The following is a 115,343-nucleotide window of genomic DNA, read 5'->3' on the forward strand; positions in this document are numbered from 1 at the left end:
AGACATGAAACGCGGCGTKTCATGTCTCAAAATGCAGAAGGGGATGCCAAAAGTGTAAGAGGCGGATAAGCGTCCTCACTCGCCACCCTTGAATCCGAGCTGGCGCCAAGCCTCATAAATGGCGATCGACGCGCAATTCGTGAGGTTCAGGCTGCGCAGGCTCGGGCGCATGGGCAGGCGTACCTGTTCGGCCACATGCGGGCCGAACATGATGTCGGTCGGATCCGGGATATTGCCCGGTTCCGGCCCGAACAGCAGAATGTCGGTCGGCTTATACTCAATGTCCGTGTACAGCTTCGTGGCGTGCGCGGTGAACGCGATAATGCGCGAGTTCGGCATCGACTCGACGAGCGAATCGAAATCCGGGTGCAGCACGACATGCGCCATATCATGATAATCGAGGCCCGCGCGGCGCAGCTTCGTGTCCTTCAAATTGAAGCCGAGCGGCTCCACCAAATGCAGAATCGTGCCCGTCACCGCGCACAGGCGGATCGCGGAGCCCGTATTGCCCGGAATACGCGGCGAGTAGTAGCACAAATGCGGCGTGCTCGTCTCCATTTTCGCGGCGTCTTCCGGCTTCATCATCGCGTCGACCACGGAAATCGGGTTGCCGTGAGCGTCGGTCACAAGCTCGTCGGGACCATAATTCGACTTGCGGTAGCCATATTCAAACATTTGCTCAACTTGAGATTCGGGATTGTCGGTCACGGAACTTCAGCTTTCTCATTTGGGATGCGTACAATGAGTCATTTACATATGACGTATGGAACAGCCCCAAGAATAATTGGGATGACTGACGGAACGGAACTGCAGTGACTACGAAAGCCCGATCTCTGACCACGCAACAGGAACATGACATCGACCTCATGCGGGCCGCCGTCGAGCGCGATTTGGCGCTCTGGTGGCACCAGAATGCGCGCGACCTGCCATGGCGCTTCGGCCGCACGAGCCCGTGGGGCGTGCTCGTGTCCGAAGTGATGAGCCAGCAGACGCAGATGAGCCGCGTGGTCGGCTACTGGGAAGCGTGGATGAACAAGTGGCCCGACGCCACGGCGCTCGCCAAGGCTCCCACGGCCGAGGTGATCGCCGCGTGGGGCAGGCTCGGCTATCCGCGCCGCGCGTTGCGTTTGCAGGAGTGCGCGGGAGTGGTGAGCGAGCAATACCACGACCAATTGCCGCATGATTACGAAAGCCTTGTGGCGCTTCCGGGCATCGGCGACTACACGGCGAGCGCCGTAATGAGCTTCGCATTCGGCGAGCGCGTGGCCGTGATCGACACGAATATCCGGCGCGTGCTGGGCCGCGCGTTCCTCGGCGTCGAGTCGCTGGGCGGCTCGACCAGTCCTGTCGAGCGCACGCTCGCGTGGCGCGTGCTGCCCGAGGCGGCCGCGCAGTCCGTCGTATGGAACCAGGGCGTGATGGAGCTCGGTGCGCTCGTGTGCACGGCGAAACAGCCCGGCTGCGATTCGTGCCCGTTGCGTTCCATGTGCGTATTTTTGGCGGCAGGGCGGCCGGGCCTCGGGGAACGGCGTACGCGTCCGCGCCAGCGGTTCCAGGGCACGAACCGGCAGGTGCGCGGCATTATTTTGCAGTCGCTGCGTGATCTGCCGGACGGGCAGAGCGTGGTGACCTACGACAAGTTGCGCGAATTGTGGCCCGACCGTGCGCAGCTCGACTTGTGTATCGATTCGCTGGAACATGACGGCCTTGTTGAAATTGTGGACGGCCATGCGGTTCGGCTGCCGCAATAATAAGCTGGCGCAATAACTGGGCGGTGTGCGCGGCGGCGAGTACGGTTATGCTGGACTTAGTCAAATAGTGCTGTCACGTTGCGTAAAGGTTGCGATATATGGTCACCAGGAAGACGAATCGTTCCGCGGCTTCTTCCGCGTCACCAAAGGCGGGGAAGAAACGTACCGCCGTCCGTGGCGGTGGAAAATCGCAACTCCGGGGGCGCGGCGGCCGTCCGTCGACCTCGCAGCGTACGGGAAAACCGCAACCGAAGGGCGCCAAGAAGCGCCTTTCCGCCGCGCAGCGCAACAAGCGTGCGATGTTCATGCGCCGGCGCATCATGCTTATTCTTGCGGCGCTTGTCGCCATTTTCTGCGTGTTCAGCCTGATCCGCGGATTCATCATGATCGGCCAGAACATTGCGGCCGGCGACACGTCCTCTTCGCGTTCAGCCGTGCCGCAGCCCAAGGCCACGAGCAAAGTGCCGATGTGCGGCAAGGATGACATCGACCTGACGCTTACGCCGAACACGACCACGGTGGGCGTGGGCGGATCGGTGACGTTCACCGCGAAAATCACGTATGTGGGCAATAGTGCGGAAGGCTGCTTTGTGGACGGCGAGGACGACAACCGCGTGCTGACGATCACGTCTGGCAACAACACGGTGTGGCGTTCGGACGCCTGCCCGTCCACGTACCGGCCGCTACTCGTTTATAAAGGCGGCGACGACGAGCAGAAAATCGTATGGAACACGAACGCGAGCGGCGACGAGTGCGTGGCCGACGCCGACCTTCCCCACGTGCAGGCCGGCACGTATGTGGCCAAGCTTGTATTGAAAGACGACGATACGGTAGTCAGCGACCCTGTTTCGATCACCGTGCAGTAACTGGCGGACCATTGATCGGGGGAGTGGTGAACAATCGTCGATTGATCATCTATTAATGGAACGTTTCCGGCAAATGAAACGGACAAGCATAACACGCCGAAGTCGTTTTTGTCTTGAGACACGCCGAAAATTGTGGTAAATTATTGATTTTGCGTATATGCATGTCATATGGCGGGCATGCTGACAACGGTAAAGCGCCCGCGTAGGCATATAGCGGCCGGCTCTCGCGCTTTGCACTGAATCACCAGCATACTAATAAGAGAGCGATAAGGAACGTCCATTGGCTGAAACTGAAGCTACGACGAATACCACTGAAGTCATCGCACGCGCCGACCAGCACGATATCGATTTGCGTCTCGCAACTGATCGTGTGAATTTCGGCTCCATTCGCGAACCTATCGATGTGCCATACCTGTTGGGTGTACAGACCGACAGCTTTGACTGGCTCATCGGCAACGAACGCTGGGAGAAGCGCGTAGAAGAGGACGAGAAGAACGGCACCCATACCGTCAACCACATGTCCGGCCTCGCGGAAGTCTTCCAGGAAATCTCCCCGATCGAGAACTTTGCCCAGACCATGAGCCTGACATTCTCCGATCCCTACTTTGAAGAACCGCGCCACACGGTCCAGGAATGCAAGGAAAAGGATTACACCTACTCGGCGCCGCTGTATGTGAACGCCGAATTTGAAAACGGCGAGACTGGCGAAATCAAGTCCCAGACCGTCTTCATGGGCGACTTCCCGCTGCAGACCCCGCACGGCACGTTCATCATCGGCGGCACCGAGCGAGTCATCGTCTCCCAGCTCGTGCGCTCCCCGGGCGTGTACTTCGACCGCACGCAGGACCGTTCTTCCGACAAGGAAGTCTTCGGCGCCAAGATCATCCCGAGCCGCGGCGCATGGCTCGAATTCGAAATCGACAAGCGCGACTTCCTCGGCGTGCGCGTGGACCGCAAGCGCAAGCAGTCCGCCATCGTGTTCCTCATGGCCATCGGCATGACGAAGTCTGAGATCGCCCAAGCCTTCGAAGGCTACCCGCTCGTGCTCGACGCGCTTGAGAAGGAAACGATCGATTCCCAGGAAGCGGCGCTTACGGACCTGTACCGCAAGATCCGCCCGGCCGACACGGCCACCCCGGAAGCGGGCCGCAACCTGCTCGACTCCTTCTACTTCAACACGAAGCGTTACGACCTGGCTCGCGTTGGCCGCTACAAGATCAACCGCAAGCTCGGCCTCGAGAAGGACTACAACGACCGCAGCCTGAGCCGCGAAGACATCGTGACGACGCTCAAGTACCTCGTCGCGCTGCACGACGGCGCTTCCACGTTCCCGGGCATGCGCGACGGCGAACCCGTCGAGCTGCGCATTGACGTGGACGACATCGACCACTTCGGCAACCGCCGTATCCGCCAGGTCGGCGAACTCGTGCAGAACCAGCTGCGCACGGGCCTGAGCCGCATGGAACGCGTGGTGCGCGAACGCATGACGACGCAGGACGCCGAAGCCATCACGCCGCAGTCGCTGATCAACATCCGCCCTGTGAACGCCACGATCAAGGAGTTCTTCGGAACGTCCCAGCTTTCGCAGTTCATGGACCAGAACAACCCGCTGGCCGGCGTGACGAACAAGCGCCGTCTGTCCGCACTGGGCCCCGGCGGCCTGTCGCGCGACCGCGCGTCCATGGAAGTGCGAGACGTGCACCCGTCCCACTACGGCCGCATGTGCCCGATCGAATCCCCTGAAGGCCCGAACATCGGTCTGATCGGCTCGCTCGCAACCTTCGGCCGCATCAACCCGTTCGGCTTCATTGAGACGCCGTACCGCCGCGTGGTCAACGGCCACGTGACCAACGACGTGGTCTACATGACGGCCGACCAGGAAGCCGAGCACGTGATCGCGCAGGCCAACCAGGAGCTCGACGACAACGGCAACTTCACCGCCAAGGAAGCCCTGGTGCGTGACGCCGCCGGCGAAGCGGAAGATGTCCCCGTGGAAATGGTGGACATGATGGACGTGTCCCCGCGCCAGATGGTGTCCGTGGGCGCTTCCCTCATTCCGTTCCTCGAGCACGACGAGGGCCACCGAGCGCTCATGGGTACGAACATGCAGCGCCAGGCCGTCCCGCTGATCAAGTCCGAGCGTCCGCTCGTGGGCACCGGCGCCGAATGGCGCGCCGCCCGCGATTCCGGCGACGTGATCCTGGCCAAGAAGCCGGGCGTTGTGACCTACGTGTCCGCCGACATGATCCGCGTCATGAACGACGATGGCACCGAGAGCTCTTACAAGCTCGCGAAGTTCCAGCGTTCCAACCAGACGACCTGCTACAACCAGGTTTCGCTCATCCACGACGGCGAACGCGTGGAAGCCGGCACGGTTCTGGCCGACGGCCCGGCAACGGAACAGGGCGAAATGGCTCTGGGCAAGAACCTGCTCGTCGCCTTCATGCCTTGGAACGGCTACAACTACGAGGACGCCGTGATCATTTCCCAGCGCCTCGTCCAGGACGATACGCTGTCTTCGATCCACATCGAGGAGTACGAGATCGACGCCCGTGAAACGAAGCTGGGCGCCGAAGAGATCACGCGCGACCTGCCGAACGTGGGCGAAGACGCCGTGGCCAACCTCGACGAGCGCGGCATCATCCGCATCGGCGCCGAGGTCGAAGCCGGCGACATCCTTGTGGGCAAGGTGACGCCGAAGGGCGAAACCGAGCTGACTCCGGAAGAGCGCCTGCTGCGCGCCATCTTCGGCGAGAAGAGCCGCGAAGTGCGCGACACCTCGCTGCGTGTGCCTCACGGCGAGACCGGTACGGTTATCGCGGTCAAGGAAATCACGCGCGAAGACGCTGAAGAGGACGGCGACGAGCTGCCCAACGGCGTCAACCAGATGATCCGCGTCTACATCGCCCAGCACCGCAAGATCACGCAGGGCGACAAGCTCTCGGGCCGCCACGGCAACAAGGGTGTTATTTCCCGCATCCTGCCTGAAGAGGACATGCCGTTCCTCGCGGACGGCACCCCGGTCGACATCATGTTGAACCCGTTGGGTGTGCCTTCGCGAATGAACCTGGGCCAGGTGCTCGAACTGCACCTCGGCTGGGTCGCTCACCAGGGCTGGGACATCTCGCTGGATCCGGACCTCGAGGCCGAATGGAAGAAGTACGTGCCGAAGGGCGCCGAAAAGGCCGAGCCGGGCACGCCGGTGGCCACGCCGGTGTTCGACGGTGTGCGCCAGGACACGCTCAAGGGCCTGCTGTCCACGACGCTCGCGGACCGCGACGGCAACAAGCTCGTCGGCTCCAACGGCAAGGCGACGCTGTTCGACGGCCGTACGGGCGAACCGTACCCGAAGCCGATTTCCGTTGGCTACATGTACATGCTGAAGCTGCACCACCTCGTGGACGACAAGATTCACGCGCGTTCCACGGGTCCGTACTCGATGATTACGCAGCAGCCTCTGGGCGGCAAGGCCCAGTTCGGCGGCCAGCGTTTCGGCGAGATGGAAGTGTGGGCCCTCGAGGCCTACGGTGCCGCTTACACGCTGCACGAAATGATGACGACCAAGTCCGATGACGTGGACGGCCGCGTGCGTGCATACGGCGCCATCGTCAAGGGCGAGAACCTGCCGCCGGCAGGCATCCCGGAGTCGTTCAAGGTGCTGCTCAAGGAAATGCAGTCGCTGTCCTTGAACGTCGAGGTGCTCAACGCCGAAGGCGTGGCCATCGACATGAAGGAAGAGGACGACGATCCTGTTTCCCGTTCCAACGATTTGGGCTTCAACATTGGAGCGCGTCCGAATTCCAGGGCCGACCAGGTTATGGACGAACCGGAATACAAGTAAGTCAAGTACGACCATAAGAAACGTTTCGAAAGACAGGATTTAAAGAGTGCTGGACGTCAACGCATTTGACAAACTGAGGATCGGTCTGGCCACCGCGGACGACATTCGCGGTTGGAGCTACGGCGAAGTGAAGAAGCCGGAGACGATCAACTACCGTACGCTCAAGCCTGAGAAAGACGGCCTGTTCGGCGAGCAGATCTTCGGACCTACCCGCGACTGGGAGTGCGCCTGCGGCAAGTACAAGCGCGTGCGCTTCAAGGGCATCGTATGCGAACGCTGCGGCGTGGAAGTCACGCGCAGCCGTGTGCGCCGTGAGCGCATGGGCCACATTGAGCTCGCCGCCCCGGTGACGCACATCTGGTTCTTCAAGGGTGTCCCGAGCCGTTTGGGCTACCTGCTGGGCATTCCGCCGAAGGACCTCGAGAAGGTCATCTACTTCGCCTCCTACATGGTCACCTCCGTGGACGAGGAAGCTCGCCACCAGGACCTGCCGGACCTGCAGGAAGAGTTCGACAACGAGATCCACAGCCTCGAACGCCGCCGCAATCTCGAAATCGAGGAGCGCGCCAAGAAGGTTGAAGAGGATCTCGCGGCCCTCGAGGCCGAAGGCGAAGCCAAGGGCAGTGCCAAGACGAAGCTGCGCAACGGCGCAGAGCGCGACATGGCCGCCATCCGCCAGAAGTACACGGACCAGATCGACCGCCTGAACTTCGTGTTCAGCAAGTTCAAGTCGCTCAAGCCGGGCGACATGGAAAACGACGTGGATCTGTGGCACGAGATGGAAGACCGCTACGGCGACTACTTCGAAGGTTGCATGGGCGCCGAAGCCATCAAGAAGCGCCTGCAGGACTTCGATCTCGAAGGCACCGCCAAGGAACTGCGTGAAGAGATCGAGACCGGTACGGGCCAGCGCAAGGCCCGCGCCCTCAAGCGCCTCAAGGTCGTCAACGCCTTCCTGACCACCGGCAACAAACCGGAGGCCATGGTGCTCGACGTGATCCCGGTCATCCCGCCGGACCTGCGCCCGATGGTGCAGCTCGACGGTGGCCGCTTCGCGACCTCGGATCTCAACGATCTGTACCGCCGCGTGATCAACCGTAACAACCGACTCAAGCGACTCATCGAGCTCGGCGCCCCGGAGATCATGCTCAACAACGAGAAGCGCATGCTGCAGGAAGCCGTCGACTCCCTGTTCGACAACGGCCGTCGCGGCCGTCCGGTGACGGGCGCCTCGAACCGTCCGCTCAAGTCCCTGAGCGACATGCTCAAGGGCAAGCAGGGCCGCTTCCGTCAGAACCTGCTGGGCAAGCGTGTGGATTACTCCGGCCGTTCCGTGATCGTGGTCGGCCCGAGCCTGCGCATGCACCAGTGCGGTCTGCCGAAGCCGATGGCCCTCGAGCTGTTCAAGCCGTTCGTCATCAAGCGCCTCGTGGACCAGGGCTTCGCCCAGAACATGAAGAGCGCCAAGCGTCTTGTGGACCGCGGCGACTCCGAAGTGTGGGGCGTGCTCGAAGACGTGATCTCCGAGCATCCGGTGCTGCTCAACCGTGCACCTACGCTGCACCGTCTGGGCATCCAGGCCTTCGAGCCGATCCTCGTGGAAGGCAAGGCCATCCACCTGCCGCCGCTTGCCTGCGCCGCCTTTAACGCCGACTTCGACGGCGACCAGATGGCAGTCCACCTGCCGCTGTCCGCCGAAGCCCAGGCCGAGGCCCGCTCGCTGATGATGGCTTCCGACAACATTCTGAAGCCGGCCGACGGCCACACCGTGACGATGCCGTCCCAGGATATGATTCTGGGTCTGTACTACCTGTCCACCGTGGTGGACGGCGCCAAGGGCCAGGGCCGCGTGTTCGCTTCGCTCGACGAAGCGCGCATGGCGCTCGACCGCGGTGAAATCGACATGCAGGCCAAGGTGCTCATCCGCCTGCCGGAAGACTTCGTGCTGCCGACCGGCTGGGAGCCGGGCGAACTCGAAGTCGTCGATCCGGAACCGGGCAGCCCAGACGTGGTGAAGGAAGAGCGCTTCTCTGATGGCTCTATCCTGTTCGCTACTTCGCTGGGTCGCATCCTGTTCAACGACACGCTGCCGGTGGACTACCCGTTCATCAACGAGCAGGTGCCGAAGGGCCGCCTGTCCAAGATCGTGGACGATATTGCTACGCGTTACTCCACGCAGCAGGTCGCCGCGTCGCTGGACGCCCTGAAGGATCTCGGCTTCACGCGTGCACCGTGGTCGGGCGTGACGATGGCCTACTCGGACATCGTGGCCCCGCCGGAGCGCGACGAGATCATCAAGGGATACGAAGACGAGGCCGCCAAGGTCAACAGCCAGTACGACATGGGTCTGTTGACGGAAGAGGAACGCCGCCAGGAGCTCATCAACCTGTGGACCGAATGCACCGACAAGGTCGCCGACGCCATGCGCGACAACTTCCATGATGACAACAACGTGAACATCATGGTGCAGTCCGGTGCACGAGGCAACTGGATGCAGATCCGCCAGATCGCCGGTATGCGTGGTCTTGTGGCTAACCCGAAGGGCGAAATTATTCCTCGTCCTGTCAAGTCCAACTACCGCGACGGCCTGTCCGTGCTCGAGTACTTCATCTCCCAGCACGGCGCCCGTAAGGGTCTGGCCGATACGGCACTGCGTACGGCAGAGTCTGGCTACCTGACGCGTCGTCTTGTGGACGTCGCCCAAGAAGTCATCGTGCGCGAAGAGGACTGCGGCACCAAGCGCGGTCTGCCGATGAAGGTCGCGGAACGCGACGAAGACGGCAACCTCGTGCTCGTCAAGGCGGCCGACGGTGGTCCTTACTCCCGTCTGCTCGCCACCGACGTGCTCGATCCGGCCACGGGCGAAGTGCTGTACTCCGCCGGTGACGCGCTGAGCATGGACGTGCTGCGCGACATGGTCGCCCACGGCGTGGAAGAAGTCAAGGCCCGCTCCGTGCTGACCTGCGACTCCAAGCGCGGCGTGTGCGCCAAGTGCTACGGCTGGTCGCTGGCCACGAACAAGCTCGTGGACGTCGGCGAAGCCATCGGTATTGTGGCAGCACAGTCCATCGGCGAACCTGGTACGCAGCTGACGCTTCGTTCCTTCCACTCCGGCGGCGTCGCCTCGGCTTCCGATATCACGCAGGGTCTTCCTCGTGTTACCGAGTTGTTCGAAGCCCGTACGCCTAAGGGCGAGGCTCCGATCGCGGAGTTCCCCGGCACGATCAAGGTCGAGGACACCGAGCGCGGCCGCATGGTCACGCTGACGCCTGACGACGATTCCGTCGAGCCGATTTCCTACCCGGTAACGCGCCGTGCACCGCTTATGGTCAAGGACGGCGAGCACGTGGTGGCCGGCACGCAGCTCATCGAGGGTTCCGTGGATCCGAAGAAGATCCTGCGCATCCTCGGCCCGCGCGCCGCCCAGATGAACATTGTGGAGGAAGTCCACAACGTGTACCGTTCCCAGGGTGTGGATATCCACGACAAGCACATCGAAGTCATCGTGCACCAGATGCTGCGCCGTATCACCGTGATCGACTCCGGCGACACGAACCTGCTGCCGGGCGAGCTCGTCGACCAGTCCCGCTTCAAGGAAGCGAGCCGCGAGGCCGTGAAGAACGGTGGCCGTCCGGCTACCGGCCGTCCGGAACTCATGGGTATCACGAAGGCGTCGCTGGCCACCGAATCGTGGCTGTCGGCCGCTTCGTTCCAGGAGACCACGCGCGTGCTCACCGAAGCCGCTCTCTCCGAGAAGGAAGACGACCTCAAGGGCCTCAAGGAGAACGTCATCATCGGTAAGCTCATCCCGGCCGGTACGGGCCTGGCGCGCTACCGCAACGCGACGGTTGAGCCGGACAAGGCGATCCGCGACACGATCTACCCGAACTTCGGCCTGACCGAAGACGGCGATCTGAACACGGACTTCTCCGACGCCGACCTGTCCGACGTGGACTTCTCCACGATCGATTTCGGCGACCTGAAGATCGGCGACGACTTCAACCCGGACGATTTCCTGAATGACAACGGCGGTGCGACGGACCTCGGTTCCGACACCGACTTCGATTTCAACATCTGATCCGCTCAGATGATCGGACGCCGGCATCCGCTGTGATGCCGGCCCCGGTCTCGGATAGCCTCACGTAGGCTCATCTCAATCGGCCCCGTCACGAAAGTGGCGGGGTCTTTTTATATATATTTCTTGATTCGAGAGTGATACATTCCGCACTTGCCGCCTCCGATCGAGTAGGCTGGCAGTGGTTTTCGATTACGGTACGGCGGACGAAGGGAACGGACGTGACTGAATCCGGAATAAACGAACTTTTGACGGACATATTGGACGCGGCGCCCGCGCAACGTGGCGCTGCGGGGAACACGGTACTGATTACGGGCGCGCCTGCGTCAGGGAAAAGTGAAGCCGCGTTCCGTGCGCTTGTGGCGTGCGTGAAACGGTTCGGAGAATCGAACGTGGTCATGACCGTCGCCAACCGTCAGCTGGCCGACCAATATTCCGACCGCCTGATCCGCGAACTCGGTTCCGTCAGCCAGGCGAGGCCCGTCACCACACTGAATGCCGTCGCGTTCCGCATGCTGTCCGACTATGGCAATCTGGCCGGCAAAAAGCCGCCGCGACTGCTGAACGGCGCCGAACAGGACGCGCTGATCCGGCAAGTGCTCGCCGTGCACGTGCAGCACGCGATGACGGGCGATTTGTGTGCGACTTGCGAGCTGCTGCGCGAATATTTCGCCACCGACACGTGGGCCGGCATTGTGCGTGAACAGGACGATTCCGGATTGACGGGAGAGACGGTCCAACTGTCGGCCACTACGGAAACGCTGCTCACGCAAGGCATGAACGAAGCGTTCGTCATGCAGCTTCGCGACATGATCGCGCGCATGAACGAACTCGATGCCACGAACCCTTACGAATATTTGGAGGCCACGGAAAACGCGGGGTTGCGCGGTGAACGCCTGCGCATCCAATGGAAACTTGCGTTCGCATTGCGCAAGGAATACGACGAGCGCATCGCTGTCACGTATCCCGACGAATACCGGCTCGATTCGTCGCGTCTGCTCGCGTCGGCCGCGCATGTGGTCGACCGTGTGCCGCATTTGCCAAACGCGCTTGTCGTGGACGACGTGCAGGACGTGACGCTGTCGGGATTCATGTTGCTGCGCACGCTGCACCATGCCGGTGTACAGATCGTGTGCACGGGCAACGCCGACGAGTCGGTGCAAACGTTCCGCGGCTCATACCCCGAGTATGTGCTCAACCATGTGGTGGGGGAGCTCGGCGCCAAAGTGGTGGAAGTGGCGCCAAAGAGCGCGGCGCAAAGTGATGGTGGACAGGCCGTTGGTGACGGGGCATCGATGCTTGAAACCGTGGAAAGCCGCGTGAGCCTGTCGATCACCTCGCCCGAAGAGACGGTGGACGCCGCGATTCCCAAGCGCGCGGGCAAGCTGCCCGTGGTGCCGGGCTCGTGGCCGATCGAAACGCTGGCCGCGGACGACGCGCGGCGCGGCGATGGCAGTGTGCGCACAAGCCAGTTCAAGTCGGCGCGCGAAGAACTCGACACCGTGGTCTGGCAGATCAAAACGCAGCATTTGGCCGGACCGGAAGCATTGCGCGACTGGAACGCGATGGCCGTGATCATGCACGACAACGATGCGATCCGCGCGCTTGGCGAACGCCTGCGCGCGGACGGCGTTCCCGTACGCTATTCCTCGGTGACCAAACCGCTCAAGGACGAACCGTTCGTACAGGGCTTGTTCAGCCTCATCGAGCTCGCCCAATTGCGCAACGCCCCGCACGAGTCGCGCGATCCGCGCGAGCTGGCCGGCTACGTGCGCAAGCGCGTGGAACAGTTGGCCGCGAGCCCGCTCGTGGCGGCCAATGCGCGGCCGCTGCAATTGCATGCGATCGACGCCGCCATGGACGCGCTCGGTTCGCTTGCGCAAGTGTTGGAACGGCCGGGGGAGCCCAGGGTGCTGCCGCAAGAGCCAGAAGCGGAGCAAGAAGCGCCGGAAGCGCCAGACGCCCGGCCGCAGGAATCTGCCGAGCATGCGGACGACCCAGACGCCCCGCAAGCCGCCGCCACATTGCCCGCGATCATCGAGCAGTGGAACACGCTGCAGGCCGCGCTGCTGCGCGACCAGCCGCAAGACGGTCCCGTCATCATCGACATGTCGGGCGCACATGACCCGGCCAGCAGATCGTTGCCGTTCGGCCGTGACGCGATGCTCATCCTGCTCGCCTGCTCGGGCGGCACCGACATTCTAGACGCCGTGAACGCCGTCTATGGCGCCGACGCGGCCGAAGACAATCCGCAGATGCGCGCCTTCGTACACCTGTGGAGCCTCGTGGACGAGCTGGCCGCGCGCTTGCGGGCGTTGCGCGCCCCGCAGCCGCAGTTCGCGCTTATGGACGCGTGGGAAGTGTGCGCGGTAGCTGAAGATTGGCAAACGCAGGCGCTGCTCAACACACAGGCCGGCCGCGACGCCAACGACCGTCTCGACACGGCCATGCGCCTGTTCGAATACGCACAAGGCGCCGACCAGTCGGGCACGATCACCACCTTCATCGATCACGTGCGCCAACTGCAAATCGAAGCCGATTCGCTTGCGAAAACCGCGCCCATCGACTCGGCCGTCACGCTCACCACGCCCGCCGGCGCCGCGGGACGCCACTGGCCCGTTGTCTGGCTGCCCGGCGTGCAACAAGGCGTGTGGCCGAATCTTGTGCCGCGCAACACGATGTTTGGCGGCGAAGACCTCGTGGACGTGCAACTGTATGGCACGTTGGACGAGCAGCGTGAAGCGCAGCGCGGCGTCAGCGACCTCAAATTGCGTGAAGTGCTGGCCGGCGAGCAGAAAAGCTTCCTTGTGGCGCTTACCAGGGCCGAGGCGGACGTGCGCGTCAGCGCCGTGATCAACGACGAGGAAGCCCCTTCGGACTTCCTCTACACATACTTGCCCGAATGGTACAACCGCGCGCGCGACGGCGAACCCGAAACGCGCGTGTACTGGACCGACAACGCCGTGCCCGAAACCGCGCAAGCGCAGCCCGACTCCAATGGCAACAGCGAACTGGACGCGGTGCTCGCCGACACCACGCTGAATGCGGACATGCGCGGCCTTGTGGCGTTGGCGCGAGAAATCATCACGACGCGCGATCCCGGCGCCCCCGAATACGAGGATGCGCTCGATACGCTCGCACTGCTCGCCGACCATGGCGTTGCCGCCGCGGATCCATCCACGTGGCAGTTCATGCCGGCAGTTCCGAGCGATGTGGCGAACGCGAACGATGCGAGCGCCGCGCCCTCCGGGACCGACGCGCCCCCCGTAACTGCCATACCCGCTGCCGCATCGCACCAGTCCTTGCACGTGACGTTGTCGCCGTCCAATGTGGACAGCATCTGGGGATGCCCCGTGTGCTGGCTTATGGAATCGCGCTTCGCAGGACCGCAAGTCTCCAAGGTGTCGATGGCGTTCGGCAGCATCATCCACGAAGTCGCCGAATACGGCGCGCGCGAACATTTCGACGATCCGCAATTCCTCGCCGACGAGCCGGACCTTACCAAACGCATCACGGCCATCTACGAGCTGCTGCTCGCGCATTACGAGACGCAACGCCTCGATCCCGAACAAATCGAGGATCCCGAAGAACAGTTCCAGGCGCTGCGCCGCGACGCGCAGGCGCGCACGATGCTCCTCAATATCGCATGGTATTTCGTCATGTCGAACGAGCCCGCATATTTGGCGAACAACCATGACAAGTTCGAAGTCGGCACGCTCGAATCTTCCGATCCCGAACGCCAGTTCTCGGCGTCCTTCACGTTGCACGACATTCTCGACGCCTACAACGCGATCCCGTCGCTGCATACGCCCGTCACGGCCGACGAACTCGTGGCGCTGATGCGGTTCACGCTGGGAGAGGCCGGCGGCGAGGGCTGGCCCGACGGATACGATCCGAAACTGTCCGTACATTTGAGCGGCCGCATGGACCGGCTCGAGCGCCGCGTCACCGCATCGGGCGCACAAACCGTGCGGTTGATCGACTACAAAACGGGCGCCAGTTTCTCCACGGAACGCCAGTTCAACGACTTGCAGCTCGTGTGCTACCAGCTGGGACTCGCGTTCAGCGACGCGACACCGTTGCGCGGGTCCGCCGCGATCCGCAGGATGCCGAATATCGCGCAGTCGGACCTGTTTTTCGTGCGCGACTATGACGCGCCCGCTTCCTACTACAGCCAGCCGGAAGGCGTGTTCCAGCCGCCGCTGTTCGACCCGGCGACGGGCTCGCTCAATAGTGCGACTCCCGTCGACCGCTACTATCTGAAAGATCCCGTGAACCGACTGTTCTACAAGAAAACGGGACTCGACTTCACGGCCAGGCCCGAGGGCGTGCGCGAGGAGGTCTGGAACGAGTTCACAGGACTGCGCGCCACACTCGCCATCTGGTCGCTCGCGATGATCGCGCGCGTCTATTACGCGGCCTGCGCGGTCCGGTCGACCGACATTCTCGCGTACCCCCAGCCGTACCACATGTCACGGTGCCGTCTGCACGACCTGTGCCCGGCGTGCGCCCGCGCCATCGCCACCGTCTATGAAACGAAGGAACTATGAGCAAGACTCCAACCCCGGAACAGTCGCATATTGTGCAAGCCCCGCTGCGCGACGATGTCGTGGTCGTCGCGGGCGCCGGTTCCGGCAAAACATACACGATGACGGAACGTATCATCTATTTGATCAACCACGGCGCGCGTCCGCAACAGATCCTCGGCCTCACGTTCACGAACAAGGCGGCGGCCGAGCTGCTCAGCCGCGTGAGCATGGCCGTGGCCGCCAACCGCAAGAACATGTCCGTGCCGTCGTTCCTGCAGCCCGACGTGATGACGTACGACGCGTTCTTCCAAGGCATCATCCGCCAGTACGGGCTGCTTGTCGGATTCGACCAGACGATGCAACCCGTCAGCGACGTGGCCGCCATGCAAATCATTGCGGATGTCGTGGAGGATTCGCGCGACCTGATTCTCGAAAACGCGCAACTGTTTTCCACGAAAACGGGAGAGTTGCAGGACTTCCTGACGATCGTCCACGACGTGTACACGCTGTCGACGAATATCGCGAACGCGATGATCGGCGAAGGCTGCGACACGATGGAGGCGGCCATCCAAAAAATCCGCGCATGGGACGACGCGTGGGTCACGCAACTCGACCGCGTGATCGGCGAACGCAAATTCGTGGACGACAGCGAATTTGAAGCCGAACACGGCAAGGCGCCCAGCAAACCGCGCGGCAAAAACGCGAAGGACCCGGGCAAACAGGACGAGTACCGCCAGGCTGCGCACGAATACCAGGCGCTCAAGGCGGCGCAGCGCGCGATCAACCATCTGTTTGAGATGCGCGACGCGACGGCGCGGCGCAACCTGCTGCTCGAATTCGTCGAAGCGTACCAGAACGAGAAAAAGCGTCGGCACGTGGCCGAATTCTCGGACTTCACGGTCGCGGCGTTCCAGCTCGTCTCGCGCTTCCCGTCCATTGGCGAACGCTACCGTTCGCGCTACACGCACGTGCTGCTCGACGAATACCAGGACACGTCCACCACGCAGGCCAACCTGCTGACCAAACTGTTCCATATTTCCGACAAGGAACGTTCGGCGTTAAGCGCCGTCGGCGACCCGTTCCAGTCGATTTACGGATGGCGCGGTGCCAGCGCGGGCGCGTTCCGCATGCTGCAACGCTCGCTCGATCTGCCGGCCACCCAGGAGCCGTACGCGATTACGCACACGCGGCGCAACCTGCCGACCGTGCTGCAGGCCGCCAACAACCTGACCGTGCAATTGCGCCGCGCGCCCGGCAAAATTAGCAGCGCCGCCGTGCAGGAAGTGGACGTGCAACAACTCAAACCCGTCAATACGGCGGCCTCGGGCACCGTGGGCGTGCTCGGCTACGAGACGGCCGGCGAACAGGTCGACGGCGTCGTACGGTTCGTGAAACAGGCGCTCGCCGCTTACCATGACCGTGTGGAACGCGGGGAAGAGGAACCCGTGTCCGGCGCTCCCGTGGCCATTTTGGGTCGCGGCAACAAAGAGCTCGCCGTGTTCCTCGACGCGTTGCGCGAAGCGGGCATTCCCGCGCGCATCTACGGCTATTCCGCGCTGCTCGACATGCCCGAAGTGGTGGACACGCTCGCGTTGCTGAGCGTGGTGGCGTTCCACACGGACTCGAATCCGCTCATGCGCCTGCTTGCCACACCGCGCTTCGGGTTGAGCTCCAAGGATTTGCGCGCGCTCGCCGAACTGGCCGAACATGTGAACACGGACTACCGCTACCGCGCGCTTGTGCAAGCCGGGCTCGTGCCGACCGGCGTGGAGGAGTACCAGACGCGCGCGAAACTCGTGCGCCAGTACTGCGACCGTGTGGCCAACGCCGTGTTCCTTGTGGACGTGCTTATGCGCGACGACGTGGAAGCGTTGCTGCATGACCAAAGCGAGCTGAGCGAGCGCGGCCAGTGCGCCGTATTGCAAGTGGCGGCCATGATCCGGCGCGTGCAGGAATCGATGTACGGATCGGTGGCCAACACCGTGCGCACGGCCGCACAGGCGCTTGAACTCGACATCGACACCGTGGTGGCGGCCTCGTTGCGTTCGCGCTCGCATGTGAACCCGAGTGTGGCGCGCGGCGCCGTGGAAGGGCTTGTGGAGCTTGTGACCACCTATACGAACGAGTTGCCGGCCGACTTGCGGCCCACGTTGCGCGGCTTCCTCGTCTGGGTGCGTTCCTTGGGACGCGCGAGCGTATCGATGGACGACGGCGGCGCGGGCGACATCGCCTACGCCGACGAGACGCCCGAAGTCGAGCTCATGACGATCCACAAGGCCAAAGGCTTGCAATGGGAGGCCGTGGCGATCGTCAATCTTAAGCGCGACAAGTTCCCGTCCAGCAGCGCCACCAGCGGCACGCTGTCGATCAACCGCATGACGCGGCGCGGTGAAAACCATCTGGTGGACGCCGAAGATCCCGCCACGGGCGAGACGCGCGAATATTACGAGAAAGGCGACTACGCGTGGGTGGCCGACGCGAGCGAAGCGACCGTGCCGGGACCCGACGCCGACTGGGACGCGCCCGACTATGACGTGAACGCGCCGTCATGGCTCGACGACTCCACCTCGGTGCCCAATCCCGTGCGCGTGGACTCGGCCATTTTGCCGGCCTTCCCGGCGCGCGCCGACAGCGACGACGCGATCGAGGCGTTGGACGCGATGAAAAGCGCGTCCCTGATCGATGCGGAGGTGAGCAACGTGTTGGGGCCGTTCCGCGACGTGCTCGGCACCGACGAATTCGCGGCCGAACTGCAAAAGCATTTCTACATGACCCAAGAGCAGGAGACGGGCCGCACGAAGCTCGCCGAGGAACGCCGCCTCATGTATGTGGCGCTGACACGCGCCAAATACGAGGCGCTGCTCACGTTCGCACAAGAATCCAATTTGGACGCCGAGCCTGAACCGACGGAAAGCTATTTGCGCGACGACAACGGCAAAGACTATATTGGCGCGTTCTCCTCGCTGTTCTGGATGGAAACCTTCGAATCGATGCGTTACGAAAACCAGCCGCGCGCATGGACGCCGACCAACATTCGTGAGGCGCAAGACGCGCAGCACACCACGCCGGCCAGCCTCGGCTGGAAACTGCCCGTCGGCTATTTCATCGGCGACGACGCGCAAACCTTCATGAACCGCGTGGTCGGCGACGCATGGAACGCGCCCGCCACCACTCGCGAACACGACAGCACGTTGCCGTGGCCGTTCAATCTTGAACAGCGCATTGAACAAGCATTGGCGCGTTCTGCGGACCACGCCCGCCAGGCGCGGCGCAAAGCGGAGGAGACCGCGCCCGCGGTACCAGCCGCCAATGCCAAGCGCAACAGCCTGCTGCACCGGGCGCAGGAACTGCTCGCCGACGCGGACCTTACAAGCGCCGTGGCGCAGGATCTCGATGAATCCGTGTACCGGCGCGCGATCAGCGCGTTGCGCAGCCAGCGGTTCAAAGTCACGTCGCTGCAACAAATGGACAAAGACCAACGCGAGTATTTCCGCTCGATCGTGCGCCCCGTCCCGTCGATCTCCTCGCCGCAGGCGCTCGCCGGCACGCGTTTGCACGCGTGGGCCGAACGTTTCCTGCTGGCCGGCCCTGACACGGGCGTCACGCGAGAGGAACTTATGGCCAATATCGGCCATGAACAGTCGAGCGGCGACAAGCGCGCCGACCAGCGCTATGAACAATGGCAGCGGCGCCTCGTGGACTCGCGCTGGGCGCGTCGCACGGTGGTGAGCGCCGAGCGCAGTATTGTCATGGCGCTGCCGCTTGAAGAAATCGCGGCCGACGCCACCGAGGAAGAACGGCGCGCGTTGCAGGGGCTCAACGAAATCGTGCCCGGCAAACTCGACGCCGTATTCGCGGGCGGACTCGACGAATCGGACGAGACGAAACTGTTCACGATCGTCGATTGGAAAACGGGACGCAAACCCACCGAAGAAGCGGACATTGCCGAAAAATTGCGCCAGCTCGACCTGTACCGTCTGCTATTGGCTTCAATCGAGCATGTTGATTTGGAACGCATTGACGCCACGCTCTACTATCTAAGTGAAGCGCAAGCGCGGCGCCGCGAGATCCACGCGCTGCCCAAGAGCCGCGCGCAAATCCTGCGGGAATTGCGCCAATGGATCCCGCAACCTTCGGACAACGACTAAGCGGCGGCGCACACCAATCGATATGTGGGGGATGCACATGAGCGAGTCCATACAAGAAGAAGTCAGTTTCCGCACGGTCGGCTGGGACGATCTCGACATGATCACCGCGGCCTTCGACCGCGTCTGGCCGCAGGTGGGCGAGCTTGACGGCACTCCGACAGGCGCGCTGCTCGCGCGATACAACGCGCTGCACTACATGTCGCTGACCACCACGGGCAAGATCGCGCTCGTGAACAACGGCGCCGGATTCAACGAGGACGGTGACGGCGAGTTCGCGGGCGTATGCCTCGTGCGCGTGTTCGGCCAGCCGCAACTGTTCCCGCAAGCCGAAGCGGCCATGGAAGAGATGCGCCCGCTGATCGCGGCCAACCCGCGCGGCCGTCTCGCGCTCGACAGCCTTGAAGGCGTCTTCTGGCGCAACGAACGTTACCTCGAAGAGAACAATGATTCCAACAATCCGGACAACAACCAGGCCGAACTCGAGCTGTTCATGGTGTCGCCCGACGTGCGTGGCATGGGAGTTGGCGGCACGCTGTGGCGCGACATGATGGACACGTTGCGCGCGGCCGGCGCGCACGCCTTCTACTTGCACACGGGATCGGACTGCGACTATTCGTTCTACGAATACAAGGGGCTCGAGCGCACGGCCGAACGCTTCCACGCCGACCATCCCGAGGACAACGACGAGCCTTATTTGCCGCCCGTCGACATGTTCATTTACCGCGGTGTGGTGGCGGACTGATAGGTTGGCTCATATAACCCGCATATAACAACTGTGCAAGGAACCGGCTTGTATGCAGACTGACATGACCAAACCCCGTTCGCCCTACGTGCGCATGTTCGCGTTGCCCGGAGCCAAAGCGTTTTGCGAATCCGCCGCCATCGCGAGGCTCCCGCTTTCCATGATGAGCCTCGGCATAGTGCTGGCGCTCAACCGCATGTACAACAACTGGACGATCGCGGGCGCGATGAGCGCCTGCTACATTCTGGCCGTGGCCGCCGTCACGCCGCTGTACGCGCGCATGTTCGACCGTCTGGGCCAGCGCAAGGTGGGCGTTCCGCTGCTTTCCGTACAAGTGGTGGTGATGTTCGCGTTCGCGTTCGCGGCGCTATTCCGCGTTCCCGTGGGCGTGCTGTTCGCGCTCGCCATCATCATGGGCGCCACACAGTTCTCGTTCGGCGCGCTGGTGCGCACGCGATGGGCCTACCTGTTGGAGCGCACGGACAACAACGAGCTGCTCGACACGGCCTACGCGTTCGAAGCGGCCGTCGATGAAATGGTGTTCATTCTCGGCCCGATTCTCGCGGCAACGCTGGCCACCTCCGTGCACCCCGTCTCGCAACTGTTCGTGCCGGCCGCGGCCGCGGCTATCGGTGGCGCCGTATTCTTCTCGCTCAAGGACAGCATGCCGCCCGTGCTGAAGCCCGTGGCCACGGAAGTCTCCAAGGCGAACGCGGAGGCGAAAACCGTGCCAGGCGCCGCAAGTGCGCACGGATCATGGGTATCCACGGGCGACGCCGCCGATGAAGCCCATGGCCTGGGACGCGGCGTGCTCGTCAAATCCCACAACAAGAGCACGCGCAACGTGCTGCTGCTCGCCGGCATTTTGCCGCTCATGCTCACGTTCCTCATTTTCAACATGAGCTTCAGCGCCTTCGACGTGTCGATCACGGCGGCCATGGAAGCCGCAGGACTGGAAAAGTTCCTCGGCATCCAGCTTGCGATGCTCGCGCTCGGCTCGCTGATCGGCGCCATGGTGTTCGGCTCGCGCGAACACCGCGGTTCCCATTGGCGGCGCATGGTGGTGTGCCTCGTGATTCTGGCCGCAGGCTTCATGGCCATGCACGCCGTCATGGACCATTTCATCGCGCTCGGCATTGTGGAAGTGCTCTCGGGCCTCGTGATCGCGCCGCTGCTGGCCACGGGCAACCTCATTGTCAAGGACACGGTTCCCGAACATTCGCTCACGGAGGGTCTGTCATGGTTGACGACCTTCAATTCCGTGGGCACGTCGCTCGGATCGATGATCGGCGGCGTGGTGCTCGACCATATCGACACGCACGCGGGATTGATGATGACGTGGGTGGTGGTCGTCGCATCCATTCCGTTCGCGCTGATCGGCTGGTTCGTGGTCTCGCGCAAGGACCGCCGGGAATTCACCACCACCGCCAGCGATGAGCGGCGCTGGTAACGGCAACAAAGCAGCGCATCGTCGGGACGGCGGAAGTGAGATGCGCCGACGGTTCCCGGCGCACGGTACGTCATAATGACAATCGACAGTAGGAAGGAACACCAATGATTCGAGTTTCTGTAGTAGGCGCCCACGGACGCATGGGGTCGCACGTCGTACAGGCCGTCAAGAACGCGCCCGACATGGAACTGGCGCTCGCGCTGGACGCGGGCGACGATCTCGCGCAGATCACGCCCGAGAACACGGACGTGGCCGTCGAATTCACCGTGCCGTCCGCGGCACTCGACAACGTGCTCGCGCTCGTCAAGCAGGGCGTGAACGTGGTAGTCGGCACCACGGGATGGACGGAAGACAAGCTCAACCAGGTGAGCGCCGCATTGACCGAGCGCCCGGCCCAAGGCGTGTTCATCGCGCCGAATTTCGCGATTTCCGCCGTGCTCGCCGACTATTTCGCCAAAATCGCGGCGCCCTATTTCGAGTCCGCCGAAGTCGTGGAACTGCACCATCCCGACAAGGTCGACGCGCCCAGCGGCACCGCCATCCATACGGCCCAGGCCATCGCCGCGGCCCGCGAGGCGGCCGGAATGGGACTCGTCCCGGACGCCACGCAGTCGGACAACGGTTCGCGCGGGGGAGTGGTTGACGGCATCCACATCCACGCCGTACGCTTGCGCGGACTGAACGCGCACGAAGAAGTGCTGTTCGGCAACGCGGGAGAACAGCTCGTGTTGCGCGCCGACAGTTTCGACCGTTCCAGCTTCATGCCGGGGGTATTGCTCGCCGTACGCAAGATGGCCGGCGACACATATCAGGGACTTACCGTCGGATTGGACAATTTCCTTGATTTATAACCGTCTGTAGGCTGAAATGAACGCGGTACCAGTCGTTACTGGCCGGTACCGTGAGAACTATGACTGACGGAACTATTCATCTTTTGGATCCCGCTCCATTCGGCAGGGTGATTCCCGCCATGGTGACGCCAATGACGCACACTGGTGCCGTTGATTTTGACGCCGCGCAGCGCGTTGCCAAACAGCTGGTCAATGACGGCGCGGACGGCATCCTGGTGAATGGAACAACCGGCGAATCGCCCACCACGCATATGGAAGAAAAGGTGTCGCTGGTCAAAGCCGTCAAGGAAGCCGTGTCGGTGCCGGTCATCTCCGGCGCCGGATCCAACGATACGGCGCATACCGTTCGAATGGTGGAGCAAACACAGGAAGCGGGCGCCGACGCGGTGCTCGTCGTGTGCCCCTACTATTCACGTCCATCCCAAGAAGGCATTTTCTGCCATTACCAGGCCGTCGACCAGTCCGCCGACAAGCCGATTATCGTCTACGACGTTCCCGGCCGCACCGGAGTGAAAATCGCTCTGGAAACCTACCGTCGCCTTGCGGAGCTGGAACATGTCACCGCCGTGAAAGACGCCACGGGAGACATCGCCGGGGCCGTGCGCAAGCATCTGGAAACGGGCCTGACCTGGTATTCGGGCGACGACGCGCTCTACCTACCCTTCCTTTCCATCGGCGCGGTAGGCGTGATCTCCGTAGCGGCCCATGCGGCCGCCGGCCCCATGGCGTTGCTGGCCGAAGCGTTCGACAATGGGGACATTGAACAAGCCCAGCACATCGCCCGCGACATCGCCCCGGTTATTGAAGCCATGAACGGCACGGGTTTCCAGGCCGTGATGGCCAAGGCGGCGCTTCATGAACGCGGCCTGATCGACAGCACCACCATGCGCCTGCCGAATGTCGGCCCGAACGACGCGCAGCTCATCGCCATGCATGAGGCGCTCGCGGACGCGCATCTGCTGTAATTCGCACGCAAGGCATTGGCGGCCCGCATTGCCGGGCCCCATATCATGCCGTCACAAGGGATGGATTCCAAGACCCCGCCACGCTCATAGGGGCGTGGCAACCAAAGAGAATCCAGATATAGGAAATGAAAGAAACACAACATAAAGGCACTCGCAAGACCACGCGTTCCGCTGCCCAAGGCGGACCCAAAGCCAAGCGCGGCCTGGCCCACAAGAACTCGCGCACGGTAACGGCCGGCAAGCGCGGCACCGTCCACAAGCACCTGCGCAACAAGGCCGCCGTGCACCGCAATGCCGTCGGCAAGAAGTCGGCGCAGACGCGCACGATCGTGGCTTCCGATACGCGCAACATCAAGCGCGTGGCCCCGCCGAAGTATCGCAAGGGCTCCATGCGCATCGTGCCGCTGGGCGGCCTGGGCGAAATCGGCCGCAACATGAACGTCATCGAGTACAACGGCCACCTGCTGCTGATCGACTGCGGCGTGCTGTTCCCTGAAGAGGAGCAGCCGGGCGTCGACCTGATCCTGCCCGACTTCAACTACATCAAGGACCGCCTTGACGACGTCGAGGCTCTCGTGCTCACGCACGGCCACGAAGACCACATCGGCGGCGTCCCGTACCTGCTCAAGCTGCGTCCGGACATCCCGCTGATCGGCTCCAAGCTCACGCTGGGCTTCGTGAAGGCCAAGTGCGAGGAGCACCGCCTCAACCCGACGCTTATCGAGGTCAAGGGCCGCGACAAGATGAAGGTCGGCCCGTTCCATCTCGAATTCGTCAGCGTCACGCACTCGATTCCGGACGCGCTCGCCGTATACGTCGAGACGCCGGCCGGCTCGCTGATCGACACGGGCGACATCAAGCTCGACCAGCTGCCGCTCGACCACCGCATCACCGACCTCGTGGAGTTCGGCAAGCTTGGCGAACGCGGCGTGGACCTGCTCATGATGGATTCCACGAACGCCGAGGTTCCGGGCTTCGTGAAGCCGGAAACCTCCATCGGCCCGGCGCTCGACCTCGCGTTCGCGCAGGCCACGCGCAAGATCATTGTCGCAAGCTTCTCGAGCCACGTGCACCGCGTGCAGCAGGTGGTGGACGCCGCCCACAAGTACGGCCGCAAGGTCGTGTTCGTCGGACGCTCCATGGTCCGCAACATGGCCATTGCCGCCGATCTGGGCTACCTGCACCTGCCGGAAGACACGGTGATCGACGTCAAGCAGGCGCACAACTATCCGGACGACAAGCTCGTCTACATGTGCACGGGCTCCCAGGGCGAGCCGCTGGCAGCGCTCGGCCGCATCGCCAACGGCACGCACCGCGACATCGAAATCAACGAGTTCGACACCGTGATCCTGGCCAGCTCGCTGATCCCGGGCAACGAGCACGGCGTGTACAAGGTCATCAACAAGCTCGTGCAGCGCGGCGCCCGCGTCGTCAACCGCGACAACGCCGCCGTGCACGTTTCGGGCCACTGCAACGAGGGCGAACTGCTGTACATGTACAACATCGTCAAGCCGAAGGCGGCCATGCCGATCCACGGCGAAAACCGCCATCTCGTGGCCAACGGCCTGCTTGCCGTGAAGACGGGCGTCAACCCGCAGAACGTGGTGCTCGCCGAGGACGGCGACGTGGTGGACCTCTACCACGGTCAGGCCGCTGTGGTCGGTTCCGTCCCGTGCGGCTACGTGTACGTGGACGGCGACTCCGTCGGCGAGCTGACGGAAGACGAACTCGAGAAGCGCCGTATTCTGGGCTCCGAAGGCTTCGTCTCCTGCTTCGCCGTGGTCGACACGGACTCTAAGCAGATCGTGTCGGGCCCGAAGATCTACCTGAACGCCGTGGCGGAAGACGAACGCGACTTCGAACGCGTGCGCGAGCAGATCGTCGAGCAGCTCGAGGACGCCATGCAGAACGGCGTCAAGGACACGCACCGCATGCAGCAGATCATGCGCCGCACGCTTGGCAGCTGGATTTCGCGCCAGCTGCGCCGCAAGCCGATGATCGTGCCCGTCGTGGCCGACATCGCCGCGGACATGGACGACATGGAGCACGAGCGCGACTAAGCGTCCGCCGCACCGTCAAAGGTGTATTCACCATAATTGAACCAACGAGACCGCCGCGGTTCGCACCAACTCCGTATTGCACGGAACCTGCGGGCCGCGGCGCTCATGAAGAAGAATAAGAAGGAGTGACATGCCTGGCGCAAACCTTACGCGCGTAGAAGCAGAAGAACGCAAGAGTATTGTGCGTGGACCGATGACGTACCACGTGGATTTGGACCTGACGCGTGGCCCGAAGAATTTCTTGTCCACCTCCACGATCGAATTCGGCGCACAACCGGGTTCTTCCACCTTCCTCGACCTGATCGCCAACGAAGTCAAGTCCGTGGTGCTCAACGGCAAGGAACTCGACCCGGCCGAAGTCTTCGCCGATAGCCGCATCCAGCTCGACAACCTGCTCGAGAAGAACACGGTGACGGTCAAGGCCGTCTGCCAGTACTCCACCACGGGCGAAGGCCTGCACCGCAGCGTCGACCCGTCCGACGGCAACGTCTACCTGTACTCCCAGTTCGAAGTGCCGGACGCGCGCCGCGTCTACGCCGTATTCGACCAGCCGGACCTCAAGGCCGTGTTCAACTTTACGGTAACCGCGCCGCAGTCCTGGATCGTCACCTCGAACCAGCCGCAGATCGCGTCCGAAGACCTTTCGGGCCAGACCGAAGACGGCACGATGGCCGAGAAGCCGAACGAGGGCATCAAGAAGGTCACGTTCTCCGCGACCCCCACGATGAGCTCCTACCTGACGGCCATCTGCGCCGGCCCGTACGCCGAATGGCACACGTCCTACGACAACGAGGACGGCCGTACCGTGCCGATGGCCATGTACTGCCGCCAGGCCCTCAAGGACGCCATGGCCAAGGACGTGGAATACCTGTTCGACATCACGAAGAAGGGTTTCGCCTTCTACGCCAAGACGTGGGGCGTGCCGTACCCGTACGCCAAGTATGACCAGATCTTCGTGCCGGAATACAACGCCGGCGCCATGGAGAACATCGGCATGGTCACGATCCGCGACTCCTACGTGTTCGAGTCCAAGGTGACCGACGCACTGGCCGAACGCCGCGTCGTGACCGTACTGCACGAGCTCGCCCACATGTGGTTCGGCGACTACGTGACGATGAAGTGGTGGAACGACCTGTGGCTCAACGAGTCCTTCGCCGAATTCATGAGCACGCTGTGCACCGCGGAAGCCACCGAATGGCATGACGCTTGGGCGACGTTCTGCTCCGGCGAGAAGAGCTGGGCCCTCGACCAGGACCAGCTGTCCACGACGCACCCGATCGTGGCGCCGATCAACGACCTGAACAACACCTACGTGAACTTCGACGGCATCACCTACGCCAAGGGCGCGTCCGTCCTCAAGCAGCTCGTGGCCTACGTGGGCCGCGACAAGTTCTTCGAGGGCATCAACCACTACCTGAACCGCTACACCTACTCGAACGCGACGCTCGCCGACCTGCTCGCCGAGCTCGAGGCCGCCTCGGGCCGCGACCTGAACACGTGGAGCAAGAAGTGGCTGGAAGAGGCCGGCATCAACACGATCAGCACGGAAATCACGTGCGACGACGACAACCTCATCACGTCGCTGGCGCTCAAGCAGACCGCGCCGACCGACCACAACGTGCTGCGTCCGCACTCGTTGGCAGTCGGCTTCTACAACGAGGATCCGGCCACGGGCAAGATCGTGCGCACGGACCAGATCTCGCTTGACGTGGACGGCGAGCGCATGCTCGTGGCCGCCGCGATCGGCCGACAGCGTCCGGCGTTCCTGCTGACGAACGACGACGACCTGACCTACACGAAGCTGCGCTTCGATGTGGATTCGCTCGAGTTCGCCTGCAAGAACCTGTACCGCTTCGACGACGCGCTGGCCCGCGCCGTGATCTGGCTGGCCCTGTGGGATATGACGCGCGACGGCGAACTGCCGGCGAAGAAGTTCATCACCACGACGCTCGCCATGCTCGCCACCGAAACCGAGTCCACGACGTTCCGTTACGCGCTGGCCGAGCTGTCCACGACCGTGCACCACTACACCGACCGCACCAAGCGCGACCAGATCGCCAAGTACGTGGCCGGCGAACTGTGGAAGCTGGCGGCCGCGGCTCAGCCGGGTTCCGACAACCAGTTCCAGCTCGTGGGCGCCTACCTGACTTACGGCACGCTGGGCGACGAGGAGTTCGTGGCCAACGTGCAGGGCCTGTTCGACGGCTCCGTGGTCCTCAACGGCCTCGACATCGACAACAACATGCGTTGGGCGCTGATTCACGCGCTCGCCGCCGTCGATGTGATGAGCAATGAGCAGATCAACGAGGAACTCGCCAAGCGCGACACCACGGAGAACCGCGAGTTCGCCTACGGCGCCAAGGCTGCGCGTGAAACCGCCAAGGCCAAGGCATGGGCTTGGGACCAGGCGTTGCACAACAACGACCTGACGAACTCCCAGCTCGAGCAGGTGGCCCGCGCCTTCTCGGGCTCCAGCACCGAGGAACTGGCTGATCCGTATGTGGCCAAGTACTTCGACGCCGCCACGTGGATCTGGAAGAACAAGACGTTCCACATGGCCGAAACGCTGATTGGCGACCTGTATCCGGTGGCTGCCGATCCGGCCGCGCTCGTGGAAGCGGGCGACGCCTGGCTGGCCGAGCACACGGACGCCGACAACGCGCTGCTGCGCATGGTCAAGGCGAATGTGGAGAACTCCCACCGTACGCGTATGGTGAGCGACTTCAACACGTCGCTGGACAACGATCTGGACAAGTGAGCCGGTTGTGACCAAGCGTCGCTGACCTAGCGATGGCCGGAGCGCCCTTTCGGGGGCGTCCCGGCTTTTCTTTTGCCGCCACAGTAATTGCGGCCAGTCGAGGCAATGGTGCGAGTAGTCTTGTGCGCTAGATGCGTTCAATTCAAGACAGTGAGGAAACACAATGCCACGAATGTTTGGTACCGATGGTGTGCGCGGTTTGGCGAATCGCGATTTGACGGCGCAGCTCGCGTTGGATTTGGGAGACGCGGCCGTGCGCGTGCTCGCCGACAATGACGGCCAGGGTTCCCAGGGCCGCCACCGCGCCCTGGTGGGCCGCGATACGCGCGTGTCCGGCGACTTTCTGGCGGCGGCGCTGTCCGCAGGCATGTCGGCGGGCGGCTTCGACGTGATCGACGCGGGCATCATCCCGACGCCGGGCGTCGCGTTCCTCACGAGCGTGCTCAATGTGGAGATGGGCGCCGTGATTTCCGCTTCCCACAATCCGATGCCCGACAACGGCATCAAGTTCTTCGCGCGCGGCGGCTTCAAGCTGCCCGACACGAAGGAAGACGAGATTGAAGCCGTGCTCGGCGAGGATTGGGAGCGTCCGACGGGCGCCGGCGTGGGCCGCATTTCCCATGACACGGTCACGGCCACGAACCTGTATATCGACCATCTCGTGTCCGCGATCGCGCCGCTGAACGAAGACAAGACGCAGCCCAAGCCGCTGCGCGGACTGAAGATCGTGGCCGACTGCGCCAACGGCGCCACCTCCGTGGTGGCCCCCGAGGCGTTGCGCCGCGCCGGCGCCGACGTGATCGTGATCAACGCGTCCCCGGACGGCTACAACATCAACAAGAACGCCGGTTCCACGCACCCCGAGCAGCTCCAGGCCATGGTGGTGGCTTCGGGCGCCGACATGGGCGTGGCGTTCGACGGCGACGCCGACCGCTGCCTGGCTGTGGACGAAGACGGCAACATGGTCAACGGCGACCAGATCATGGGCATTCTGGCGCGCGCCAAGATGCGCGAAGGCAAGCTCAACCACAACACGCTGGTCGTGACGGTCATGAGCAACCTCGGATTGAAGCTCGCCCTCAAGGACATGGGCATTGAAACCGTGGAAACGGGCGTGGGCGACCGCTACGTGCTCGAGGAGATGCTGCGCGGCGACTACTCGCTGGGCGGCGAACAGTCGGGCCACGTCATCAACCGCGAGTTCGCCACCACAGGCGACGGCACGCTTACCGCGCTGACGCTGTGCAACGAAGTGGTCAAGAGCGGCAAGAGCCTCAAGGAACTGGCCGCCGACTTCCCGCAGCTGCCGCAGACGCTAATCAACGTGCCGGACGTGGACAAGGCCGCCGCGAAGACGAACGAGGCCGTGCAGGCCGCCGTGGCAGCCGAAGAGGAGATTCTCGGCGACACGGGCCGCGTGCTGCTGCGCGCTTCGGGCACCGAGCCGCTCGTGCGCGTGATGGTGGAAGCCGCCACGCAGGAACAGTCCGACGAAGTGTGCGCACGCCTGGCCGAGGTTGTGGCGCGCGAACTCGCCCTGTAAGGAAGACGAATGTTTGGCAAGAACAGCAAAGTAGACATGGAACTCAACCGCGACGTGGAGCGGTTCCTGCACCAGTGCGCCAAGGAAAACGGCGGTTTGCTGCCCATTGTGCAGGCTGGCGAACCTGTGTTGCGCCAGCCCACCGTACCGTACACGGGCCAGCTCAGCAAAAAAACGATGGCCAAGCTCATCGAAGCCATGCGCGTGACGATGCTCGAGGCTCCCGGCGTGGGCCTGGCATCCACGCAGGTCGGTATCAACCTCTCGTTCGCCGTGCTTGAAGACCACACGAGCGAGGAGTATGCGGACGACCCGCGTGAATTCGCCGAATTCCCGTTCCATGTGATCATCAACCCGAGCTACGAGCCCGTCGAGGGCAGCGCGACCGCCGAATTCTTTGAAGGCTGCCTGTCGGTGGCCGGATGGCAGGCCGTACGCAAGCGTTACGTGGACATCATCGCGCGCTGGCAGGATGAGGACGGCGAGCGCCACGAGGAACACCTGCACGGATGGCCGGCGCGCATCTTCCAGCACGAAACCGACCATTTGAGCGGCGAACTGTATATCGACAAGGCCATCATCCGTTCGCTGACCAGCGACGAGAACCTCGACGACTACTGGATCGAGGATCCCGTGCCGACCGAAGCCGCGAAGGAGCTCGGATTCGAGCTGTAAAACGGCAGTCGTGACGCGACAGTTGTAAAGAAACCTTGGAGATTGTTCCAAGAAATTGTAAGGGCTCTGGAATCGCCATTTCCCGGCGCATAGACTGAAGTTCGATTTTCGAGCGTCAGACACTATCGACCAAGGGGATCGATATCCATGAGCCCTGAATTTTCATCATCCAACGAGTCCTGGGAATGGGAAAAGGAACTCGAGAACTACAGCGCCGCCCGCTGGCGCGCACCCATGTACCTGTGGACGAACCTGATCCAGCGTTGCGCGCTCGAAGTGGAGCGGACCATGGAAGACGAGCCCGTGCCGACCGCAGAAGACGTTGAAGACCTCGTCATGCCGCCCATGAGCTGGTACTACCAGTCTCTGGAAGAGCAAGGCTGCGCGCCCGACATGCAGGCGCTCGACCCCATGGCCAACGTACCCACGTTTGAAGCCGACTCCCAGGCCATGAGCGGCGTGGTGGCCGCCGTGGAACAGTCCGACTCGTCCACGCGCTGGCTGGACGCCGTGTGCGCCGTCACGTACGCGATCGAACTGGGCTGCAAGTTCCTCGGCACGATCGCCGACCGCAACTGCGAGGCTTACGACATGATGATGTCGCAAATATTCCGTTTGCGCATCTACATGGATTCCGTGGCGCGCCATGCGGACATAGACACGAGCATCAAGGCGCTCGCCATGGTCGGGGACGTGGTGTGCAGCCGCGCCATGATCCTGTATCCGAACCTCATGGTGGAGATGCTCGCATGTTCGCTGTCGTTCGCCAACTGGGAGGATACACGTGCCGTGGCTTACAGCGCGTTGAACCGCGCCATGACCTACATGCGTTCCGTGGCGCGATACTGCGACATTTTCGGTTCCGACAGTCCGCTGGCGTCTTACGACACGGTGTCGTGGATGGACCAGCGTCCGCTGGAGGCCGAGCAGATAGAGGCGCTGCTCGACTATGTGCAGCAGACAAGCGAGGCGCAGGAATTCTCGCCGCAAGAGACGCAGGAGCGTATGGCGCTGGTGATGAGCTGGATCCTGTTCGAACAGCGCGTGGCCTATTTGCGCCACGACATGTACCAGCTGTGCGGGGATTACGAGGCGGCCGACGCCATGGAACTGGCTGAGGAAGCCTAGCGCGTTCCGCGCCCGTCCCGGCACCCCGTCCCATACGCAAATGGCCGCGACAAGCATTCAACGCTTGTCGCGGCCATTTTCGCATATTGATCAGGTGGCGCTTGCGCACTCACATGGAAGCCTTACGGCTCACAGCACGGGCTCGTGGCGCTTCTCGTAGAAGGCCTTGAGCTCCGGGCCCATGGCTTCGAGCGCCTCGTTGTCGGCGTAGGCCATGTGGCCGTTGGAGTGCAGGTGGTACTCGATCTGGTGCTTCAAAGCTTTAGGCAGGAACAGCTTGCTCATGTCGTGCTTCACGTTCCAGAACGGGGTGGCGGCGTCATGGATGCCGCCGAAGAACATGATGCGGCTCGTGGGGTTGCGGCGCAACGCGGTCGCCATGTCGTACGCGACATTCGGCACCTGGGCCGGGCCCATCGTGCCCGGAGCGGCGTGCGTCCAGTTCCAATCCATGTTTACCTTGAGCGACAGCGGCTCGTAGTTGGAGTAGCCTTCGAAACCGATCTCGTCGCGCAGCATCTTCATGTAGCAGTCGAGGTAGGTGGCGTTGATGCCGTCATAGGACGGATCCTCGCCCGCGTAGAACTCGTTGTCGCCCTGCACGTCCTGGTAGGCGTAGGTGACCATGCGCGTATCGTAGCGGCCCAGCGTCTTGCCCTCGTCCTTGAGCAGCGACTTGCGGAACGTGTCGAGCTCGATGCGCAGGCCCTTGTCCATGATGAAGTCGACAGGCAGGCCGATCAGTTCGCTCATTTCCGTGGCGACGGAACGCTTGTCGTCCTCGCTGATCTGGTCGCCTTGCACAATGGCGGACGCGAGCGTCGTGTTCGAGAACTCGCACGCCTTGTTGAACCATGCGTACGGATCCTCGCCGACGCCGGCCTTGCCGAAGTAGTTGGCCGTGGCCGCGTACACGGGGACCATGCCCAGGTAATACGCGTCGTTGCCCGGCATCACGGGTTCGTAATCGAGAATCGTGGACTGTTCAATGACGCCCGTCACGCCGAAGCCCTTCTCGCCGAGCATGCGGTACACCACGGCGTTGCGCATGGTGCCGTAAGATTCGCCGTACAGGTACACGGGGCTGTTGTTGCGCTTGTGCAGCGCGAGCCATGCGATGATGCCGCGTGCGAACGCGTCGCCGTCACCGTCGACGCCCCACACCTTCTTGCCGTCGTAGTTCGGGTCCACATGCGAGAAGCCCGTGCCGAACGCGTCGATGAACACGAGGTCCGAATAGGGCAGCGGCGTGTACGGGTTGTCTTCCATGACGCCCACGTTCGGCATGTGCTTGTCCGTGTCGACCTTGACACGGCGTGCGCCCATGCCGCCGACGTTGACCATGTAGGAAGCGCCGCCAGGGCCGCCGTTCCACAGGAACGTGACGGGACGGTCGCTGGAATCTTCCACATCGTCACGGACCTGGGAGAACATGAACATGTGTCCCATCAGCGAACCGTCATCCGCGCGAACGGGCACCATTTCCGCGTTCGCCGTGTACGAGACGGTCTCGCCTTGCGGGGAAGTCCACGTGAACTTCTTGCTTGCGTTCTTCGGAAGCGCCTCCTTCGGCTGCTTCAAAGTCGGTTGTTCTTTCGATTCCTGAGCTGACGTTGCGTCTGCCATTTTCGTACCCCCTACGAGTCGAATCGATCTGTGATTGACATGGTCATCGTACGAAGCGCAGTCTGGGAGAGTTCTGGGGAACATATGGGAATTGTTCGACGGCGAAACGGCCGCACAATCGTTCCCGATTTGTCCTGTTACGCTGGGGAAAGATTTGTCCGTTCGTGACGTAATACGCACGGGCGCCGCGCCGCTCGCTAAGATAAGCACCATGACACAGGTTCCAGCAGAAACGCTCGCATGGCTCGACGAGGCGACCCAAGATATCCCGGCATGGGCGGCCGTCATGCCCAAAGACGCCGACAACCGTCCTATCGACTGGCAGTGGGTCGCCGGTCTCGACCTGATTTCGGGAGTGGGCGCCGCTAGGGACCTCGATTTTTCCGCACCGCTCGACGAGAACGTCGATATTGTCTCGCTGTTGCGCGCCGATTACGCCACGCGACGCGCCTTGGAAGGCATATTGAGCATGACCGTGCGCACGTTCATGGGCGATTTTGAACGCGCGATCGCCTCGTTCCGTCTGCCGCGCGCCCTCGCGTACGCGAACCGCAGATTGAACGACGAAATCGCGCTGCTGATCGAAGCGGGCAAACGGCGCGAACTGTGGAATGTGGAGACGCGTTCCAGCGGCGGCACCACCGTCCCCGTTCTCAGCCCCGCTGGGGCGTGGCCGCAAGGCCAGCCCATGCACGACATCCAGGACCAGTCGCTGCACATCAATGAAGAGCGCCGCGCCATCAGCAAGGAACAGCTCGACCAGCAGGCCGCCGCAGCCCGCGACACGAGCCGCGCCACCACGCAGGCGCCCGTCCAACACGGCAACAGCGAATGGCGCCGCACCTATCTTCCCGGCCGTGCCGTCGACACGGTGCTGGGCATCGATTTGGAAACCACAGGCATCAACCCGTGGCGCTCCTACATTATCGACGCGGGATTCGAACGCATGAACATGCGCTCGACGCTGCCGCTCGACGCCGTGCAGTCGGCCATCTACACGGAGCCCTATTACGCGTTCGAAGACGCGTACGACCAGGCGCGGCTGCAATTCGGCGTACCGCGACGCTGCGCGCTGGCCGACCACACGTTCATCCGCGAGCTGACGGGCATCGACGTCAACTCGCTGGCCGACAACGGCATGCTGCCGTTCGACGAATGGCCCGCGGCGCAGCGCTCGCTGTTGCGGCGTCTGACCGAACAGCCGTATGTTGCGCACAACGCCACATTCGAGCACAAGTATTTCCAGTTCAACGTGGAGGGATACGCCGAAGCGTACCGCGACGGGCACATCGTGATCATCGACACGTTGCCGATGAGCCAGTATTGGGACAAGGGGAGCGTGCCGTCGGAAGACCATCCGCACGGCGACAATACGCTCGACGCCTACGCCAAGCGCCAAGGCGCGTTGCCCGAAGACCACAATGAACGGCATTTGGGTCTCGAGGACGCCCACATCATGCTCGTCGCCATGAAACACCATCTCGACGAGCTCAAGGCTGAAAGCGGCGGCCCGTGGGATGCGCAAGGCAGGTTCGGCATCGGCGGCAAACAGTGCCGCACTCGCCATTAAGACGCGCCCGGTGAGCGCCGTCAGGTAGAATGGCGCCGAGAAAGGAAGGGCGCATGGCAGACGGCAATTTGACTTCTCGGGAACTCATGGCGGCAATGATGGAACAAGACCAGTCGGGAACCGATGAAGTCGCCAACCGCCGCAGGGCGGTGTTCCGCAAAGCCGGACGCGACGCGCGCCCGACCACGTTCCACGGCGCCCGCGCCGCGTCGCGCGCCTCGCAGCCCGCTGAAGAATTGCCGGACGGCTCCGTCACGCTGCATACCGTGATGAACTGGAGCGACGCGTCCGAAGACGACACCGACGACATCATCGCGCTCGCCCGCATGGGAAGCTCCATGGCGCAGCGCGGCCAGTACGGCCAATCCGGCCGCCGTCCCGCAGGTGTGGCACCGCGCGCTGACGAAGCCGAATCGTCCCCGTGGAGCGCCCGCTTCCACATGGTCATCGACGGCCAATCCAGCTTCATCAACAACATCGACCAGTTCACCACCGCGCTCGAACACCGCGGATCCATGCTGTGCGAAACAGCGGGCGGCCGCGTAACGCCCGTTACGCACACCATGCGCATGTTCACACCCGAATCGCGTCCGCTGGCGCGCGCCATCATGCGCATCGCCAAAGCACAACGCGCCGCATGGAACACGTTGCACGACCACGCGCGCCCCATGCCGCAAGGCTTCCGCCCCGTGGAACTCAGCGAAGCGCAAGTCGCGGAACTGGTGGAAGCCACACCGCGCGGCGCCCTTATCCTCGTGACCGACGAGCAGCTCAACGAACGGCCCGTGCAAGTGACGGCGGAGCGCCCCGACCTGCACGTGCGCTTCGAACGCATAGACGACAAGTCCACCAATACGCACGGCTACCGCATCAGCATGGACCGCGACATCCTGACCACCGTGCGTGGCGAAGGACGCGACTATCTGCTCGTGGCGCGGGACGGCGAACAAGGCGAAGACGCGGCGCCTCATGCAGCCCAAGGCGCGTCTGGCAAACCAGCGGCCGCCGCAAACGAACCCTCCGAATCCGCGGACCGCACGCTCGAATTCGTGCCCGCCAACGACGACATGGTGCGCGCCGCCCGCACGCTCCAACTCGTGAACAACAGCTTTTTAAGCGACGCCGACATCGCGCTGTTCGACCGCACGCTATTGCCCGACCTGACCGACTCCGCGCTGAACATCACCGTGCCGACCGCGCTGACCGACTCGCGCGTGGACACCTGCCAAGCACGCTTCTACATCGATGTGGACACGTCCGCGCACGCCATCACGTGCCGGGCGCTCGCCACCTATCGCGACGGCGAGTTTGAATTCGACGTGTTTCAGGCCAACGACGAGGCGGCCCAAGCCGCGGAGGGCGCCGAACCGCCGCTGACGCGCGATACGCGCATGGAACAGCTTATGCGCGAAGCCGTGCTGCTGTTCATGAAGGAGCCCGACGCGCAATGCCCCGAACCTTACGCGAAGCTGAGCGACGGCATCCGCGTGCGCGAACTGCTGTTTACGGGATTGGGCGCGTTAAGCGCCGCCGGCGAAGTGTTCACGACGCCGCAAATCGACCGTCTCATGCACCGCGCGCCCGTGCGCGTCAGCGTCAAGGCGAGCATGCATAGCGGCATGCTGCACTTGAATGTGACGAGCAACGAAATTCCGGCCAACGAGATTTCCGCCGTGCTCGACAGCTACCGGCGCCGCAAGCGCTTCCACCGCCTGCGCGATGGATCGTTCATCGACTTGAACAACACGAACCTCGACGAGTTCAACGCGTTCACCGAGCAGTATTCCATTTCCATGACGGCCCTTGACCGCGGAGACGTGACGCTGCCGCTGTTCCGCGTATTCATGCTTGCTCAGGAAGGCATTCTCGAGCCTGACGAGACGCTGCAGAAATTCATTGACGGCCTGACGAATATCGACCCCGACGCCTACGAGGTGCCGCAATCCTTGCACGCCACGCTGCGCCCGTACCAGAAAATCGGCTACGAATGGCTCAACCTGTTGGCCGACAAGGGCTTCGGCGGCATTCTCGCCGACGAGATGGGCTTGGGCAAAACGCTGCAGGTCATCGCATGGCTGCAATACCGCTACGAACTTCAGCCCGACACGCTGCCGTCCTTGGTCGTGTGCCCGGCGTCGCTCGTCTACAACTGGAATAGCGAAGTGGAACGGTTCTCGAGCGAGCTTTCGCCCGTGGTCATTGAATCGGCTGAAGACTGGCAGCGCATTGAAACGCTTACGAAGGCTGGCAAGCATGTGGTCGGCATTGTTTCCTACGACCTGTTGCGCCGCAGCATTGATACGGCCGACGTGTTCGACTGGCTCGCCGTTATCGTGGACGAGGCGCAGATGATCAAGAATCCGGCCACGCAGAACGCGCGCGCCGTCAAACGTCTCGTGGCCGAGCACCGGTTCGCGCTGACGGGCACGCCGATTGAGAACCGCCCGTCGGAATTGTGGAGCATCACCGATTTCGTGATGCCCGGCTATCTCGGTTCCCAACAGCAGTTCCGCGCACGTTACGAACGTCCGATTATGGACGGCGATTCCGCAACTGCCGCACGGCTGAGCGCCGTGATGGCGCCGTTCATTTTGCGCCGACTCAAGTCGCAGGTGCTGACGGATTTGCCGAGCAAGATCGAGCAGGTCGTCACCGTGCCGATGGGCGACAAGCAGCGCGAACTGTATGCGGCGCACGAGAACCAGCTCGCGCAATTCATTACGCAGGCCGACTCCCTGAACACGATCGGCATCCAAGTCTTGAGCGAACTGACGGTGCTGCGCGAACTGTGCTGCGATCCGGGCATCATCTATGAAAATTACGATGGCCGTTCCGCGAAACTGGAAGCGATCGGCGACCTCGTGCAGTCGAATCTTGAAGAGGGGCGCAAGGTCCTCATTTTCAGCCAGTTTGTGCGCTTCCTGGACGATATCGCCGCGCAACTGCATGCGCAGGGCGTCAAAACGTATGAAATTACGGGAAAGACGAACAAGAAGGAACGTCTGGAACTCGTCGACGCGTTCAACGATCCGTCCAGCGATGTGCCCGTCATGCTGATTTCCCTGAAGGCCGGCGGCACGGGACTGAATTTGACGGCGGCGTCCAGCGTGATTCTGGCTGACCCGTGGTGGAATGAGGCGGCGCAGCAGCAGGCCACCGATCGAGCCCACCGCATCGGCCAGCGCGAACAGGTGCACGTGTTCCAGATCGTCATGCGCCACAGCGTCGAAGAGCGCATTGTGCAATTGCAGCAGCGCAAGGCACAAGTGGCATCCATGCTGCTGGACGCGCAGTCGGGCGCCGAGCGGGCCGCTTCGGGCGACGCCGGCGCGGCCGACATGAGCACGGTGCGCGGCCTGGCGTCGCTGACGAAGGAAGACCTGCTCGCGCTGCTGCAGGAGTAGTCGCGAATAGCCGCGGACGCGGCGGTGCGGCTTACTCGAACGGGTACGTGAGGTTCCAGCCCTGACGGATCTGGTCCATCAGATGCATGATGCGCAGCGTGTCCGCGTGCGTCATCTCGATGCACTCGTGCTTGCCTTCGCGGATCGCCTTCACGGCCGCCGCGACCTCGTACTCGTAGCCCGTGAGCTGCTCGGGCACATGCAGGTGGTTCGTGAGCTTGTGGTCGGCGTCGAACACGTCAATCGATTCCACATTGTTGATGTTGTGGCAGATGAGGTAGCCGTTCGTGCCGCGCACGATGCCGTCGCGGTCCGAAGCGCACAGCATGGAGGATGTGGCCACGGCCATCGTGTTGTCGTCGTAGACCAGCGTCGTGGAGTTCGAAGCGTCCACGCCCGTGCTGTAGGGGACCATGATCGTGGACATGTCTTTGATTTCCTGGGCGCCCATGATCATGTCGATAAAGTTGAGCGGGTAGACGCCCACGTCGAGCAGGGCGCCGCCGGCCAGCGAAGGATCCGTCATGCGCGACTTGTAGGAGACGGGATAGCTCAGGTCGGCGCTGATGCTCGTCACTTCGCCGATCATGCCGCTCGAGATGATTTCGTCGATCATCGCGCGCGACGGCATGTATCGCGTCCAAATGGCTTCCGTGCACAGCATTCCCGTGTCGTCGGCCACGTCGAGCAGGTTGAGCGCCTGCTTCTCGTTGGCCGTAAACGACTTTTCCACCAGAATGTTCTTGCCCGCGCGCATGCAGGCGATGCCGTTCTCCTCATGCACATTGTGCGGGGTAGCGATATAGACGAGGTCGATGTCCGGGTCGGCGAGCATCGCCTCATAGGTGCCGTAAGCGTGCGGCAGGTTGAAATCCTTGGCGAAAGCGTCGGCCTTGTCCTGGCTGCGCGACGCGATCGCGTAGGGCTTGGCCACGCTCGCGTACTCTTCGCTCGCCGCCATCTTGCTCAATGTTTCGGCCATATGGCGGGCGATGCGGCCCGCACCCATAATGGCCACGTTCAGCGGCCGCTGCGTTTGATCGGTCATGTTGTTCCCTTTCCTTCGGTTTCCATGCCTTACCATTCACTATCCGAGTGTAGAAGGGGGAACCGGGGCTTGCATGTTGCCGCCCACAGTGGAATCGGTTGCCAACGGCGCGCACGGGCAATCGGGTGAACGCGGTATAACGGAACCATGATCTCTCCACGTAGGAAATCCACGCGTCTTGGCGTGCTCGACATCGGATCGAACACCGTACACATGCTGATTGTGGACGCGGCGCTGGGCACGCGGCCGGAACCGGAAGCGAGCACGAAAACGACGATCCAGCTCGTCCAGTACATGAAAGCGGACGGATCGATCAGGAAATCGGGCATCCGCGCACTGTGCGAAGCCGTGGACGACGCAATGAAACTCGCGGAACGCTACCGCATCACACAACTGCTGTGCCTCGTGACGTCCGCAATCCACAACGCGCCCAACGGCAACAAGGTCATCCGCTCGATCGAGGAAGTGATCGGCCAGCGCGCCACCGTATTGTCGGGAGAGGACGAGGCGCGACTCACGTTCCTCGCCGCGCGCCGCTGGTACGGATGGGACGCGGGACGCCTGCTCATGATCGACATTGGCGGCGGTTCGCTGGAAGTGGCCATGGGATCGAACGAGGAACCGTCGGTGGCCGTCAGCGCGCCCATCGGCGCGGGCATCGTCACGCACAACCTGCTTCCCGAAAGCGGCGTCGCCACAAAACGCGACATCAAGAAGGCTGCGGAATTCGTGCGCAAATCGATTGAACCGATCGTCGCGTCCATCGACTTGAGCGAAACGCCCAACCATGCGGTCGGCACGTCGAAGGCCATCCGATCGCTCGCGCGCCTGGCCGGATCCGTGCTGCGCCAGCAGGGACGCGAGGACACGTTGATTGTGGACCGCCAGCAGCTCGAGGACTGGATTCCGCGCCTCGCCCAAATCGAACCGGCGCAACGATCGAACCTGCCCGGCATTACGCAGGACCGTTCGCTTACGATCGTGGGCGCGGGCATTGTGGCCGTCGAAATCATGAAGGCGCTGGAAGTCGACGAAGTGGAAGTCTGCCCATGGGCGCTTCGCGAGGGCGCGATTTTAAGATGGCTTGACCAGTTCGGTCGAACTCGTCTCGGATTCTGAACCATAAATATTTGTTTCCCGGAAAATTTTCGGCCAAAAACGACACGACCGAATTAATAAGCGGCACTAGGCTGATTGAACGTTTTATCAAAAAATGTCGTTTGAATGGGGTATTCCGGTATCGGTCACAATTGTGGTGAACTATGCCAGCGTTATGGGCGCACGATATTTCAATGCGCTGTGGCCGTGTACCGAGATACACGTTACGTCGTATTCAGATGAGCTAAACCGAGGAGCAAAAGAACTTCCATGGGCAAACAATCGAAGTTGTTCTCAACCGTGGTGAAGGCCGTGGCCGTTGTCGCCAGCGCCGCTATGCTGACGAGCGTCGCAGGTTGCGGCTCTTCCGCGCACGCAGGCGAACCTCACGGCATCATTTCCGCGGACGAGACGGAACCGCAGTATCCGCTCGTGCCGTCCAACTCCATCGAGACCGGCGGCACCAACGTGGTGCGCGAGCTGTTCGAAGGCCTCGTGAGCTACGACTATCAGGGCAAGCAGCACTTGGAAGCCGCTGAATCCATCACTCCGAACGCGAACTCGACCGAGTACATCATCAAGGTGAAGCACGGTTGGACGTTCAGCAACGGCGAGCCCGTAACGGCCAAGTCGTTCGTGAACGCGTGGAACTTCGCCGCCAACGTGCACAACGCACAGCTCGCTTCGAGCAACCTGGCCACCATCGCCGGCTACGACGCGCTGCAGGACGAAAAGGTGAGCCCGACCGCCACGATGAGCGGCCTGAGCGCTCCCGACGACTACACGATCGACGTGAAGATGACGCAGCCGAACTCCGTGTTCGCCGTGCAGCTGGCCAACCCGGCCTACTATCCGCTGCCGAGCGTGGCGTACAAGGACATCGCCAAGTTCGGCGAGCACCCGATCGGCAACGGCCCGTACGTGTTGCAGGCCTGGCACCACAACCAGAACATCATGCTTAAGAAGAACCCGTCCTACAAGGGCGAGCGCAAGCCGAAGAACGACGGCATCAACTTCAAGATTTACACGAGCATGGATTCGGCTTACGCCGACGTGGTCGGCGGCAACCTCGACTTCCTCGACTCCGTGCCGCAGGCTGAAATGTTCTCGTTCAAGAGCGATCCGGCCGTCAAGGCTTACAGCGAGCCGGGCGCCCAGTTCAACAGCTTCGTGATTCCGGAGCGCCTCGAGCACTTCGGCGTCAACAAGGAAGGCGACCTGCGCCGCGCCGCCATCTCCATGGCCATCAACCGTTCGCTGATCTGCGAGAAGCTCTACGACAACACGCGCACGCCGGCCACCGACTTTACGTCCCCGGCCGTGGCCGAGTACACGAAGAGCCTGCCGGGCAGCGAAGTGCTCGACTACAACGTCGCCAAGGCCAAGGAACTGTGGGCCGAAGCCAACAAGATCAGCCCGTGGAGCGGCTCCTTCAAGATCGCCTACAACTCCGACGGCAGCAACAAGGAATGGGTGGACGCCGTCACGAACGAGCTGAAGAACAACCTCGGCATCAACGCTTCCGGCGACCCGTACGCGACCTTCGCCGACCTGCGCACGCGCATCACGAACCGCACGATCGACACGGCCTTCCGTTCGGGTTGGACGATGGATTACCCGAGCGCCGAAGACTACATGACGCCGCTGTACACGATCGACGCGGCCGACGGCAAGGGCTCGAACGACGGCGACTACAAGAACCCCGAGTTCGACGCCACGCTCGACAAGGCGTTGTCCACCACGGACGAGGCCCAGCGCAAGGAATACTTCGACCAGGCGCAGGAAATCCTGTTCCGCGACCTGCCGGCCATTCCGCTGTGGTACTCGAACATCACGGCCGTGAGCATGAAGGACATCGACGGCGTGCACTTCGACTTCTCGAACACCGCCACGTACGAGACGATGTACAAGAAGTGATTGGGCGCCCCTAGGGGGAGAGAGCCCCGGGCCCATTACAGATGTTGCGCGCTCCATACTGCGCGTGACTGTGCAAACCGACGTGCCAGTCGTTTGGATTGCTCCGGATTTTCCGGATTTCCAAGCGGCTGGCACGTTTTATATTCGGCTGCTGTTCGGCTCTATTCAGCCACCAGCCCCGCTTGCGCTTCCAGGTCAGCGAGCGCGCGCTTGCGGCTCTGCAGCTGTTTGAAAATGGCGTTGCGCTTCGTCTGGTCCTTCGCGCGCGCATGGTCTTTGGAAAGTTTGGCGATGTCCTGCTCAAGCTGGTCGCGTTCGCGGCGCATGCGGATGGCCGTGTCGACGTCGCCAATGCCGGAGCCATAATCGTCAAGCGCCACATATGCGCAGATCGCGTCCCAGAATTGCTGAAGCGAGTCGCATTCGTCAATGCCGGGCAGCATGAGGTCGCCTACGGGCGTCCAGTCGGTGGCGAATATTTCGTGGACGGGCTCGCGTCCCGCCTTGCTCGGCATTTTGCGGCGTACGGCCAGCGCGGCCTGTACGGATCCGTCTTCCGTCTCGCGCAAGCACACGAAGACGATGCCGGATTTGCGTTGTGCGGCGATCAGTTCAATGACGGCGTTCGGCACGGTCGCGTCCGCGCCGTTGAGCGGCAGTGCCATGACAAGTACTTCGGGCATGGACGGGCTGGGTTCCAGCGAGGTATTGGCATCGCGTACGATGCCGAGCAGCCGGATTGCGCGCACCGTATTGACGAGCGTTTTCTTCGTCGAATCGCTCAACCGCACGTTGCGCGCGAACAGTCCTTTGGGCAGCGTCGATTTTTCTTCCGGAACAGCGCACGCCGCCGGCCATCCGAATGTCTGGATGCTTACGCCTTCACAAGTTGCCATGGTCACAGGGCCCTCCATCGTCGTTGATTTGTGACCGATCTTACTGGGTGAGGGCTCGGATGGATAGGGCAGAGGCGCAAACAGGCATAAAAAAGTGCCCCAGATCGGATTCGAACCGACGACACCCGCTTTAGGAGAGCGGTGCTCTATCCACTGAGCTACCAGGGCAACAGCGATTTATTATACACGCATGACGCGCCTACACACCACAAAAGCGTAATTTTACCCGTTTTGCGTCAAATCCGTCCGTCGCATGTTCTACGGTGGCGCGTTGCCGGAGTGCATTCGGCGAACGGAGGGAACGTGCGTACCAAACATCCTTTTCTAGGCTTCGTGGCCCGGTCGTTGACGTGTATCGCTGTCGTCATCTGCCTGCTGCGGTTGACGCCGGCCGTCTACCAGCAGCTGCCGCTCGTGTCCAATCTGTTGGCTTTCACGCCGTGGGTGGTGCTTATGGCCGCCATCGCGCTCGTGCTGGCCTTGATTTCCAGGCGCTGGTTCACGGCGATCCTGGCCGTCATCTGCATTGGCGCGCAACTGTACTGGCAGGCGCCGTTCTACCGTGGCGGCGACCATCTCGACGAGTCTGTCGCCCAGGCCGCCCGCAGCGGAACGGCGCCCGTGGGCGGTTCCGTGCTGCGCGTCATGACGTGCAACGTGTATGAAGGCCACGCCAACGCCGCCCAGATCGTGCAAACGGTGCGCGAACAGCACGTGCAGGTGCTCGCCATGCAAGAGATCACCAAATCGTTCGTGGCGCGCCTCGACCAGGCCGGCATCGCGTCCGTCCTGCCATACGACCTGACCGTGTCCATCGCACACGGCGGCACGGGCAACGGACTGTGGTCCGCCATCCCGCTGACACAGGAACGCAACGCGGAAATCGATTCCGTCGCCTCAAACATGCCGGCCGCCACCTTGTGGCTGGACGGCGGCTCCGTTCCGCTGCGTTTCGTTTCCGTCCACACCACTTCGCCGCGACCGGGCCAGTGGGACCGCTGGTACAAGTCGATCGAGCAGATCGGCGACCAGATCACGCGCTCGGCCACGAACGCCGACTATGTGCTTATGGGCGATTTCAACGCGTCCTATGACCACGCGCCATTGCGCGACGTGCTCGGCGACCGCTTCAAAGACGCCACGCAGGCCGCGGGGGAGGGTCTCAAATTCTCGTGGCCCGCAGACAAATGGCCGATCCCCGCATTCTCGGGAATCGACCATATCCTCGTGGAACACAACGTGACCGTCGGCGATGTGCAAACGGTACACATTCAAGGTTCCGACCACCGCGCGCTGCTCGCGACACTGCAAGTCGCGTAGGACCGCTTACTGCAAGTTGCCTTGCGTGCCCGCCGTCTGCGCGGTGCTGGCCTGCTGCGCCATCGCGGCGTCCAGCTTCTCGCGCACGTTCGCGAGCAACGACTGCGCACGCGCTCCGAGTGCCTCGCCGAGCTCCCACTGGTGCATCGACTGCTCGAGGCTCAGTCCGCCGTTTTCCAGCGCGCGTACGGCCTGGATAAGACGGTCGCGCGCCTCCTCGTAGGACATGTTGGCGATCGCCTCGCGTTCCTCTTTCGTCAGGCTGCTCGCCGGCTGGGCGGCCTGCTGTGCCGTTTCCTGTGCGGCTTCCTGCATCGTTTCCTGCTCGGTCTCGACCGTTTCCTCGGACTTGTTCGTATCCAAAATTTCGTCAGCCATTATCGTTTCCTTGTTCGTTCGATTGATATGCGGTTGATATTTGATTGATGTGCGGGGGAGGCGCGTCTATTGCGTCACGACCGTCTCGGCGCTCGCGACCACCGTTCCCTTGCGCAGCGTGATCGTCAATTCGTCGCCGGCCTTCATGTTGGCGGCGTCGTCGACCACATGGCCGTCGGCGTTCTGCACCACGGCGTATCCGCGGTTCAGCGTCGCCTGCGGGCTCAATGCCGTGAGCGTGGCCTGCAATTTTTCAATATGGAACTGCGCTTCGTCCGTCATGCGTGCCAGCGCGATATTCATGCGCTGCGTCGCGTCGTGAATCATGCGCTCATGCGGTTCGAGCATGGTCTGTGGCCGCGTGAGGCTCGGTCGTGTGGTGTATCCCTCAATAAGCTGCGTTTCGTGCGTGACGCGCCCGTCAATGCGCGAACGCATCGTGAACAGCGCCTGCTCGACGAGCTGGATCTGCTCATGGATGTCGGGCACGACTTTTTTGGCGGCGTCAGTCGGGGTGGACGCGCGCACGTCGGCCGCAAGGTCGATAAGAGTCCAATCGTCCTCATGTCCGATCGCCGACACGAGCGGCGTGACGCAAGAGGCGGCCGCACGGACCACGCCTTCGTCGGAAAAGCCGATCAGGTCCTCAAAACTGCCGCCGCCGCGCGCCACGATGATCACGTCCACATTCGGGTCGGCGTCGAGGCGCTGGATGGCCCTGATCACTTCTTCGGGGCACTGGACGCCCTGGACGTGCACATGGTCCACCGTGAAGCCCACGTTGGGCCAGCGCAGCATGACGTTCGTGATCACATCGCCTTCCGCACGCGCCTGCGGCGCGCAAATCAGGCCGATATTGCGCGGGAATTCGGGAAGCGGCACCTTGCGGTCGGCGTCGAACAGGCCTTCGCCTTTGAGTCGTTTGCGCAGCTGGTCGATCTGTTCCTTAAGGTCGCCCGCGCCGATTTTGCGGATGTCGTCGCCACGGAAACTCAGGCGCGTGGCGCGTACCCACAAGTCGGCTTTGCCGTGAATGACCACGCGGTCGCCCTGTTTGAAGTTGCGCGCCATTTGCGCGAACAGGCCAAAGCCGCTTACCGATATGGAAATGTCTTCGAAGCTGTCGCGCAGCGTGATGTATACGGAGGTGGAGCGTCGCGCGTTGATCTCCACAATCTGGCCTTCGATCCAAGCCGCGGGCCAACGTTCCACCGCGTCGTGGAAATGCCGGCTCAGCACGCCCACGGGCCATGGATTGTTGGCCGTGGTGTCGCGCGCGAGGCGCGGAAGCTGGTCGAGCGGACGCGGTTCGTTGGGAAGCGCGATTGGCTCGGAGGCGCCCGAGTGCGAACTTTGCGCGCGGTGCGCCGAATCTTGCTGTAACCAATTCATCATAGTGCCTTAGCTTGGTGCACAAAAATCGGAACGTCAATACGTTTGCATGGAGTGTCGGCCAGTATTGCGCCGAGACGCGGGTAAATCGGGGGGGCAAAAAATTCTCGAGTTAAAAACATCACATCGCGGAATTTTGGTTGAAATCATGCGGAAAACACCGTATCTAGTTAAAACACGCCGTCAGTCAACTAGATATAGGGGGTGGAATGTTTTATAGTCGTATTCGCCCGTGAATCACAACGACGCATTCTTCATGGTTCACGGCGCTTGGAAAGGAATGAAGATGGAAACTCTGGTTATGGAGAAGGAAGTGGCTCACACAGCCAAAACAGCTGGCACGCGGGTGCTGGTGGAGAAGCGCGACGGTCGCGTCGTGGACTTTGACCCCCATAACATTATCGCTGCTGTGAAGTCCGCTTTTGCCGATCTCGACAAGGAAGTGGGCCCGCAGGAAGAACAGATGATCCGCGACATTGCCAGCCAAGTCCAGCGTGAAGTGCGCGTCCGCTACACCAAGCCGGCCAAGATCGAGGATATTCAGAACCTCGTCGAGCACGCACTTATTGAAGACCATTTGTATGAAGTTGCCCGCACCTACACCACGTATCGACTGAACAAAGACATCGAGCGCGCCAAGGCCACGGATATCAACGAAGCCGTGGGACGCCTGCTCAACCACGACGAATCGCTGGTACGCGAGAACGCCAACAAGGATTCCAACGTCTACGCCACGCAGCGCGACCTGCTCGCCGGAGCCGTTTCCAAGGCTTCCGCGTTCTCCATGCTGCCGGACGCCGTGGCGAACGCCCATCTCAAGGGCGACATTCATTTCCATGACGCCGACTACTCGCCGTTCACGGCGATGACGAACTGCTCGCTGCCGGACTTTGGCGACATGCTGCGCCACGGTTTCGAGCTGGGCAACGCCATGATGGACTCCCCGCGCTCCATTGGCACCGCCGCCACGCAAATCACGCAGATCATCAAGGACATCGCCGGAGACCAGTACGGCGGCCAGACCGTCAACCGTGCCGACGAAATGCTGGCCGAATACGCGCGTTGCGACTATGACAAGAACTTGAAGATGGCCCACGCCATGATTCCGGACACCACGCCCGTGGACGTGGCGGAAATCATGGTCAAGGGACTCAAGGAACGCGAACCCGAGTGGCTGCACTTCGAGAACCGTGCGCCGCTGCCGCCGGACCAGCCGTTCCATCCGAACGTCTCCGAACTCGACCAGCTGCGCGAAATCTACGCGAAGATCATGACGCGCAAGGCCATCTATGACGCCATGCAGACGATGGAATACCAGATCAACTCCAACCGCGTCTCCAACGGCCAGACCCCGTTCGTGACCGTCGGCTTCGGCTTGGGCACCGACTGGTTCGCCCGCGAAATCCAGCGCGCCATCTTCCTCAACCGTATTCGCGGCCTGGGCAAGGACCGCCACACGGCCATCTTCCCGAAGCTTGTGTTCTCCATCAAGAAGGGCGTGAACGCAAGCCCCGAGGATCCGAACTACGACATGAAGCAGCTGGCGCTGGAATGCTCCACGAAGCGCATGTATCCGGATGTGGTGTTCTACGAGAACATCGTCAAGATCACGGGCTCGTTCAAGGCCCCGATGGGCTGCCGCTCCTTCCTGCAGGGCTGGATCGATCCGGAAACGGGCGAGGACGTGGAAGACAGCCGCATGAACCTCGGCGTGGTCACCGTCAACATTCCGCGTATCGCGCTGGAATCCCACGGCGACGTGGACCGTTTCTGGAAGCTGTTCGACGAGCGTATGGAAGTGGCGCACCAGGCGCTGCAGTTCCGCATCATGCGCTGCAAGCAGGCTTCCCCGGTCAACGCTCCGACGCTGTACCGCTTCGGCGCTTTTGGCCGTCTCGACGCGGACGACGACGTGGACCAGCTGTTCCGCAACGAGCGTTCCACCGTGTCGCTCGGCTACATCGGCCTGTATGAAGCCACGGCCGTGTTCTTCGGCAAGGACTGGATGCGCGACCACGACTGGGACGAGGACGGCAAGGAATTCGCGTTGAGCATCGTGCGCAAGATGAACCTGCTGTGCAAGGAGTGGGCCGCGGACGAAGGCTACCATTACTCCGTGTACTCCACGCCGGCCGAATCCCTGACCGACCGCTTCAACCGCATGGACCGTGAAAAGTTCGGCGAAGTGGAAGGCGTTACCGACCACGAGTTCTACACCAACTCGTTCCACTACCCGGTGTGGCTACAGCCGACGCCCATGGAGAAGCTCGACTACGAGAAGGACTTCCCGTACCTGGCTTCGGGCGGCTTCATCAACTACTGCGAGTTCCCGTGCCTGCAGGCCAATCCGAAGGCGCTGGAAGCCGTGTGGGATTACGCGTCGAACATCGGTATCGGCTATCTGGGCACGAACACCCCGATCGACCGTTGCTTCGTGTGCGGATTCGAAGGTGACTTCGAGCCCACCGAAGAGGGCTTCAAGTGCCCAGAGTGCGGCAACGCCGACCCGGACCTGTGTAATGTGACCAAGCGTACGTGCGGCTACCTCGGCAACCCCGTGCAGCGCCCGATGGTGCATGGCCGCCACGAGGAAATCGCCCACCGCGTCAAGCACATGAGCGGCGAGACGGGCCGTGTGACGCTGAGCGACGGCACCGCCCGCGAATGGTTCGAGGAAACCAAGTAACGCCCGATGACCACTCACGATTTCGCAGCTTCAGAAGCCAACCGCGGACCGTTCATTCCCACCGCGCTCGCGAACAATCCGCGCGCGGGGCAGTGGACGAACCGCATGAGCCATAATATGGTGGCCGACTACAAGCGCTTCCTCATGACCGATGGCGAAGGCATCCGCGTCTCCCTGTATGTGTCGGGATGTCCGTTCCATTGCGAAGGCTGCTATAACTCCTCGATCTGGGACTTCCAGGCGGGCCATGAATACAATGACCGGTTGGAAGCCCAGATTATGGAGGATTTGGCGCAGCCGTTCGTGCAAGGCATCACGTTCCTTGGCGGGGAGCCGCTGCTCAATACGGGCGTGCTGCTGCCGTTGGCGCGCAAGATCCGCGAGCGTTTCGGCCACGCCAAAGATATTTGGTGCTGGACGGGCTACACGTGGGAGGAACTCATGCGCGAAGGGGAGAGCCAAGACAAGCTCGACCTGCTCCATGAGATCGACATCCTCGTCGATGGCCGCTATCTCAAGGACCAGCACGACTCGTTGCTGCAGTTCCGAGGCTCGCGCAACCAGCGCATCCTCGATGTGCCGGCCTCATTTGCGGCCGGAGCACCGAGAATCTGGGCCAAACTACACGACCAGGAACGTTTCATTCCCGAAATTTACGGCAAGGAGCGCTCCGCCGGCGAAGGCGACGCGAGCTGATATTTTCCATCATCCTTCTGCATTTTGAGACACCAACTCCGGTGTGTCTGTCTCAAAATGCAGAAGGGGCTCGAATTTACTGCGCCTTGGCGGCCTGCTCGTCGATCCAGTTGTTGACGGCTTGGATGATTTCGTCAAGCGTGACTTTGGCGGCTTTATACAGTCGCGAATTTTTCACGCCTGACTGGTCAATGAGCCGCTCGGCAGTGTCCACCGCGGTTTGCAACCCGTCAGACAGCCGCTGTGCGGCCGCGGAATTCCGGTATGAGGTGCGCAGTCGTTCCAGCAACGCCCGTCCCTGCGCAATCGAATCGGACAGCTGTCGTTTGTCGCTGTCCACTTGATTTTCATTGTCGTTATTCTGGGGGCGGTCACTGTTCCCGGTATTGGAACTATTCCCGTTCCCGGCGTCCGAATCCTGCGTTTGGTCGGAGCCACTCGTGGAAGGGGTGTCCTTCTCGGGATCTACCGATAGTCCCAGCCAATCCAACAGGGCCTCGGGCGTCGTATCGGCAGTCTGCTTTTTCATGGTTGCCAGCGAGGAGCGCAATGAGTCGGTAGCGCTGTCCAATGTGTCGGCGACGAGATTGAGTTGCGTAATGGTGGCGTTGGCGGCGCATCCTTGTTCACCCACGGTATCTTCGGCCGCGTCGGCCGCTTTCGCCGCGGCGTCGAGCACCTCGTCCACGCCCAGCACCTGCTGAACCAATTGCTGCAACTTGGGGGATTGATCCACGGTGTCCAACAGTTGCCTGCGTTGCTCGCTGAATGCGGCCACGGAAGCGTGGCAACGGTTCAACGCCTTCGTATGGTTGTTGGCATAGATGAATGCGCCAATACCTCCAATAACCACCACAACTACCGCCACGATGGCCACGACAACGGGCCAACGCCTACCGCGTGGGCTGGCGAATTCTTCGTTGTTCTGCATCGATTTCCCCCTACTCGCATCTGGTGTGAACCTCAACAAGTGGGCCTATCCTAGCGTGCGGCGTTCGGGGAATATGTGAACGTTCCAAACTGATCCTGGGGTTGTGGCAAGCAATACATCCGTATGCCGTGAACCATTCGAGCCGCTTGGGTCACTGGCGTATCTCCTTCTGCATTTTGAGACAGACACGCCGGGTTTCGTGTCTCAAAATGCAGAAGAACAATGGGAACGTCGGATACGCGTGTACCCCGATCCCTAAATGGGGGACCGGGGCACACACAATATGAACGCTAGTCGGCGTCAGTTATCAAGACGCGCAAAGAAGCGCAGCGAAAAACTCAGTGGTTTTCCTTCCAAGCCTCGAACAGCTTCTCCTGGTGGTCGAGCAGGCTCTTCAGCGCCTCGGTCGGCTCGCCAGTGCCTTCAAGGTCGAGGTCGGCGACGGTGGTGGTGTAGGAATCGGCGTCGGTGTACTCGCCCGTGCGCTGGTCCTCGGTGACCATCTGGGAAGTGAACGCCGTGATCTTGCGGTCGGTGAAGGTCGGGCTCAGCGTGATCGGGGTCTGCGGAATGTCGATTTCCGTGGTGGTCGGCGTACCGAACGCCACGTTCTCCTCAGGCTCGCTGACCGTGTTGGCGCCGAACAGGATGTGGTAGGTGATGCCGTTCGGGTAGCAGATGATGTCTTCGCTAATGCCGTAGCGCTTGAAGAACTCGTCGTCGGCGGCGTTGATGTCGGACTGGACGGTGTCGTTGCTGTTCGGCTCGTCCACGTGGTCCATGACCTCGTTGTGGTCGGCCTGCTTCACGAAGAAGGCGAGCAGTTCACGGAAGTGTTCGTAATCGATTGCGGTAGGTGCTGCAAATGCCATGTCAGCCAATCTTTTCCTTGTGCCGCTTGTGCGGCGTCGCCGACCCGAAGCCGGCCAAAACCATATTGCGAGGCCCGGTAGGTTGCCGCGCCTTCTGGTTATGAGTCAAATTCCCAATGTTTAAAAAGTGCTGGAAATCCGCCCAAAGAACTATGCGACGGGGCTGTTTGCCTAAATTGATGGATAGCGACGTTTGTGCCGTTTTACTCCCCGCATGCCAGTGGTGACAACGGTTTCGTTATGGCCAGCCCTAACATCGCAGTTTGTCTGACCGATGAACTTTGCCCATGGCGCAGCACATGAAAACCGCCTCGACGGCGATTGCCGGAGGCGGTGGTTGGGGGAAATTTAAAAGAAGTGAAGAGGATTATGCCTTTTGCTGTACCTTGTGCACGATGAAGGCGACAATGGCGACTACGATGACGGCGCCGAGCAGCGACGGGATCAAAGCCATGCCGCCGAGCGAGGGGCCCCATGCGCCGAACAGCGCCTGGCCAAGTGCCGAGCCTGCGAGACCGGCCAAAATGTTGCTGATCCATCCCATCGACTGTCCGTTGTTCGTGATCGCTCCGGCGATGGCTCCGATGATTGCTCCTACAAGTAGTGTCCAAATCCAAAACATGATGTGTTGCTTTCGCTGTGGTTCTTGTGAACGTAATGTCAACCCTACGGAGCGAAGCTGGGCAGTTAGCTGGGATTGGGCCTGAGGAAGAGTTTGAAAATATTGGCGATAGCGCGCATTGGTGTGCGGGTTGACGTGTGGGTTTTCTTCACCGCGACTCGCGCGGGCTTGGGCAGGCGCCGCCCATGCGCATGTGCTACGGAACGTGCACGAAAGGAAGGAATGAGGCGCAAAACAGTCTCGCTGTCCAATCCGCGTCGCTTCACGCACCAAGCGCGAGTAAGGCCCGCATCCTTATATAGATGGTCTAGATAAGACCTATATATAAAGGTGCGGGCCTTGACCCGTGCATGCCATGGTTCATGCGCGGAAGAGATTGATAGTAAGAAGTCCTGTCAGCTTAGTGCCGGACCGGCTTCTTTTGCATCGCGTGTATGACGAACGCGACGATGACCACCACAATGATGGCTCCCAAAATGGATGGAATGATGGCCATGGCTCCCAATGAAGGTCCCCATTGGCCAAACAAGGCTTGTCCCAAAGCCGCGCCCGCGCCGGCCACACCGTGATCATGGACGCGTTGGGATTCGCATGTTGCTACCTGTTCATTTTTCTGCTGGGCAGCATGGCGATGACGATTACGGCGCACGCCAGTTTCACGAACGCGATGTTCGAGTTCGCCTCATCCTTGGGCACGGTCGGCCTGTCGATCGGATTGACGGGTCCCGCCACCAATTCGGCCACGCTGGTTGTGGAAATGATCGGCATGGTGTTCGGCCGTCTGGAAATCTTCGTGATCATCACGGCCGTCATGGCGTCTTGCCATTTGGTGAAAGACGAGTACCGTCTCCATCAGCGCAAGAATTGATCGGGAACGGATTGCGAAACGCAAGAAAATTTCCTGTACAGACAAGACGTTGCATTACAATAAGCATGTTTAACGAAGTGTAGGGAGCGGGGAGGCGAGCCGCGTTCCGTTCCCTGAATGGGACAGTGTGGAGACGAGAAGATGGTGGATATGGGTCAGCCAGCGGCAACATTGCGTATCGGTCTCGATATTGGATCCACCACGGTCAAAGCCGTGGTGCTGGATTCTTCCGATTCGCTCGACGACGTGCTGTTTTGCGATTACAGACGCCACCATGCGAACGTGCGCGCCACCATGGAGGGCCTGCTTGTCGACATCCAGGCGCTTTTGGAATCCTTGGGACGCAAGGACGAGCCTGTGCGCCTGGCCATTACGGGTTCGGGCGGCCTGTCGCTGGCCGACAGCATCCATGTGCCGTTCGTGCAGGAAGTGATCGCCGAGACGCGCGCCATCGACCAGGAATATCCGCAGGCCGACGTGATTATCGAGTTGGGCGGCGAGGACGCCAAAATCACGTATTTGAAGCCGACTCCCGAACAGCGCATGAACGGTTCGTGCGCGGGCGGCACGGGCGCGTTCATCGACCAGATGGCCACGCTGCTCGACACTGACGCCCAAGGCCTTGACGACATGGCCAAGGAATACAAGACGTTGTATCCGATCGCGTCGCGCTGCGGCGTGTTCGCGAAAACGGATTTGCAGCCGCTGATCAATGACGGCTCCGCCAAGCCCGATCTTGCGGCCTCCATTTTCACGGCCGTGGCCACGCAGACGATCGCCGGCCTCTCCGCCGGACGCCCGATCCACGGTTCCGTGGTCTTCCTCGGTGGCCCGCTGTTCTTCATGTCCCAGTTGCGCGCCGCGTTCGACCGCGCGCTCAAGGGCAAGGTCGACGAATTCATCACGCCGAAGAACGCGCATTTGTATGTGGCATACGGATCGGCGCTGATTGTGGGAGAGCCCGAATCCCTGGACGCCGACCAGCGCGTGGAACCGCGCTCGTGCGCCGAAATCCTCCAGTCGTTGCACGACCTTGACAACATGCCGTCCGCCGCGCCATCCATGCCGCCGCTGTTCAACAACGAGGACGAACGCAAGGCGTTCAACGACCGCCACCACCGTGAACACATCCGTCTGGGATCGCTTGAAGGCGCCAAGGGTCCGCACTTCCTTGGCATCGACGCCGGTTCGACCACGATCAAGGCCACGCTCGTCAACGACGATTGCGAAATCGTATGGTCGAGCTACGCGTCCAACGACGGCAGCCCGCTGACGGCGGCCGTGGAAATCGTGCGCACGATCCAAAACGAGCTGCCGGAAGGCGCATGGATCGCACGCTCGTGCGCCACGGGATACGGCGAAGGCCTGATCACCACGGGATTGCACCTGGACGAGGGCGTCGTGGAAACGATCGCTCACTATCGCGGCGCTGAGACGATCAGCCCCGGCGTGACGGCCGTCATCGACATCGGCGGACAGGACATGAAATATTTGTCCGTCGCGGAAGGCGTCATCGACTCGATCGCCGTCAACGAGGCGTGCTCGGCCGGTTGCGGATCGTTCCTGCAGACGTTTGCCCAGTCCATGGGACTGACGATCGAGGAATTCACGCAGGCTGCGTTGCGCAGCGAACGGCCGGCCGATCTGGGCTCGCGCTGTACCGTATTCATGAACTCTTCCGTCAAGCAGGCCCAGAAAGAGGGCGCATCCATCGAGGACATCGCCGCGGGCCTGTGCTATTCCGTAGTGCGCAACGCGCTCTACAAAGTCATCAAGTTGCGCGATTCGGGCGAACTCGGCGACACTGTCGTCGTTCAGGGCGGCACGTTCCTCAACGACGCCGTGTTGCGCGCGTTCGAATTGCTGACCAAGCGTGAGGTGACGCGTCCGAATATCGCGGGCCTGATGGGCGCGTTCGGATCCGCGTTGACGGCGCGCATGCACTATGACGACATCGCCGACGATCTCGACGACCAGGGCGCGGACGTAAGCGGACTGCCGACGGCGCTCGTCGACGGCGTCGCGCACACCGTCTCCACGCTCGTCAGCGGCGACGATCTCGACAATCTGTCGATGACGTCGGCGCGCGACATCTGCAAACTGTGCCAGAACCGCTGCAAACTGACGATCACCACGTTCCAGGACGGCTCGAAGTACGTGACGGGCAACCGTTGCGAACGCGGAGGCGACGCGAACAAGAAGCGCAGCGACCGTCCGAACCTGTACGACTACAAGTACAAGCGCACGTTCGCCTACCGCCGCCTTACCGACAAGAAGGCGACGCGCGGCGAAATCGGCATTCCGCGCGTGCTCAACATGTATGAAAACTATCCGTTCTGGTTCACGCTGCTCACGTCCCTCGGATTCAAGGTCGTGATTTCGGGACGCTCCAGCCACGAACTGTTCGAAACGGGCATCGAGTCGATCGCGTCGGAAAACATCTGCTATCCGGCCAAGCTCGTGCACGGCCACATCAACTGGCTGCTCAAGAAGGGTGTCACGAACATCTTCTACCCGTGCGTCTCCTATGAGGAGCACCTCGTGGCGGAAACCGACAACCACTACAACTGCCCGATCGTGGCCAACTATCCCGTCGTGATCGGCGCCAACATGGAAGGCCTGCGCCAGGAAGGCGTGCGCTACATGCGCCCGTACTTCAACATGGCCAACCACGACCTCATGGTCGAACGCATCGTGGAAGAATTCGCGTGGGCAAACGTGACCGAAGAGGAAGCGCGCCGCGCCGTGGACGCCGCCTACGCCGAAGACAAGATCTTCAAGCACGACATCCGCATGGAGGGCCTGCGCGCGCTCGCCTACATGAAGGAACACGACTGCCGCGGCATCGTGCTCGCGGGACGTCCCTACCACGTGGACCCCGAAATCAACCACGGCATTCCCGAAACGATCTGCTCGCTCGGCATGGTCGTACTGTCCGAAGATGCGGTCTGCAATCTCGAACCGGGGCAGGACCTGCATTTGAGCGAGTTCCTCTCCGACGGCGACGAGGATCCTCGCGCCAAGTCCGCGCAAGGCTTCCGTCACGTGGACGACCGCAAGGTGACCACCATGCCGCTTCGTGTGACGAACCAGTGGGCCTACCATTCGCGCCTATACGAGGCGGCGAACTTCGTCTCCTCCTATCCGGACCTCGAAATGGTGCAGCTCAACTCCTTCGGCTGCGGCCTCGACGCCATCACCACCGACCAGGTCGCCGAAATCCTCGCCGACAAGGCCGACGTGTATACGCTGCTGAAAATCGACGAAGTGTCGAACCTCGGCGCCGCCAAGATCCGCTTGCGTTCGCTGAAGGCCGCCGTGGAAGAGCGCGAAGGCAACGGTGCGCGCCGTGGCGAGCCCGCGTCCGTCATGGCCGAAATTTCCGACACTCAGGCTGCGCCCGCCGTACAGGCCGCGCCAGCCCAGACGGAACCGGCCGTCGAATCCACGCCGGCCTTCCGCAAAACGGGGGGGCCCGCGCCAACGCCGGGCCGTCAGGTGCTGCTCGACACCGTCATGGAACAGGTGCAGCGTGTCAAGGGAGCCGGCGCGTCCAAAAACGGCAAGCCCGGCAAGAAGACGCACCGCCGTGAAACGGGCACGCTCACGAGCTACTCGCATATCGTGCCGTTCACGAAGGAGATGAAGAAGGACTACACGATCGTCGGCCCGCAAATGAGCCCGATCCACTTCGACCTCGTCGAATCCGTGATCCGCTCGGGCGGCTACAAGTTCGACATCCTCAAGCACGCCTCGCGCGACAACGTGGAAACGGGCCTCAAATACGTCAACAACGACGCCTGCTATCCGGCTATCATGACGATCGGCCAGCTCGTCGGCGCCATCAAGGACGGCAAATACGATCCCGACCACACGGCGCTCGCCATCACGCAGACGGGCGGCATGTGCCGCGCCACGAACTATTACGGCCTGATCCGCAAGGCGCTTGTCGACGCCGGATACCCGCAAATCCCCGTTATCGCGATCTCCATGCAGGGCCTGACCGACAACCCGGGCTTCCGTCCGACCGTCCCCGTGCTGCACCGCGCCGTCAAGGCGTTGATCCTGGGCGACTTGCTCATGAAGTGCCTGTACCGCGTGCGCCCGTACGAAAAGGTGCCCGGCAGCGCCAACAAGCTCTACGAACGCTGGAACAAGATCGTGAAGGAAACGATCGAGAACCACGGCCGCTCCGCCACGGCCAAGCGCGTGTACGGCATGGGCTATCTGAGCTACGGCAAGGTGGCCATGGGCATTGTGCGCAGTTTCGACAAGCTGCCGCTGCGCGATATTCCGCGCAAGGTGCGTGTCGGCGTGGTCGGCGAAATCCTCGTCAAATACCATCCGGACGCCAACAACCACGTCGTCGACGTCATCGAATCGCAAGACTGCGAAGCCGTGGTGCCCGGCATCATGGAATTCATGACCACGCGTCCCTACATCACCGACTGGAACGAGAAAAACCTCGGCAAGGGCGGCAACAAGTTCGTGTACGCGCTCATGCGCTACGGGCTCGACCTGTACAACGGGCCGATCAAGAAGGCGCTTGCCACGTCCAACGGCAAGTTCGCCATCGACCTGCCGATGCCCGAGCTCGTGAAGAAGGCCGCGGATGTCACGTCGCTTGGCGTGCAAGCCGGTGAAGGCTGGCTGCTGACGGCCGAAATCCTCGAACTCATCGAGTCGGGATGCCCGAACGTGATTTGCGCCCAGCCGTTCGCCTGCCTACCCAACCATGTGACGGGCCGCGGCATGTTCGGCAAGATCCGCCGCTTGCATCCGCAAGCCAACATCGTGTCGATCGACTACGATCCGGGCGCTTCGGAAGCCAACCAGCTCAACCGCATCAAGCTCATGATCGCCGCGGCCAAGAAGGCCGCCCGCAACGCCGAACGCGTCTAGCGTCCGGCGGGCGGACGCCCGTTCGAATGTTTTGCAAAGGTTTGCGCATTGCTGTTCCGCTAGGGAAGAATTTCACCACACTGGTGAGAAGACATTAGTGTAAGGAAGTGCCGCACGGCTGGCGGCGCGACACGGCGAGTTTTGTAATAGTGAGGAATAGCAATGCACACTCCGCGACTGACATATGCCCATATGCTCGCTCCGATTAATGCGAAGCATGTGGAAAGTTTGGTGGAATTTTTCGAACGCGGGATCAACGATCCCTCGTCCACGGGATTCGGCGTGGAAATCGAGCATCTTCCCGTGCGCAACGCCAATGACGCGGCCGTGTCGTATTTCGACCGCAACGGTGTGGAAATGGTCATGAACCGCATCCGCCCGTTCTACGACAAGTCGAAAGAATATTGGGAAAACGGCCATCTGGTCGGGCTGGGACGTGAGGGAATCGGCATTTCCCTCGAACCGGGCGGACAGATCGAAGTTTCGATCGGCATTATCCATTCTCCGCAGGAACTGCGTGCCATCTACAATCGGTTCCGCAAGGAAATCGACCCCGTGATGGCCGACCTCGGCATGCGCTTGGTCGAATACGGATACCAGCCCAAGACGCTGGCCGCGGACATCACCGTCAACCCGAAAAACCGTTACAAGGCGATGACCGAATATCTGGGCCGCATCGGTCAGTTCGGCCCGTGCATGATGCGCGGCTCGGCCTCCACCCAAGTGAGCATCGACTATTTCAGCGAGCGCGACGCCATTGAAAAATCGCGAGTCGGCACGGCGATCGGCCCGATTCTCGCCTGGTACTACCGCAACACCCCGTTCTTTGAGGGCAGCCGCAACGAATGGCCGCTGATGCGCCAGCGCATGTGGGCCGTGCTCGACGTGAACCGTACAGGAGTGACGCCGGGCCTGTTCGACGAGCGTTTCTCATGGGAAGACTACGCTGTCAACGTGCTGAGCACGCCCATGATGTTCGCCGACCTGACGCACACGCCGGAAACAAGCGGGCTGCCCGAATCGCGCCGCGAATTCGTGGAGTTCCACCGCAACGCGTCGGAAATCTATCCGGACCGCAAGCTTAACGACTACGAGATCAACCATGTGCTGTCCACACATTTCAACGATGTGCGCCTGAAGAACTTCCTCGAGCTGCGCCACTGGGATTCGCTGCCCGTGGAACGCGCCGAACGCCTGACGGCCACGGTAGGGGAGCTGTTCTACGACCGCGAGAAGTTCGACAAGCTTGTCGACTACTTCTCGGGACTGCGCGAAGAGGACGTGATCGAGGCGAAGGCCACGATCCAGTCCCACGGCGCCACGGCCAAGCCCTACGGCGAAGACTTCGCGTTCTGGCACGATTTTCTGAACATCGGGGATACGCGCGAGGACGTGCCGGGCGACGCATTGCATCCCGAAGTGTTCCAGCGCTAGACGTTGCCGCGTGAGGCGTCGGTCAAACGGTATAAGGCGAAACGAGAAAAGGACTCATTATGATCACATGGATCGCTTCCACTCCCGACCGTCGCCTCATGGAACGCGACATCGCTGCGAACGGGGCGGCCTCGGAAAACGGACTCGCCCTTACCGGAGAGTCGCTCCAACAAATTCAGGGATTCGGAGGATGCTTCAACGAACTCGGATACCTCGCCATGGAACGCTACCTTGACGAGCAATCCAAAGAGACCATATTCCGGGAGCTGTTCAGCCCCGACGAACTGAATTTCACGTTCAACCGTGCGCCCGTGGGCGCCAGGGTGTGGGCTACCGGTGGGCCGGCCGGCAAGACATCCAACGGACGCATGAACCTGGCCGGAACTGGATCTTATCCAACCGAATCGGAATGTGGCGACGGCACCAATTCGTGGGCTTACGCCGAATACGTGTTCCATCTGATCAACCATTATTTCAAGAACGGCGCCACAGCCTATGTCTATTGGAACATGGTCCTCTCCGAGATCGTAAGTACCTGGGGATGGCAGCAGAACTCCCTCTATGCCGTCGATTCGCGCAAGGGCACCTTCACGCGCACCCCGGAATGGTACGTGATGCGGCACTTTGCAACATATGTGCGACCCGGCGCGACGTTGCTGAAGACCACGGGTCATTTCAATGCCATGGGGCTTGTCTTCCGCAATCCCGATGGAACGTTGGCCGCCGTAGTCCAAAACGCGCTGGAAAAGCCCATGGACTTCAGCTTCACGGATCCGGCAGGCGAAGACCGCTGCTTTACGGTCACGCTTGAGCCGCGCTCGTTCAACACCTTCGTAGTGGAATAAGAAAACGATTGATGCGCTTCCGCCATATTTGCCCGACCTCTATCGGATCCGAGCTCGTGGAATCTAACCGTCTTGGCCGGCACATGAAACCGCCAATTTAGCCAACCGCGGGAACAGTCGCGGGCCATGCGGCCCGCGGCTACAGATACAGGTAAGAAAGGAAACGCATCATGACAGACAACTTGACTATCGGCGTTACCGAAGCGAACGAACTCAGCGTGAAGGAACAGGCTTCGCTCACCTCGGGGCAGGACGCATGGCATTTGCAGGGCATCCCGTCCAAAGGCATCCCCGGATACATGATTACCGACGGTCCGCACGGACTGCGCAAAACCACGGCGGGAAACGGCGATGAAATGAACCTCGACCGTTCCGTGCCGGCCACCTGCTTCCCGCCAGCAGCGGGACTCTCGAGCTCGTGGAATCCGCAGCTCGTACGCGAAGTCGGCGAAGCGATGGGGGAGGAGTGCGTCCAGGAAAAAGTGGCCGTCATCCTCGGCCCCGGCGTCAATATCAAACGCAACCCGCTCGGCGGACGTAACTTCGAATACTGGTCCGAAGACCCCTATCTGGCAGGCCATGAAGCGGCCGGCATCGTCGACGGCGTGCAATCCAAAGGCGTAGGCGCCTCGCTCAAACACTTCGCCGTCAACAACCAGGAAACCGACCGTTTCCGCGTCTCCGCACTCGTATCCGAACGCGCATTGAGGGAAATCTACCTGCCGGCCTTCGAATATATCGTGAAACATTCACGCCCATGGACCGTCATGTGCTCCTACAACAAAATCAACGGCGTCTACTCCTCGGAAAACCATTGGCTGCTCACGGACGTGCTGCGCAAGGAATGGGGATTCGACGGCATCGTCATGAGCGACTGGGGCGCCGACCACAACCGCGTCGCCGCGCTCAACGCGGGACTCAACCTCGAAATGCCGCCCAGCGGCACCGACGAGCAAGTCGTGCAAGGCGTGGAAAACGGCACGCTCAAGCGCGAACAGCTCGAAACCATGGCCCAAGCCATGATCGACCTCGCGCACAAAGCCGAAGACGCCATGAACCAGGACGGATACCGCTACAACGTGGACGACCACAACAACACCGCGCGCCGGGCCGCCCGCGAATCCATGGTGCTGCTCAAAAACGAGGAACACGTGCTGCCCGTCAAGGAGCAGGACCATATCGCCGTCATCGGCGAATTCGCGCGCACGCCACGCTATCAAGGCAGCGGCTCCAGCCGCATCAACCCCACGCGCCTGACGAGCTTCCTCGACGCCGCCCAAGAACGCGGCGTAAGCCTCACCTTCGCGCCAGGATACACGCTCGACCAATCGCCGGCCGACACGCAACTCGAACAGGAAGCCGTGGACGCCGCAGCGCAAGCCGACACTGTGCTCATGTTCATGGGACTGCCCGACTACGACGAATCCGAAGGATTCGACCGCACCACGCTCGCCATGCCCGCCAAACAGCTCGAGCTGCTGGGCAAGGTAACAGCCGCGAACAAGCGCGTGGTCGTCATCCTGTCCAACGGGTCGGCCGTCACCATGACCCCGTGGAACGAATCCGTGCCGGCCATCCTCGAAACATGGCTGCTCGGCCAAGCCGGCGGCGTGGCGCTCGCCGACATCGTGTTCGGCGACGTAAGCCCTTCGGGACGCCTCGCGCAAACGATTCCCGTGGAGTTGACTGACGATCCGAGCACCATCAACTGGCCTGGCGAGGAACACCATGTGAATTATGGCGAAGGCGTGTTCGTGGGCTACCGCTATTACGACACCTTCCATAAGCCCGTGGCCTATCCGTTCGGATTCGGCCTGGGCTACGCCGACTTCGCGATTGACGAGGTGCAGGTGCGTGCCACGGGAGTGCATGCGGCGCAAGTGCGCGCGAAGGTGACGAATTTGTCGCAGGACACGGCCGCGTCCCATGTGGTGCAGGTGTATGTGCGGCCAGTGGAGCCAAAGGTGCCGGGAGAGGCTTCGGAACATGTGGCGCGTCCCGTGCATGAGCTCAAGGGATTCGCCAAGGTGTATCTCGAGCCCGGCCAAAGCGACACGGTCACCATCGATCTGGATGAACGCGCTTTCGCCTACTGGTCCGAGGAGTTCCACGATTGGCGCATTGAAGGCGGCGAATACGGCATCGAGGTCGGCTCTTCGAGCCGCGATATCGCGGCCACAGTGCCCGTCACCATTGCGGGAGACGGCAAACGCAAGCCGCTGACCGTATGGAACACGCTTGACGAATGGCGCAAGGATCCCGTGGGCAAGGCGGTCGCGGGCGAGCTTATGGCCAAGCTGCGCGAGCAGGGTGCCGATTTCACGGGCGGCGACACGTCCACGGAAATCTTCATGAACACGCTGCCGATCAATTCGCTGACGGCCCTGATGGGGCCGCAAGGCAACCAGGTGGAAGATTTTCTGCTCGGCGAATACGCTCGCCGTACGCAGTGACCGAGTGTGAGGCGCAAGCCCGGCCGTTCATGGCCGGGTGAGCCGAACCTTAGTCCGGGCGCCGCTGGTTCTGGATGTATTGTTTGAGGGTGTCCAAGGTCGCGCCGCCGCTGCTTGCGGCGTAGTAGCTGGGCGACCACAAGTGGTTGCGGTGGGTTTTGAGCGTGTATTTCTTCCTGAGGAGTCGGCTGGATACGCCCTTGAGGCTGTTGATGAGCGCACTCAAGGCGATTTTGGGCGGGTAGGAGACGAGCAGGCGCACATGGTCGGTCTCGCCGTTGAATTCGACGAGTTCGGCGTCGAAGTCGTGGCATACGTCGCGCATGATGGTTTCCATGTCGGTCAGGATGGCGTCGTTGAATACGCCGCGCCGGTACTTGGTGACGAAGACCAAATGCGCTTGCAGATTGTAAACACATGTCCTGCCATGTCTTAAATCGTCTGTGTTGCTCATAGACCAATCGTATCATGTGGTATGATGGGAGGCATGGGACAGACAGTGCGCTACAGGTACCGCGCGTACCCCACCGCCGTGCAGGAGCAGGCGTTGCGCCGCCTGTTCGGCTGCTGCCGGGTCGTATGGAACGACACCGTGCGCCTGTTCCGCGACCATTTCGACCCCACGGACAGGAACAGCGTCCCCAAGCCCGGCGAAGCGCAGAAGATTGTCCTCACGGACGCGAAGAAAACCCCGGAACGCGCATGGCTGGGCGAAGTATCCAACGTGGCGCTCACGCAAATCCACCGGGACGCCATGCGGGCCTGTTGGAACGGCGTGCGGCACGCGCGCAGGCAGCGCATGGCCCGGTACCGTTCCCTCAAACGCAATCCCGTCAACAGCGCCCGGTTCACCGCCAACGGGTTCGCCATCAGGGACAACGGGAAGGTGTATCTCGCCAAGATCGGTGACATCAAAATCAGGTGGTCCCGCGCCCTGCCGTCAGTGCCGAAATCGTGCACCATCCTGCAAGAGCCGGATGGCGCGTGGTACGTCAGCTTCACCGTCACGAGGGAAACCGAACCGTTGCCGCCATGCGGCACGGACGCGGCCATCGATTTGGGGTTCACCCACTTGGGCGAACTCGTCGCCACGGACGGCACCCGACGACGCATCGACGCACCCAAACCCCTCAACCGGCTGCGACGCCAGCTCGCCCGGTTCCAACGAAAGGAAGCGCGCCAACAGCAAACCTCGAACAGGCGCCGACGCACCCGCCAACGCATTAACCGGCTATACGCCAAGGCACGCCATCAGCTCGACGACTACCAGAACAAGCAGGCACTCCGAATCGTCCGCGAAACCCAAACGGTCGGCTTGGAAACCCTCAATGTTTCTGGCATGAGCAGGCGGCATGGCAGAAGCATCCTGACGGTTGCGCCCGCACGGTTCGCAGCCAAACTCAAAGCAAAGGCCGAACAGTACGGTCGCACCATCGTCCAGATAGGCAAATGGGAGCCGACCACGCGCCTATGCTCCCAGTGCAAGCACCACGTGGACGGCGGCATACCGGAACAGGTGCGTGTCTGGCGATGCGCCGACTGTGGCAGTATCCTCGACCGCGACTACAACGCGGCATTGAATATCCTTGACGCGGCAGGGCTTGCCGAGTCGTTAAACGCGCATGGAGGCGATGCGAGACTGCGTTTGGCCACGGCCGGGCGGAGCAGTCGTCAGGGAACTGCGAACCCGTCAGACGGAACGCGCAAGCATTCCGGGCTGGGAATCCCGGTGCTTTAGCACCGGGAGGAAGTCAACTTCCGCTTGCCCCCCCATCTCCCTCGTGCGCCGCGACGCATAAAAAACGCGCCTGAAAGTTTCCTGAACGTCCGCTAGGTGTCCGCCGTACTGCCGCTTGGCTTTTACTGGGTTTTGCTAAGCCCGGGGCGCAAACTTTGGGCGCGCGGCGGGGGAGTGTGGGAATTCGTTCGCCGCTGGCTATTTGGCCCATCGCGGCCACGGTCAAGTGACGAAGATTGTTCCTAGATCACAGATCACACCGATGGCCGGCGCGGTTCGTCCGCCCGTCACGGAAGGTTTTAAAAGGAGATTTGTTATGGCACGTCCAAACATTGCATTTGTGGAAAGCTCCCTGAGCGGCAACTCTTTCGAAGCGGATCTCGCCCGCAAGGCCATCGAGACCCTCGGCGACCGCGCCGACATCACCGAGGTGGATTACAAGGATCTGCCGCTGCTGAACGAGAAGGAAGAGTTCCCGGATCCGGACGCCGCCCTGGCCATTCTCGACAAGTTCAAGAACGCTGACGCCGTGTGGGTGTTCGTCTCCGAGTACAAGCACAACATCCCGGTTGCCGTCAAGAACCTGTTCGACTGGCTGACCACGGGCGACCGCCAGCAGGCCATCGATCAGAAGCCTGTCGCCATCACGGGCGTCGGCGGCTTCAAGGGCATCTTCGGCCGTATCCAGCTCGGCGACCTGCTCGAGGACAACGGCATGCGCGTCTTCCCGGTGGAAGTCGGCCTGTCCGTTCCGGAAGAGGCTTTCCAGACCGGTGACTGGGTCTTCAACGAGGCCGACATCGAGGCCGTGCGCATGCAGGCCGAGGACTTCCTGAAGTTCATCAGCATGAACGAAGTAAAGTGAACAGACGTCACGTGCGCTTTGGCGCATAAGGGCGTGTCGTAGCGAATCGCCAACGATACCGCCACTTTGAGGAGCATATACAACTGTTGCACATACAACGGTTGTATATGCTCCTTTTTATATTGTGTTCTGTTTACACGACCGCATATCGATATGCGAATGGATGAACAGAAAGCAGGTGAGATGGGAGACGATTGCGCTACGAATGTTCACCTGAGTGTGCAAATTCGTTCGTTACACAATCTGATTCGCCGTTATCTCAACGCCAACTTGTCCCATGAGACTCGATCGCTCACGGGAGTGAACATTGAATTGATCATGTTCCTGGCACGCCACAAGGACGAAGAGATTTTCCAATACGACGTCGAACGCCGCTTTTCCATCACCAAATCCACCGCCTCGCGCGTGCTGGGACTGATGGAGAAAAAAGGGCTGATTGAACGCCGCTCGGTGGAACGCGACGCGCGTTTGCGCCGCATTGTGCTGACCGACACCGCAATGGACATGGTCAACAGCATCGAGACGAACAGCGACGTCATGGAAGAAGTCCTCATGGAGGGCTTCAGCTGCGAGGATCGTGCGCGGCTCAATAAATATTTTCAACGGATGCGGCAGAATCTGCTGTCCACGGGAATGGTGGGCGGCTGCCACACGCATCCGAATCATGAGGAATTGAAGTAGTAACGAGAAGAGAAGAAAGGAAAGGTGTATGAGCGCCAGAACTGCTGTGTTGCAGGATGACGACTTGGCAACCAAGGTCGAACTGCCCGCGGGCACGCCGATTATTGGCACGCTGCTCAAATCGCTGCGTGAATACAAACGCCCGAGCCTGCTCTGCCCGCTGTTCGTGATTGTGGAATCGGTTCTTGAAATCGTGATTCCGAGCGTCATGGCGGTGCTGATTGACAAGGGCATCACGGGCAAGAACATGCCGGAAATCTGGAAGTACGGCATCGTGCTGATCGTGTTCGCATGCTGCTCGCTGACCGTGGGCTTCCTGGCCGGAAAGTTCGCCGCCATCGGCGCGGCCGGCTTCGCGAAGAACCTGCGCCACGACGAGTTCGCCCAAGTGCAGTCCTTCAGCTTCACCAATATCGACAAGTTCTCCACGGGTTCGATCATCACGCGCCTGACCACGGACGTGACGAACATCCAGAACGCCTACATGATGCTGATCCGTATGGGCATGCGTGCGCCTGTGATGATAGTGGTGGCGTGGATTTTCACGTTCCGCATCAGCCCGCAGGTCTCCTACGTGTTCCTTGCGTGCATCCCCGTGCTCGCACTCGGCCTGTGCCTCATGGCCTGGTACGTGCACCCGATTTTCGAGCACGTGTTCAACACTTACGACCGCCTGAACAATGACGTGGACGAGAACATCCAGGGCATGCGCGTCGTCAAGTCCTACGACCGCGAAGACTACGAGATCCAGAAGTTCTCGAAGATCTCCCAGCGCATCTACAAGTTCTTCGTCAAGGCCGAGCGTCTGCTGAGCCTCAACGCCCCGCTGTTCCAGGTCTGCATGTACGTGTCCATGATCCTCATCGCGTGGATCGGCGCGCGCCAGATTGTCGCTTCCGGCAACAACGCGGCGCTCGGCATGACGACGGGCGATCTTACGGCCCTCGTCACCTACGCGCTGCAGATCATGATGAGCTGCATGATGCTGTCGATGATTTTCGTGATGATCATGATTTCGCGTGCTTCCGCGGAACGTATTACGGAAATCATGATCGAGAAGAGCACGGTCACCGATCCGGACGAGCCGATCGAGACCGTCGCGAACGGCGACATCGATTTCGACCATGTCACGTTCCGTTATTCGAAGACGTCCGAACGTCCCGTCCTCGACGATATCGACCTGCATATCAAGTCCGGCCAGACCATCGGCATTATCGGCGGCACCGGTTCCGCAAAATCGTCGCTGGTCCAGCTCGTGCCGCGTCTGTATGACGTGACCGCGGGCAAGCTGCTTGTCGGCGGCCGCGATACGCGCGACTACGATCTCGTGGCGCTGCGCGACCAGGTCGCCATGGTGCTGCAGAAGAACGTGCTGTTCGCGGGCACCATCGCCGACAACCTGCGTTGGGGCAACCCGGACGCGACCGACGAGCAGGTGCGCCACGCGGCCCAGCTCGCCCAGGCCGACTCCTTCGTCCAGGAATTCCCCGACAAATACGACACGTGGATCGAAGAGGGCGGCTCCAACGTCTCCGGCGGCCAGCGCCAGCGCCTGTGCATTGCGCGAGCGCTGCTCAAGAAGCCGAAGATCCTGATCCTCGACGATTCCACGAGCGCCGTGGACACGAAGACCGACGCGCGTATCCGCGAAGCGTTCCGTACGGAAATTCCGGACACCACGAAGATCATCATCGCCCAGCGCATCACTTCCGTACAGGATTCCGACATGATCGTCGTTCTGCACGAGGGCAAGATCCTCGACAAGGGCACGCACGACGAACTGCTCAAGCGCTGCGATGAATACCGCAGCATCTACCTGTCCCAGACCCAGCAGCACGAAGGCCAGGATCTGGACAAGGAAGCCACTGATTACCACGAGGAAGAAGACGAAGCCGCGGCGCTGCGCAACATGCTGAACCATGGCGCAAACGCGACGGCCCAGGTGGTGGACGGTGATGCCGCAGGCAACGCCGACGCCACGGATACGCAAGGAGGTGACGCACGATGAGCGACGCAACCGCAGCAGTGACGGCAATGTCGGACGACGAAACGTTGAATGACGACGCCCGCAACCCGCAGGACGGCTCCGAACGCCGCAACAAGATCGCGCCGGGAACCATCCGCCGCATCTTCTCGTACATTTTCCAATACAAAGTCCATGTAGTCGTCGTAGTCGTCTGCATCATCCTGGGCGCCATCGCCCAGGCGGCCTCCGCGCTGTTCCTGCAGAAGCTCATCGACTCCTACATCCTGCCGCTGGTAGGCAAGGCCAACCCGAACTGGGAACCGCTGGTCAAGATCCTCGTGCTCATGGGAGTGCTCTACTTTGTGGGCACCTTCGCCACGTGGCTGTACAGCTTCCTGATCGTGACCGTGGAACAGGGCACACTCAAGAAGATCCGCGACGACCTGTTCGCCAAGCAGCAACGCCTGCCGATCAGCTTCTTCGACACGCACGAGCACGGCGACATCATGAGCCGTTACACGAACGATACGGACACCTTGCGCCAGGCGATCAGCCAGTCGTTCCCGCAGATGTTCAACTCGGCGATCAACGCGCTCGTGGCCCTCATCTCGATCATGTCGCTGTCCATTCCGTACGCCGTGTTCGTACTCATCTACAGCGTGTTCGTGATCGTCGTGATCCGCGCCATCGTCACGCGCTCGGGCCGCTTCTTCATGAAGCAGCAGGAACACTTGGGCGACGTGAACGCGTTCGTGGAAGAATCCGTCAACGGCCAGAAGGTCGTCAAGGTCTTCAACCACGAGCCGGCCATCCAGAAAACCTTCGACGACAAGAACGAACAGCTGTTCCATGCCAGCGCGAACGCCAACATCTACGGCAACGTCACGATGCCGGTGGTCGTCAACCTCGGCTACCTGCTGTACGTGATCTCCGCCATTCTCGGCGGCGTCGCGGCGCTCAGCGGCTGGGGCAACTTCGGCTTCGGCGGCGCCAGCGCCTTCACGCTCGGCACGATCATCTCGCTGTTGACGCTGTCGCGTTCCTTCGTCAACCCGCTCGGCCAGGTCTCCCAGCAGCTCAACATGGTCATGATGGCGCTTGCCGGCGCCTCGCGCATCTTTGAGCAGATGGACATGGAACCGGAAACCGACAACGGCACGGTCACGCTCGTGAACGTGGAACTCGGCGCCGACGGCAAGACGATGACCGAAGTGGACCATCCGACGGGCTACTGGGCTTGGAAGCGCGAGCCCGGCGACGACGGCCACCGCTCCATGGAATACGCCAAGACCTTGAGCGAGAAGGCTTACAAGATCGCCAAGGAATCGCGCGAGGAAGCCATCACCTCTCCGGACGGACGCCTGACGCTGCTGCGCGGCGACGTGCGTTTCACGGACGTGGTGTTCGGCTACACGCCGAAGAAGGTCGTGCTCCACGACATCACGTGGTTCGCCAAGCCTGGCCAGAAGATGGCGCTTGTGGGCGCCACGGGCGCGGGCAAGACCACGATCACGAACCTCATCAACCGGTTCTACGACATCCAGGAAGGCATGATCCTGTATGACGGCATCAACGTGCGCAACATCCGCAAGCCGGATCTGCGCAAGTCGCTGGGCATCGTGCTGCAGGACGTGAACCTGTTCACGGGCACGGTCATGGACAACATCCGCTACGGCAAGCTCGACGCGACCGACGAGGAATGCATCGCCGCCGCCAAGCTCACGAACGCGGACGGCTTCATCCGCATGCTGCCCAACGGCTACCAGACGGTGCTGTCGGGCGACGGCTCGGGCCTGTCCCAGGGCCAGCGCCAGCTCATTTCCATCGCGCGCGCCGCCGTGGCCAACACCCCGGCCATGATCCTCGACGAGGCCACCTCGTCTATCGATACGCGCACCGAGGAAGTGGTGCAGGCCGGCATGGACAACCTCATGAAGGGCCGCACGGTGTTCGTGATCGCCCACCGCCTGTCCACGGTCCGCAACTCCGACGTGATCATGGTGCTCGACCATGGCCGCATCATCGAGCGCGGTTCGCACGACGAACTGATCGCCAAGAAGGGCGAATACTACCAGCTGTACACGGGTTCGCTCGAACTCGAGTAATGCTAGGAAAACGCTGAACGCGCGTCCGCCACGGGCGCCGTTCGGGGGCATACAATGGTAGCCGCAACGCGTTTGGCGCGGGGCGGCTGCCATTCTTGTCTGAAAAACACATGGGAATGGCGTGAGAAAACGGCAGTTTCCTCTATGAACGCAACATCGCCCGACGTGCTGTAATTTATGGTGTTACAAAACGTATTGAATTGTCGCTCTGTGAAAAGAGGTAATCATGGACAAGGAAGCATTCGAAAAGATCGAAGAGAACATCGCCGCGAAGCGTGACGAGTTCGAAACCAAGGGCGAAGAGTTCGTCGGCAAGCTCAAGGACGCCAAGGAAGGTTGGGAAGATTCCCACGCCGAAGGCAACCATGCCGCCAAGATTGCCCATCAGGAAGAGACGCACCAGACTCACTGATCCGGCGCAAGGCCGCGTCTCACGGCGCAGGTCCGACATAAAAATCCCGCGGGAGTTCACGCTCCCGCGGGATTTTTTGTTAAGGCACATCCATCAATAATTGGTAACCATCAATGAGGTGCGAACGTAATGTTTCGCATGTTCTGGAAATCACCAGCGTTCTGGAAAATGCGTGGCATTACCTTAACGATTGTTCATCCACTCGTTGCCCTCGGCGGCCTCGGCCGCCATCATCATCTCGTGGTCACTCTTGTTGCGTTCCGCTTCCTGCTTCGCCGCAGTTTCATCCTCACCGGATTCGGGGGAGGGGGTTACCTCAGTTTCCGTAACGATCGACTTGAGCTTCGCGATTTCTTCGGCATTCATCTTGTCAAGGTCAATATTGGACATAATTGCCTCTCAATTCTAGGATAGTTGACTTTTGTCAGGATGAATAGGGCGTGTTGTCAGTTGCCACGCATTTCGTCGCCCCACATGGCGTCCACGGCGCCCTTGATCTCTTCGCCGTCGTGGGACTTGGCTTCCAAATCCTTGTCCAGCGCGACCTGGTCGGCGTGCTCGGCCTTCGTGGGCTCAGTCTCCTTCACGACCTGTTCGAGGGATTCGACCTCGGCGGGGGAGAGGTTGTCAAGATTCTTCTGTTCATCGACCATGGTGGCCTCCTTACCTTGATACAGCTTCGTATAGTGCTAACTATAGAGTCAGTCGGCCACCGGAACCGTGTAATAATCTCGAAGCTGAGCAAGTTTGGAATCGTCCACACCCAACCGGTCCTGAACGAATCCGAGAAGGCCCCCGTACGGTTCGGCCGCGGCCATCATCGCGTCGAAATCGCGCGGCTCGGCCGTGACGAATTGGTGCAAGTCGACTTTGACGGCGGGCGCGAGATATTTCCGCGCGCGTTTGAGCGAGGCGGGCAGTTCCGAAGACATGTACTTGTTCGTTTCCAGATAGTCGGCGCGGATGTCGTCCGGCGAGGCTCCCAGCGCCGCCTCGATGAGCGCGGCCGCCACTCCCGTCCGGTCCTTGCCCTGCGTGCAGTGCCACAAATAGCAGCCCGGTTCGTCCAACAGCAGCTGGAACATGCGCGTCCACTGGTCGACGGCCGTCTGCGACGTGATCATCACCGTATACAAGTCCATGATGAACGTGCCGGGATGTTCGACAATGCCGCGCCACTGCAGCGGGAACGCAGACGCCTCGTCAAAAATCGGCAGTTTCGTAACGGACCAGGACACGAGCAGGCGGTCGCGTTCCGCGTCGCGTTCCTGCTGCGTACGCAAGTCGAGCACATGTTCCAGCCCCATGTCGCGCAACGTCGCCAAATCACGGACCGACGCGCGGTGCAGATTCGCCGAACGCAACAGCGCATGCGGGCGGATCACACGTCCGTCCGCGGCAGGCATGCCGCCAAGATCGCGGCAATTGTGCACCTCTTCCAGCGCCACCAATTGAGAAACGTGAGCCATACGCGCCCCTTCCTTATTCATCGCCAATATCGAACCGATTAGTATGATCATCCCACTGTAACGGCCGCGGATAAAAATGTTTACGCGGACCAGCGTCGGTGGTACACTCACGATCAATAACTGAATTACGCGGCCATGATCCGTTATCAGCGGGGAGCCATCGGAAGAACAGCGCCGCCACGGCGCCCAGTAGAACCGGCGGGACCGGCCCGTCACAGCCGGACACAAGCGGTCGGCGGCATACGCGCCACCGGCAAGCGAGGTGGTACCGCGGTGCGCGCGCGACCAACGGCACGCATCGTCCTCGTACAAGAGTTTCAGCAATTAGGTTGACGAGCGAGGAGCAACGGTGAGCAAACCCACCAAGCATGTGTATCCTAAAGCTGCAGCAGGCGACGAAACCGCCAATGTTGCGCCAAATCCGAACTTCCCGGCACTGGAAGAATCCACTCTCGAATACTGGAAAGACAACGACACTTTCCAGAAGTCCATCAACGAAAACCCGTCCGGCGAAAACAGCCGCAACGAATTCGTCTTCTTCGACGGCCCGCCCTTCGCCAACGGCCTGCCGCACTACGGCCACCTGCTGACGGGCTACGCCAAGGACGTCATCCCGCGCTACCAGACCATGAAGGGCCACCGCGTCAACCGCGTCTTCGGCTGGGACACGCACGGCCTGCCCGCCGAACTCGAAGCACAAAAGGAACTCGGCATCGACTCGGTCGAACAGATCGAAGAAATGGGCATCGACAAGTTCAACGACGCCTGCCGCGCCTCCGTGCTCAAGTACGTGAACGAATGGCACGACTACGTGGACCGCCAGGGCCGCTGGGTCGACTTTGAACACGGCTACAAGACGCTCAACATCCCCTACATGGAATCCGTGATGTGGGCGTTCAAGCAGCTGTACGACAAGGGCCTGGCCTACAAGGGCTACCGCGTGCTGCCGTACTGCCCGAAGGACCAGACGCCGCTGTCCGCACACGAACTGCGCATGGACGCCGACGTGTACCAGGACCGCCAGGACACCACCGTGTCCGTGGCCGTCAGCCTCAAGGACGAAGACGACGCCTACCTCGTCTTCTGGACCACCACGCCGTGGACCGTGCCGACCAACTTCGCCATCGTTGTGGGCGCCGACATCGACTACGTGGAAGTCCAGCCCGTCGAAGGCAAATTCGCGGGCAAGAAGTTCTACTTCGCCAAGGCGCTGCTCAACTCCTACAACAAGGAACTCGGCGAAGACTACAAGGTGCTGCGCGAGCTCAAGGGCTCCGAAATGGCCGGGTGGCGCTACAGCCCCGTCTTCCCGTACTTCAATACGCCCGAGGCGCTCGCCGAAGGCGGCACTCCGGGCCCGAACGCCTACCAGGTGTTCACGGCCGACTATGTGGACACGGCCGAAGGCACGGGCCTAGTGCACCAGGCTCCCTACGGCGAGGACGATATGAACACGCTCAACGCCCACGACATCAAGAGCGTGGACGTGCTGGACGCGGGCTGCAAGTTCACGAGCCTGTGCCCGGATTATGAAGGCCTGTACGTGTTCGACGCGAACCTGCCGATCCTGCGCAACCTGCGCGCCGGCGACGGTCCTCTCGCCCAGATCGACGAGGACAAGCGTGCGATCCTGTTCCAGGAGAAGAGCTACGTGCACTCGTACCCGCACTGCTGGCGTTGCGGCACCCCGCTGATCTACAAGCCCGTGTCGAGCTGGTTCGTGGCCGTCACGAAGATCAAGGACCGCCTGCTCGAGCTCAACCAGGAGATCAACTGGATCCCGGACAACGTCAAGGACGGCCAGTTCGGCAAATGGCTCTCCAACGCGCGCGACTGGTCGATCTCGCGCAACCGCTTCTGGGGCTCGCCAATCCCGGTGTGGGTTTCCGACGATCCGAAGTACCCGCGCGTCGACGTGTACGGTTCGCTTGACGAGCTCAAGGCCGACTTCGGCGACTACCCGCGCGACAACGACGGCAACATCAACATGCACCGTCCGTACATCGACAACCTCACACGTCCGAACCCGGACGACCCGACGGGCAAGTCCGCGATGCACCGCATCACCGACGTGCTCGACTGCTGGTTCGAATCGGGCTCCATGCCGTTCGCGCAGTACCATTACCCGTTCGAAAACAAGGAATACTTCGAACAGCACTTCCCGAGCGACTTCATTGTGGAATACATTGGACAGACGCGCGGCTGGTTCTACGTGCTGCACGTGATGGCCACGGCCCTGTTCGACAAGCCCGCATACAAGAACGTCATCTGCCACGGCATTGTGCTCGGCGACGACGGCCAGAAGATGAGCAAGCATTTGCGCAACTATCCGGACGTCAACGGCGTGTTCAACAAGTACGGTTCCGACGCCATGCGCTGGTTCCTCATGAGCTCGCCGATCCTGCGCGGCGGCAACCTCATCGTGACCGAAGAGGGCATCCGCGACACGGTGCGCCAGATCATGCTGCCCGTGTGGAGCACGTACTACTTCTTCACGCTGTACGCCAACGCGGCCAACAACGGTGAGGGCTACGACGCGCGCAAGCTCACGGCCGGCGAAGTGCCGGGCCTGCCCGAAATGGACCGCTACCTGCTCGCCCGCACGCGCCAGCTCATCGCCAAGGTGACGGCCGACCTCGACGCGTTCTCCATTTCGGACGCCTGCACCGAAGTCGCCGACTTCATCGACATGCTCACGAACTGGTACATCCGCAACTCGCGCGACCGCTTCTGGAACGAGGACGAGAACGCGTTCAACACGCTGTACACGGTGATGGAAGCCTTCATGCGCGTGCTGGCTCCGTTGGCCCCGATGGAAGCCGAAGCCGTGTGGCGCGGCCTTACGGGCGAAGAGTCCGTGCACCTGGGCGACTGGCCGTACCTGACGGATCCGGCGACGGGCGAAGACACCGAACTCGGCAAGGTGCTGGTAGAGAACGGCGAGCTCGTGGCGGCCATGGAAAAGGTGCGCGAAGTCGTGTCCGCCACGCTGTCGTTGCGCAAGGCCAAGAAGATGCGCGTGCGCCAGCCGCTGGCCAACCTCACGGTCGTCGTGTCCGAGCTTTCCCAGGTGGACGGCTACGATGCGCTGCTCAAGTCCGAGCTCAACATCAAGTCGATCGACTACACGACGCTGGAAGAGGCGAGCGAGCACGGTCTGAAGATCATCGACGAGCTCAAGGTCAACGCCCGCGCCGCAGGCCCGCGCCTGGGCAAGCAGGTGCAATTCGCGATCAAGGCGTCCAAGACGGGCGCGTGGCACGTGGATACGGCCACGGGCCACCCGGTGGTGGAGACGCCGACTGGTGAAATCACGCTGGAAGGTGGCGAATACGAAGTCACCAAGCGCATTGAGGAAGCCGACGCCGACGCGCAGAAGAACACCGCTTCCGCCATTTTGCCGACGGGCGGTTTCGTGATCCTCGACCTGGCGCTCACCGACGACCTGGTCGCCGAAGGCTATGCGCGCGACGCGATCCGCGTGGTGCAGGACGCCCGCAAGGCCGCTGACCTCGACGTGACCGACCGCATCGACTTGACGCTGACGGTTCCGGCCGACGACGTGGCCAAGGTCAAGCAGTTCGCCGACCTCATCACGAAGGAAACGCTGGCCGTGTCCTTCAACGTGGTGGAAGGCGACGAGCTTTCGGCCGAGGTCGTGAAGGCGTGAAGCGCCAAGCAATCAAGCGCTAAGTAGCACATAACAACAATGGGGGCGGCGCAACCGCGATGCCCCCATTGTTGTTGCCGTTGTGCCGTGCCCGAAACGGTTAGATGAACCACGACCTATGGGTAATGGCCATGATCAATGCGATCACGCCCAGCACGACGGCCAGCAGGATGATCATGTTGTTCAGCGCCGTTTCTTTTTTGGTGCCCACGCGGTACAGGCGCACCATGTGGTGGCGGTTGACATGCGTGCCGCCGGGTCCTCGATGGTAGCGCGTGATGGGCCAGATCCAGCACACGCCTCCCGTGGACAGCGCGTCAAGGAAAATGTGCGTGGCCATGCCCGCGGCAAGCCATAGCAGCCACGGGATCGCGGGCGAGGCGATAAGGCAGGCGAGCAGCGGCCAAATGCTGTGCGTAATCGTGCGGTGAGGGAACGGCCATCGGATATGGCGCGTATGCGCCATGCGGCTTATGGAACTGGTGGGCGAATCGATGTCCGGCAGCAGCGTGCCGATTACAAATACGAGTCCGCCAACCAGCAGCGTGCCCACCCACGAGAGGAAGCTCATGTTGTGCATGCTCGTAAACCAGTGGTGCAACCAGTTGAACGCCGTGTGGCCCAACGCGCTGTTCGGATGATGTTCCACTATGGAGATGCCGGCGATTGTGGGCACGCTTACCATCATGGTTCCCAGCGCGATTCCTGAAGAAACATGGTGACGGCCCAGCATGGCATTGCCTCCTTAACATTCCGGTTCTCGTACAAACGTTCGAATATAGCAGACTGTAGCAGAAGAGGGGAGCGGGCGCATCGTATGCGGCGCGTGACATCGCGCAGCCGTTGAAATTAGCCGGATTCAAGCTTCCCGTACGAGAATGGCGTATGTTCGACTGTCCAGAATGCGGACGCGACACGCCATATTTTGCAACTTGGCGCATGTGCGCGTATATTAACTTTTCGTTGCGCGGCGCTAGTCCGCACACAACACGCATTCCTGCGTAGCTCAGTTGGCAGAGCGTTCGACTGTTAATCGAAATGTCGCTGGTTCAAACCCAGCCGCAGGAGCCAAAAGAAAAGCCACCTTACGGTGGCTTTTTTCATATCTATTCCATGGTCGCGTAGGCCAAGTGCATGAATTCGGGCACCTTGTACCATTTGACGGGGTAGCCGGCGCCATGCGCACAGAACACCGAATCGGGCGTATGCTCCAAATCGCGGTCGGGCAGGTAATGCGCCTCGCGCACCACTTCCTCCGCGTTGTGGCACGGCTTGTAGGAATCGAATACGCACGTGATATGGCCCATGCCATGCGTGTAGGCGTTCACGTCCATCGCGTAGTCGCGCATTTGACTTACGGGAGCCGTGCCCGAAAGTGTCGCGTAATCGCCGTCAATGAGCGGAGCGTCGAACGTGCCGCTCATGCGCTGCACATCCGCCATGGCCCGGCCGACCATATCCTGCGGCACCTCGAGACGGAAACGGTACCACGGCTCCAGCAGCACGCAGTTGCCCATCGCCATGCCGAGAGTGTCTTCCGTCGTTTCAGTTCCAGCATCTTCTTCTGCATTTTGAGACGCGAATCCCGGCGTGTCTGTCTCAAAATGCAGAGGGGAGGTGGATTTTTCCCGAGTCCCCGAATGAGTACCGGCGTCGGCATCGGCTTCGCCGCCTTCGAACCGCTGCGCCACCTCATACGGCTGGGTTTCAGTCGGCACTCCCGCGCGCAACTCCATCAATCCCTGACGGATCGCGCGGTACGTGGCTTGGCGGAAGTCGCCGCCCTCCGTATGTTTCTCGTGCACGCGCGCCGCGACAAGCGTGAGCTTCACGTCGGTAAGCGGGGCGCCCGTCAGCACGCCCAAATGCTCACGTTCGCGACAGTGCGTAAGAATCAGGCGCTGCCAGTTGCGGTCCAAATCGTCCTCGCTCATCGCGGACTCCACTTGCACGCCGCTACCGGCCGGCAGCGGATCGATCGCGATATGCGCTTCCGCATAATGGCGCAACGGTTCAAAATGGCCCACGCCCTCCACATGCGCGGCCACGGTCTCCTTATACAAAATGGAACCCGGATCAAACGCAACATCCAATCCGAAGCGGTCATGCATCAGCTGCTGCACAATCTCCAACTGGATCGCGCCCATCAACTGCAAGCGCACTTCCTGCAAACGTTCGTCCCACACCACATGCAGCAGCGGATCCTCATCATCCAACTCGCGCAACGACACCAGACAACGGTGCACATCATTGTCGCCCGGCAGCAGTGTATACGTCAGCACAGGCTGCAGCACAGGGGAAGCGGCATCCTCGCACGAACCCAACCCCTCGCCCGGATAGCTGCGCGTCAACCCCGTCACCGCGCACACCGAACCCGCCGGAAGCGACGTCACCGTCTCGAACTTCGCACCCGAATACCAGCGCACCTGGTCGATCTTCTCTTCCCACGCCTCGCCATTGGTCGTACCGTCCACCATCATCTTGGCTACAAGCTCGCCGCCCGTCACCTTCATCCACGACAAACGGTTGCCCGACCGGTCATGCGAAATCTTGTACACGCGCGCACCAAACTGCGCACCATATTCGGGCTCGCGCGCATAGGTGGCGAACAAATCCAACAGCGCATCCACGCCATCCAATTTCAACGCCGAACCGAACAGCACAGGAAATACCTTGCGCTGCGCAACCAGACGCTGGATCGTTTCCACAGACAACGAACCGTCAGACAAAAACTCGTCAAGCGCATCCTCATCCTGGCCTGCAATATTCTCCAACACAGGCTCCAACGCATCCAAATCGGTACCAGAATCGGCGACACCCTTGCACAGCCCCGAAAAATCGACACAACCGTCACCCAAACGGCGCACCAGCTGGCCCAGCACAGCATCTCTATCCACACTCGGCACATCCATCTTGTTCACAAAAATGAACGTCGGCACACCATACTGGCGCAACAGGCGCCACAACGTCTCCGTATGACCCTGCACACCATCCGAACCGGACACCACAAGCACCGCATAATCGAGCACACTCAACACGCGTTCCGTCTCCGCCGCAAAATCGACGTGGCCCGGAGTGTCAATCAACGTCAACTCGAGATCCGGCAAATCCAAAATCGTAGGCTCCGTAAAAATCGTAATGCCACGCTGCTTCTCAATCTCATTCGAATCAAGAAACGCGTCACCATGATCCACACGCCCCAACTTGCGCAAACGACCCGACTGAAATAGCAACGCCTCCGACAACGTCGTCTTGCCCGCGTCCACATGCGCCACAATACCCGTCACAATACGCTTCATGAGCCCACCTTCGCTCCAATATTCACCTACGGACGTTCACTACCGTCAACTTAACAGACAGCGTGGCACAATACAGAAAGAGACAACAACCATAAGGGGAACCATGACAGCGCACAATCGCAAAACCCAAGCCAAACGACGCATCAACAAACAAAAGCGCGCACAACTGCAAGAACGGCAAGCCAGAGAACTTGCGCAAGCGCAAATCAAGGCCTACAACGCCCACAAAACCGCGCCATTCACCTACATCACGGGCGCCATCATCCTGCTGGGACTCTGCCTGTCGATCTCGCCCGTCACGGCGCTCGCCGCTTTCATCGTGTCGATTGTCGGTTTCATTTGCGCGAGCATCAATGTGGTGATCGGCCAGAAGGAGCGCCGCAAGGACGCCAGCGTACGCAGGCCGGGCCGATACAAGTGGATGTGGGCGCTGTTCGCCGTCTCCATGTTCGCCGTGGTGGTCACCGCCATCAGCGTGCACTGGTGAGCGGCCGCACCTGGGCAAACGTTTGCGAAACCGTGCGAGCTGAAACTCGAGTAGCCGCATACACGGTCCAATAATCAATAAAGCCGTCTCCTTGCGGAGGCGGCTTTATCAATGACAACATACGCTTCTTTGCGTATTTAACTACAATGTTTACGTTATCATAGCGCTGATGGATCACCCGTGTTCGTCTATCATTCGAGACTGATACGCGGTAAAAAGTCCGCATCATGTTCTTTGCAGCCGCATTTTGATACGGTGTCCAATATGACGACTCATACGGCTACTCGAAACGGAATTATTGAATATATTGGCGAACATTACAGCGTCGATCCTGAATATTTATGGAAGAAATATCCCGATTATGCGGTGTTCCGTCATGCCGACAACCGTAAATGGTTCGCGATCGTGATGACCGTCACGGCCCAGCAGCTCCATATTGCTCCCGACAGTATTGCGGGGGAGTCCGTCGACATTATTGATGTCAAATGCGATCCCGATGTGAACGCCGCATTGCAGGGGCAGCCTGGATTTTTGCCGGGCTACCATATGAATCATAAAAATTGGATCACGATTATGTTGGACGGTCGCGTTCCGGATGAGCAGATTTTCGAGTTGATCGACACGAGTTACGATCTGACACGCCGCTGATAAGAGATTTTCTCCAAGTTTGCTGGGTTTTTGGTGCGGGTTTGCTGTGTGCGACACGCCGGTGGAGTGTTGGTTTTGCAAGGGTTTGTTCGGGGCGGGTTGCGTTGCTGGCGTTCGGGGTGTAAGTTGTTTTCTTGCTGCCGCACGGCGGGACGGTTTCTTCGAAAGGCTTGTCTTGTTGTGCTGGTGTGGTGGTTTGAGAACTCAAGAGCGTGTACTGTACTACTTAAACTTTGGAACCTTTTTGGTTCCGTCTTTTATTGCCAGTCCGGACGCCGCCCGATGTTTTGGTCGGGTACCCGAGGGGGTTTGATGGTGTCCGGGGTTTTGTTTTTCGGGTTTTCTGTTTTGGTAAACATGAGAATCCCGGTCAGTTTATGTTGTGAGAGCCGTTCGGTTTTCCGCAAGGTTTTTTGTGGAGGGTTCGATTCTGGCTCAGGATGAACGCTGGCGGCGTGCTTAACACATGCAAGTCGAACGGGATCCGGCCAAGCTTGCTTGGCCGGTGAGAGTGGCGAACGGGTGAGTAATGCGTGACCGACCTGCCCCGTGCTTGGGAATAGCTCCTGGAAACGGGTGGTAATGCCCAATGCTCCGCCCGGCCTCATGGCCGGTCGGGAAAGCTTTGGCGGCACGGGATGGGGTCGCGTCCTATCAGCTTGTTGGTAAGGTAACGGCTTACCAAGGCTTCGACGGGTAGCCGGCCTGAGAGGGCGACCGGCCACATTGGGACTGAGATACGGCCCAGACTCCTACGGGAGGCAGCAGTGGGGAATATTGCACAATGGGCGCAAGCCTGATGCAGCGACGCCGCGTGCGGGATGGAGGCCTTCGGGTTGTAAACCGCTTTTGTTCACGAGCAAGGCATTCTTTTTGGGTGTTGAGTGTAGTGTTCGAATAAGCACCGGCTAACTACGTGCCAGCAGCCGCGGTAATACGTAGGGTGCAAGCGTTATCCGGATTTATTGGGCGTAAAGGGCTCGTAGGCGGTTCGTCGCGTCTGGTGTGAAAGTCCGCCGCTTAACGGCGGATTTGCGCTGGATACGGGCGGGCTTGAGTGTGGTAGGGGAGAACGGAATTCCCGGTGTAACGGTGGAATGTGTAGATATCGGGAAGAACACCGATGGCGAAGGCAGTTCTCTGGGCCATTACTGACGCTGAGGAGCGAAAGCGTGGGGAGCGAACAGGATTAGATACCCTGGTAGTCCACGCCGTAAACGGTGGATGCTGGATGTGGGGCCCTTTTTCCGGGTTCCGTGTCGGAGCTAACGCGTTAAGCATCCCGCCTGGGGAGTACGGCCGCAAGGCTAAAACTCAAAGAAATTGACGGGGGCCCGCACAAGCGGCGGAGCATGCGGATTAATTCGATGCAACGCGAAGAACCTTACCTGGGCTTGACATGTTCCGGATCGCCCCAGAGATGGGGCTTCCCTTCGGGGCCGGTTCACAGGTGGTGCATGGTCGTCGTCAGCTCGTGTCGTGAGATGTTGGGTTAAGTCCCGCAACGAGCGCAACCCTCGCCGCGTGTTGCCAGCACATTATGGTGGGAACTCACGTGGGACCGCCGGGGTTAACTCGGAGGAAGGTGGGGATGACGTCAGATCATCATGCCCCTTACGTCCAGGGCTTCACGCATGCTACAATGGCCGGTACAACGGGATGCGACACCGCGAGGTGGGGCGGATCCCTGAAAACCGGTCTCAGTTCGGATCGCAGTCTGCAACTCGACTGCGTGAAGGTGGAGTCGCTAGTAATCGCGGATCAGCAACGCCGCGGTGAATGCGTTCCCGGGCCTTGTACACACCGCCCGTCAAGTCATGAAGTGGGCAGCACCCGAAGCCGGTGGCCTATCCTTTGTGGGGGGAGCCGTCTAAGGTGAGGCTCGTGATTGGGACTAAGTCGTAACAAGGTAGCCGTACCGGAAGGTGCGGCTGGATCACCTCCTTTCTACGGAGATTTTTGGGCCGCGGATTGCTCGTCCATGGTGGTGGACGGTTCGCGGTGCTGGCGTGGAAAAGGGTAAGAGGCTGTTTTTGTGGCCGGTGCATGCTGTTGGGTTCCCTGGCCGCGACACGTGGTCGGATCCGCATGGTGTCCCCCGGGCCGGTTGGTTCGGGCGCGCCGTGTGTGGTGTGGTGGTTTGAGAACTGGATAGTGGACGCGAGCGAGGCAAGCCGTACGGCTTGTTTTGTTTGTGCTGTGATTGTTCCAAAGAGTTTTTTGGATGTATCGATCGATTTGATCTGCTAGTTGTTTTTTGTGTGGTTGTTCGCGCGCTGTGAGCATTCGTGGTTTGCGGGTGTTGTGGCGTATGGTGGATGCCTTGGCAGACAGTACCGATGAAGGACGTGTGGGGCCGCGATAGGCCTCGGGGAGCCGCCGACAGGGCTTTGATCCGAGGATTTCCGAATGGGGGAACCCGCCGGCCGTATGGGCCGGCACCGGACTTGTCCGGGGGGTACGCAGGGAAGTGAAACATCTCAGTACCTGCAGGAAAGGATACTCCGTGAGTAGTGGCGAGCGAAAGCGGATGATGGCTAAACCGTGTGCGTGTGATACCGGTCAGGGGTTGCGCGCGCGGTGTCGTGGGAAAACCATGTCGGAACGCTGACTCGTTCCGGACGCAGTGACAAACCGTGGCGTGAGGTGAAACGGATTGAATGCCGTACCGTAGGGGGTGATGGTCCCGTAGCCGAAAGCGCCGTGGCTGTGTGGTGGTTTGTCCCGAGTAGCGCGGGCCTCGTGGAATCCCGTGTGAATCCGCCCAGACCGTTGGGTAAGCCTGAGTATAGCTGTCTGACCGATAGTGGACGAGTACCGTGAGGGAAAGGTGAAAAGTACCCCGGGAGGGGAGTGAAACAGTTCCTGAAACCGTGCGCTTGCGAACCGTCAGGGCCCCTTTGCGGGGTGATGGCGTGCCTATCGAAAAATGAGTCTGCGAGTTAGTGGCATGTGGCGAGCATAAGCCTTGTGGCGGATGCGTAGCGAAAGCGAGTGCGAAAGCGCGTCGAGTCGTGTGTCCTAGACCCGAAGCGGGATGATCTAGCCCTGGTCAGGTTGAAGCGCGGGTAAGACCGCGTGGAGGACCGCACCCACCTAGGTTGAAAACTGGGGGGATGAACTGGGGTTAGGGGTGAAAGGCCAATCAAATTCCGTGATAGCTGGTTCTCTTCGAAATGCATTTAGGTGCAGCGTCGGATGTTGCGTCCGGGGGGTAGAGCTACTGGATGCTTGCGGGCCCGTATCGGGTACCAACAGCAACCAAACTCCGAATACCCGTGGCGTTAGTCCGGCAGTGAGTCGGCGGGGGATAAGCTCCGTCGTCGAGAGGGAGACAGCCCAGATCGTCGTCTAAGGTCCCCAAGTGTGTGCTAAGTGGGAAAGGATGTGGAGTCGCATAGACAGCCAGGAGGTTGGCTCAGAAGCAGCCATCCTTGAAAGAGTGCGTAACAGCTCACTGGTCTAGTGGTTCCGCGCCGACAATGTAGCGGGGCTCAAGCACACCACCGAAGACGCGGCAACAGGCGTGTGCCTGTTGGGTAGAAGAGCGTCGCGCGACGGGGTGAAGCCCTGGGGTGACCCGAGGGTGGACTTCGCGCGAGTGAGAATGCAGACATGAGTAGCGAGACCGGGGTGGGAATCCCCGGCGCTGAATGACCAAGGGTTCCAGGGCCACGCTTGTCGTCCCTGGGTGAGTCGGGTCCTAAGGCGAGGCCGACAGGCGTAGTCGAATGGATGAACGGGTTGATATTCCCGTACCGGCTGTGGACCGTCCCGCCGATAGCGGTGTCCCGGTGGTTCTCCCGTATGGCGTGCGCGTTTTCGGACGCGCGGGCTTGTCGGGTGTTCCGTTTGGGGCCCGTGTGTAGGTAGCGGAGGAATGACGCGGTCAGGTAGCTTCCCGCGGAGGTGGTTTTCCGTGGCCAAGCGTGCGGCCCGGCCCCCGAGCAAATCTAGGGGCCATGCGGGCGAGGCGTGATGGTGGGCACCGTTTGGTGCGATATGAAGTGATCCTGGCGGCCGAGAAAAGTTTCGTCGCGAGGTCCGCGGGCGCCCGTACCCGAAACCGACACTGGTGGTCTGGTAGAGTATACCGAAGCGATCGAGTGAATCCTGGTCAAGGAACTCGGCAAATTGCTCCCGTGCCTTCGGCATAAGGGAGACCCCCGGCGGTGAGGGCCTTTGCGGCCGGAGCTGTTGGGGGGTGGCACAAGCCAGGGGGTAGCGACTGTTTACCAAAAACACAGGTGCATGCGAAGACGCAAGTCGCGGTATATGCACTGACGCCTGCCCGGTGCCGGAAGGTTAAGAGGATCCGTCAGCTTCGGCGAAGCGGTGAATTCAAGCCCCGGTAAACGGCGGTGGTAACTATAACCATCCTAAGGTAGCGAAATTCCTTGTCGGGTAAGTTCCGACCTGCACGAATGGCGTAACGACTTCCCCACTGTCTCGACCAGGAACTCGGCGAAATTGCAGTACGAGTAAAGATGCTCGTTAAGCGCAGAAGGACGAAAAGACCCCGGGACCTTTACTATACCTTGGTATTGGTGTCAGGTGGTTGTTGTGTAGGATAGGCGGTAGACTGTGAAGCGCGGGCGCCAGCCCGTGTGGAGTCGCAAGGTGAAATACCGCTCTGCGGCCATCTGGCGTCTCACCTCGACAAGTCATCCTTGTCAGGGACAGTGCCTGGCGGGTAGTTTAACTGGGGCGGTTGCCTCCCAAAGAGTAACGGAGGCGCTCAAAGGTTCCCTCGGCCCGGTTGGCAATCGGGTGTCGAGTGTAATCGCACAAGGGAGCTTGACTGCGAGAACGACGGTTCGAGCAGGGACGAAAGTCGGAGATAGTGATCCGGTGCCGGCGTACGGACGCGGCATCGCTCAACGGATAAAAGGTACCCCGGGGATAACAGGCTGATCATTCCCAAGAGTCCATATCGACGGGATGGTTTGGCACCTCGATGTCGGCTCGTCGCATCCTGGGGCTGGAGCAGGTCCCAAGGGTTCGGCTGTTCGCCGATTAAAGCGGCACGCGAGCTGGGTTCAGAACGTCGTGAGACAGTTTGGTCTCTATCCTCTGCGCTCGTTGGAATCTTGAGGAGGCCTGCCCATAGTACGAGAGGACCTGGGTGGACGAACCTCTGGTGTGCCAGTTGTCGCGCCAGCGGCATGGCTGGTTGGCTACGTTCGGATGGGATAACCGCTGAAAGCATCTAAGCGGGAAGCCCGCTCCAAGATAAGGATTCCTGGCCAACTTTCGGGTTGGTGTGAGGCCCCATGTAGAACACGTGGTTGATAGGCCGGATGTGGAAGCCCCGCAAGGGGTGGAGCTGACCGGTACTAATGGCCGAACCGCAAAACACATGCGACACGTTCGGGTGTTGGTGCTTGCGCGGGCAACACATAAGAAACAGCATTGATCGGATATAGCACGGACATTTCCCTTGTGCGCTCGCGTCCATTAGCCGGTTCCCGGACCGCCACGCCAACGACTGGTTTTTGCGGCGGCCATGGCCCAGGAGAGACGCCCGGTCCCTTTCCGAACCCGGTAGCTAAGGCCTGGCACGGTGATGGTACTGCACCCGGTAGGGTGTGGGAGAGTAACACGCCGCCGCATTCATTCTTCAAGTTGAGAGCCCTTTCCCCTTGCGGGGAAAGGGCTCTTCTCGTATATGCGGGCTGTTGCCGCGTTTCCGCGTTCCGGGACGGGCACGCCGGGGCCCGCGTCTCAAAACGCGGAAGAAGATAGCGAAACGAGCCCAAAAGCCCCGGATCCTTATCCTCTTCTGCAAAATGAGACAGACACGCCGCGGTTCACGTCTCAAAATGCAGAAGAGGAAGCCAAAGTTGCAGAAGAGCGCGTAGACGTCGGCGACAATGGCAGCTCCTACAGCAACGGCTTCCTGAGCACGAGGTATGGCGCGAACAGCGTCTGGAAAATGCGGTTCTTGGCCGCGTCGTTCGTAATGGAAATGAGCCAGTTGAGCATGCGGCTTGTCACTTTGCCGATCCATGTTTGGCGCGCGTGAATAAGCTGCGTGCCCGACGTCTTCCAGTTGTACACGTAATGCTGTTGCACGAACGGCTTGTAACTGTCCACATATACGAGTCCCGCGCGCGGATGGTCGTGAATATTGCCCACAATCGACGACTTCGGGATAAACGTGTGGATCAGCGGAGCGATGCGCGCATACGCCATGGTATTGCGATAGTGCGGCGCCAATCCAGGGCCGTCGAAACTGCAAATGCACAGGATGCGGTCGGCGGCTTCGGGATGGTTCTCCACCAGCTCGCGGCACGCATATTCCGCCAAATTGCCGCCCTTGGAATGGCCACAAATCACCATCGGACCGTCCCACGACGCATAATTGCGCTCCAAGAACGCCGCCGCGTCCGTCTGCGAACCAGTCGGCTTGTCCATGGACAGTTCGAGCGACTCCTGCCATCCCGTCACCGTCAAATCGGTGGCACGGAACGCGACGCACAGCACATTTTCACAAACCACGGCAAGCGCACCGAACTGCTGCTCATGATCGACATGATGTTCACGGAAATCGCGGAACGTCACATTTCTGTACCGCTTCGCCAACTTGACCATTTGGGCGAGCTCAAGATCCTCTTTATTGTCGAGCGCGACAATCGTGCGGCCTTCCGGATCCGTAATCGTCGGCAAGACGGCGGACTGAATGGCCTGCGCGATCGGCTCGCCCACATAATCGTGGTCGTAATTGAAATTCGACATTTCCGAGAAAATGAGCAGATCGATCGCGTTCGGCTTCACCTCGGCGAACGAATCATTGCCATACCGGCGGATGTAATTGAATATCATGCGTGGTCACTTCTTTTTGAACCATGCCGCAAGCGTGCGATCCGCCTGCAGCGGGAATACGTAAGTTTCTTTGTCATACAGCGGCTTGTCGGTGTCCGGATCGGCGCCTTGCTCGAACCAGCCGAGGAACTTCACATTGACGGCATGATGCGCGTGCACGATCGCGTGGTCTCCGTACGTGCCGTTGCGGAATCCGCGCGCGTCGCAGATGACCGTGGGTCCGGGGATCGGCATGGTGTGCGCGCCTTCTTTGTAGGAAGACACGAATGCTTCGTCGTCCTTGAGTTTACCGACGCCGTGCACTTCGACGTCCACATTGAGATTGTTGCAAGCGCCCGCTTCATGGCCTTGCAAGGTGGACTTGAGCTGGCCCCAGTCCACGGTTTCGTGCTTGGCGCACGGAATGGCGGAGTAGGAGGTTTGCGTAAGCGTGTGTCCCATTGCGTCGAGCGTGCTTTCGCGCATGTCGATCTCGCCGTGATCATAGGCGGTTAGCGCGATGGTGTACGCGCTGTTCTGCGGGATCCAGACGCTGCGTTCGTCGGTTTTCTCATTGACGTACATGGACAGGAATTCGTCCGTGTCGTACAGCTTCTCGTTGACGCGGCCTTTTTCGATTTGTGCGACGACATTGCCGGCGGCGTTCTTGACGGTGATATTGACAGGTCCGTACGCCGTCACGCGCGTGACGTCCGGAATGTCGCCCTGTTCAATGTCGATGTTGTGCGTGCAGCACAGCGCGAGCTTGATGAGGTATCCCTCTTCCTGGTGGGCGGCCGGCGCGTTGTGGCCGAAAATTTGATGGTGGATGAAGTAGCCGAGGAAGTCTTCGAACGTTCCGGCGCCGTATTTGCTGAATTTGGCCGCTTCGACTGCGAGCGTGTGGCCCTGCACGGCCGCCAGATCCGTAAACAGCGAGAAATACTGGGCGAACGTCAATGTGCCCGCGTGCGAGAAGCGCTTGTGCTGGTACATAAGCGCGATGTCGGGGCAAATGTTGAACAGTTCCGCTTCAAGCGCGTTCGTGTACGCGTTACCGTGGAAAGCCGGGAAATCCATGTGCGTCCACTTCGCGAACATGCGCAAAAAGTCCTTGCGATACGCGGTGTAGTCGGCGTAGCGCGTGGAGATCGTCGGCAGATACAGGTCGCGGCCGAAACGGCGGATGCCCCAGTCGTGCGGAGGCAGGCGCGGAATATAGTCTTCAGGATTGATGATGTTGAAGATGTTGCGGAACTGCTTGGCATTGTAGTCGGTGCGCAGCGTGGGGCGGCTGGCCGAGAATGTGTAGGCGAACATGCGGTCGGGCGTCATGCCGAGCGTCGTGTCCTCGTCGATGATGGCGGCCATCGCATTGGCGATGGAGGCGCCGCGGCTATGGCCGATTACCCACAGCTTCGCCTTGCCCATGTCGAGATTGTGGGCCTGCGTGTAAGACGTGAGGTCGTGGAACGCCTTGAGCGCGGTGTTGCGGAAACCTTCATGGTATTGGACATGCGAGTAGTCGCCGTTGGCGATCGAGTCGGCGACTTCGGAATTGGACAGCCATTCGACGGTGTCCGACGTGCCGCGCAGCATCATGACCATGAGATCCTGTTCGGTGCCGTCGGTGTTGCGCACCTTGCGGTGGCCGAACGCGTAGCTCACCTGGTCCACGTTATACATGAAGCCGATGGGATTCTCGTCGTTGAGATGGTAGTAGCTCGTGATGTCGATGTCTTCGCAGCCGAGGTTCGTGAACGAGGCGCGAATATAACGGTAGTCGTTCGACGGCACGTTCTTGTAGCCCGAAAGGCAAATGGCCATACCTGCCCACGCCATGTAGGGGTTATAGACGTCGGTCGGCTGGAAGAACCACGATTCGTCGAACGGGAACTCGATGTTGTTCTCGAACCGCTCCTTGGCTTTGCCGCACGCTTGAGCGAAATGCGAGAGGAACATGGTCGGAACCATGGTCATGGAAGTACTGCGTTGTTTCGCTTCTTGCGGTGTCATTGTGCCAATCCCTTCGTTGCCTGTTACCTCGGATTGTAAAGGGCAAGGAAGAGGTTGTTGCACTTACAGAGAAATGTGGTTACAGTTCCCCGACGGTGGAACGGATCACGAGATGCGGCTGCAGCAAAATTGTCTGCGCTTGCGTGAGCCACGGCTTGTCGGTGCCGTGCACGGTGACGGCCGCAGAACCGGCTTCCTCGGTTTCATTCGCGTCGCCCGCGACAGTGGCGGCAGCGGCAATGGCGGATTCGGAACCCGCGCGCTTCTTGCCGGCGTGCTGCAGTTCCTGGATACGCGTATGCAGTTGAGCCCAGCTTTTTTCCGCAAGCTCTTCAATGCGCTGCTCGACGGACGTGATTTCACGGAACAATCCGTAGCGTTCCAAAATATTGTCGTATCCGATTACGGAAATGTCTTGCGGCACCTTGAGCCCGCGTTCCGCGCAACGTTGCATGAATCCGGCCGCCATCAAATCGTTGCAGCAGAACACGGCTGTAGCGCCGCCGTCAATAATCGCGTCGGCAGCGTCATATCCGCCACGGAAACGGTAGCGGCCGTTGAATTCGAGATTCGGATCGCATGCGACATCATGATCACGCAAGTAATCCATGAATCCGTGCACACGGTCGGCGGCGTTGCCGCGCTGGTCGCCGCCCGTAACGCACCCGATAATACGGTGGCCGGCGTCCACGAGGCAGGCGGCAGCCAACTGGCCGCCCGAATAATTGTCGATCCCCGAACCGTCGCACCACTGTTCGGCGAACAGGCGGTCGACGAGCATGACAGGGCAGTCCATGCGTTCCACATCGTGCTGCAGGTCCTCAAGATGGTCATACGAATCGCGCGCCGCGATCAGCAGCATGCCGTCGATACCCAAGGACGCCAATCGCACCATGAGCTCATGTTCGTTGGCGCGTGAATCGTTGGAATTCGCCACGATCAGTGAATAGCCGTTCGCCTTGCAGGACGCTTCGATTTGGCGTGCGAGCGATGCGAAGAACAGGTTCTCGATGTCCGGAACAATAAGCGCGATAAGCATGGACTTTTTCGTCACGAGGCTGCGCGCGTTCTGGTTGGGCACATAATTGAGCGTTTTGGCGGCGGACAGGATGCGCTCGCGCGTGTCTCGGGACACTCGTGCGGGGCGCCCGTTGAGTACCAGCGATGCGGTAGTAACGGAAACTTGCGCCTGCGCCGCCACATCCTTAAGCGTTATACGATGCACGATGCCCCCTCGAATGGTGATGTATGAAGAGTATTCTCCGGCCGCCTCACACGATACACATGCCTATTGTGCAAAGGCCAATATAGTGCCTAGGATACTGCAAATTTCCAAGGAAATGCGCGGCGGCTTGCCGCGGGCCGGGGACGGGGGGTGTGCGGCGCTCGCCACGTCTGGCAGGGCGGTAATAGTCCGATTTGCAAGACACACTTGACCAATGTCAAATAAATATCCCCCCGATACTATGCACGATCCCGCCTAACAGTTATACTTTTCCTTTGGTAAATAACAGCTGAGAAGGACTGTAAGGGGTACCTCACCATTGGCCAACGCATCTGAAGATCAGAAGGTGAATGAGTCTGCGCAAAACAACGACGCCGCGCTGTTGAAGGAAGAGCACCGTAACGAGCGAAAAATCGTTATCGGCGCAATTGCGGCGATCGTGGTTGTGGCCATTGCGTTCTTTACCGTGTACAAGGTGATCGATTACCGGCGTGACTTGCATACGGCTTCCATGCTCACGTGCTCCACTAATTATGCGAACGCCACGGAAAGCGAACAAGACATGAAGGAGACGCTCGCCGACGCGAAGCAGCGCGCGGCCTATTCTTCTTCCGACGTGGCGGATCCCAATACGCTCAACGATTTGGCCGAGGCCATCTCGCGCGTCGATTCTTTGCCCGACAAGCCCGAGTGCTCTCCTGAAAGCTCCACGGACGCGTTGATGAACACGGCCGATTTGCTTATGATCTACAACGACGACGTGATCAACACGACGGCCGCACTGCGCTATGCGGCGAAGGCCGTTCAGGCCTCGCACTTGGAACTGCAGAACATTCAGCAGTGACCATACAGTGAATCACGCCCCCGTCATGCCGATATAAGCGTATGATGGGGAGACGTGAGGAGGGTTTCAGTGACGAAACGCCGAACGGGTTTCGCTTTTTGACAATTAATAGCAACTGACCTAGTATTAAGCATTGTCTGGTAAAACGTTTTACCAACTTGCTAGCTCACACACAGTAGTGAGAATAGTCAACGGAGACGGAGAGCCTCACAACGGAGAAAGGCGCACACTATGAGCAAGAAGAAAATGATTCTTGATTTGGACACGGGCGTAGACGATACGCTCGCCATTTGCTATGCCCTCGGCAGCCCCGAGGTCGACCTGATCGGCATTACGGGCACCTACGGTAACGTGCTCGTACAGCAGGGCGTGCGCAACGCTTTGGCCATTCTCGACCTGCTCGGCCACCCGGAGGTTCCGGTGTTCGCAGGCCTGTCCCACGCCAGCTTCACGGAAGAGGAATTCGAAGTCCTTCCGGTATCCGCCTTCATTCATGGCGACAACGGCATCGGCGATGTGGAAATCGAAGATTCCGAGCGTTCCGTGGAAGAGACGCCGGCTGTCGACTTCATCATCGAATCCGTCAAGAAGTACGGCAAGGACCTCATCTACGTGCCGACCGGCCCGCAGACCAACCTCGCCGCCGCCATCAAGAAGGCTCCGGAAATCGTGGACGAAATCGGCGCAGTGGTGCTCATGGGTGGCGCCCTGACGGTTCCGGGCAACGTGAACGCTTGGACCGAGGCCAACATCTCCCAGGATCCGGACGCCGCCAACTTCGTGTTCCGCTCCGGCATTCCGGCCACGATGGTCGGCCTGGACGTGACGCTGCAGACGCTGCTGACGTACAAGGACACCGCTGTGTGGCGCGAGAAGGACACCTACGCCGCCGGCAAGATCGCCGACATCACGGACTACTACATCAAGGCTTACGAGACCACGGCCCCGACGCTGCACGGCTGCGGTCTGCACGATCCGCTGGCGGTGGCTGTGGCCATCGACCCGACGCTCGTGGAATGCCTCGACATCAACATGAAGGTCGACGTGGACGGCCCGACGCGTGGCCGCACGATCGGCGACACGGACCGCCTCAACGATCCGGTCAAGACCATGAAGGTCGCCGTCAAGGTTGACGTTCCGCGCTTCCTCGACGAATTCATGACTCGCATTGGCAACCTCGTGGCTGCCGCAAAGTGAGAACATATCTCTGATAGCCATGTTCCAGCGGCCCTCCGCCGGTTTGCGTAACGGCGGAACGCCGCTGGAACAATACTTTTCTCGTGACCAAGCCCGTTTCGATCGCGGCGTTTGCTCACTTACGCAATCGATCATCAAGACTTTATTTATCCGGTTCGCCCGCGCGAACCGCTGCATTCTGGGTCGGCGCCGCCGGCACCATACCGCCGGCAACGGCACGAAAGGATCAATTATGACTGCGAAGACTCCGCTCGCTGCACTCGATACCATTTACGGTACCGTGTCCGTGGTTGGTTCCATGAACGCTGACTACACGGTCACCACCGAACGTCTGCCGAAGCCGGGCGAAACCGTCAACGGCGGTCCGCTGCAGGTGCTTCCGGGAGGCAAGTCCGGCAACCAGGCCGCTGCCGCCGCGCGTATTGGCGCCAAGGTGCAGATGTTCGGCGCCGTCGGTTCCGACGGCAACGCCGATTTCCTGCTCGCCAAGCTCGGCGAGGCCGGCGTGAACACGACGCACGTGCGCAAGGTTCTCGGCCCCTCCGGCACCACCGTCATTACCGTGGACGCCAATGGCGAGAACGCCATTGTATACTCTCCGGGCTCCAACGCCCACGTGACCGTGGAATACGTGGAATCCGAGAAGAAGGCGCTGACCGCCTCCAAGGTACTGGGCCTGTGCCTCGAAAGCCCGATTGAAACCGTCACGGCCGCCGCCAAGATGTGCCACGACGCGGGCGTCAAGGTACTGCTCAACAACTCCCCGTTCCGTCCGTCGCTGCCGAAGGATCTTGTCGACAACTCGGACATCCTGCTCGTCAACGAGCATGAGATGGCCCAGCTGCTGCAGATCGAAGAGCCGGAAAACGACGACTGGAGCGGTTTCGACTGGAACTTCGCGCTCGCCAAGATGCAGGAATTCGGCTACGACCAGGCCATCGTGACGCTGGGCGGCGACGGTTCCGTGGTGCTTGACGCCACGAGCGACGAGCAGGTCCACCGCATCGCTCCCGTGCACGTGCACGCGGTCGATACCACGGGCTGCGGCGACTCCTTCATGGGCACCGTGCTCGCCGGTCTCGCCTCCGACATGTCCCTCAGCGAAGCCGCGGAACTCGCTTCCTACGTGTCCGCATACGCCGCGACCTCTTACGGCGCACAGGCCTCGTACGGCAACGCCGCGCAGATTCGCGAAGCCTTCGAGGACAAGTGATCGAAAGTCTTGTCGGATCTTGCGTCTGATTGATGATCGATAGATCGGACGAATCGTAGATGCCGACCTTGTGAATAATAAAGAGCCGGTCTGGAACCCATTGCCAGACCGGCTCTCCTTATATTTATATATATAATATATATATGCCGACTATTTATTTATATATGTCGATCAAACTCACGCATAAATCGAGCGCGTACGGATATCCTCCGGAAGACCGTTGAGCAGCGTCGTCACGGAACGCGACTCGAATACGGAACGGATACCGGCGGCCAGCAGCGGCGCGATCGAAAGGATCGTCATATTGTCGAGGCGCTTCTCTTCCGGAATCGGAACGGTATCGGTAAGCACGATCTCCTTGGCTCCCGAATCACGCAAACGCTCCACGGCCGGGCCGGACAGCAAACCGTGCGTGGCGACGAGCGTCACGGACTTGGCTCCACGGTCCTTGAGCGTCTTGACGGCCTGCGTGATCGTGCCGGCGGTATCGATCATGTCGTCGATCACCACGCAATCGCGGCCCTCGACCTCGCCGATAATGCCGTGCGCTTCCACATGGTTCGGACGCGTGATGTCGTGCGTCTTGTGGATGAACGCGAGCGGCAGACCTCCAAGCTTGGCGGCCCACTGTTCAGAAACCTTGATACGGCCGGCATCCGGGGAAACAATCGTGGTGTTTTCCGGATCGATGCGCTTGGACATGTAGTCGAGCAGCACGGGCATGGCGGTCAAGTGGTCGACCGGGCCATTGAAGAAGCCCTGCTCTTGGGCGGCGTGCAGATCGACCGTCATGACACGGTCGGCGCCAGCGGTACGGAAGAGATTGAACACCAGGCGGGCGGTGATCGGCTCGCGGCCCTGATGCTTCTTATCCTGACGAGAATAGCCCAAGAACGGCGCCACCACCGTAATGGAGCGAGCGGACGCGCGCTTGGCGGCGTCGATCATGATCAACTGCTCCATGATCCACTTGTTGATAGGCTCGGTATGGGCCTGCATAATGAAAATGTCTGATCCGCGAACCGGTTCAGTAAAGCGGACATACATCTCGCCATTGGCAAAGTCGTATGCGGTGGTTTCCAGAACGTCGGTGCCCAAATACTTGGCGGTGTCCTCGGCCTGCTCGGGGTAGGCGCGTCCCGTGACCAAAGCCAGTTTCTTATTGGGAACGCCCTCGAGAATTGCAGACATAATTCACCTTTCCCATTGTTTTGCAATGGATATAACGGCCGTCAGAAAACAGACAACATAATAGCAATGAGCATGTATGTGCATTAAGGGACATCTCGACATGTTTGCGCGTGACGCCCATAACGTGAACGCGGGAGGGCGTGGCGACTGTCCTCTCAATACGTTACGCTAGGAAAGTTGCTGGCTTTGCCATGCCCAAATGCACTTTACGTATGGACGGCGGGCGGCTGCCGGCATTTTGCAAACACACTCCTGTTGTGGAAAGACCACAACCATTGAGTCCGAAGGAGGTGGGTGATGTCTGCACACAAGTATGAACTCATGTTCATCGCTAATCCTGAAATGGATGAGAACGGTCTGAAGAAGCTGACCAACCAGTACATGGAAACTGTCACCAAGAATGGTGGCGCTGTTGAAGATATCGATATCTGGGGCCGCCGCAAGCTGGCTTACGAGATCGATGGCAAGACCGAAGGCAACTACGTCGTCGTGACGTACACTGCCACCCCGGCTGACAGCGACGAACTCGACCGTCTGCTGAACCTGAACGATTCCATCGTTCGCACCAAGATCATTCGTAAGTGATCTGATCTTTCAGCTCTTTTCAGCCCAGCAATCGCACATCAACCAAGGTAAGGAACGTCATGGCAGGCGAAACAGTCATTACCATAGTGGGCAATCTCACAGCCGATCCTGAACTGAGGACCACCGGAAACGGCGCGACCCTCGCAAGCTTCACGATCGCATCCACACCGCGAACCTACAACCGCAATTCCGGACAGTTTGAGGACGGCACCGCGCTGTTCATGCGTTGCACCGCATGGCGCGATCTGGCCCAGCACTGCGCGGAAAGCCTCCACAAGGGCATGCGCGTAATCGCGACGGGACGCCTGTCCCAGCGCAATTACCAGGCCCAGGACGGTTCAAACCGTTCGGTTATCGAACTGACCGTGGACGAAATCGGTCCGTCCCTGCGTTACGCGACGGCGTCGGTAACGCGCACGCCATCGAGCGGCGGCTACAACCGCAACGCGAATGGCGGCAACGGCGGATACAACGGCGGTAACAACGGATTCAACGCTGGTAATGGCGGTTACAATGGCGGATCCACTTACGGTGCTCCGCAAGCCCAGAACAACGCTCCGGCCACCGACCCGTGGAGCTCGTCCGATTCCGGAGCTTCCTTCGGATCGTTCGGCGGCTCCGATTTCGGCTCGTCCAACGACGAACCGGAATTCTGATCCGATTGATCTGATTACTGAGCATTTTCAACACATCATTCATTTGTAAATAAGGAGACATCAAGATGTCACGCAAGAGGCCGCAGCCACCGGTCAAGCCGTTTAAGAAGAAGCCGAATCCACTGAAGGCCGCCAAGGTCACCGAGATCGATTACAAGGACGTCGCCCTGCTGCGCAAGTTCATCTCGGACCGCGGCAAGATTCGTTCCCGTCGCATCACCGGTGTGACCGTTCAGGAACAGCGCCAGATCGCCAAGGCCATCAAGAACGCCCGCGAAATGGCTCTGCTGCCGTACGCAACTACGGGTCGCTGAGTTTAGGAGGAATTCAAAATGGCTGATTCCAAGATCATTCTTACCAAGTCCGTTGCCAACCTCGGCAACGCTGGCGACGTGGTGACCGTTAAGGCCGGCTACGCTCGCAACTACCTGATTCCTCAGGGCATGGCTTTCCTGTGGACGAAGAAGGCCGCCGCTCAGGCTGAAGCCATGAAGAAGGCTCGCCTGGCTCGCGCCGCCGCAACGCGTGAAGACGCCGTTGCCGCCAAGTCCCAGATCGAAGGCAAGACCTTCGAAATCGCAGCCAAGGTTTCCGAGTCCGGCAAGCTGTTCGGCGGCATCTCCGCTGACAAGATTGCTGCTCTGCTGCCGGTGGCTGTGGATCCGAAGTCCATCGAGACCGCCGTCATCAAGACGACCGGCGAGTTCCCGGTGACCGTCGCCCTGCATCCTGAAATCACCGCCACCTTCGCGCTGAAGGTCGTCGCTGAGTGATTGGTCTGTCAGATTCTTTTCTGACTTCAGACTAATGAGTCTGAGCTTAAGCATTGAAGGTCCTCTTGGCCGTTTGGCCGGAGGGCCTTTTTGTATGTGTGGTTTTCTTCTTAATCGCACTTTTGTTGCGTAAAAATCTGCGGGTTGCTCCTTACCCGCGTAAAAATACGCAAGTTTCTCCTTATCCGCGCTTTTCGTGCGTTAATATTTGTAGTTTCCTTATTAGTCGCGTAAAAATACGCAGATTGCTCGTGATTCACACTTTTTGACCGTTAAATTTTGCAGTTTGCTTATTAGTCGCGTAAAAATACGCGGATTACCCGTTAACTGCAGTTTTATTGCGTGAATATTTGCAAATAACGACTAATACGACGATTATTCACGTGAAAAACTGCAAATAACGTCTTAACTGCAAGTTTCATTCGCGTTCCGCGGCGTGTCTCGACTAAAAACTGCAACTAACTAGTAATCTGCAAAAATTCACGTGAATAATCGTCGTCTAACTAGTAAATTGCAGATTTTCACGCACAAAAAGTGCTGATAAGGAGAAACCTGCGTATTTGCTTTTTTGCTTCCATTAAATCTTCCTTACTATATTCCATTGTTACCCTCCATAACTTCTGATTGTTGCCGTCTTGACGATTATGTATCTTTACATTACCTTCTGAAACATATGGCGCACCTTGTCCAGGCGGCTGTTTGGACGGCGGGGCTGGATGACCGGCTGACCGACAGCGGCCTGATATCCTTTCAGCTCTGTAAGGCATACGCTCCGCCCGTTGGTGTAAAAGGCCAGATCAGTACGGTATGCCTGTATACAGCGGGCGGGAATCTCGCCAGTAAAGACAACTTCATCCTTTTTTACCTGGGCCGTTTCGATGGTGGCACAGTATTTCGGTGCATCATGATAAGCCTGGAAAGGTATTCCTGGGGCGCATAGAGGATGAAGGAGAGATAAGGTTCCAGCAGCTGCGTCCCCGATTCCTTCAATGCCTGTTCCAATACAATCGGGGCCAATGAGCGGAAGTCCGCCGGCGTGCTGACCGGACTGTAATAAAGCCCGTATTCAAAGCAAATCTTACAGTCCGTTACGTTCCAGCCGAACAAGCCCTGCTCCAGCCCGTAACGGATACCATCCCTGACAGCGTTTTGAAAACTCTGGTTCAAGTATCCCAGCGAAACCCGGCTCTCGTATTGTACACCGGAGCCAAGCGAGAGTGGTGTAACAGACAGTCCTATGGATGCCCAAAACGGGTTGGGCGGCACCTCGATATGGATGGTGTGGCTGGCTGCTTTGAGCGGCCGCTCCATATAAATGACGGAGGGTTCCTTTACCACTGTTTCAAGCTTGTATTTTTCCGACAGCAAAGCGGAAACAACCTCCAACTGCACCCGGCCCAAAAAAGAAAGAATGATCTCATGGGTGATGGAATCCACTTCGCAACGCAAAAGCGGGTCAGTATCCGCAAGTTGCGTAAGAGCGTCCAGCAGCCGTTCTCTTTGCGCTGCCGTTTTCGGCGCAATCGTCGTCCGCAGCATGGGGAGGGGGTCCTCGCGCCACCTTTTACGAGGGAGCCGGGTTTGGTCCCCTAATACATCGTTTAACCTCACGCTGTCGCTGGGAAGGATAACAATTTCACCCTGATAAGCGGTGTCTGTCCGAACAATTTCCCCTTTGGATGGAATACGCATCTCTGTGATTTTCAGCTTTTCTCTCCCGGCCAGGGCCACCGTATCCCGCAGGCGCAGCGTTCCGCTGTATAACCGTAGATAGACACGCCGCTGGCCGCAATCGGTGTACTCAACCTTGAAAACGCTGCCGCATAGGGCGGCGCCCCCCTGTTCCCCAATCGGTTGGAACAGCCCTGTCACCGCATCCATCAACGGTTGAATGCCAAGGCCATTTTTGGCGCTGCCATGATAGACTGGGAACAGGGAGGCGTCTTGAACCCGCTGCTGTTCCTCCCGCGCAAGTTTTTCCCGGCTGATTGGTTCTCCTGCGATATACTTTTCCAATAATTCATCGTTATTTTCGATGACCGCATCCCATGCTTCTATGTCGGTATTTTCCTCCAGGACTATTTCCGGGGACAGCGACACCGTCTGCTTGATGATAATATCGGCGGAGAGCTTATCCCGAACAGACTGAACCACGCTCTGCAAATCAACGCCAGCCTGGTCGATCTTGTTGATAAAGATAACGGTGGGAATGTTCATTTTCCGCAGGGCATGGAACAGAATACGGGTCTGGGCCTGCACGCCATCTTTAGCGGAGATCACCAAGATGGCCCCATCTAAAACAGCCAAAGAGCGGTACACCTCCGCCAAAAAATCCATGTGGCCGGGCGTATCCACAATGTTAACTTTACATCTGTGCCACTGGAAGGAAGTGACTGCCGCTTGAATGGTAATCCCACGCTGCCGCTCCAAAAACATGGTGTCCGTCCTCGTTGTCCCTTTTTCGACGCTCCCCGGTTCTGAAATGGCTCCGCTGGCATATAGCAGGCTCTCCGTCAAGGTCGTCTTTCCAGCGTCTACATGGGCAAGAATTCCAATATTGATTATTTTCATGTGATTGTCCTCCCTTTACAGCCCCAAAGGGCATAAAAATCCCCAGCAGTAAAATACTTTTACCACTGGGGATTATAAGTTGCGGACATACACATATACAGCATACACCTGTTTGTGATTGCTGTTTTTGGGGATATGTCAAAATTGATAAGGCAAAAGTATTCTTAAATTGGGTACAAAAAACTAAGCCCCTACAAAAGGAGCTATCATAATCCTTTGTTCCCACTATTTGATTATAGTTTTATTTAAGAATACCTTGCCGCATATTTTTTACTCCTTTTCTGGATTAAATCATTGTATCACATCAGTTTTAGGAAAGCAAGTACCTAAAAGAAATTTTTCTTCCCCTTATATGTAACAATCATACCGGCTTCCTAGCGTTCAGAATGTTTTCTGCTGTCTGCTGTGGTGTTTGGTTGGAATTGTCCAACCAAAAGCCGATCCGTGGTGTTGTCTGCATTTTACTAAATACAAATTCAATGTATACAGAAAGATATAAGGAGTGGGAGGGATTCCGCCGTAGTTGGCATTGTAGGAAAATCCAAAAGTTTAGATTTTCCCACAATGCTTATCTTTTGGTCTTTGGTTCGGAATAGTGTAGTGCTGGCGGTCTATCTCTTGTTTTCGGTTGCTTGCTTCCTTACCGTACATGAGCATTTTACGCGGGTAAGAAGTAAATTGCGTATTTTTATGCACCTAATGGGGGAACCGCGTATTTTTACGCACGAAAAGCGCGGCTAAGAAGGAACCTGCGTATATTTACGCGGCTAAGACATAATCTGCGTATTTCTACGGTCGAAAAGTGCGGATACAGAACCGACCGTACAGAAAAGATAAATAAAGGTAAGTGAAAGATACATTTGGAAGTCGGCTGAGTAGGGGACTGAATAAAGGGATGGGTGGATTCGGATACGGGCAGTGCACAACGACCGCATGGGGGAGGCCGTTTGTGCACAAGCCTTCATGAAAGTGGAAGAAAGCGGGCCGTCGTACGACGATGGATGCATGAGACCGTATCCCCAAATAATAACGGCGCTGGAAGAGGCGCGGCATGATCGTCGGTGTGCGATTGCGAACAGTGCGAAGCTGCAGTCCGCGGTGCACAGGCGCGAGCAGACCGGCGAACTCGTGTGTCCTCTGCCGCATCTATTTTGCGAGACGCAGTCGTGGGCGCGACTCACGCCCAGTCAGCAAGTGCAATATATGGCTAAAGCGCTGTGCATACTCGATGCGGATCTCATATTTGCCGGTCCCACAGCGGCGCAACTGTATGGATGGGAAGTACCGTTTTCCGCACATCGGCGCGGACTGTTCACCGTATGTTCCTCGGCGCATCCCGCAAGCCGCGCCAGTATTGTGCAACTGAACAAAGGTGCGTGGAGAGTCATACCGATCGCATCGGACGGCGAACATATTGACGAGCGCAACGGATGCCACGTGACGCAAGCCGCACGCACACTTGTTGATTGTGCGCTATTGCTGCCTTTCGTACTGGCGCTTGTCGTGTGGGACTCGGCATTCCGGCTAACGCAAGTGAGCGCCACAGATGTGCTGCGTGCCGGCCAACGGCTGCGCGGCGCGCGTGAACGCATCGACCGGCTGCTTGAATATACGGATCCCAGGTCAGACAACGGCGGGGAGTCGTTCACACGGGCCGTCATGATCGAACAAGGTTTCCAGATCCCCGAATTGCAAGTGTGGTATCCGGAAAACGGGAACAGTGGCGCGCACCGTCGTATCCGCGTGGATTTCCGTTGGAAAATCGTGGGTCGGGACGGCTCACAGCGTGTAGTGGTCGGCGAGTTGGACGGTCGGGAAAAATACGAGAATCCCGAGATGACGCATGGCCGGTCCGCGATTCATGTGGCGCACGACGAGTCGCAGCGCGAGCGCGAGCTGTATGACTGTCACGTGGACACGATTGTGCGATTCGATTTTTCCGAAGTAAAAGCGCGCCAGCCATTCATTACCAAGCTCATGAAAGCTGGAATTCCGCGGTTTTATAGAGGAGAGCGCAATAAAAGATGTGCGGAAACGGTAGTGTTTCCGCACATCGATAAGGTGAATGAGTGAGGTGAATGAGGAGGCCGGCCACTTGCTGGTGTTACTTGCTTGACAGGGTAGTCAAGCGGCAATTGGCCGGCCCCGTGAACCAAACAAGGAGTTGATTCATGAAGAGTTGATTCGCTAATAATTGAGTTCAGTAATTTTGAGTTCGTCTCCCTCCAATTCGAATGTTCCGATCAAGTAGAACGTGGACGAGGAGTCGTCGGGTTCCCACTCGCTCGAATATGAGTAACGGTATTCATACGTCACGTCCGCAACGCCCTTGGAAGCGCTGAAATATCCCGAGGAAAGATTGAAATTCTCGACTTTCGGATACTGCGAAATCTTCCAGGAGAAGTTGCGGTAGTTCGACGACGACCATGTGTAGTACGAGAACGGGCAGCCCTGCGGCTCCGAGTCCGTGGACTTCGCGCACGTGTCCAGATAGTTGGCGATCTGCGTGTTGATCTCGTCTTCGAGATGCGAAGACGGTGTCACTTTCAGTACGGAAGCGCTCTCCTGTTCGGCCGTATAAATTGTCACGGGCGCGGCGCTGTAGTAGTCCGAATCGTCCGCGGTAATTTCATACGCGCCCGGATACACCTTGAACGTCCACGTATCGTCCGACGAACGGAACGCGTTTTCCTGTGAAACGGGTACGCCGTTCACTTTGATCGACGAGACGATCGGCGGCACGCTTATGGTGATCTCGTGCGTCAACGGTTGTGTAATTTCCCAATTGTTGAAGACGCCGAATTTGCGGCCTTCATTGACGAGTGTCACGGAACCGTCGTGCGAGGAGCCGTTCAGCGAGTATGTGAACGACACCGTCTTGCTAGCGCCTGCGTTTTGTGTGCCCGTAATGTGCACATTCGAGATTCGAGCGGTTTCATGCGCGGCCTTCGAAGTGAGTAACGCACTTTGGTCCTTCGTTAATTGCGGGGAGACGATGGACTGCGCCTGGTCATAATTGCCCGATTCCAGCGCCTGCAAATACTCTTGTGCCGCCGACTTGGGCGAGAATACGGTTGCGTTGAGTGTGCTGACCGTAATGAGAAGCGCGACAATCGCGGCGCCGATACTACATCCAATGATGATGTTGCGCTTTTGCTTGGCGGACATCGGCTTGGTCGCGGCAGGCGCGGACTCGGCCGGGAATACGGGTGCGGTTGCGGGAGCCGCGGTCGGTTGAGTAATCGGTGCTGCGGATGCGGCGGTCTGGGAGTAGACGGCTGAAGCGGCAGCGGATGTGCCGGGCGCGGCTGGCGCAGCGGACGGCGAACCTGACACGGAAACGCCTGCAGCGGTACCCATAGTTGCGGCGGCAGCGGCCTTGCGCTGCGGGCCACCGCAAGCGATGCGGTGCGCCGTTACCGTTTCCGGAGTGGGACGAACCGTGGCACCCACAAAAATCTTCCATAGCGATGTCATCGCGCGTACGGCCTGCTCACCGAATGTAAGCGCCACCGCTTCAGCGCCAAACATCCAGATCGCGGCGATCAGCGCATAAGTGGGGGAGAGCCCGATTGTCTGTCCGACCGCACGAACCGGAAGGAACAGGTACGTGGCCGCAAGCCATATGACGAGCATGGCTACGGGCGCCTTCCATGAATGTTGCCAACCCTTGTACGCGGGATCATACATGTTGCGGGCCGCCGTGCGCATGCCGATATACACGGTTGCGATTACGAAAATGATCAGGAACACCACCATGACGTTGCGCAATGTCGCCATACTCTCGTCCATGGCCGCAAGATTGTTCACCGTGGCGAATGAGAAGGATTGCCCCATGGCGCCCACGCTGCCAAAACTCACGAACGCGATGAGATAGTACAACAATGCGGGCAGCAGTACGGGAAGCGTCAGCAACGCGGAAGCGCTTTCCGAATTGCCCAACACTGCCAGAATGAGCAGCACCACCAGTAATGCCCCGAACCACAGCGTATAGATCCATGCGGCGTCCACCACAGTACGGACCCATCCGCGGGTGCGATGCGCCCAACGCCAGCAGGCCGCGAACACATGGGGCGCGTCATAAGCGTATTGCGCCAACGCATAGCCGGCGCTCGCTCCAAGCGTGCCCAACAGGAAGGTCATGAAGAACGTGCCAAAGGTGGCGCTCGAAAGAGAAATCGACGCGGCGCTGGTGCCAAGCACATCGACCGAACCACTTGTGGAGAACAGCAACCCGAGCGCGAATACCACGGCGGCCGAGGCAAGTCCCACCAACGCCGAACAGGCCAAGCCCGTCCAGCGGTAGGCGATGGCCGTAGTGCGGGCCACACGGTATGCACCGAATGCCGCGCCTACCACCAACGCCACACCGATCAGCGAAACGGGTAGCGACACGGAGGCGCCCATGCTGGAAGTCAGCAGGCTGCTTGCCGAGAAATTTGCACTTCCGCCCATGCCCAGCGCCAGCAGATAGATGGCGAGCGTAAGGAAACTATTGCCGTTAAGCAGCGACTCGGCATACGGAATATCGCCCAGCATTTCCAGCTGCAGTGAGCTGGAAGCGGCCATCGTGAAGAACAGCGCCGTGATAAGGGCGAGCGCCACGGCAGCCCCGATGCCGATACCCAGCGAAACGCCGATTGATCGCGCGACCGCGGGCTGCTTGAGATTCGTGAACAGCTGCGGGGACTGTCCCGGCTGGCCCGGCATTCCCGCATCTGGCATGGCCGCAACGCTTGGAGGATCGGCGGGCGGCGGCGTGGCCGGCTTGGGCATCTGAGGGATGGGTTCAGTCGCCGGTTCCACTGCGGACGCGTCGCTCGAAGCGTCGCTTTCCGTGTTGGAAGTCGCGATGACCACAGTCTCCTGCAATACCGTTTCCTGTTCGGGAGCTTCGGGTTGTGGTACTGGCTGCTCCTGGACCGAAGGCTGCATTTGAGCGGTATCCTCCGCTTGCCCGGCCGGTGTCACTTGGACCGGCGTCCCGCACGATCCGCAGAATTTGGCGGTCTCACTGAGTGATGATCCGCAATGGGAACAATACATGATGATCTCTTCCTCTTCTCTGGCGCGGCGGCAGGCGTGGCACGAACCCCTTCGTCCGCAAATCCTCGCATGAGGAACAAGGCATGCCGGTGCCATGCGTATGGATGCATGGTAACGATGGCGCTTGTGGAAAGGCAATAGTGCCGTCCACACTGGGAACATGCGTCCGCACATTGGACACCTGTCAGGGATTCCTCTCACTACGTGAGGATTTTCGCAAAGCGCGCGCGTTTTTCGCTAGCGTGGATGGTCACGAGAGGGGAGTGGCCATGTTTTGTGAACATTGCGGTTCAAAATTTGAAGATGGTGGCAAGTTTTGTACATCGTGCGGTGCGCCGCGTCCGGTGGCGCAGCCGCCGGCCGATATGACGACGCCGATTCCTGTACCTAATACTGCGCAGCCGTCATTCGATACCGCGGCTCCTCCCGCGGCCGAGCCGCATATTACGGCCGATATTCCGCCCGTCTATGTTCCGCAGGATTTCGTGGTGCAAGATCCTCCTCAATCCGCTGAAGTGGCGCGGAAAAAGCCCGTATGGCTGTTCGTGACGCTGGCCGTGCTCGCGCTCGCATTGTGCGCGTTCGTGGGGTGGCGTATGTGGAGCGACAGCCACGCCGAATCCCAAGCTGTCGCCGAATTCTCCAAGGAGACCGTGGAGGTCGACGAGAAAACGGATGGCGGCGACTCTTCCGACAAGGCGCTGTCCGCGACTGAAAAAGACAAAGATACGAAAAAAGAGGAGCCGCAGCCGTGTACGGCCGTTCCGGAACTCATCACGAAACAGGTGCGCCGTGACGGATCGAATTTGGTGGCCACCGTGCAGTGGAACGCAAGTTCCTGCGAAAATGCGCCGTTGAAGTCGGACGGTGTGCAAATCGTGCTTACTGATAGTAGTAACGACACAATCGCCGCCGGAATTTTCGATTTTTCCAAACGTGACGTGTCTTATAAGGACGGCAAGCTGACCACGGAACTCGCGTTCAAGCCGACCCAATATTGGCGTGCGGTAACCGAGCTGGAACCGTCCCGACTTGATACGAGCGTGAAATTCGATCAAGAGGGGTTCGGCCGTGCCGCAGATGTCAACGGCGCGTTCGGCGCTCGCGATATTGATCCGTCGGATGCGGAACGTTACGCGCATCTGGCACTCAATTGGCAGCTCGACCATGACAAGTCGACGGCGTCCGATTTCTACTCCATCTACACCACGCAGCTTTCGAGCAAACGCTACGACATGGATGTGGAGGGCAAGATCTGGAAATACGCGGATATTTACGAACATTTCTTGAGCTTGAAAAGCAAGCATCCGCAGGCGCTGATCGTATGGGGCAGCGATTATCCCACGTATACGAAGCACGGCCATGACGCGAGCTATTACGTGATTTTGTCGGGCGAATCGTTCGCGAGCGAGACGGACGCGACGAACTGGTGCGGCGCGAACGGATACACGGCGAACGACTGTCTGGCCGTGGATCTCAAATAGCGCGACACGCCGTCTTTGCGTTTTTGGAGATTCTGAGTATATTTATCTCTTGGTCTTAACGACTACTAACTTGCCCCTTTAGCTCAGTTGGTTAGAGCAGCTGACTCTTAATCAGCGTGTCCAGGGTTCGAATCCCTGAGGGGGCACTTCTTCATGTAATGTATATTGCACGGAGATTACTGAGCTTGCCCCTTTAGCTCAGTTGGTTAGAGCAGCTGACTCTTAATCAGCGTGTCCAGGGTTCGAATCCCTGAGGGGGCACAAATGAAACCCAGTCTTCGGACTGGGTTTTTTGTATATTCAGCACACATCGTAGAAGGGCAGCAATCCATGCTTTTGGACAGCATCAACTCGCCTGCGGATCTCAAGAAGATCCCCGAGAATGAACTCGGCGAACTCGCCAAGGAAATCCGCCAGGTACTCATTACGAAGCTGGCGGCCCATGGCGGCCACGTCGGCCCGAATCTGGGCACGGTGGAGCTTGAAATCGCCATGCACTACGTGTTCAACTCGCCCGTGGACCGTCTCGTCTTCGACGTAAGCCACCAGAGCTACGCGCACAAGATCATCACGGGCCGCCGCGAAGCGTTTACCGATCCGAGCAAGTACGACGAGGACTCGGGCTTCACGAACCCCGAGGAAAGCGAACACGACTGGTTCAACATCGGCCACACGTCCACGTCCATCTCGTTGGCCAGCGGCCTGGCCAAGGCACGCGATCTGGCAGGCGACCACTACAACGTGGTCACCGTGATCGGCGACGGCTCGCTTTCCGGCGGCGAAGCGTTCGAAGGCTTCGACGTCGTGGGCGAAATGGGCACGAACTTCATCACGATTGTCAACGACAACGGCATGTCGATCGCGGAAAACCACGGCGGCCTGTACAAGAACCTCAAGGCTCTGCGCGAGGGCAACGGCGTGGCCAGCACGAACTACTTCACGGCCATGGGCTTCGACTACCGCTTCCTCAAGGACGGCAACAATGTCGAGGAACTCATCGCCGCCCTGCGCGAGCTTAAAGACATCGACCACCCCGTCGTGCTGCACATTTGCACCGAAAAGGGCCTGGGCTACGAACCGGCGGAAACGCACAAGGAAATCTGGCACTGGCACAATCCGTTCGACATCGCCACGGGCAAGACCGTGCACGCGGCCGCCGGCAAACTCGACGAAGTGCAGGCCGCCACGGCCGCCGCGAACAACGCGAGCGCCGCGGCCGACGAACTGGCTTCCTATGAGAAGTTGAGCGCCCAGTGGCTTATGGACAAGATCGAGCATGATCCGCGCTTCGTGGTCATCACGTCGGGTACGCCGATGGTGGTCAACTTCACAAAGGAACGCCGCGACAAGGCCGGCAAGCAGTTCGTGGACGTCGGCATCGCCGAGGAGACGGCCGTCGCCATGGCTTCGGGGCTCGCGAAGAACGGCGCGATCCCCGTCTACGCGTTCTCGGGCACGTTCGTACAGCGCGCCTACGACCAGATCATGCAGGACCTGTGTATCAACGACAATCCGGCCGTGCTGCTCGACTTCTCCTCGAGCGTCTACGGCATGAACGACGTGACGCACCTGAGTCTGTGCGACATCGCGATGATGGGCAACATTCCGAACCTCGTCTACTTGGCGCCAACTTGCGCCGAGGAATACGTGGCCATGCTGGAATGGGCCACCACGCAGCGCGACCATCCCGTCGCGATCCGCGTGCCCGCCACGGGCATGGTGGTTACGGGTGTCAAGGACACCACGGACTACTCCAAGCTCAACACGTTCTCGATGACGCACCGCGGTTCGGGCGTGGCCATCGTCGGCATCGGCGACTTCTTCCCGTTTGCCGAAAGCCTTGCCAAGCGCCTGAACGAGGAGCTCGGCATTGACGCGACGCTGATCAACCCGAAGTTCATCACGGGACTCGACACGGCCATGCTCGCCGACCTCGAGCGCGACCACACGCTCGTCCTGACGCTTGAAGACGGTCAGCTGCAGGGCGGATTCGGCGAGAAAATCGCGTCCTTCTACGGTCCGACCGCGATGCGCGTGAAGAATTACGGCATCCAAAAGTCGTTCCCCGACCGTTACGTGCCGGCCCAGTTGCTCGCGCAAAACGGCGTGACGCTCGCCGACATGACGGACGATGTACGCAAGTTGATCGCCGAATAGTCGACGATTGAAAATATAAACAATATCAATGGGCATGACGGCCGGATTCCGCGCGGAACCGGCCGTTTGCCGTATTCGAGATGCCGTCCGTTCTTGACAGTGCCAAGTGCTACGTTAAATGTGTGCCGGTTCGTATATTTTGTATCGATTATTCGGCACGAGAGAGATTGTCTATACAGCATTCCGCTCCATATCGCGAAATGTTCAAGAGAAGATAAGGCATTGTAAGTGGAGTACTCACTCTTTACCAAAGTGGCTGCGGAATTTGTAGGCACAGCCATTCTGATGATCTTCGGCAACGGCGCTGTGGCCAACGTCGAGCTGAAGAACACGAAGGGTCATAACGCGGGCTGGCTCAACATCGCCATGGGCTACGGTTTCGGCGTTATGTTCCCTGTGCTCATGTTCGGCGGCGTATCCGGCGCACAGATCAACCCGGCCATGACGATCGCCCAGGCCGTCAACGGCATGTTCCCGTGGAGCCAGGTCGCCCCGTACATCATCGCCCAGCTGCTCGGTGCCGCTGTCGGCCAGCTCGTGGTGTACGTATGCTACTACCCGCACTACAAGGAGACCGAGAACGCGGAATCCATCCTCGGTACCTTCTGCACCACCGACGCTTACGCAACGCGTCGCAACTACTTCATCAACGAGTTCTTCGGTACCCTCATCCTCGTGCTCGGCGCGCTGTGCTGCCTCGAGCTGCAGTGGGGCAAGTCGAACTACGCGTCCGCCTCGATCGTCGTCGGTTTCATCGTGTGGGGCCTCGTGTGCTCGCTCGGCGGTCCGACCGGCCCTGGCCTGAACCCGGCCCGCGATCTTATGCCGCGTTTGCTGCATCAGATCCTGCCGATCCCGCACAAGGGCTCCTCTCGCTGGAGCGAAGCGTGGATCCCGGTGTTCGCCCCGATCCTCGGTGCCATTGTCGGCGCTTGGATCTTCAAGATCACGTTCGCCATCTGATTGCGCTAGCGTAAAAAAGTTCCCCGCCCCCACAAGGAACCTTCTACCGTGTATACGGAACGTTCCTTGCGGGCGGGGAATTTTTATATGCGGCCGATTTATATGGCTTGGCATAGCGAAGCATTGTATATGGCTTATATGGAGCAGCATTCATACGGCAAACAATTCGTGCGGCGAACGAGAGGAATGAACGATGGGAAAACACAGCAACAACAATGACGGCGCTGCCGGTGGCAACATGGTGGCGCGCATTCTCGTGGGCGTGGTTGCGGCGCTCGCCATAGTCGCGGGTGTGGTCGTGAGCGTGGGCGCCAATCCGCTCGCGCATGAGGCGGCGTCTTCAAGCGCGTCGTCAGCGTCTTCTACGGCCGCGTCTTCCGAAGCCGTCTCCTCCCAGCGCTCCTCTTCACTAACCAAATCCGCTGCCAACGGCATGCGGGAAGGCGGCCACCGCATTCCCGAAGCCGACGAACAGCACACTGCCACAAACGACACGGACGCCAAAGTGCTGGAAGCTTTGGAAGCGCCCGTCAGCGCAACGCAGCGCAAAGACATTATTCACAAGGCCCAGCAGACGGCCCTCGAATACGATGCCACGCCGCAACTCATGAAATATTGCGTGGCCGGGCGCGGCAACGTGGGCTCGCTGGGCGGATTTGAAAACACGCTGTTCCGCGTGCTCAACAATCCCAAGGGATGGCCGCGCGCAGGCGTGTATTTTGAGCAGGCCAAGGCGCCCGAGTGCGATTTCACGATCTACCTGTCCGCGAGCGCCGACATGACCTCGTTCTCGCCGGCGTGTTCGAAAACATACAGTTGCCGCGTGGGCGACGACGTGATTGTGAACAAGGACCGTTGGGACCATGGCATTGCGGCCTGGTTGGCCGCCGGCGGTACGCTGAGCCAGTACCGGAGCATGGTGATCAACCATGAGGTGGGGCATCGTCTTGGACATATGGATAATGAGACGACGTGCGCGGGCAATGGCAAATCCGCGCCGCTCATGCAGGAACAGTCCATGCATTTGGACGGCTGCACGCCGAACGCGTGGCCGTTGGACAACGAGTTGTGGACTGATTTGAGCTACTGATCACCGGTTGAACAATTGTGGAAAGAAGCTGAATGACTGGACGTTTTGCTCCCAGCCCTACGGGCCGCATGCATATGGGCAACGCTTACGCGATGCTGGCCGCCTGGCTCTCGGCGCGTGCGCGCGGGGACCGCATGGTGTTGCGTATTGAGGATATTGATACGCCGCGTGTGCGCAAGGATGCGGATCGTTGGATTATGGACGATCTGGCGTGGTTGGGCCTGGACTGGGATGGCGATCCCGTCTACCAGTCGCAGCGTCACGCGCTGTATGCGGATGCGTTGGAAGTGTTGAGCGAGGCGGGCATGGTGTTCCCGTGCTTCTGTTCGCGCGCCGAGATCCGTGCGGCGTCCGCTCCGCAGGAGGGTGACGGATACGTGTTGTATCCGGGAACGTGCCGCCGGCTTATGCAGGATCGTCCCGACGCGGTGGCCGTCCTGTTGGATGCGGGCGAGCAGCATTCGTGGCGTTTGGCCTTGCCTGAAGCAGGCGACGATTTGGGATACGAATCGTTCGGCGACCGCGTGTACGGCTGGCAGCGTTTCGATTTGGGCCGCGATGTGGGCGACTCGATTTTGGTGCGTGCGGACGGCCTGTTCGCCTACCAGCTGGCCGTTACGGTCGACGATCTGCTGGGCGGCATCGACGATGTGGTGCGCGGGCGTGATTTGTTGCGTTCCACTGCTCTGCAGATGCGTATTCGTGACGTGCTCGTGGCGCGCGGTTTCCTGGACCGTCATGCCGATGTGGTGCGTGCGGAGGCGAATAGGACGCAAAGCGCCGCGCTGCCGCAGGACGATTTGTCGATTGAAGAGTGGGATGTGCCGTTGGCGAGCGCCAGCCATCCCGCTTACGCGCATATTCCTCTGATTGACAACGCGCAGGGCAAGCGGTTGGCGAAGCGTTCATATTCGTTGGATTTGGGTAAGTTGCGCGAAGCCGGCGTGCGTCCCGAGCAGATTGTGGGCTATTGTGCGGCGCTGCTGGGGCTTGATGTGCCGGGCGTGGTGCGTGACGGTGATGGCAGGATCGATCCGATGGACGAGCGATTCCGTCCCGAGCCGATGAGCGCCGAGGATGTGCTGGAACTGTTCTCGTGGGACGCCGTGCGTTCGGCGCGCTACGACAAGGCGTTGCCTGACGATTTGGCCGCGCGATTTATATCGGCACGCGAGTAGGCTGGCTATAGGCATGCCACAAGTGCAGATGGAAAGGGACGGCATGGTTTCATACATGGAACACAAGGATCTGGCGCAAACGGTGATTGACGAGGCTCGCGAGCGCGAGATCGCCGACAATGTGCACCGTACGCTGGAACGTTTGGCCAAAGCCGTGGAGGAGTCGGGCCGCGAACCGGGCGACGTGCAGCTGCTGGCCGCCACGAAAACTCAGAACGTGGGTGAAATCATGGCTGCGATCCGCGCCGGCATCCGCCTGATCGGCGAAAACCGTCCCCAAGAAGTCGTCGCGAAAATCGACGGTGTGCGCGCCGCGTGTGCGGATATGGGATTGACGGTCGGATTGGCGCAGCCGGAAGACGGGACGGATGGGGAGCCCGATATTCCGCTGCATTTGATCGGACAATTGCAGAGCAACAAAATCAACAAAATTTTGCCGCACACCAACGTGATCGAATCCGTGGACTCGGTGGCGCTCGCGCAGAAAATCGCGCGTCGCGCGATCGCGCGCCACATGGTCGCGCACGTGCTGCTGGAAGTCAATGAATCGGGGGAATCCAGCAAATCGGGGTGCGAGGCGGACGAGGCGCGCGATATTGCGGGCGAAATTTGCGCATGTGAAGGGGTACAACTCGTCGGACTCATGACCGTGGGGGCTCATGTGGACGACGAAGCGCGCATTAGGCAAGGGTTTATGCATTTGCGTGAGCTGCGTGACGAGCTGGTTGGATCGGGTGAGACGGGCACGCAATATTGCACGGAACTGTCGATGGGCATGAGCGGGGACGCGCATATCGCCATCGAGGAAGGTTCCACCCAGGTGAGGCTGGGACGTGCGATTTTTGGCGAACGCCTGTTTGTATGACGTGGCGGAAGTCGTTCGCGCCTTCCCAGATCCACGATGCGCTGATGATCGGCATTCTGGCGGGACTGGCCACATTGGCGGCAGGGCTCGTCGCTTGCACGCTGTGGGAAAAACGCCATGGGCAAGTGGGGCAGATATGTCATGCCCGCGTACGCTAACGGGATAGACGGCCACCGCCGGTTTTCGGGGTTGCCCATAATAAGGATTGAACCCGTGCGGGTTGGGATTTTGCGCATGGGTCCGCATGTACAGAAAATGCGGCATGGAGGCCGCGCGGAAAGCTGGTTGGCTTGATTCCGTGCGGCCTCAAAACGCCTGTTCCCGAAGACGGGACGGTTTGCGTGACTGGCAATGGGGAATTGCCGGGCTTGCCGCAAGGCTACTATCTGATTACCGATAACGGAGGCGCCCCGATTCTGGTGGGCACCGACATCACCGTCAACGGCACGCAATACACCACGTTGAACGGTGTGCCGCTGGGACTGGCCTACGCCAAGCCGACCTCGCAGGTCCCTACCAAAACGGTTAGTGGCGACACGAACGGCACTGTGACCGTGGGCCAGGATTCGTGGGAACTCGTGAACAGCACGATGAACAACGGCGTCACCACGGTCACCGTCAAGAACGTCAAGTCCGTCTCGCAGCTGCCAATGACCGGCGCAGCGGGCATCACGATGCTCGTCGTCATCGCGCTGATCCTCGCGATTATCGGCACGATTATCGCACTGCGCGTTCGTGCGGTAAAGAAGCAAATGCGCCGCGCATAAGCTGACGCACCACAAGCGCAATATGAAGGCGACGTCCCGGCCGTGAGGTGAAGGAGCGGGTGTCGCCGCGTGCGCACGCAACTGCCCATGCATGGATATTCCACGCATGGGCAGTACCATATGGGTACTATGGCGAGCCAGATTCCGTTCCAAGAAGCGACCGACATTCGCGACCTTGTCGCGCGTCAGCACAGGATTCGCCGGCACATGGTCATGTCGCGCGTCATCACAGTCGTACTCGCGTGCGCGGCGCTTGTCGCGGGCGCCACGCCGTTCGTATTGCAGGCGTTGAGCGCGCGATCGCTGGCTTCGCGCGGCGCCGTCGTACGCAACACCGTCAAGAACTGGCCCTATCCGCGCGCACAGGAAGAGCTGGAAGCGGCGCACGCCTACAATCGCAAACTCGCCGCGTCGGGCCAACCGATTCTGGGAGAAGTCGGCGACCCGTTCGCGAGCGACGCGGGCAGTTCGCATGTTGCCGCGGACCCTGGCAATGCCGGTACCGAGGGCGTTTCGGAAACGCAAGCCGTTTCCGGAACGAAAGACGCGGCGTCGCTGGCCGCGCGCGACCGCGAATATATGGGGCTGTTGCGCGCGCAAGACAGCGTCATGGGATCGATTATCATCCCTAAAATCAGCGTAAATTTGCCGATTTATCACGGCACGTCCGAACAGGCGCTCGCCAATGGCGCCGGCCATTTGTATGGAACGAGCCTGCCTGTGGGCGGCGCGAGCACGCATGCCGTGATCACGGGGCATCGCGGCATGGTGTCGGCGGCCATGTTCACGCGCCTCGACGAAATGCGCAAAGGCGACTTTTTCTATATCGACGTGATGGGAGAGGAACTCGGATACCAAGTCGACTCGATCCGTGTGATCGACCCGTCGGACGTGTCCCATCTGCGCATTGTGCCCGGCCAGGACCGCGTGACGCTTATGACGTGCACGCCATACGGCATCAACACGCAACGCTTGCTCGTCTCGGGCCATCGCGTGGCGATCCCACAACAGGCGCCCGAGCCGTCCCGTATCGCCGACGCCATGGCGCTCGCCATTGCGGCGGGACTCGTGACGCTTGTGCTCGGATTGCTCGTGTTGCACAGGCGCCGGCGCGTATTGCGCCGCGTCAAGCATGCGCGGCAGTGGTAACGGGCACTTCTCCTTTTCTGTTTCTTGTTTTGCGTTCTTCTTCTGCATTTTGAGACAGACACGCCGGGTTTTGCGTCTCAAAATGCAGAAGAAATGCAGAAGAAAAGTGGAAAATGTATGAAATCGTCAAAATATATACAGAAATCTGCATTAATATACAGAAATATTAGGCAATTTTGTGTTACTGAAGAAACATATGACCGCTTTAAGAAAAATAGCGCACATTTTTCGTGTGCGAAATTGCCACATCGCACCTCTTTATGTATGCATAGTTTGCACAGAACCGCAAGATGCCCCCCTTCCTACGGGGAAACCGGCGCAATTATTGATGTTCGGTATTTAGTAAAACGTTTTAGCATGTGAAGATTTTGTCATCGCGCTTTTGGTACAATGGGCGCCGTTGCTTATTCGCAACCGCAACACATTACTTGTTACCAACCAACTACAGCTTGGCATGTCAACCACTGGACGCGTCTGTCCGGATACCCATTGGTGAGGATGCTTGGAGAAACACGTACATGGGAACACCGCGCCATTTTGTCCGCCGTACCGATTGCCGAACCGGCCGTCACGCCGATTGGTTCGCCCGCCATATCTTCTCCGTCCGTCACATCGCGCTGATGTTCGCGGGCTGCTGCTGCGTTGTCGTGTGCGCATGGGCGGCATTTTCGGGAACGGCCAAGCGTGCGTACGCGGACGAGACGTCCGCGACTTCGGTCGGCGCCTCCGCAAATTCCGCAACCGCTCCCGTCTACAGCAAAACGATCACGCGCCAGAGCGACGGCACTTACGAACTCGCGATGAACGTGACGGGCAAGTCCACGGAAACGGCCACGCAGCAGGTACAGCCGCTTGACATCGCACTCGTGTTCGACGTGTCCGGCAGTATGGACGAGCCCAGTTCCTATACGCAAGTTTCCTATTCGTCGCTCAATTCGCGCGGCACGTATTACGTGCGCTCGTCCGAGGGCACGTACCAGCAGATTCAGTACCAATATTCCTGGCCCTGGGGCGCATATTGGACGAATGCGGAAACAGGTGACACGATCAGTCCCAGCGATCCCATTTATGTGGGATCGGGCAGCTCGCGCCTGCAAGTCCTGAAAAATTCGGCCGACAATTTCATGAAAAAAGTCGCCGAACAGAATGCGAAAATCCAGCACAATAAAATTCAGGTTTCTCTCGTTAAATACGCGGGCGATCAGAGCGACTACGAAGGCAACGACCAGTACTTTCCGTACCGCGTGAATTGTGGCACGAACGGCTGCAACTATTCGCAGATCGTCTCCCATTTGACAACCGATACGGCCGCAATTTCCAGCGATATCAACGCGTTGAAGGCGGGCGGCCCCACGCAGTCCGACTATGGACTGGGTGACGCCGAAGACGCGCTGACGGGACAGAACGGCAACCGGTCGGGCGTGCGCCGTCTCGTCATTTTCTATAGCGACGGCGAACCGAACGCGAGCCGCGGATTCGATACGACTGTTGCCAATAGCGCGATTAAACAGAGCTACGATCTCAAGCACCGTTTGAACGCCACGGTCTACGCGATCGGCGCGATGGGAGACGCGGACCCGACTTCCACAACGCTCGTCAACGAATATATGAACTATGTGTCGAGCAATTTTCCGGACGCCACATCGATGAGAGCGCCGGGAAACGGCGGCATGTATGGCGGACAGTACTACCGTGCCGCGTCGTCGGCCTCGCAGTTGCAGAACGTGTTCGACACGATCATCACGCAGGCCGTGGCCGGAACGGCCGTGGACCGCGTAAGCATGGAGGACACGCTTTCCCAATACGCCGAGTTCACGCAGCCCGAAACCGCGCATTACGGCGCGCAACTGCACGTGTACGATCCGCAAGGCAAGGAAGTGACGCCCGCG

75 protein-coding genes, 4 tRNA genes, 3 rRNA genes and 2 pseudogenes (1 of these 84 running past the window's edge) are annotated in these 115,343 nt (G+C 60.1%); 60 read left to right on the top strand and 24 right to left on the bottom strand.

The features are described from left to right. Positions 1 to 75: 75 nt before the first annotated feature. Positions 76 to 675, bottom strand: a complete 600-nt coding sequence (locus tag BMAGN_RS00005) for a tRNA (cytidine(34)-2'-O)-methyltransferase (protein ID WP_081640889.1) — start codon at positions 673 to 675, stop codon at positions 76 to 78. 191 nt (positions 676 to 866) lie between these two features. Between BMAGN_RS00005 and BMAGN_RS00010 the strand changes: the two genes are divergently transcribed. From BMAGN_RS00010 to BMAGN_RS07785, 15 genes are all read left to right on the top strand, one after another. After that, a complete protein-coding gene (locus BMAGN_RS00010) occupies positions 867 to 1,751 on the top strand; it encodes an HhH-GPD family protein (protein ID WP_081640890.1) in 885 nt (294 codons plus the stop codon). A 98-nt stretch (positions 1,752 to 1,849) separates the two neighbouring features. Next, positions 1,850 to 2,617 (top strand): hypothetical protein, encoded by a 768-nt coding sequence (locus BMAGN_RS00015; protein WP_022859860.1) that lies wholly within the window; start codon positions 1,850 to 1,852, stop codon positions 2,615 to 2,617. Between the two features lie 280 nt (positions 2,618 to 2,897). Next, on the top strand, positions 2,898 to 6,458 hold the full coding sequence (gene rpoB, locus BMAGN_RS00020; RefSeq protein WP_022859861.1) for a DNA-directed RNA polymerase subunit beta: 3,561 nt from the start codon (positions 2,898 to 2,900) through the stop codon (positions 6,456 to 6,458). A gap of 46 nt (positions 6,459 to 6,504) precedes the next feature. Further along, a complete protein-coding gene (locus BMAGN_RS00025) occupies positions 6,505 to 10,536 on the top strand; it encodes a DNA-directed RNA polymerase subunit beta' (protein ID WP_022859862.1) in 4,032 nt (1,343 codons plus the stop codon). Between the two features lie 218 nt (positions 10,537 to 10,754). Then, the gene (locus BMAGN_RS00030; RefSeq protein ID WP_238548721.1) at positions 10,755 to 15,083 is read left to right on the top strand and encodes a PD-(D/E)XK nuclease family protein; all 4,329 of its coding nucleotides are present in this window, start codon (positions 10,755 to 10,757) and stop codon (positions 15,081 to 15,083) included. Continuing rightward, the gene (locus tag BMAGN_RS00035; RefSeq protein ID WP_022859864.1) at positions 15,080 to 19,210 is read left to right on the top strand and encodes an ATP-dependent DNA helicase; all 4,131 of its coding nucleotides are present in this window, start codon (positions 15,080 to 15,082) and stop codon (positions 19,208 to 19,210) included. Before BMAGN_RS00030 ends, BMAGN_RS00035 begins: the two co-directional genes overlap by 4 nt. Before the next feature lie 37 nt (positions 19,211 to 19,247). Further along, positions 19,248 to 19,952 carry a GNAT family N-acetyltransferase gene (locus BMAGN_RS00040; RefSeq protein ID WP_022859865.1) on the top strand — a complete coding sequence of 235 codons (705 nt, stop codon included), beginning with the start codon at positions 19,248 to 19,250 and terminating at the stop codon, positions 19,950 to 19,952. A gap of 52 nt (positions 19,953 to 20,004) precedes the next feature. Next, positions 20,005 to 21,402, top strand: a complete 1,398-nt coding sequence (locus BMAGN_RS00045) for an MFS transporter (protein WP_022859866.1) — start codon at positions 20,005 to 20,007, stop codon at positions 21,400 to 21,402. 104 nt (positions 21,403 to 21,506) lie between these two features. Beyond that, entirely contained in the window at positions 21,507 to 22,253 is a 747-nt protein-coding gene (gene dapB / locus BMAGN_RS00050; RefSeq protein WP_022859867.1) for a 4-hydroxy-tetrahydrodipicolinate reductase, read from the top strand. A 59-nt stretch (positions 22,254 to 22,312) separates the two neighbouring features. After that, positions 22,313 to 23,218: a 4-hydroxy-tetrahydrodipicolinate synthase gene (gene dapA / locus BMAGN_RS00055; RefSeq protein ID WP_022859868.1), complete on the top strand. Its 906-nt coding sequence runs from the start codon at positions 22,313 to 22,315 to the stop codon at positions 23,216 to 23,218. 125 nt (positions 23,219 to 23,343) lie between these two features. Further along, positions 23,344 to 25,278 carry a ribonuclease J gene (locus BMAGN_RS00060; protein WP_022859869.1) on the top strand — a complete coding sequence of 645 codons (1,935 nt, stop codon included), beginning with the start codon at positions 23,344 to 23,346 and terminating at the stop codon, positions 25,276 to 25,278. Positions 25,279 to 25,408: 130 nt separating this feature from the next. Continuing rightward, complete coding sequence (gene pepN, locus BMAGN_RS00065; protein ID WP_022859870.1) at positions 25,409 to 28,036, top strand: aminopeptidase N; 2,628 nt, start codon at positions 25,409 to 25,411, stop codon at positions 28,034 to 28,036. 163 nt (positions 28,037 to 28,199) lie between these two features. Further along, positions 28,200 to 29,579, top strand: a complete 1,380-nt coding sequence (gene glmM, locus BMAGN_RS00070; RefSeq protein WP_026502033.1) for a phosphoglucosamine mutase — start codon at positions 28,200 to 28,202, stop codon at positions 29,577 to 29,579. 9 nt (positions 29,580 to 29,588) lie between these two features. Beyond that, the gene (locus BMAGN_RS00075) at positions 29,589 to 30,254 is read left to right on the top strand and encodes a peptide deformylase (RefSeq protein ID WP_022859872.1); all 666 of its coding nucleotides are present in this window, start codon (positions 29,589 to 29,591) and stop codon (positions 30,252 to 30,254) included. 147 nt (positions 30,255 to 30,401) lie between these two features. After that, positions 30,402 to 31,382 (top strand): hypothetical protein, encoded by a 981-nt coding sequence (locus tag BMAGN_RS07785; RefSeq protein ID WP_022859873.1) that lies wholly within the window; start codon positions 30,402 to 30,404, stop codon positions 31,380 to 31,382. Positions 31,383 to 31,511: 129 nt separating this feature from the next. On the opposite strand, the gene BMAGN_RS00085 is transcribed toward BMAGN_RS07785, so the two are convergent. Further along, on the bottom strand, positions 31,512 to 33,008 hold the full coding sequence (locus BMAGN_RS00085; protein WP_022859874.1) for a S10 family peptidase: 1,497 nt from the start codon (positions 33,006 to 33,008) through the stop codon (positions 31,512 to 31,514). Between the two features lie 211 nt (positions 33,009 to 33,219). Between BMAGN_RS00085 and BMAGN_RS00090 the strand changes: the two genes are divergently transcribed. Beyond that, positions 33,220 to 34,578: a 3'-5' exonuclease family protein gene (locus BMAGN_RS00090; protein ID WP_026502034.1), complete on the top strand. Its 1,359-nt coding sequence runs from the start codon at positions 33,220 to 33,222 to the stop codon at positions 34,576 to 34,578. A 53-nt stretch (positions 34,579 to 34,631) separates the two neighbouring features. After that, positions 34,632 to 37,982: a DEAD/DEAH box helicase gene (locus tag BMAGN_RS00095; protein ID WP_022859876.1), complete on the top strand. Its 3,351-nt coding sequence runs from the start codon at positions 34,632 to 34,634 to the stop codon at positions 37,980 to 37,982. Positions 37,983 to 38,013: 31 nt separating this feature from the next. Here the strand turns inward: BMAGN_RS00095 and BMAGN_RS00100 are convergent, their stop codons facing one another. Then, positions 38,014 to 39,030 (bottom strand): Gfo/Idh/MocA family protein, encoded by a 1,017-nt coding sequence (locus tag BMAGN_RS00100; RefSeq protein WP_022859877.1) that lies wholly within the window; start codon positions 39,028 to 39,030, stop codon positions 38,014 to 38,016. Between the two features lie 147 nt (positions 39,031 to 39,177). Between BMAGN_RS00100 and BMAGN_RS00105 the strand changes: the two genes are divergently transcribed. After that, positions 39,178 to 40,149, top strand: a complete 972-nt coding sequence (locus tag BMAGN_RS00105) for a Ppx/GppA phosphatase family protein (RefSeq protein WP_026502035.1) — start codon at positions 39,178 to 39,180, stop codon at positions 40,147 to 40,149. 249 nt (positions 40,150 to 40,398) lie between these two features. Beyond that, positions 40,399 to 42,045 carry a peptide ABC transporter substrate-binding protein gene (locus tag BMAGN_RS00110; RefSeq protein WP_022859879.1) on the top strand — a complete coding sequence of 549 codons (1,647 nt, stop codon included), beginning with the start codon at positions 40,399 to 40,401 and terminating at the stop codon, positions 42,043 to 42,045. A 161-nt stretch (positions 42,046 to 42,206) separates the two neighbouring features. Here the strand turns inward: BMAGN_RS00110 and BMAGN_RS00115 are convergent, their stop codons facing one another. Both BMAGN_RS00115 and BMAGN_RS00120 read right to left on the bottom strand, forming a co-directional pair. Continuing rightward, a complete protein-coding gene (locus tag BMAGN_RS00115; protein WP_051892891.1) occupies positions 42,207 to 42,941 on the bottom strand; it encodes a DUF4391 domain-containing protein in 735 nt (244 codons plus the stop codon). A gap of 95 nt (positions 42,942 to 43,036) precedes the next feature. Beyond that, positions 43,037 to 43,109, bottom strand: a tRNA-Arg gene (locus tag BMAGN_RS00120). A 135-nt stretch (positions 43,110 to 43,244) separates the two neighbouring features. Here BMAGN_RS00120 and BMAGN_RS00125 point away from each other — a divergent pair. Continuing rightward, positions 43,245 to 44,261: an endonuclease/exonuclease/phosphatase family protein gene (locus BMAGN_RS00125; RefSeq protein ID WP_022859881.1), complete on the top strand. Its 1,017-nt coding sequence runs from the start codon at positions 43,245 to 43,247 to the stop codon at positions 44,259 to 44,261. Positions 44,262 to 44,267: 6 nt separating this feature from the next. Here the strand turns inward: BMAGN_RS00125 and BMAGN_RS00130 are convergent, their stop codons facing one another. Together BMAGN_RS00130 and xseA are read right to left on the bottom strand one after the other, a co-directional pair. Next, positions 44,268 to 44,576 carry an exodeoxyribonuclease VII small subunit gene (locus tag BMAGN_RS00130; protein WP_026502038.1) on the bottom strand — a complete coding sequence of 103 codons (309 nt, stop codon included), beginning with the start codon at positions 44,574 to 44,576 and terminating at the stop codon, positions 44,268 to 44,270. 129 nt (positions 44,577 to 44,705) lie between these two features. Further along, positions 44,706 to 46,034: an exodeoxyribonuclease VII large subunit gene (gene xseA / locus BMAGN_RS00135; protein WP_081640880.1), complete on the bottom strand. Its 1,329-nt coding sequence runs from the start codon at positions 46,032 to 46,034 to the stop codon at positions 44,706 to 44,708. 283 nt (positions 46,035 to 46,317) lie between these two features. Between xseA and nrdD the strand changes: the two genes are divergently transcribed. Continuing rightward, entirely contained in the window at positions 46,318 to 48,717 is a 2,400-nt protein-coding gene (nrdD, locus tag BMAGN_RS00140) for an anaerobic ribonucleoside-triphosphate reductase (RefSeq protein WP_022859884.1), read from the top strand. 6 nt (positions 48,718 to 48,723) lie between these two features. Next, positions 48,724 to 49,413: an anaerobic ribonucleoside-triphosphate reductase activating protein gene (gene nrdG, locus BMAGN_RS00145; RefSeq protein WP_022859885.1), complete on the top strand. Its 690-nt coding sequence runs from the start codon at positions 48,724 to 48,726 to the stop codon at positions 49,411 to 49,413. Between the two features lie 76 nt (positions 49,414 to 49,489). On the opposite strand, the gene BMAGN_RS00150 is transcribed toward nrdG, so the two are convergent. From BMAGN_RS00150 to BMAGN_RS07990, 4 genes are all read right to left on the bottom strand, one after another. Further along, positions 49,490 to 50,344, bottom strand: coding sequence for a hypothetical protein (locus BMAGN_RS00150; RefSeq protein ID WP_022859886.1), 855 nt, complete (start codon positions 50,342 to 50,344; stop codon positions 49,490 to 49,492). Positions 50,345 to 50,682: 338 nt separating this feature from the next. Continuing rightward, complete coding sequence (locus tag BMAGN_RS00155; protein ID WP_022859887.1) at positions 50,683 to 51,216, bottom strand: hypothetical protein; 534 nt, start codon at positions 51,214 to 51,216, stop codon at positions 50,683 to 50,685. A gap of 367 nt (positions 51,217 to 51,583) precedes the next feature. Beyond that, on the bottom strand, positions 51,584 to 51,838 hold the full coding sequence (locus BMAGN_RS00160; RefSeq protein ID WP_022859888.1) for a GlsB/YeaQ/YmgE family stress response membrane protein: 255 nt from the start codon (positions 51,836 to 51,838) through the stop codon (positions 51,584 to 51,586). A gap of 400 nt (positions 51,839 to 52,238) precedes the next feature. Further along, positions 52,239 to 52,400, bottom strand: coding sequence for a GlsB/YeaQ/YmgE family stress response membrane protein (locus tag BMAGN_RS07990; protein ID WP_238548722.1), 162 nt, complete (start codon positions 52,398 to 52,400; stop codon positions 52,239 to 52,241). Here BMAGN_RS07990 and BMAGN_RS07995 point away from each other — a divergent pair. From BMAGN_RS07995 to BMAGN_RS00190, 5 genes are all read left to right on the top strand, one after another. Next, positions 52,356 to 52,706, top strand: coding sequence for a potassium transporter TrkG (locus BMAGN_RS07995; protein WP_022859890.1), 351 nt, complete (start codon positions 52,356 to 52,358; stop codon positions 52,704 to 52,706). The two genes, BMAGN_RS07990 and BMAGN_RS07995, sit on opposite strands and share 45 nt — an antisense overlap. Before the next feature lie 117 nt (positions 52,707 to 52,823). Further along, positions 52,824 to 57,608 (top strand): acyl-CoA dehydratase activase-related protein, encoded by a 4,785-nt coding sequence (locus tag BMAGN_RS00175; protein ID WP_420796429.1) that lies wholly within the window; start codon positions 52,824 to 52,826, stop codon positions 57,606 to 57,608. 162 nt (positions 57,609 to 57,770) lie between these two features. Beyond that, a complete protein-coding gene (locus BMAGN_RS00180; protein WP_022859892.1) occupies positions 57,771 to 59,042 on the top strand; it encodes a glutamate-cysteine ligase family protein in 1,272 nt (423 codons plus the stop codon). 59 nt (positions 59,043 to 59,101) lie between these two features. After that, positions 59,102 to 59,887 carry a glycoside hydrolase family 30 beta sandwich domain-containing protein gene (locus BMAGN_RS00185; RefSeq protein ID WP_034250192.1) on the top strand — a complete coding sequence of 262 codons (786 nt, stop codon included), beginning with the start codon at positions 59,102 to 59,104 and terminating at the stop codon, positions 59,885 to 59,887. A gap of 170 nt (positions 59,888 to 60,057) precedes the next feature. After that, complete coding sequence (locus BMAGN_RS00190) at positions 60,058 to 62,340, top strand: glycoside hydrolase family 3 C-terminal domain-containing protein (protein WP_022859895.1); 2,283 nt, start codon at positions 60,058 to 60,060, stop codon at positions 62,338 to 62,340. A gap of 49 nt (positions 62,341 to 62,389) precedes the next feature. Here the strand turns inward: BMAGN_RS00190 and tnpA are convergent, their stop codons facing one another. Then, entirely contained in the window at positions 62,390 to 62,794 is a 405-nt protein-coding gene (tnpA, locus tag BMAGN_RS00195) for an IS200/IS605 family transposase (protein ID WP_022859896.1), read from the bottom strand. A 33-nt stretch (positions 62,795 to 62,827) separates the two neighbouring features. Between tnpA and BMAGN_RS00200 the strand changes: the two genes are divergently transcribed. The 6 genes from BMAGN_RS00200 (at position 62,828) to BMAGN_RS00225 (ending at position 70,107) form a co-directional block, all read left to right on the top strand. Beyond that, positions 62,828 to 64,078 (top strand): RNA-guided endonuclease InsQ/TnpB family protein, encoded by a 1,251-nt coding sequence (locus BMAGN_RS00200; RefSeq protein WP_022859897.1) that lies wholly within the window; start codon positions 62,828 to 62,830, stop codon positions 64,076 to 64,078. 316 nt (positions 64,079 to 64,394) lie between these two features. Beyond that, entirely contained in the window at positions 64,395 to 64,943 is a 549-nt protein-coding gene (locus tag BMAGN_RS00205; protein ID WP_022859898.1) for an NADPH-dependent FMN reductase, read from the top strand. Between the two features lie 159 nt (positions 64,944 to 65,102). Next, on the top strand, positions 65,103 to 65,624 hold the full coding sequence (locus tag BMAGN_RS00210) for a MarR family winged helix-turn-helix transcriptional regulator (RefSeq protein ID WP_160257205.1): 522 nt from the start codon (positions 65,103 to 65,105) through the stop codon (positions 65,622 to 65,624). Positions 65,625 to 65,652: 28 nt separating this feature from the next. Further along, a complete protein-coding gene (locus BMAGN_RS00215) occupies positions 65,653 to 67,632 on the top strand; it encodes an ABC transporter ATP-binding protein (RefSeq protein WP_081640884.1) in 1,980 nt (659 codons plus the stop codon). A gap of 26 nt (positions 67,633 to 67,658) precedes the next feature. After that, positions 67,659 to 69,695, top strand: a complete 2,037-nt coding sequence (locus BMAGN_RS00220; protein WP_081640892.1) for an ABC transporter ATP-binding protein — start codon at positions 67,659 to 67,661, stop codon at positions 69,693 to 69,695. A 226-nt stretch (positions 69,696 to 69,921) separates the two neighbouring features. Then, positions 69,922 to 70,107 carry a hypothetical protein gene (locus BMAGN_RS00225; protein WP_022859901.1) on the top strand — a complete coding sequence of 62 codons (186 nt, stop codon included), beginning with the start codon at positions 69,922 to 69,924 and terminating at the stop codon, positions 70,105 to 70,107. A gap of 183 nt (positions 70,108 to 70,290) precedes the next feature. Here BMAGN_RS00225 and BMAGN_RS00230 read toward each other — a convergent pair whose 3' ends face one another. Genes BMAGN_RS00230 through BMAGN_RS00240 form a run of 3 tightly spaced genes read right to left on the bottom strand, consistent with a single transcriptional unit; the run spans position 70,291 to position 71,576 of the window. Further along, positions 70,291 to 70,497, bottom strand: coding sequence for a hypothetical protein (locus tag BMAGN_RS00230; RefSeq protein WP_022859902.1), 207 nt, complete (start codon positions 70,495 to 70,497; stop codon positions 70,291 to 70,293). 56 nt (positions 70,498 to 70,553) lie between these two features. After that, entirely contained in the window at positions 70,554 to 70,760 is a 207-nt protein-coding gene (locus tag BMAGN_RS00235) for a hypothetical protein (RefSeq protein WP_022859903.1), read from the bottom strand. Positions 70,761 to 70,808: 48 nt separating this feature from the next. Next, a complete protein-coding gene (locus BMAGN_RS00240) occupies positions 70,809 to 71,576 on the bottom strand; it encodes a tyrosine-protein phosphatase (RefSeq protein WP_022859904.1) in 768 nt (255 codons plus the stop codon). A 349-nt stretch (positions 71,577 to 71,925) separates the two neighbouring features. Here BMAGN_RS00240 and ileS point away from each other — a divergent pair, with 349 nt between their 5' ends. Further along, entirely contained in the window at positions 71,926 to 75,246 is a 3,321-nt protein-coding gene (gene ileS / locus BMAGN_RS00245; RefSeq protein ID WP_022859905.1) for a mupirocin-resistant isoleucine--tRNA ligase, read from the top strand. Between the two features lie 100 nt (positions 75,247 to 75,346). On the opposite strand, the gene BMAGN_RS00250 is transcribed toward ileS, so the two are convergent. Then, complete coding sequence (locus BMAGN_RS00250) at positions 75,347 to 75,979, bottom strand: metal-dependent hydrolase (protein ID WP_022859906.1); 633 nt, start codon at positions 75,977 to 75,979, stop codon at positions 75,347 to 75,349. A 262-nt stretch (positions 75,980 to 76,241) separates the two neighbouring features. Here BMAGN_RS00250 and BMAGN_RS00255 point away from each other — a divergent pair. Beyond that, positions 76,242 to 76,317, top strand: a tRNA-Asn gene (locus BMAGN_RS00255). 35 nt (positions 76,318 to 76,352) lie between these two features. On the opposite strand, the gene BMAGN_RS00260 is transcribed toward BMAGN_RS00255, so the two are convergent. Continuing rightward, a complete protein-coding gene (locus BMAGN_RS00260; protein ID WP_022859907.1) occupies positions 76,353 to 78,545 on the bottom strand; it encodes a GTP-binding protein in 2,193 nt (730 codons plus the stop codon). Positions 78,546 to 78,648: 103 nt separating this feature from the next. Here BMAGN_RS00260 and BMAGN_RS00265 point away from each other — a divergent pair, with 103 nt between their 5' ends. The 5 genes from BMAGN_RS00265 to rrf all read left to right on the top strand — a co-directional run bounded on the left by BMAGN_RS00265 (position 78,649) and on the right by rrf (position 85,293). Beyond that, positions 78,649 to 79,032 (top strand): hypothetical protein, encoded by a 384-nt coding sequence (locus BMAGN_RS00265; RefSeq protein WP_022859908.1) that lies wholly within the window; start codon positions 78,649 to 78,651, stop codon positions 79,030 to 79,032. 264 nt (positions 79,033 to 79,296) lie between these two features. Further along, positions 79,297 to 79,680 carry an MmcQ/YjbR family DNA-binding protein gene (locus tag BMAGN_RS00270; RefSeq protein WP_033510686.1) on the top strand — a complete coding sequence of 128 codons (384 nt, stop codon included), beginning with the start codon at positions 79,297 to 79,299 and terminating at the stop codon, positions 79,678 to 79,680. A 412-nt stretch (positions 79,681 to 80,092) separates the two neighbouring features. Continuing rightward, positions 80,093 to 81,627, top strand: a 16S ribosomal RNA gene (locus BMAGN_RS00275). 345 nt (positions 81,628 to 81,972) lie between these two features. Beyond that, a 23S ribosomal RNA gene (locus BMAGN_RS00280) occupies positions 81,973 to 85,037 on the top strand. A gap of 139 nt (positions 85,038 to 85,176) precedes the next feature. Continuing rightward, positions 85,177 to 85,293, top strand: a 5S ribosomal RNA gene (rrf, locus tag BMAGN_RS00285). The 16S, 23S and 5S rRNA genes sit together here, the layout of an rRNA operon. 270 nt (positions 85,294 to 85,563) lie before the next feature. Here the strand turns inward: rrf and BMAGN_RS00290 are convergent. The 3 genes from BMAGN_RS00290 to BMAGN_RS00300 all read right to left on the bottom strand — a co-directional run bounded on the left by BMAGN_RS00290 (position 85,564) and on the right by BMAGN_RS00300 (position 89,725). Then, positions 85,564 to 86,505, bottom strand: a complete 942-nt coding sequence (locus tag BMAGN_RS00290; protein WP_022860423.1) for an Mbeg1-like protein — start codon at positions 86,503 to 86,505, stop codon at positions 85,564 to 85,566. Positions 86,506 to 86,511: 6 nt separating this feature from the next. Then, positions 86,512 to 88,500: a lipase family protein gene (locus tag BMAGN_RS00295; RefSeq protein ID WP_022860424.1), complete on the bottom strand. Its 1,989-nt coding sequence runs from the start codon at positions 88,498 to 88,500 to the stop codon at positions 86,512 to 86,514. Positions 88,501 to 88,579: 79 nt separating this feature from the next. Next, the gene (locus tag BMAGN_RS00300; RefSeq protein WP_238548723.1) at positions 88,580 to 89,725 is read right to left on the bottom strand and encodes a LacI family DNA-binding transcriptional regulator; all 1,146 of its coding nucleotides are present in this window, start codon (positions 89,723 to 89,725) and stop codon (positions 88,580 to 88,582) included. Between the two features lie 319 nt (positions 89,726 to 90,044). Between BMAGN_RS00300 and BMAGN_RS00305 the strand changes: the two genes are divergently transcribed. The 3 genes from BMAGN_RS00305 to BMAGN_RS00315 all read left to right on the top strand — a co-directional run bounded on the left by BMAGN_RS00305 (position 90,045) and on the right by BMAGN_RS00315 (position 92,979). Then, entirely contained in the window at positions 90,045 to 90,569 is a 525-nt protein-coding gene (locus tag BMAGN_RS00305) for a hypothetical protein (protein ID WP_022860426.1), read from the top strand. 231 nt (positions 90,570 to 90,800) lie between these two features. Further along, positions 90,801 to 91,766 carry a nucleoside hydrolase gene (locus BMAGN_RS00310; RefSeq protein ID WP_022860427.1) on the top strand — a complete coding sequence of 322 codons (966 nt, stop codon included), beginning with the start codon at positions 90,801 to 90,803 and terminating at the stop codon, positions 91,764 to 91,766. Between the two features lie 232 nt (positions 91,767 to 91,998). Further along, on the top strand, positions 91,999 to 92,979 hold the full coding sequence (locus BMAGN_RS00315; protein ID WP_022860428.1) for a ribokinase: 981 nt from the start codon (positions 91,999 to 92,001) through the stop codon (positions 92,977 to 92,979). Between the two features lie 177 nt (positions 92,980 to 93,156). Here BMAGN_RS00315 and BMAGN_RS00320 read toward each other — a convergent pair whose 3' ends face one another. Beyond that, on the bottom strand, positions 93,157 to 94,170 hold the full coding sequence (locus BMAGN_RS00320) for a ribose-phosphate diphosphokinase (RefSeq protein ID WP_022860429.1): 1,014 nt from the start codon (positions 94,168 to 94,170) through the stop codon (positions 93,157 to 93,159). 297 nt (positions 94,171 to 94,467) lie between these two features. Between BMAGN_RS00320 and rpsF the strand changes: the two genes are divergently transcribed. The 4 genes from rpsF to rplI all read left to right on the top strand — a co-directional run bounded on the left by rpsF (position 94,468) and on the right by rplI (position 96,184). Then, positions 94,468 to 94,755, top strand: coding sequence for a 30S ribosomal protein S6 (gene rpsF / locus BMAGN_RS00325; protein WP_022860430.1), 288 nt, complete (start codon positions 94,468 to 94,470; stop codon positions 94,753 to 94,755). A gap of 59 nt (positions 94,756 to 94,814) precedes the next feature. Next, positions 94,815 to 95,411 carry a single-stranded DNA-binding protein gene (locus BMAGN_RS00330; protein ID WP_022860431.1) on the top strand — a complete coding sequence of 199 codons (597 nt, stop codon included), beginning with the start codon at positions 94,815 to 94,817 and terminating at the stop codon, positions 95,409 to 95,411. 65 nt (positions 95,412 to 95,476) lie between these two features. Continuing rightward, positions 95,477 to 95,725 carry a 30S ribosomal protein S18 gene (gene rpsR, locus BMAGN_RS00335; protein WP_022860432.1) on the top strand — a complete coding sequence of 83 codons (249 nt, stop codon included), beginning with the start codon at positions 95,477 to 95,479 and terminating at the stop codon, positions 95,723 to 95,725. A gap of 18 nt (positions 95,726 to 95,743) precedes the next feature. Further along, on the top strand, positions 95,744 to 96,184 hold the full coding sequence (rplI, locus tag BMAGN_RS00340) for a 50S ribosomal protein L9 (RefSeq protein ID WP_022860433.1): 441 nt from the start codon (positions 95,744 to 95,746) through the stop codon (positions 96,182 to 96,184). A gap of 652 nt (positions 96,185 to 96,836) precedes the next feature. On the opposite strand, the pseudogene tet(W) reads toward rplI, so the two are convergent. Next, positions 96,837 to 98,755, bottom strand: a pseudogene (gene tet(W), locus BMAGN_RS00345) (tetracycline resistance ribosomal protection protein Tet(W)). Between the two features lie 1,203 nt (positions 98,756 to 99,958). On the opposite strand from tet(W), the gene BMAGN_RS07790 reads away from it, so the two are divergent. After that, positions 99,959 to 100,828: a hypothetical protein gene (locus tag BMAGN_RS07790; RefSeq protein ID WP_152593272.1), complete on the top strand. Its 870-nt coding sequence runs from the start codon at positions 99,959 to 99,961 to the stop codon at positions 100,826 to 100,828. A gap of 114 nt (positions 100,829 to 100,942) precedes the next feature. On the opposite strand, the gene BMAGN_RS00355 is transcribed toward BMAGN_RS07790, so the two are convergent. After that, positions 100,943 to 103,690 carry a hypothetical protein gene (locus BMAGN_RS00355; RefSeq protein WP_052108933.1) on the bottom strand — a complete coding sequence of 916 codons (2,748 nt, stop codon included), beginning with the start codon at positions 103,688 to 103,690 and terminating at the stop codon, positions 100,943 to 100,945. Positions 103,691 to 103,735: 45 nt separating this feature from the next. Continuing rightward, positions 103,736 to 103,975: pseudogene (locus BMAGN_RS08655) on the bottom strand (zinc-ribbon domain-containing protein); the annotation flags it as partial. A 170-nt stretch (positions 103,976 to 104,145) separates the two neighbouring features. Here BMAGN_RS08655 and BMAGN_RS08215 point away from each other — a divergent pair. The 12 genes from BMAGN_RS08215 to BMAGN_RS00410 form a co-directional block, all read left to right on the top strand. After that, entirely contained in the window at positions 104,146 to 105,285 is a 1,140-nt protein-coding gene (locus BMAGN_RS08215; protein WP_022860444.1) for a hypothetical protein, read from the top strand. A 72-nt stretch (positions 105,286 to 105,357) separates the two neighbouring features. Then, positions 105,358 to 105,431 (top strand) — tRNA-Lys (locus BMAGN_RS00365). Positions 105,432 to 105,472: 41 nt separating this feature from the next. After that, positions 105,473 to 105,546 (top strand) — tRNA-Lys (locus tag BMAGN_RS00370). A 69-nt stretch (positions 105,547 to 105,615) separates the two neighbouring features. Continuing rightward, positions 105,616 to 107,442, top strand: a complete 1,827-nt coding sequence (locus BMAGN_RS00375) for a 1-deoxy-D-xylulose-5-phosphate synthase (protein WP_022859763.1) — start codon at positions 105,616 to 105,618, stop codon at positions 107,440 to 107,442. Positions 107,443 to 107,670: 228 nt separating this feature from the next. Continuing rightward, entirely contained in the window at positions 107,671 to 108,405 is a 735-nt protein-coding gene (locus BMAGN_RS00380) for an MIP/aquaporin family protein (protein WP_022859764.1), read from the top strand. Between the two features lie 193 nt (positions 108,406 to 108,598). Then, positions 108,599 to 109,495 (top strand): DUF3152 domain-containing protein, encoded by an 897-nt coding sequence (locus BMAGN_RS00385; RefSeq protein ID WP_022859765.1) that lies wholly within the window; start codon positions 108,599 to 108,601, stop codon positions 109,493 to 109,495. A gap of 32 nt (positions 109,496 to 109,527) precedes the next feature. Further along, on the top strand, positions 109,528 to 110,673 hold the full coding sequence (locus BMAGN_RS00390) for a glutamyl-Q tRNA(Asp) synthetase (protein ID WP_022859766.1): 1,146 nt from the start codon (positions 109,528 to 109,530) through the stop codon (positions 110,671 to 110,673). A gap of 43 nt (positions 110,674 to 110,716) precedes the next feature. Continuing rightward, positions 110,717 to 111,538: a YggS family pyridoxal phosphate-dependent enzyme gene (locus tag BMAGN_RS00395; protein ID WP_022859767.1), complete on the top strand. Its 822-nt coding sequence runs from the start codon at positions 110,717 to 110,719 to the stop codon at positions 111,536 to 111,538. After that, entirely contained in the window at positions 111,535 to 111,696 is a 162-nt protein-coding gene (locus BMAGN_RS08220; RefSeq protein WP_155802533.1) for a hypothetical protein, read from the top strand. The genes BMAGN_RS00395 and BMAGN_RS08220 overlap by 4 nt, the downstream gene beginning before the upstream one ends. 183 nt (positions 111,697 to 111,879) lie before the next feature. After that, positions 111,880 to 112,305 carry a hypothetical protein gene (locus BMAGN_RS00400; protein ID WP_152593274.1) on the top strand — a complete coding sequence of 142 codons (426 nt, stop codon included), beginning with the start codon at positions 111,880 to 111,882 and terminating at the stop codon, positions 112,303 to 112,305. Positions 112,306 to 112,425: 120 nt separating this feature from the next. Beyond that, positions 112,426 to 113,454 carry a class C sortase gene (locus tag BMAGN_RS00405; protein ID WP_026502004.1) on the top strand — a complete coding sequence of 343 codons (1,029 nt, stop codon included), beginning with the start codon at positions 112,426 to 112,428 and terminating at the stop codon, positions 113,452 to 113,454. Between the two features lie 518 nt (positions 113,455 to 113,972). Beyond that, on the top strand, positions 113,973 to 115,343 hold the 5' portion of the coding sequence (locus BMAGN_RS00410) for a DUF7604 domain-containing protein (RefSeq protein ID WP_022859770.1). 1,314 nt of this gene lie beyond the right edge of the window; only the first 1,371 of its 2,685 coding nucleotides appear in the window; its start codon is at positions 113,973 to 113,975; its stop codon lies off the right edge, out of view.

Source organism: Bifidobacterium magnum (genome assembly GCF_000741255.1).
GTDB classification, from domain to species: domain Bacteria; phylum Actinomycetota; class Actinomycetes; order Actinomycetales; family Bifidobacteriaceae; genus Bifidobacterium; species Bifidobacterium magnum.

Bases quoted from the DNA above. Each gene is read 5' to 3' on its own strand.
- BMAGN_RS00005 (WP_081640889.1), bottom strand. From the start codon at position 675: ATGTTTGAATATGGCTACCGCAAGTCGAATTATGGTCCCGACGAGCTT.
- BMAGN_RS00010 (WP_081640890.1), top strand. From the start codon at position 867: ATGCGGGCCGCCGTCGAGCGCGATTTGGCGCTCTGGTGGCACCAGAAT.
- BMAGN_RS00015 (WP_022859860.1), top strand. From the start codon at position 1,850: ATGGTCACCAGGAAGACGAATCGTTCCGCGGCTTCTTCCGCGTCACCA.
- BMAGN_RS00035 (WP_022859864.1), top strand. From the start codon at position 15,080: ATGAGCAAGACTCCAACCCCGGAACAGTCGCATATTGTGCAAGCCCCG.
- BMAGN_RS00040 (WP_022859865.1), top strand. From the start codon at position 19,248: ATGAGCGAGTCCATACAAGAAGAAGTCAGTTTCCGCACGGTCGGCTGG.
- BMAGN_RS00045 (WP_022859866.1), top strand. From the start codon at position 20,005: ATGCAGACTGACATGACCAAACCCCGTTCGCCCTACGTGCGCATGTTC.
- dapB (WP_022859867.1), top strand. From the start codon at position 21,507: ATGATTCGAGTTTCTGTAGTAGGCGCCCACGGACGCATGGGGTCGCAC.
- dapA (WP_022859868.1), top strand. From the start codon at position 22,313: ATGACTGACGGAACTATTCATCTTTTGGATCCCGCTCCATTCGGCAGG.
- BMAGN_RS00060 (WP_022859869.1), top strand. From the start codon at position 23,344: ATGAAAGAAACACAACATAAAGGCACTCGCAAGACCACGCGTTCCGCT.
- pepN (WP_022859870.1), top strand. From the start codon at position 25,409: ATGCCTGGCGCAAACCTTACGCGCGTAGAAGCAGAAGAACGCAAGAGT.
- glmM (WP_026502033.1), top strand. From the start codon at position 28,200: ATGCCACGAATGTTTGGTACCGATGGTGTGCGCGGTTTGGCGAATCGC.
- BMAGN_RS00075 (WP_022859872.1), top strand. From the start codon at position 29,589: ATGTTTGGCAAGAACAGCAAAGTAGACATGGAACTCAACCGCGACGTG.
- BMAGN_RS07785 (WP_022859873.1), top strand. From the start codon at position 30,402: ATGAGCCCTGAATTTTCATCATCCAACGAGTCCTGGGAATGGGAAAAG.
- BMAGN_RS00085 (WP_022859874.1), bottom strand. From the start codon at position 33,008: ATGGCAGACGCAACGTCAGCTCAGGAATCGAAAGAACAACCGACTTTG.
- BMAGN_RS00090 (WP_026502034.1), top strand. From the start codon at position 33,220: ATGACACAGGTTCCAGCAGAAACGCTCGCATGGCTCGACGAGGCGACC.
- BMAGN_RS00095 (WP_022859876.1), top strand. From the start codon at position 34,632: ATGGCAGACGGCAATTTGACTTCTCGGGAACTCATGGCGGCAATGATG.
- BMAGN_RS00100 (WP_022859877.1), bottom strand. From the start codon at position 39,030: ATGACCGATCAAACGCAGCGGCCGCTGAACGTGGCCATTATGGGTGCG.
- BMAGN_RS00105 (WP_026502035.1), top strand. From the start codon at position 39,178: ATGATCTCTCCACGTAGGAAATCCACGCGTCTTGGCGTGCTCGACATC.
- BMAGN_RS00110 (WP_022859879.1), top strand. From the start codon at position 40,399: ATGGGCAAACAATCGAAGTTGTTCTCAACCGTGGTGAAGGCCGTGGCC.
- BMAGN_RS00115 (WP_051892891.1), bottom strand. From the start codon at position 42,941: ATGGCAACTTGTGAAGGCGTAAGCATCCAGACATTCGGATGGCCGGCG.
- BMAGN_RS00130 (WP_026502038.1), bottom strand. From the start codon at position 44,576: ATGCAGGAAGCCGCACAGGAAACGGCACAGCAGGCCGCCCAGCCGGCG.
- xseA (WP_081640880.1), bottom strand. From the start codon at position 46,034: ATGATGAATTGGTTACAGCAAGATTCGGCGCACCGCGCGCAAAGTTCG.
- nrdD (WP_022859884.1), top strand. From the start codon at position 46,318: ATGGAAACTCTGGTTATGGAGAAGGAAGTGGCTCACACAGCCAAAACA.
- nrdG (WP_022859885.1), top strand. From the start codon at position 48,724: ATGACCACTCACGATTTCGCAGCTTCAGAAGCCAACCGCGGACCGTTC.
- BMAGN_RS00150 (WP_022859886.1), bottom strand. From the start codon at position 50,344: ATGCAGAACAACGAAGAATTCGCCAGCCCACGCGGTAGGCGTTGGCCC.
- BMAGN_RS00155 (WP_022859887.1), bottom strand. From the start codon at position 51,216: ATGGCATTTGCAGCACCTACCGCAATCGATTACGAACACTTCCGTGAA.
- BMAGN_RS00160 (WP_022859888.1), bottom strand. From the start codon at position 51,838: ATGTTTTGGATTTGGACACTACTTGTAGGAGCAATCATCGGAGCCATC.
- BMAGN_RS00175 (WP_420796429.1), top strand. From the start codon at position 52,824: ATGGGACAGTGTGGAGACGAGAAGATGGTGGATATGGGTCAGCCAGCG.
- BMAGN_RS00180 (WP_022859892.1), top strand. From the start codon at position 57,771: ATGCACACTCCGCGACTGACATATGCCCATATGCTCGCTCCGATTAAT.
- BMAGN_RS00185 (WP_034250192.1), top strand. From the start codon at position 59,102: ATGATCACATGGATCGCTTCCACTCCCGACCGTCGCCTCATGGAACGC.
- BMAGN_RS00190 (WP_022859895.1), top strand. From the start codon at position 60,058: ATGACAGACAACTTGACTATCGGCGTTACCGAAGCGAACGAACTCAGC.
- tnpA (WP_022859896.1), bottom strand. From the start codon at position 62,794: ATGAGCAACACAGACGATTTAAGACATGGCAGGACATGTGTTTACAAT.
- BMAGN_RS00200 (WP_022859897.1), top strand. From the start codon at position 62,828: ATGGGACAGACAGTGCGCTACAGGTACCGCGCGTACCCCACCGCCGTG.
- BMAGN_RS00205 (WP_022859898.1), top strand. From the start codon at position 64,395: ATGGCACGTCCAAACATTGCATTTGTGGAAAGCTCCCTGAGCGGCAAC.
- BMAGN_RS00210 (WP_160257205.1), top strand. From the start codon at position 65,103: ATGGATGAACAGAAAGCAGGTGAGATGGGAGACGATTGCGCTACGAAT.
- BMAGN_RS00215 (WP_081640884.1), top strand. From the start codon at position 65,653: ATGAGCGCCAGAACTGCTGTGTTGCAGGATGACGACTTGGCAACCAAG.
- BMAGN_RS00220 (WP_081640892.1), top strand. From the start codon at position 67,659: ATGTCGGACGACGAAACGTTGAATGACGACGCCCGCAACCCGCAGGAC.
- BMAGN_RS00225 (WP_022859901.1), top strand. From the start codon at position 69,922: ATGGACAAGGAAGCATTCGAAAAGATCGAAGAGAACATCGCCGCGAAG.
- BMAGN_RS00230 (WP_022859902.1), bottom strand. From the start codon at position 70,497: ATGTCCAATATTGACCTTGACAAGATGAATGCCGAAGAAATCGCGAAG.
- BMAGN_RS00235 (WP_022859903.1), bottom strand. From the start codon at position 70,760: ATGGTCGATGAACAGAAGAATCTTGACAACCTCTCCCCCGCCGAGGTC.
- BMAGN_RS00240 (WP_022859904.1), bottom strand. From the start codon at position 71,576: ATGGCTCACGTTTCTCAATTGGTGGCGCTGGAAGAGGTGCACAATTGC.
- BMAGN_RS00250 (WP_022859906.1), bottom strand. From the start codon at position 75,979: ATGCTGGGCCGTCACCATGTTTCTTCAGGAATCGCGCTGGGAACCATG.
- BMAGN_RS00260 (WP_022859907.1), bottom strand. From the start codon at position 78,545: ATGAAGCGTATTGTGACGGGTATTGTGGCGCATGTGGACGCGGGCAAG.
- BMAGN_RS00265 (WP_022859908.1), top strand. From the start codon at position 78,649: ATGACAGCGCACAATCGCAAAACCCAAGCCAAACGACGCATCAACAAA.
- BMAGN_RS00270 (WP_033510686.1), top strand. From the start codon at position 79,297: ATGACGACTCATACGGCTACTCGAAACGGAATTATTGAATATATTGGC.
- BMAGN_RS00290 (WP_022860423.1), bottom strand. From the start codon at position 86,505: ATGATATTCAATTACATCCGCCGGTATGGCAATGATTCGTTCGCCGAG.
- BMAGN_RS00295 (WP_022860424.1), bottom strand. From the start codon at position 88,500: ATGACACCGCAAGAAGCGAAACAACGCAGTACTTCCATGACCATGGTT.
- BMAGN_RS00310 (WP_022860427.1), top strand. From the start codon at position 90,801: ATGAGCAAGAAGAAAATGATTCTTGATTTGGACACGGGCGTAGACGAT.
- BMAGN_RS00315 (WP_022860428.1), top strand. From the start codon at position 91,999: ATGACTGCGAAGACTCCGCTCGCTGCACTCGATACCATTTACGGTACC.
- BMAGN_RS00320 (WP_022860429.1), bottom strand. From the start codon at position 94,170: ATGTCTGCAATTCTCGAGGGCGTTCCCAATAAGAAACTGGCTTTGGTC.
- rpsF (WP_022860430.1), top strand. From the start codon at position 94,468: ATGTCTGCACACAAGTATGAACTCATGTTCATCGCTAATCCTGAAATG.
- BMAGN_RS00330 (WP_022860431.1), top strand. From the start codon at position 94,815: ATGGCAGGCGAAACAGTCATTACCATAGTGGGCAATCTCACAGCCGAT.
- rpsR (WP_022860432.1), top strand. From the start codon at position 95,477: ATGTCACGCAAGAGGCCGCAGCCACCGGTCAAGCCGTTTAAGAAGAAG.
- rplI (WP_022860433.1), top strand. From the start codon at position 95,744: ATGGCTGATTCCAAGATCATTCTTACCAAGTCCGTTGCCAACCTCGGC.
- BMAGN_RS07790 (WP_152593272.1), top strand. From the start codon at position 99,959: ATGGCTAAAGCGCTGTGCATACTCGATGCGGATCTCATATTTGCCGGT.
- BMAGN_RS00355 (WP_052108933.1), bottom strand. From the start codon at position 103,690: ATGCAGCCTTCGGTCCAGGAGCAGCCAGTACCACAACCCGAAGCTCCC.
- BMAGN_RS00375 (WP_022859763.1), top strand. From the start codon at position 105,616: ATGCTTTTGGACAGCATCAACTCGCCTGCGGATCTCAAGAAGATCCCC.
- BMAGN_RS00385 (WP_022859765.1), top strand. From the start codon at position 108,599: ATGGGAAAACACAGCAACAACAATGACGGCGCTGCCGGTGGCAACATG.
- BMAGN_RS00390 (WP_022859766.1), top strand. From the start codon at position 109,528: ATGACTGGACGTTTTGCTCCCAGCCCTACGGGCCGCATGCATATGGGC.
- BMAGN_RS00395 (WP_022859767.1), top strand. From the start codon at position 110,717: ATGGTTTCATACATGGAACACAAGGATCTGGCGCAAACGGTGATTGAC.
- BMAGN_RS08220 (WP_155802533.1), top strand. From the start codon at position 111,535: ATGACGTGGCGGAAGTCGTTCGCGCCTTCCCAGATCCACGATGCGCTG.
- BMAGN_RS00405 (WP_026502004.1), top strand. From the start codon at position 112,426: ATGGGTACTATGGCGAGCCAGATTCCGTTCCAAGAAGCGACCGACATT.